The 115,343-nt window shown below is 45.1% G+C and carries 102 protein-coding genes and 1 tRNA gene (1 of these 103 running past the window's edge); 18 read left to right on the top strand and 85 right to left on the bottom strand.

Translation table 11 applies throughout. The features are described 5' to 3' along the window. A protein-coding gene (locus AAG747_RS08240) for a Rossmann-like and DUF2520 domain-containing protein (protein ID WP_346820675.1) crosses the window boundary here: on the top strand, positions 1-178 show its 3' portion. Its footprint begins 602 nt before the window's first position; the window shows 178 of its 780 coding nt (coding positions 603-780); its start codon lies beyond the left edge, outside the window; the stop codon is at positions 176-178. A 71-nt stretch (positions 179-249) separates the two neighbouring features. On the opposite strand, the gene AAG747_RS08235 is transcribed toward AAG747_RS08240, so the two are convergent. From AAG747_RS08235 to AAG747_RS08175, 13 genes are all read right to left on the bottom strand, one after another. Continuing rightward, positions 250-3,429, bottom strand: coding sequence for an efflux RND transporter permease subunit (locus AAG747_RS08235; protein WP_346820674.1), 3,180 nt, complete (start codon positions 3,427-3,429; stop codon positions 250-252). Between the two features lie 127 nt (positions 3,430-3,556). Further along, positions 3,557-4,693 (bottom strand): efflux RND transporter periplasmic adaptor subunit, encoded by a 1,137-nt coding sequence (locus AAG747_RS08230; RefSeq protein ID WP_346820673.1) that lies wholly within the window; start codon positions 4,691-4,693, stop codon positions 3,557-3,559. 121 nt (positions 4,694-4,814) lie between these two features. After that, entirely contained in the window at positions 4,815-6,194 is a 1,380-nt protein-coding gene (locus AAG747_RS08225; protein ID WP_346820672.1) for a TolC family protein, read from the bottom strand. A gap of 548 nt (positions 6,195-6,742) precedes the next feature. Continuing rightward, the gene (locus tag AAG747_RS08220) at positions 6,743-7,306 is read right to left on the bottom strand and encodes a TetR/AcrR family transcriptional regulator (protein WP_346820671.1); all 564 of its coding nucleotides are present in this window, start codon (positions 7,304-7,306) and stop codon (positions 6,743-6,745) included. Between the two features lie 273 nt (positions 7,307-7,579). Further along, positions 7,580-9,385, bottom strand: coding sequence for a cache domain-containing protein (locus AAG747_RS08215; protein ID WP_346820670.1), 1,806 nt, complete (start codon positions 9,383-9,385; stop codon positions 7,580-7,582). A gap of 229 nt (positions 9,386-9,614) precedes the next feature. Further along, positions 9,615-10,895 carry an alginate export family protein gene (locus AAG747_RS08210; protein ID WP_346820669.1) on the bottom strand — a complete coding sequence of 427 codons (1,281 nt, stop codon included), beginning with the start codon at positions 10,893-10,895 and terminating at the stop codon, positions 9,615-9,617. A 411-nt stretch (positions 10,896-11,306) separates the two neighbouring features. Next, positions 11,307-12,050: a hypothetical protein gene (locus AAG747_RS08205; RefSeq protein WP_346820668.1), complete on the bottom strand. Its 744-nt coding sequence runs from the start codon at positions 12,048-12,050 to the stop codon at positions 11,307-11,309. A 350-nt stretch (positions 12,051-12,400) separates the two neighbouring features. After that, positions 12,401-13,048 carry a hypothetical protein gene (locus AAG747_RS08200; protein ID WP_346820667.1) on the bottom strand — a complete coding sequence of 216 codons (648 nt, stop codon included), beginning with the start codon at positions 13,046-13,048 and terminating at the stop codon, positions 12,401-12,403. A gap of 410 nt (positions 13,049-13,458) precedes the next feature. Further along, positions 13,459-15,030, bottom strand: coding sequence for a hypothetical protein (locus AAG747_RS08195; protein WP_346820666.1), 1,572 nt, complete (start codon positions 15,028-15,030; stop codon positions 13,459-13,461). 496 nt (positions 15,031-15,526) lie between these two features. Continuing rightward, the gene (locus AAG747_RS08190) at positions 15,527-16,588 is read right to left on the bottom strand and encodes a pyridoxal-phosphate dependent enzyme (protein ID WP_346820665.1); all 1,062 of its coding nucleotides are present in this window, start codon (positions 16,586-16,588) and stop codon (positions 15,527-15,529) included. Positions 16,589-16,736: 148 nt separating this feature from the next. Then, positions 16,737-16,928 carry a hypothetical protein gene (locus AAG747_RS08185; protein ID WP_346820664.1) on the bottom strand — a complete coding sequence of 64 codons (192 nt, stop codon included), beginning with the start codon at positions 16,926-16,928 and terminating at the stop codon, positions 16,737-16,739. 193 nt (positions 16,929-17,121) lie between these two features. Beyond that, the gene (locus AAG747_RS08180; RefSeq protein WP_346820663.1) at positions 17,122-18,366 is read right to left on the bottom strand and encodes a glycoside hydrolase 5 family protein; all 1,245 of its coding nucleotides are present in this window, start codon (positions 18,364-18,366) and stop codon (positions 17,122-17,124) included. 129 nt (positions 18,367-18,495) lie between these two features. Continuing rightward, positions 18,496-19,929 (bottom strand): sulfatase family protein, encoded by a 1,434-nt coding sequence (locus AAG747_RS08175; protein WP_346820662.1) that lies wholly within the window; start codon positions 19,927-19,929, stop codon positions 18,496-18,498. Between the two features lie 649 nt (positions 19,930-20,578). Between AAG747_RS08175 and AAG747_RS08170 the strand changes: the two genes are divergently transcribed. The 4 genes from AAG747_RS08170 (at position 20,579) to AAG747_RS08155 (ending at position 29,463) form a co-directional block, all read left to right on the top strand. After that, positions 20,579-22,456 carry a YfbK domain-containing protein gene (locus tag AAG747_RS08170; RefSeq protein ID WP_346820661.1) on the top strand — a complete coding sequence of 626 codons (1,878 nt, stop codon included), beginning with the start codon at positions 20,579-20,581 and terminating at the stop codon, positions 22,454-22,456. Between the two features lie 131 nt (positions 22,457-22,587). Then, entirely contained in the window at positions 22,588-24,141 is a 1,554-nt protein-coding gene (locus AAG747_RS08165) for a vWA domain-containing protein (protein WP_346820660.1), read from the top strand. Positions 24,142-24,363: 222 nt separating this feature from the next. Further along, entirely contained in the window at positions 24,364-26,268 is a 1,905-nt protein-coding gene (locus tag AAG747_RS08160) for a YfbK domain-containing protein (RefSeq protein WP_346820659.1), read from the top strand. Between the two features lie 228 nt (positions 26,269-26,496). After that, the gene (locus tag AAG747_RS08155) at positions 26,497-29,463 is read left to right on the top strand and encodes a caspase family protein (RefSeq protein WP_346820658.1); all 2,967 of its coding nucleotides are present in this window, start codon (positions 26,497-26,499) and stop codon (positions 29,461-29,463) included. Between the two features lie 64 nt (positions 29,464-29,527). On the opposite strand, the gene AAG747_RS08150 is transcribed toward AAG747_RS08155, so the two are convergent. From AAG747_RS08150 to AAG747_RS08130, 5 genes are all read right to left on the bottom strand, one after another. After that, entirely contained in the window at positions 29,528-30,721 is a 1,194-nt protein-coding gene (locus AAG747_RS08150) for a potassium/proton antiporter (protein ID WP_346820657.1), read from the bottom strand. A gap of 269 nt (positions 30,722-30,990) precedes the next feature. After that, complete coding sequence (locus AAG747_RS08145) at positions 30,991-31,572, bottom strand: carbonic anhydrase (RefSeq protein ID WP_346820656.1); 582 nt, start codon at positions 31,570-31,572, stop codon at positions 30,991-30,993. A gap of 42 nt (positions 31,573-31,614) precedes the next feature. Then, positions 31,615-33,168 (bottom strand): SulP family inorganic anion transporter, encoded by a 1,554-nt coding sequence (locus tag AAG747_RS08140; protein WP_346820655.1) that lies wholly within the window; start codon positions 33,166-33,168, stop codon positions 31,615-31,617. A gap of 613 nt (positions 33,169-33,781) precedes the next feature. Beyond that, the gene (locus AAG747_RS08135) at positions 33,782-35,161 is read right to left on the bottom strand and encodes an ATP-binding protein (protein WP_346820654.1); all 1,380 of its coding nucleotides are present in this window, start codon (positions 35,159-35,161) and stop codon (positions 33,782-33,784) included. 33 nt (positions 35,162-35,194) lie between these two features. Beyond that, entirely contained in the window at positions 35,195-35,887 is a 693-nt protein-coding gene (locus AAG747_RS08130; RefSeq protein ID WP_346820653.1) for a response regulator transcription factor, read from the bottom strand. 332 nt (positions 35,888-36,219) lie between these two features. Between AAG747_RS08130 and ruvB the strand changes: the two genes are divergently transcribed. Both ruvB and AAG747_RS08120 read left to right on the top strand, forming a co-directional pair. Next, positions 36,220-37,248 carry a Holliday junction branch migration DNA helicase RuvB gene (gene ruvB / locus AAG747_RS08125; RefSeq protein ID WP_346820652.1) on the top strand — a complete coding sequence of 343 codons (1,029 nt, stop codon included), beginning with the start codon at positions 36,220-36,222 and terminating at the stop codon, positions 37,246-37,248. Between the two features lie 397 nt (positions 37,249-37,645). After that, positions 37,646-39,067: an alkaline phosphatase PhoX gene (locus tag AAG747_RS08120; protein WP_346820651.1), complete on the top strand. Its 1,422-nt coding sequence runs from the start codon at positions 37,646-37,648 to the stop codon at positions 39,065-39,067. A 53-nt stretch (positions 39,068-39,120) separates the two neighbouring features. Here the strand turns inward: AAG747_RS08120 and AAG747_RS08115 are convergent, their stop codons facing one another. Further along, positions 39,121-40,335, bottom strand: a complete 1,215-nt coding sequence (locus tag AAG747_RS08115) for a sterol desaturase family protein (RefSeq protein ID WP_346820650.1) — start codon at positions 40,333-40,335, stop codon at positions 39,121-39,123. Positions 40,336-40,640: 305 nt separating this feature from the next. On the opposite strand from AAG747_RS08115, the gene AAG747_RS08110 reads away from it, so the two are divergent. Together AAG747_RS08110 and AAG747_RS08105 are read left to right on the top strand one after the other, a co-directional pair. Next, positions 40,641-40,717: transfer RNA gene (locus AAG747_RS08110), tRNA-Pro, on the top strand. Further along, positions 40,684-41,997 (top strand): tyrosine-type recombinase/integrase, encoded by a 1,314-nt coding sequence (locus AAG747_RS08105; protein ID WP_346820649.1) that lies wholly within the window; start codon positions 40,684-40,686, stop codon positions 41,995-41,997. The genes AAG747_RS08110 and AAG747_RS08105 overlap by 34 nt, the downstream gene beginning before the upstream one ends. Positions 41,998-42,157: 160 nt before the next feature. On the opposite strand, the gene AAG747_RS08100 is transcribed toward AAG747_RS08105, so the two are convergent. The 20 genes from AAG747_RS08100 to AAG747_RS08005 form a co-directional block, all read right to left on the bottom strand. Then, positions 42,158-42,670: a hypothetical protein gene (locus AAG747_RS08100; protein WP_346820648.1), complete on the bottom strand. Its 513-nt coding sequence runs from the start codon at positions 42,668-42,670 to the stop codon at positions 42,158-42,160. Then, on the bottom strand, positions 42,667-43,920 hold the full coding sequence (gene tssD / locus AAG747_RS08095; RefSeq protein WP_346820647.1) for a type VI secretion system tube protein TssD: 1,254 nt from the start codon (positions 43,918-43,920) through the stop codon (positions 42,667-42,669). Before tssD (AAG747_RS08095) ends, AAG747_RS08100 begins: the two co-directional genes overlap by 4 nt. A gap of 235 nt (positions 43,921-44,155) precedes the next feature. Continuing rightward, positions 44,156-44,815: a hypothetical protein gene (locus tag AAG747_RS08090; protein WP_346820646.1), complete on the bottom strand. Its 660-nt coding sequence runs from the start codon at positions 44,813-44,815 to the stop codon at positions 44,156-44,158. A gap of 2 nt (positions 44,816-44,817) precedes the next feature. Next, positions 44,818-47,013 carry a LamG-like jellyroll fold domain-containing protein gene (locus tag AAG747_RS08085; RefSeq protein WP_346820645.1) on the bottom strand — a complete coding sequence of 732 codons (2,196 nt, stop codon included), beginning with the start codon at positions 47,011-47,013 and terminating at the stop codon, positions 44,818-44,820. Next, entirely contained in the window at positions 47,010-47,390 is a 381-nt protein-coding gene (locus tag AAG747_RS08080) for a hypothetical protein (RefSeq protein ID WP_346820644.1), read from the bottom strand. Before AAG747_RS08080 ends, AAG747_RS08085 begins: the two co-directional genes overlap by 4 nt. A 2-nt stretch (positions 47,391-47,392) precedes the next feature. Continuing rightward, a complete protein-coding gene (locus AAG747_RS08075; RefSeq protein ID WP_346820643.1) occupies positions 47,393-47,689 on the bottom strand; it encodes a hypothetical protein in 297 nt (98 codons plus the stop codon). Continuing rightward, a complete protein-coding gene (locus AAG747_RS08070; protein ID WP_346820642.1) occupies positions 47,686-50,874 on the bottom strand; it encodes an N-6 DNA methylase in 3,189 nt (1,062 codons plus the stop codon). Before AAG747_RS08070 ends, AAG747_RS08075 begins: the two co-directional genes overlap by 4 nt. Beyond that, positions 50,871-51,056: a hypothetical protein gene (locus AAG747_RS08065; RefSeq protein WP_346820616.1), complete on the bottom strand. Its 186-nt coding sequence runs from the start codon at positions 51,054-51,056 to the stop codon at positions 50,871-50,873. The genes AAG747_RS08070 and AAG747_RS08065 overlap by 4 nt, the downstream gene beginning before the upstream one ends. Continuing rightward, positions 51,043-51,420 (bottom strand): hypothetical protein, encoded by a 378-nt coding sequence (locus AAG747_RS08060; protein WP_346820641.1) that lies wholly within the window; start codon positions 51,418-51,420, stop codon positions 51,043-51,045. The genes AAG747_RS08065 and AAG747_RS08060 overlap by 14 nt, the downstream gene beginning before the upstream one ends. Positions 51,421-51,521: 101 nt before the next feature. Beyond that, a complete protein-coding gene (locus AAG747_RS08055) occupies positions 51,522-52,013 on the bottom strand; it encodes a D-Ala-D-Ala carboxypeptidase family metallohydrolase (protein WP_346820640.1) in 492 nt (163 codons plus the stop codon). Between the two features lie 3 nt (positions 52,014-52,016). Then, positions 52,017-52,691 carry a peptidoglycan-binding domain-containing protein gene (locus AAG747_RS08050; RefSeq protein ID WP_346820639.1) on the bottom strand — a complete coding sequence of 225 codons (675 nt, stop codon included), beginning with the start codon at positions 52,689-52,691 and terminating at the stop codon, positions 52,017-52,019. Continuing rightward, entirely contained in the window at positions 52,688-53,329 is a 642-nt protein-coding gene (locus tag AAG747_RS08045; RefSeq protein WP_346820638.1) for a hypothetical protein, read from the bottom strand. Before AAG747_RS08045 ends, AAG747_RS08050 begins: the two co-directional genes overlap by 4 nt. A 3-nt stretch (positions 53,330-53,332) precedes the next feature. After that, positions 53,333-53,512 carry a hypothetical protein gene (locus tag AAG747_RS08040; protein ID WP_346820611.1) on the bottom strand — a complete coding sequence of 60 codons (180 nt, stop codon included), beginning with the start codon at positions 53,510-53,512 and terminating at the stop codon, positions 53,333-53,335. Continuing rightward, positions 53,484-54,134, bottom strand: a complete 651-nt coding sequence (locus tag AAG747_RS08035) for a hypothetical protein (RefSeq protein ID WP_346820637.1) — start codon at positions 54,132-54,134, stop codon at positions 53,484-53,486. The genes AAG747_RS08040 and AAG747_RS08035 overlap by 29 nt, the downstream gene beginning before the upstream one ends. Further along, complete coding sequence (locus tag AAG747_RS08030) at positions 54,127-54,417, bottom strand: hypothetical protein (protein WP_346820636.1); 291 nt, start codon at positions 54,415-54,417, stop codon at positions 54,127-54,129. Before AAG747_RS08030 ends, AAG747_RS08035 begins: the two co-directional genes overlap by 8 nt. Beyond that, complete coding sequence (locus AAG747_RS08025) at positions 54,414-54,767, bottom strand: hypothetical protein (protein ID WP_346820635.1); 354 nt, start codon at positions 54,765-54,767, stop codon at positions 54,414-54,416. Before AAG747_RS08025 ends, AAG747_RS08030 begins: the two co-directional genes overlap by 4 nt. A gap of 79 nt (positions 54,768-54,846) precedes the next feature. Then, entirely contained in the window at positions 54,847-55,479 is a 633-nt protein-coding gene (locus AAG747_RS08020) for a hypothetical protein (protein ID WP_346820607.1), read from the bottom strand. A gap of 65 nt (positions 55,480-55,544) precedes the next feature. Beyond that, positions 55,545-55,973, bottom strand: coding sequence for a hypothetical protein (locus tag AAG747_RS08015; RefSeq protein WP_346820606.1), 429 nt, complete (start codon positions 55,971-55,973; stop codon positions 55,545-55,547). 13 nt (positions 55,974-55,986) lie between these two features. Beyond that, on the bottom strand, positions 55,987-58,224 hold the full coding sequence (locus AAG747_RS08010) for a transglutaminase-like domain-containing protein (RefSeq protein ID WP_346820634.1): 2,238 nt from the start codon (positions 58,222-58,224) through the stop codon (positions 55,987-55,989). 2 nt (positions 58,225-58,226) lie between these two features. Then, positions 58,227-58,751, bottom strand: a complete 525-nt coding sequence (locus AAG747_RS08005; protein ID WP_346820633.1) for a hypothetical protein — start codon at positions 58,749-58,751, stop codon at positions 58,227-58,229. A gap of 95 nt (positions 58,752-58,846) precedes the next feature. On the opposite strand from AAG747_RS08005, the gene AAG747_RS08000 reads away from it, so the two are divergent. Continuing rightward, positions 58,847-59,011 carry a helix-turn-helix domain-containing protein gene (locus AAG747_RS08000; protein WP_346820603.1) on the top strand — a complete coding sequence of 55 codons (165 nt, stop codon included), beginning with the start codon at positions 58,847-58,849 and terminating at the stop codon, positions 59,009-59,011. Positions 59,012-59,088: 77 nt separating this feature from the next. Here the strand turns inward: AAG747_RS08000 and AAG747_RS07995 are convergent, their stop codons facing one another. From AAG747_RS07995 to AAG747_RS07960, 8 genes are all read right to left on the bottom strand, one after another. Further along, positions 59,089-63,957, bottom strand: coding sequence for a DEAD/DEAH box helicase (locus AAG747_RS07995; protein ID WP_346820632.1), 4,869 nt, complete (start codon positions 63,955-63,957; stop codon positions 59,089-59,091). 263 nt (positions 63,958-64,220) lie between these two features. Further along, entirely contained in the window at positions 64,221-65,009 is a 789-nt protein-coding gene (locus AAG747_RS07990; RefSeq protein WP_346820631.1) for a hypothetical protein, read from the bottom strand. Between the two features lie 864 nt (positions 65,010-65,873). Beyond that, entirely contained in the window at positions 65,874-67,409 is a 1,536-nt protein-coding gene (locus AAG747_RS07985; protein ID WP_346820630.1) for a DUF3987 domain-containing protein, read from the bottom strand. Continuing rightward, complete coding sequence (locus AAG747_RS07980; RefSeq protein WP_346820629.1) at positions 67,366-68,088, bottom strand: DnaB-like helicase N-terminal domain-containing protein; 723 nt, start codon at positions 68,086-68,088, stop codon at positions 67,366-67,368. The genes AAG747_RS07985 and AAG747_RS07980 overlap by 44 nt, the downstream gene beginning before the upstream one ends. A gap of 5 nt (positions 68,089-68,093) precedes the next feature. Next, positions 68,094-68,336 (bottom strand): hypothetical protein, encoded by a 243-nt coding sequence (locus AAG747_RS07975; RefSeq protein WP_346820628.1) that lies wholly within the window; start codon positions 68,334-68,336, stop codon positions 68,094-68,096. Then, the gene (locus AAG747_RS07970; protein WP_346820627.1) at positions 68,333-69,475 is read right to left on the bottom strand and encodes a zinc finger MYND domain-containing protein; all 1,143 of its coding nucleotides are present in this window, start codon (positions 69,473-69,475) and stop codon (positions 68,333-68,335) included. The genes AAG747_RS07975 and AAG747_RS07970 overlap by 4 nt, the downstream gene beginning before the upstream one ends. A gap of 40 nt (positions 69,476-69,515) precedes the next feature. Continuing rightward, complete coding sequence (locus AAG747_RS07965) at positions 69,516-69,758, bottom strand: hypothetical protein (RefSeq protein ID WP_346820594.1); 243 nt, start codon at positions 69,756-69,758, stop codon at positions 69,516-69,518. Then, positions 69,746-70,138, bottom strand: coding sequence for a hypothetical protein (locus tag AAG747_RS07960; protein WP_346820593.1), 393 nt, complete (start codon positions 70,136-70,138; stop codon positions 69,746-69,748). The genes AAG747_RS07965 and AAG747_RS07960 overlap by 13 nt, the downstream gene beginning before the upstream one ends. 187 nt (positions 70,139-70,325) lie before the next feature. On the opposite strand from AAG747_RS07960, the gene AAG747_RS07955 reads away from it, so the two are divergent. Further along, a complete protein-coding gene (locus AAG747_RS07955; protein WP_346820626.1) occupies positions 70,326-70,733 on the top strand; it encodes a helix-turn-helix domain-containing protein in 408 nt (135 codons plus the stop codon). Positions 70,734-71,405: 672 nt separating this feature from the next. Then, positions 71,406-72,566, top strand: coding sequence for a tyrosine-type recombinase/integrase (locus AAG747_RS07950; RefSeq protein WP_346820625.1), 1,161 nt, complete (start codon positions 71,406-71,408; stop codon positions 72,564-72,566). Between the two features lie 207 nt (positions 72,567-72,773). Here AAG747_RS07950 and AAG747_RS07945 read toward each other — a convergent pair whose 3' ends face one another. The 21 genes from AAG747_RS07945 to AAG747_RS07845 form a co-directional block, all read right to left on the bottom strand. Then, positions 72,774-73,421, bottom strand: a complete 648-nt coding sequence (locus tag AAG747_RS07945) for a hypothetical protein (protein ID WP_346820624.1) — start codon at positions 73,419-73,421, stop codon at positions 72,774-72,776. Next, positions 73,418-75,490: a hypothetical protein gene (locus AAG747_RS07940; RefSeq protein WP_346820623.1), complete on the bottom strand. Its 2,073-nt coding sequence runs from the start codon at positions 75,488-75,490 to the stop codon at positions 73,418-73,420. Before AAG747_RS07940 ends, AAG747_RS07945 begins: the two co-directional genes overlap by 4 nt. Positions 75,491-75,512: 22 nt before the next feature. Beyond that, positions 75,513-76,205: a type VI secretion system tube protein TssD gene (tssD, locus tag AAG747_RS07935; protein ID WP_346820622.1), complete on the bottom strand. Its 693-nt coding sequence runs from the start codon at positions 76,203-76,205 to the stop codon at positions 75,513-75,515. A 234-nt stretch (positions 76,206-76,439) separates the two neighbouring features. Then, positions 76,440-77,099 carry a hypothetical protein gene (locus tag AAG747_RS07930; RefSeq protein WP_346820621.1) on the bottom strand — a complete coding sequence of 220 codons (660 nt, stop codon included), beginning with the start codon at positions 77,097-77,099 and terminating at the stop codon, positions 76,440-76,442. 2 nt (positions 77,100-77,101) lie between these two features. Next, on the bottom strand, positions 77,102-79,297 hold the full coding sequence (locus AAG747_RS07925; protein ID WP_346820620.1) for a LamG-like jellyroll fold domain-containing protein: 2,196 nt from the start codon (positions 79,295-79,297) through the stop codon (positions 77,102-77,104). Continuing rightward, complete coding sequence (locus AAG747_RS07920) at positions 79,294-79,674, bottom strand: hypothetical protein (RefSeq protein WP_346820619.1); 381 nt, start codon at positions 79,672-79,674, stop codon at positions 79,294-79,296. The genes AAG747_RS07925 and AAG747_RS07920 overlap by 4 nt, the downstream gene beginning before the upstream one ends. Before the next feature lie 2 nt (positions 79,675-79,676). After that, the gene (locus tag AAG747_RS07915; RefSeq protein WP_346820618.1) at positions 79,677-79,973 is read right to left on the bottom strand and encodes a hypothetical protein; all 297 of its coding nucleotides are present in this window, start codon (positions 79,971-79,973) and stop codon (positions 79,677-79,679) included. Then, complete coding sequence (locus AAG747_RS07910) at positions 79,970-84,007, bottom strand: hypothetical protein (protein ID WP_346820617.1); 4,038 nt, start codon at positions 84,005-84,007, stop codon at positions 79,970-79,972. Before AAG747_RS07910 ends, AAG747_RS07915 begins: the two co-directional genes overlap by 4 nt. Further along, positions 84,004-84,189, bottom strand: coding sequence for a hypothetical protein (locus tag AAG747_RS07905; protein WP_346820616.1), 186 nt, complete (start codon positions 84,187-84,189; stop codon positions 84,004-84,006). Before AAG747_RS07905 ends, AAG747_RS07910 begins: the two co-directional genes overlap by 4 nt. Then, positions 84,176-84,553 carry a hypothetical protein gene (locus tag AAG747_RS07900; protein WP_346820615.1) on the bottom strand — a complete coding sequence of 126 codons (378 nt, stop codon included), beginning with the start codon at positions 84,551-84,553 and terminating at the stop codon, positions 84,176-84,178. Before AAG747_RS07900 ends, AAG747_RS07905 begins: the two co-directional genes overlap by 14 nt. A 91-nt stretch (positions 84,554-84,644) precedes the next feature. Continuing rightward, the gene (locus AAG747_RS07895; RefSeq protein WP_346820614.1) at positions 84,645-85,136 is read right to left on the bottom strand and encodes a D-Ala-D-Ala carboxypeptidase family metallohydrolase; all 492 of its coding nucleotides are present in this window, start codon (positions 85,134-85,136) and stop codon (positions 84,645-84,647) included. A 60-nt stretch (positions 85,137-85,196) separates the two neighbouring features. Then, complete coding sequence (locus tag AAG747_RS07890) at positions 85,197-85,871, bottom strand: peptidoglycan-binding domain-containing protein (RefSeq protein ID WP_346820613.1); 675 nt, start codon at positions 85,869-85,871, stop codon at positions 85,197-85,199. Continuing rightward, complete coding sequence (locus AAG747_RS07885) at positions 85,868-86,509, bottom strand: hypothetical protein (RefSeq protein WP_346820612.1); 642 nt, start codon at positions 86,507-86,509, stop codon at positions 85,868-85,870. The genes AAG747_RS07890 and AAG747_RS07885 overlap by 4 nt, the downstream gene beginning before the upstream one ends. Before the next feature lie 3 nt (positions 86,510-86,512). Beyond that, the gene (locus tag AAG747_RS07880) at positions 86,513-86,692 is read right to left on the bottom strand and encodes a hypothetical protein (RefSeq protein WP_346820611.1); all 180 of its coding nucleotides are present in this window, start codon (positions 86,690-86,692) and stop codon (positions 86,513-86,515) included. Further along, a complete protein-coding gene (locus AAG747_RS07875; protein WP_346820610.1) occupies positions 86,664-87,314 on the bottom strand; it encodes a hypothetical protein in 651 nt (216 codons plus the stop codon). Before AAG747_RS07875 ends, AAG747_RS07880 begins: the two co-directional genes overlap by 29 nt. Further along, positions 87,307-87,597 (bottom strand): hypothetical protein, encoded by a 291-nt coding sequence (locus tag AAG747_RS07870; protein ID WP_346820609.1) that lies wholly within the window; start codon positions 87,595-87,597, stop codon positions 87,307-87,309. The genes AAG747_RS07875 and AAG747_RS07870 overlap by 8 nt, the downstream gene beginning before the upstream one ends. Beyond that, complete coding sequence (locus AAG747_RS07865; RefSeq protein WP_346820608.1) at positions 87,594-87,944, bottom strand: hypothetical protein; 351 nt, start codon at positions 87,942-87,944, stop codon at positions 87,594-87,596. Before AAG747_RS07865 ends, AAG747_RS07870 begins: the two co-directional genes overlap by 4 nt. A gap of 91 nt (positions 87,945-88,035) precedes the next feature. Beyond that, positions 88,036-88,668: a hypothetical protein gene (locus AAG747_RS07860; protein ID WP_346820607.1), complete on the bottom strand. Its 633-nt coding sequence runs from the start codon at positions 88,666-88,668 to the stop codon at positions 88,036-88,038. Between the two features lie 33 nt (positions 88,669-88,701). Beyond that, positions 88,702-89,130, bottom strand: a complete 429-nt coding sequence (locus tag AAG747_RS07855; protein WP_346820606.1) for a hypothetical protein — start codon at positions 89,128-89,130, stop codon at positions 88,702-88,704. A gap of 13 nt (positions 89,131-89,143) precedes the next feature. Further along, positions 89,144-91,459 carry a transglutaminase-like domain-containing protein gene (locus AAG747_RS07850; RefSeq protein WP_346820605.1) on the bottom strand — a complete coding sequence of 772 codons (2,316 nt, stop codon included), beginning with the start codon at positions 91,457-91,459 and terminating at the stop codon, positions 89,144-89,146. 2 nt (positions 91,460-91,461) lie between these two features. After that, the gene (locus AAG747_RS07845; protein WP_346820604.1) at positions 91,462-91,986 is read right to left on the bottom strand and encodes a hypothetical protein; all 525 of its coding nucleotides are present in this window, start codon (positions 91,984-91,986) and stop codon (positions 91,462-91,464) included. Positions 91,987-92,082: 96 nt separating this feature from the next. On the opposite strand from AAG747_RS07845, the gene AAG747_RS07840 reads away from it, so the two are divergent. Beyond that, positions 92,083-92,247 carry a helix-turn-helix domain-containing protein gene (locus tag AAG747_RS07840; RefSeq protein WP_346820603.1) on the top strand — a complete coding sequence of 55 codons (165 nt, stop codon included), beginning with the start codon at positions 92,083-92,085 and terminating at the stop codon, positions 92,245-92,247. A gap of 126 nt (positions 92,248-92,373) precedes the next feature. Here the strand turns inward: AAG747_RS07840 and AAG747_RS07835 are convergent, their stop codons facing one another. From AAG747_RS07835 to AAG747_RS07790, 10 genes are all read right to left on the bottom strand, one after another. Then, positions 92,374-93,486, bottom strand: a complete 1,113-nt coding sequence (locus tag AAG747_RS07835; protein WP_346820602.1) for a hypothetical protein — start codon at positions 93,484-93,486, stop codon at positions 92,374-92,376. Beyond that, the gene (locus AAG747_RS07830) at positions 93,483-95,666 is read right to left on the bottom strand and encodes a sensor histidine kinase (RefSeq protein WP_346820601.1); all 2,184 of its coding nucleotides are present in this window, start codon (positions 95,664-95,666) and stop codon (positions 93,483-93,485) included. Before AAG747_RS07830 ends, AAG747_RS07835 begins: the two co-directional genes overlap by 4 nt. Beyond that, positions 95,663-96,916, bottom strand: coding sequence for a DNA cytosine methyltransferase (locus AAG747_RS07825; RefSeq protein WP_346820600.1), 1,254 nt, complete (start codon positions 96,914-96,916; stop codon positions 95,663-95,665). Before AAG747_RS07825 ends, AAG747_RS07830 begins: the two co-directional genes overlap by 4 nt. A gap of 16 nt (positions 96,917-96,932) precedes the next feature. Further along, entirely contained in the window at positions 96,933-97,349 is a 417-nt protein-coding gene (locus AAG747_RS07820; protein WP_346820599.1) for a very short patch repair endonuclease, read from the bottom strand. Positions 97,350-98,220: 871 nt separating this feature from the next. Continuing rightward, positions 98,221-99,756 carry a DUF3987 domain-containing protein gene (locus AAG747_RS07815; protein ID WP_346820598.1) on the bottom strand — a complete coding sequence of 512 codons (1,536 nt, stop codon included), beginning with the start codon at positions 99,754-99,756 and terminating at the stop codon, positions 98,221-98,223. Further along, a complete protein-coding gene (locus tag AAG747_RS07810; RefSeq protein ID WP_346820597.1) occupies positions 99,713-100,435 on the bottom strand; it encodes a DnaB-like helicase N-terminal domain-containing protein in 723 nt (240 codons plus the stop codon). Before AAG747_RS07810 ends, AAG747_RS07815 begins: the two co-directional genes overlap by 44 nt. 5 nt (positions 100,436-100,440) lie before the next feature. Further along, complete coding sequence (locus AAG747_RS07805; RefSeq protein ID WP_346820596.1) at positions 100,441-100,683, bottom strand: hypothetical protein; 243 nt, start codon at positions 100,681-100,683, stop codon at positions 100,441-100,443. Next, entirely contained in the window at positions 100,680-101,822 is a 1,143-nt protein-coding gene (locus tag AAG747_RS07800; RefSeq protein WP_346820595.1) for a zinc finger MYND domain-containing protein, read from the bottom strand. Before AAG747_RS07800 ends, AAG747_RS07805 begins: the two co-directional genes overlap by 4 nt. 40 nt (positions 101,823-101,862) lie before the next feature. Further along, positions 101,863-102,105, bottom strand: a complete 243-nt coding sequence (locus tag AAG747_RS07795) for a hypothetical protein (protein WP_346820594.1) — start codon at positions 102,103-102,105, stop codon at positions 101,863-101,865. Next, positions 102,093-102,485, bottom strand: coding sequence for a hypothetical protein (locus AAG747_RS07790; protein WP_346820593.1), 393 nt, complete (start codon positions 102,483-102,485; stop codon positions 102,093-102,095). The genes AAG747_RS07795 and AAG747_RS07790 overlap by 13 nt, the downstream gene beginning before the upstream one ends. A gap of 307 nt (positions 102,486-102,792) precedes the next feature. Here AAG747_RS07790 and AAG747_RS07785 point away from each other — a divergent pair, with 307 nt between their 5' ends. Next, on the top strand, positions 102,793-103,080 hold the full coding sequence (locus AAG747_RS07785; RefSeq protein WP_346820592.1) for a hypothetical protein: 288 nt from the start codon (positions 102,793-102,795) through the stop codon (positions 103,078-103,080). Between the two features lie 671 nt (positions 103,081-103,751). Continuing rightward, positions 103,752-104,912, top strand: a complete 1,161-nt coding sequence (locus AAG747_RS07780; protein ID WP_346820591.1) for a tyrosine-type recombinase/integrase — start codon at positions 103,752-103,754, stop codon at positions 104,910-104,912. Positions 104,913-104,940: 28 nt separating this feature from the next. Here the strand turns inward: AAG747_RS07780 and AAG747_RS07775 are convergent, their stop codons facing one another. The 6 genes from AAG747_RS07775 to AAG747_RS07750 all read right to left on the bottom strand — a co-directional run bounded on the left by AAG747_RS07775 (position 104,941) and on the right by AAG747_RS07750 (position 111,662). Then, on the bottom strand, positions 104,941-106,050 hold the full coding sequence (locus AAG747_RS07775) for a hypothetical protein (RefSeq protein ID WP_346820590.1): 1,110 nt from the start codon (positions 106,048-106,050) through the stop codon (positions 104,941-104,943). 277 nt (positions 106,051-106,327) lie between these two features. Continuing rightward, on the bottom strand, positions 106,328-106,972 hold the full coding sequence (locus AAG747_RS07770; RefSeq protein ID WP_346820589.1) for a hypothetical protein: 645 nt from the start codon (positions 106,970-106,972) through the stop codon (positions 106,328-106,330). Continuing rightward, the gene (locus tag AAG747_RS07765) at positions 106,969-109,074 is read right to left on the bottom strand and encodes a hypothetical protein (protein ID WP_346820588.1); all 2,106 of its coding nucleotides are present in this window, start codon (positions 109,072-109,074) and stop codon (positions 106,969-106,971) included. The genes AAG747_RS07770 and AAG747_RS07765 overlap by 4 nt, the downstream gene beginning before the upstream one ends. Before the next feature lie 27 nt (positions 109,075-109,101). Continuing rightward, a complete protein-coding gene (gene tssD / locus AAG747_RS07760; protein WP_346820587.1) occupies positions 109,102-109,800 on the bottom strand; it encodes a type VI secretion system tube protein TssD in 699 nt (232 codons plus the stop codon). A 395-nt stretch (positions 109,801-110,195) separates the two neighbouring features. Beyond that, entirely contained in the window at positions 110,196-110,720 is a 525-nt protein-coding gene (locus AAG747_RS07755; RefSeq protein ID WP_346820586.1) for a hypothetical protein, read from the bottom strand. Positions 110,721-111,197: 477 nt separating this feature from the next. Beyond that, a complete protein-coding gene (locus tag AAG747_RS07750) occupies positions 111,198-111,662 on the bottom strand; it encodes an SRPBCC family protein (RefSeq protein ID WP_346820585.1) in 465 nt (154 codons plus the stop codon). A gap of 144 nt (positions 111,663-111,806) precedes the next feature. Here AAG747_RS07750 and AAG747_RS07745 point away from each other — a divergent pair, with 144 nt between their 5' ends. Both AAG747_RS07745 and AAG747_RS07740 read left to right on the top strand, forming a co-directional pair. Further along, entirely contained in the window at positions 111,807-112,787 is a 981-nt protein-coding gene (locus tag AAG747_RS07745; protein WP_346820584.1) for a GlxA family transcriptional regulator, read from the top strand. A 466-nt stretch (positions 112,788-113,253) separates the two neighbouring features. Then, positions 113,254-113,805 carry a hypothetical protein gene (locus AAG747_RS07740; RefSeq protein WP_346820583.1) on the top strand — a complete coding sequence of 184 codons (552 nt, stop codon included), beginning with the start codon at positions 113,254-113,256 and terminating at the stop codon, positions 113,803-113,805. A 274-nt stretch (positions 113,806-114,079) separates the two neighbouring features. Here AAG747_RS07740 and AAG747_RS07735 read toward each other — a convergent pair whose 3' ends face one another. Continuing rightward, positions 114,080-114,622 (bottom strand): NAD(P)H-dependent oxidoreductase, encoded by a 543-nt coding sequence (locus AAG747_RS07735; protein ID WP_346820582.1) that lies wholly within the window; start codon positions 114,620-114,622, stop codon positions 114,080-114,082. A 228-nt stretch (positions 114,623-114,850) separates the two neighbouring features. Here AAG747_RS07735 and AAG747_RS07730 point away from each other — a divergent pair, with 228 nt between their 5' ends. After that, positions 114,851-115,222 (top strand): winged helix-turn-helix transcriptional regulator, encoded by a 372-nt coding sequence (locus tag AAG747_RS07730; protein WP_346820581.1) that lies wholly within the window; start codon positions 114,851-114,853, stop codon positions 115,220-115,222. Positions 115,223-115,343 lie beyond the last annotated feature (121 nt).

Below are 115,343 nucleotides of genomic sequence, written 5' to 3'. Positions count from 1 at the left end.
CGTGGAAGAAATGGTGGAGAAAGCATTTGCCTTAGGCCCTGAAAAAGCCCAAACCGGACCGGCCATTCGCAAGGATACCAATACCATACAACGGCACGAGGCTTTATTGGAAAGCTCGGCCATGCAGTCCGTTTACCAACTGCTGAGTCAAAGTATTCAGAAAAAAGGAAAGGACTAAAAACAAAACAAGCGCGCAACTCATCATTGCACGCCTGTCTAAATACACTAATAAAGTTGCTTTTATATTGCTTACACGTGATCTGTCATATATTCTTCGGCTTTATGGGAAGCTCTTAATTTTTCCAACCCTTCTTTCCCGTAGGCCATTTTTGTGATCAACACATACAAGACGGGTACGATGAAAATGGCAATCAAGGTTGCTGCCAACATTCCGCCGAATACCGTCCAACCGATCGTATTACGAGCGACAGCTCCGGCTCCTGAAGAAAGTGCCAGCGGCACAACCCCAAGAATAAAGGCCAGGGAGGTCATAATAATCGGACGCAAACGCAAGCGAACGGCTTGTAAAGTCGCACTGATCAGCTCCATACCGTGGTCCACCCGTTCTTTGGCAAACTCCACAATCAGAATGGCGTTTTTCGCGGCCAATCCAATCAAGGTAACCAAACCGATTTGAGCATAAATATTATTCGTTAAGCCCGGAGACAAGGACAAGGCCGTAATCGCTCCAAAAGCTCCGACAGGTACTGCCAGCAAGACCGCAAACGGTACGGACCAACTTTCGTACAGTGCTGCTAAAAACAAGAAGACAAAGAGCACTGACAAAGCAAAAATATACACCGTACTATCTCCCGAACTGATTTCTTCTTTACTCAATCCGGAAAACTCGTATCCGTAACCGGCCGGCAATACTTCCGCAGCTACTTCTTTCAGGGCTTGAATGGCCTCACCACTACTAAAGCCAGGGGTTGCACTTCCGTTAAATTCTGCTGAACGGTACAGGTTATAGTGAGAAATCACCGGTGCACTTTCGGTCACTTCGTAGTCAATCAACGTACTCAAAGGAAGCATTTCGCCTTTTTGGTTCCGCACATAGTACTGCTCCAAGGCCGACATATTGTCCCGGTAAGTAGTATCCGCCTGGGCCATTACTTTAAAGTTCCGGCCGTACACGGTAAAGTCATTGATATAGCGACTTCCTAAGAAGGTCTGAACCGTATTGAACACTTCGGAAAGACTTACCCCTAACTTCTTGGCTTTCTCCCGGTCGATTTTCAGGTTATATCCCGGGGTACGGGCCGTAAAGAATGTAAAGGCACGGGCAATTTCAGGACGTTTGTTCGCTTCCATCATAAACTGCATGGCAACTCTTTCAAAGCCTTTAATGCCATCGTTACTTTCCCGTTGTTGCAAGATAAAACTGAATCCACCGGTATTACCCAAACCAGGAATGGCAGGAGGCGGAATCACAATGATATTGGCCTCTTTGATTGTTGCGAATTTCTGATTGAGTTTGGCAATGACCCCAAACAACTGCTGATCTTTTCTCTTCCGTTCGTCCCAGGATTTTAAAGTACAGAAGATCGTACCACTGTTCGGTTTGTTTGAAAACGTCACTACGTTCAAGCCTACAATGGCGGCAAAGTGTTTTACCTCTTCTACTTCCTGGAAGGCCTTCATTACATCGTTCATGACTTCCTGTGTCCGGGCAATGGAAGAAGCTTCCGGCAACTCGAAGGTCACATACAAACGCCCTTCATCTTCCAAAGGAATAAACCCGGTCGGTTTGTTTTTGAACATCACCATGGTTCCAAAGATGATACACACCAACAGCACTACCATGTAGCGTGAATAGTGAATACTTTTCTTCACCCCGTTGGAATAACTTTGTGAAGTTTTGTCAAACCAAGTATTGAATTTATAGAAAAAGCGGTTCAGGCCTTTGGAATCCTTATTGATATTCATCGGCTTCAAGAACATTGCACAAAGAGCCGGTGTCAACGTAAGGGCGACAAAAGCAGAAATCAATACAGAAATAGCAATGGTAATCGCAAACTGCTGATAGAGTCGCCCTACAATCCCCGGAATAAATCCAACCGGAACGAATACAGCCGCCAAAATCAAGGCAATGGCAATTACAGGACCTGAGATATCCTTCATCGCTTTGATAGTCGCCTCTTTGGCCGTGTATTTTCCCGTATCCAGATAATGTTGTACGGCTTCCACCACTACGATGGCGTCATCCACTACGATACCGATGGTCAATACAAACCCAAACAGGGTAAGGGTGTTGATCGTAAAATCCAAAGGTATAAAGAAGATAAACGTACCAATAATGGACACCGGAATCGCCAGAATCGGGATCAATGTAGCTCTCCAACTTTGCAGGAATAAGAACACTACCAAGATAACCAGGATCAAGGCTTCCACCAAGGTCTTCAGTACCTCGTTGATCGAAATTTTCACTACGGAAACAGACTCAAACGGCACCTTAAAATCCACATCCGGCGGGAAAGACTTTTGAAGCTGTGCCAGCATTTCGTATACCCCTTCGGCAGTTTCCAGGGCATTACTTCCCGGGGCTTGGTTGATCAACAAGAAAGTCGCTTCTTTCCCATCTACAAAGGAAGCCCCTGAATAATTAAATTTACCCAACTCTACCCTTCCTACATCCTTCAGGTACACCATCGAACCGTCTTCAGGCAAAGTCTTGATAATGATATCTTCAAATTCGGCAACGTTCTTTAAGCGGCCATTGACCAATACGGTATATTCAAAGGACTGATTTTCAGGCTGTGGAGAACGTCCTACAGCTCCGGCAGCCACTTGTACGTTTTGCTCTTGAATGGCCGTAATCACATCTGTGGCAGTCAACCCCAAACGGGCCAATTTGTCCGGCTTCAACCACAAACGCATACTGAAATCTTTCCCCAGAGCGGTAACGTCCCCTACCCCTTTCACCCTTGAAAGGGCATCCTTCACATAAATATTGGTATAGTTATCCAAAAATTTAATGTCGTGGCTTCCCTCGGGCGAGTACAAGGCCACAACCATCAGGGTACTTGGGTTTCTCTTTTTTACAATCAAGCCTTGGCGTTGTACTTCCATCGGCAACTGAGGTGTGGCCACACTTACACGGTTTTGTACGTCCAGGGCGGCAATATCTACGTTGGTTCCTACCTCAAAGGTCACATCCATACTCATCTGTCCGTCACTGGTACTGTTAGACTTCAGGTACGACATCCCCGGAGTTCCGTTCACTTGCGATTCGATAGGAGTAGCCACCGTTTGTTCTACCGTTTGTGCATCCGCACCGATATAGGTACCCCTCACCTGTACTACCGGAGGGGTAATATCCGGGTACTGACCCACCGGCAAGTTCAATATGGCCAGCACCCCTACAATGAGGATCACGATCGAGATGACAATGGCAGTGACCGGCCTTTTTATAAATGTATTGGCTATCATACGATTTATTCCAGATTAAATGTTCTACTTTACTAATTTGGGAAGCGGTGAGTATGCAATAGGCAAAGACTCCCCTGGCAATGCTCTGAGAGCATCGCCCGAATGATTACAACAGGAAAGGTCCGGTTTATTTCCGGGCGGTTTTCTCACCTGCTTCTAAAAATGCCGCTTGAACAGGCACACCGTCACGCAACTTCTGGATTCCCTCCACCACGATGTTTTGCCCTACTTGCAAACCACTCTTCACAATCACTTTTTCATGAATACGCTTACCCAGTTCAATCCGGGTTTGCTTCACTACCCCATTGTCCTCTACAAAGACAAAATTCTCACTCATTTGCTCGGTCACAGCTTTGTAAGGGATCATAATCTGCTCTCCTGAATTCTCATTCAATACCCGTACGGTAGCACTGATTCCGGCTCTCAGTTTGCGTTGAGCGTTCGGGAAAACCAAACGGATTTTAATCGTTCCTGTCTGAGGGTCCACTGCCCGGTCAATCACACTGATTTCACCGGCATCCCCGTAAAGCGATTTATCCGGCAAGGCAATGGTAAACACTGATTTTTCTTTATTATCCGCACTTTGCTCTAAAGCAAGGTATTTGTTCAGTTCTTTCTCATCAATGACAAAATCCACTCCCATAGGGTTGTCAGAAGAGATCGTGTTCAGCAAGGTTTGGCCAAGGCTTACAAACGTACCGATACGTACATTTGAAATTCCGATTGTTCCGTCAAAAGGCGCGGTAATCACCGAATATCTCAGGTTGGTATTCGCAGTCACCAAATCCGCTTCTGCCGCAGCCACTCTGGATTTCGCATTGTCCAACTCCGTCAAGGCATAGTCCAACTGCTGTTTGGCAATCGCATCTTTTTCACTCAAAGCCGTATATCTGTCGGCATCTTTTTGCGCTTTTTCCAAGTTGGCTTTCGCTACTTTCAAATTCGCTTCTGCCTGGGCTTTTGCTGCGGTGTATTTTCTTTGATCCAGTGTGTACAGCCTTTGTCCCCTTTTCACTTTTTGGCCCTCTTTAAAAGAAATACCGGTAATATATCCACCCACTTCACTGCGCAATTCCACTTCATTCAGTGCAACTACGGTAGCAGGATACTCATTATGGTATACAACATTTTGCTTGGCTACTTTTTGTACATTTACAGGTACCGCAGACGCAGCCGGCCGGTTTTGCGCTGTAGGGTTGCCACAAGATGCAATCCCAATGATGCTGGCAATGATGATTGCCAAACTATTTAATCTTGTAATCATGATATTTCTTAAGGTCATTATATATTAAGTAGTTGAGCAAAAGTATTCTGGTAATTGTTCAGATTGATGAACTGCATGAAAACTCTATATGAATGATACCCAACAAGTTGCACAGGTATTTTTAGCTAACAGGTACGGTTCCCAATGCTTTTTGTACGTCCAATTTGCTGGAAAGCACATTTAACAAAGCATTCAAATAATTGAGCTGCGAGCTACGCAAATCCGTTTCGGAAACAATCACCTCCAAATACGCTTTGATCCCCTGATTGTATTGCAACTGTACCGTTTCATATACTTCTTGGGCCAACTCGTAATTTTCTTTTGAAGTTTGATAAGCCTCCAATGCACTGCGGTAAGTCGCCATTGCTTGTACATGTTCCGTGTTCATCTGGTTGACCAAATTCTCTTCTTCAGACTCTAACTGCATATACTGCAATTTGGACTTCTGAACATTACGCAATCTTCTGAGGCCAGTAAACAGAGGAACTGTTGCCTTCAAGCCAACGACTGAATTGGGAAAGTTCCGGTTGTACAATTTGGCAAACTCATCGTTTTGGTAGGCCCAGTTGTAATTAACAAAGGCGGATACGGTTGGCAAAAAGTCCCGGTTATAATATTGTACCGAAGCATTGACCAAACGCTTATTCGTCTGCAATAACTTGTACTCAATCCGGTTGCTGAAATCCGTTGTCTGTTGATTTTCCTTCAAAGGCACAGCCGTTTCCATTGCATTTACGTCCATCGATACTTCCAAGGATTGTTCACTAGGGTACCCCATCAGTTGCTTCAAGCTTGCATACTGTACTTTCAAGGATTCAACAGCGGTTATTTTTTCTACCTTCGCACTATTGAGAGCAATTGTCGCCCGCTTATAATCAATATTATCCGCTAATCCGCTTTCATAACGGCTTTGAGCATCACGCAGATTTTTCTCCAAACGCTGAATGTTCTCGTCCAACAATTCCAAACGCTGTTGGGTAATCAACACTTGATAATACGCTTTGCTCACACTGACCACCACATCGATTTTTACACTTTCAATTTGTTGACTCGCTTCCAAGCGGTAGTCCTTAGCCGTTTTCCCGGCCAGCATCACGTCATTTCCATACAAGATCTGGGTGGCTGAAATTCCTAATGTAGAAGTATTCTTTACCCCCATCGTTACCTCTTGCCTTGGGCCTGAAGGGTCTGTAAAATCCGGCAACAAAGTTACTGGCTGTTTCAAAAAATGTTGAAGGTCAAAGTTAGCGTTCACTTGAGGCAACCAGCCTGATAGGGCGATTTTCACCTCTTTTTCGCTGATTTCCTGTCCTAATTTGGCTTTTTTCAACACCGGTTGATTATCCAAGGCATACGTAATACACTGGTCTAGGGTAATTTTCTCTGAGACATTCCCCCCCGCTTCCTGTGCGTACAGCCGGGTGGAGAATCCCCCCATTAACACAGTTACTACAAACGCAACTGTCAGGTAATGGTAGAATAGTTTTTCTCGATTTGTCATCAGGTCTTATTATTTCAAATTTGGTTGTGATACTCTTTTAAAAAAATGCTTAAGCTTTTGACAAAGTTAGTAAGGTCGGAAATAAAACAAGCAATTACTTGTTATATTATTTATCAATTTTGCCATAGATTTTATTTATAAAAAGTAAAGAATTAATTCTTCCAACTATCCGGTAGCCACTTTCAGCAGGAAAAACTATGCATAGCAAATCCATCCCCCTCAAATACATCAAGCGGCTAAATCACTAACAAAGGCCATAAAACACCTTATAGACAAGCAAAAGCCCTCTATGATTGCATAATATTGCCCAGGTTACTTCCGGTAATTACCCTTCACCACCCATTCACTCAATGCAAAGTTTTATATCCTTTTCAGATCTTGCATACAGCAAAAAATCTTCCGTATAAATATGTTACATTTCAGTTCTCTTTAGAGATATTCAATGGTTAGTTATCAGTTCATTTTCCCAAAATAAAGCTTCGGAAAAATCACAGTTTTTGGAGAGAAGTGACAAGAATGAATATTCATTCCAAAACTTGAGACGGTTTTTATGCCTTTACAGCATCCCAAGCGATATTCAAATGTTGTTCGAGGTTTAATGGAGTTTGTATCTGAGTAAAACCTTCAAAAAGCATCGTGCGAATAATCCCATAACAACCTCCTACCGAAAAGCTTATCAATACCTTGAGGTCTAAGGATTTGATGACCCCTTGCTGCTGTCCATCCGAATACATATCCCCATAATAATGATGAAGATCTTTTACTTTCTTCCGCGTTTCTTCGGTAATCACCGGGCACAAGGAATAAAAATCGACAAAGCGAAAATGATCGGGATGATTGATATAATATTCTAACAATTTGCCATACAAATGATTAAACCGCATCCGTACAGGAGCATCGGGATCAAAATCCTTGTACACAAAGTCATTTTTCCGTTTTTGAATATCCAGATATACTTCATTGATAAGCATATCTTTACTACAGAAGTAGTTATAGATTGTCCCCATCCCCGTACTGGCTTCTTTGGCCAAATCGCACATGGGAGTAGATTGCAACCCCTGAGTCACAAACAACTTGACTGCTGCGGTAATGATATCTGCCCGTTTACTCATGGCGCAAAGGTATTTCTTTGGAATGAATATTCCAAAACAGATTTGTTATTGGACTGTTAATTTTATGAAGTGAGAAGCATCGCCTACAAAAAAAGATAAGATCGTCCGGATCACCAAGCGACTGTTTAGCATTTAACCGGATTTTTTGGATAGCAAAAAACCAGCTGCTGTGCAGCTGGTTTTTACGAACAAATCTTCTTATTGAAACTTGATCAATAAAAGGACTTTATATTTAAATACAATTATAGAATGAACACAAATTCAAAAGTACATTTACCCTTTGAGGGCATCTACTTCGATCTTCAGTTGCTGAATCTCCTGGTTCTTTTGATCAATGACCTGTTTCAATTCCTGTGTTTCCACTTCCAGCGTTTGTTTCAACTCTATCGCTTCCGTTTGTCTACGCGACATTTCTTCCTGGGTAGCAACTAATTCTTCCATATTCTGTCTCAACTCCTCTTCTTGTGCCCGCATCTCTTCGGTATGTTGTTGAGATGCTTCCAGCAATTGCTTGGTACGCTCATTCACCTTCACACTGGAAATCGTAGAAGCGATATTTTCCGCAAGGCGTTCGATAAATTCTATTTCATATTGAGCAAACTTACGGAAGGAAGCAATTTCAATAGCTCCTTCTACCTTATTATTTACTTTCAGAGGCACCAGTAATAAGTTTGTCGGAGGCGCATCGCCCAGTCCGGAGGTGATATTCACATAATTTTGCGGGATTTCGGTCAGGTTAATCGTCTCTTTTTCCAAAATAACCTGCCCCAACAAGCCCTCTCCCGGGTAAATTCTCTTATGGACGTATTTTTTCTTGTTGTAAGCATAACAAGCGGCCATCTCCAAATACTCTTCCCCTTTTGACTCTCCTTCGGACAGGATGAATAAACTTCCTTGGTTGGCATTGATATACTTGATCAAATTCGTCAAGACTGTATTGGATAATTCCTCCGTATTTTGCGTCTGACTCCTTAATATTTCCACAAAACTAGCCATCCCCCGCATAGACCAATTACGTCTTTTCTCTTCTTCATCGGCTTTTTTAAGGTTGTCCCGCATTTTGGTAAGTTCCATACCCAACACGTTCTCGGCATCATCCGCACAATTTTTTAAGGTATAATCAAGGTTACCACTTCCGATTTCTTTGGAAAAGACGATGTAATCGTTCAGGCTGTTTACCAAGTCATTCATCGAATTGGTAATTTCACCCAATTCATCATTCCGGTTGATAGAGATCAGTTCCACGGTTCTTCCTTTAGCCAAGTCTTTGGCTCTGTCCCGGATCATAAATAATATCCGGGTAATCTTCTCACTGAAATGGTAGGATACGACAATACCCAATGCAGTAATTACCAAAGCCAACACAAGGATTACCCACATGACTTGATTCAACTGCTCACTTACCTGTTCCTCAATTTCCCGCATGTTATCTTGGAGTGAATCAGTGTAGATCCCTGTAGAAATCACCCAACCCAAAGGGCGGTACAAACGGGAATAGGAAAGTTTATTTTCAACAATATCGGTACCTGGTTTATTCATGATGTACTCGACAAAAGCATCTCCGTTGGCCTTACATATTTCTACCCGTTCTTGGTATAAGTTTTTCCCTTCTTTTCCTTTGACCACATTGTATTTCTGATCGCTCATCACTCTCCCGTTGTTTTGAGGCTTGGCAGCATGCATGATCATGGTAGGATAAGGCAATTGGTTATCCGTAATCCAGAAATACCCTTCTCCGTTATCGTAACGAATTTTAGAAACCAAATCCAAATATTCCTTTCTGAGCAGCTTTTGCAGTTCTGCCACCACCGCTAACGAGTCAGAGATGTTACCATAGTGTTTTAAAATGTAGGCTTCGTTCCCGATTTCTTTAAAGCGTGAGTCCAAGCCATCATACACCACATCCACCAAATGCTTTAAATTCAGCTTACTGCGCTCCATTTCCCGTTCGTAATAGCCCTGAATGTCTTTCTTCGAGCTTCTACGAATCATATATATTCCCGTAATACTCACAGAAAGTACCGAGATAAAAATCGCCAAACTGGTGATTAATAAAAATTTAGATTTAATACTTTTCATGTTCTGATAATTGAATTAGGAGTATAGTGCCCAGTATAGATAAAAAAATAAGTCATTCCCCTATTGAATACTAAAAAGGAGCATCATTCAAAGGTTTTACAAAAAACATAAACCTCATTTTTCAGACATATATAATTGATAAAAAATGACCTTTACCGGAAGGCTATTTTCAACGCAGTTGTTGTCAATCTTGAAACACAGAATTGACAATGACCCAAAATGCCCTATTTTATTTATCGCTTTTGAAAAATACCGGAGTAACGGAAACTTCCAACCAAGCCCAATTCGCTACTTCTCCATGTTGCCCTTTGCCTTTCACGAATTCCATCGACTCAGCGGAAAACATTTGTGAATACCCCCCTCTGATCCGGGTGATCTTATTAAACTTCCAGGTAAACATCAAGTCTAACTCATATCCTAGATAAGCATCAATGGCTTGATGAATATCCTGTGGGTTTTTCATATCAGCCGCAGTGTAAAAAAAGTGGTTTTGGGAAGATAGGCTGAATTTTGGATTGAGCACCCATTCCGGTTTGAAGTAAAAATCCCGTAAGCCGGTCACCGGAGTAAACCCGAGATAAAAATAGTCCATACTACCATAAAATTTATGCCGCGCTCCATACACGATATCAAAAGTATTGGTTTCGTTATTGTTCGCATCCATATAGGTATCGGCATCTGTTCCCGACATGATATCCGCTCCAATGGTCAGATTCAAAGAAGGAGTAAATTTCACTTTTCCTTGTAAGGAAAGCATATTGGCATTCACCTTATAGTCATCCCGATTGCGACCCAACTGGTGGTAATACGTAGCTTGCAGGCTTACTTTATTTGTGTTATAGTAGAGGTTTCCGCCCAACGTTTGGGAGTAGTTCACCGTTGTATCGGCATTTTCCAGACCGTTGTTCACCAACAAGCCGGTAAGTTTTAAGTTTCCAAATTTTTTAGCCAACCAGAGAAACTGCATGCTTTTGTAATAATCACTGGTATACGGGACCTGAAAAGCAGAACCTTTATCGTTGTTAAGAGCTGCCCCTGCGTGTACTTCAAAGGTAGAATCCGTATACATTAAAAGAGCCGCATCGTGCGAACGGCCGGCTTCACGCCAATTCAAGCTCCCTAAAATCCGGGAATCATCGTATACCAATTGCTGACGACCGAATTTAAAAGCAAATTTCTCACACAAGTTAAGTTTTACCCAACCTTCAAACAAGCCTATATTCGGTACATCGGCAAATTGATCCTGATCCCCCCATACCCGTACATCCTGAATAGAGATATACGCCTGTACCTTTTGATCGTAAATATAGTCTGCATTCAAACGGGTACGCTGTGCTATAAATGCAGCTGGCTTGTCTCCCGAATCGGGCATATCCTTAAAGCCATTCCGAAACTGAAAGCGTGGGCGAATTTGCCCTGAAAGGGTGAATTGTGCTGTGGCTTGAGAAAAAGTAGCCAGCCATAAGGGAAGTGCAAAAAGTAAACTGTAGTAAAATTTCCTGTTCATCATTGTTTTTAAATTCAATAACTTTCTTCTAGTGGGCTAACGTCATTTTTGAACTTGTATATGAACACCACACCGTGCTTTTAATGATCTTTGGTTTATTCAGTGTAAATAAACTTCACAAAACAGGAAAAGGAGAAATTTTTTTCAAAAATCTTCTTTTTTATTACAACAGGGCTTCATTTCAATAAACTTTTTGTAAAGCCACAATAATCAATCTCTTTTACTACCCAGCTGTAGGCAACCTATTTATAACACAACTCTCCTCTTCATACGGCTTTGTTTAGATAAGTACATCTGCGACTTTTTTTACAAAAAACTCTTCCCATACAAGATGCTGCCTTATGTCTGTTGACAACCAGAGCAGTTCTAAATTATATATCCTTTAGGCTGCTCTCTAACGAGTCTTAAAAAGCGCTAAGCCCCCGCCAACATCGGGTACTTCTCCGCTATTTCCTCCTTACTCATCACGCTCACCTTCGGCCGGGGAACAGTCTTAAATAACCGCTTCTTCCAACGCACCGGAGCTAAAAAGACAAGCTCTCCCGTATCCCAGTTCTCAATAAAGAGTTTACGATCGTTTAACTCCGGATAGTTCTCCATATCCACTTCGCCCAGTTCGTAGACTTTCTTGGCCGCCAGCCAGTACAATTTCCCGGAGATACGATTCAAGAAATAGATTTCTCCTTCCTGGGAAAAGACCTTGAAATTCCCTTTCAGCATTTCCGGGTCTTTCAAGGTGCGGTACAAAGTTTCTCCCTCTATGAAAGAAAGCCGGGCAATGGGTGGGTAATCCCAATCCAACTTCCGGATAGTAATGGCCTTGATGACTTTCCAATCTTTTACTTTTTTCACAAAAAGACTATCACTCTTCCACAAATAAAACCCTTGAGGGTCCCAAACTAAAGAATACAATGAATCATTCTTAAAGAACACATCGGCATTGACTTGTTCCATAGTCAATTTATCCTTTGCCCGAGCTTCCCCACGGGGAATTAAAGCAGCAGTACGTACTAATTTACCTTTGTGTTGTATATATTTAGAATAACCCTTCCAATCAGGACCAAATAAATGCATGTATATATTCAAGGCATTACAAATACTACAGCGATTCTTCCCTTTGGGCCGTTCCAGGCGACTTAAAGGGTTCAATATATTCATTTGAAATAAGCTTACAATATATTCAGGGCGATACGGATACCCCCCCCCTCTCATAGGTCTAACCCTATATTCATAAAGGAAATCATTATATACACTCCAATTTCTACTCAATAGAGAACTATATAGAGTATCTGTTGCGACCTGTTTATTTTTATGGAGCAAATAACGCTTGATAGGCCTATAGTCAATAGAAAGTGGAGCTTCTTTGTGATACAACCTTCCCCCTTCAATCAATACATACCTCAAAGTATCATTTCTTCCCTCACAAATTCCCTGTAACACCAGACCACAAAACAATAGACTTACTACTTGAACTTTCATTTGAACGATAAATATTAAGGGTTCGTTACTCACTCCCCCACCAACATAGGATACTTCTCCGTTATTTCTTCCTTACTCATCACGCTCACCTTCGGTCTGGGGACGGATTTGAATAAACGCTTTTTCCAACGCACTGGAGACAGAAAGACAAGCTCTCCCGTATCCCGGTTTTCGATAAAGAGTTTTCGCTCATTTAACTCCGGATAGGTTGCCATATCCACTTCGCCCAACTCGTAGACTTTCTTGGCCGCCAGCCAGTACAATTTCCCGGAAATACGATTTAAAAAATAGATTTCTCCTTCCTGGGAAAAGACCTTGAAATTGCCTTTCAGCATTTCCGGGTCTTTCAAGGTACGGTACAAAGTGCCCTGATCTTTAAAAGGAGACCGGGCTATGGGTGGGTAATCCCAATCTAACTTTTTGATGGTGTAAGCTTTAACACCCTTCCATTCATCCATCCTTGTAACCAATAAGCTATCACTTCTCCACAAATACAAGCCTTGCGGATCACTAATCAGAGAATACAGCGCAGAGTCTTTAAAGAAAATATCTGCCTCCAACCGGCTCATCATTACACTATCCTTTTGTATGGCTTCTTTACGAGGTATTCTCCCTTCCAACCGGTTACCATTCTTGTAATACCCTTTCCATTCAATGTTAAAAAAACGTATGTACATATTCAAGGGGCTACAAAAACTATCAGTACGTTTTCTCATAGGGTGTTCAAAACTATTTTGAAACAAGCTAATGATGTACTCTGGCCTATATTGGTATATGGACACCGCTGGAGAATAGTTTACAATATATTCGTTAAGGATACCATCATGTACATTCCAGTTTTGAGTAATTTGAAACCTGTACATAGTATCTACAATTCCAATATCACCTACATTTATGCCCATCCTATGTCGATTTATTATAACTTCATCTGGCTTAATCCACTGTTTGATATATAGTTTTCCATCATCAATCAATACATACTTTAAGGTATCATTCTCAATGGCATGTATATTTTGAAACAGCATGCAACAAAATATTAGTATAAAAATTTGTTTGACACTCATAAATTAACTTTGCAATTATGTTTTTAATTTTTTTTCTGTATTGCCCAATAAGATCTCAGTTTGAAACTTTCTGGATCCCCTTTTTTAAGATTATTCTTTTTTTCATCATAGTTTATCATTCTATAATACCCTGCAATAGAAGCTTTTTCCCAAGCTTCACGTGAATCATGAATTTGTCCGTAAGAGGGATCATACCATACCTTATCATAAACCACTACATCGTGTTGTGAAAAATCACCTGGAGGACAGGGGTTATTATGCCCTTTCAAGTGATCTATACCTTCACAGTCTCGAGTTACCTCCACAATCAATTTCTTATCAAAATAGTAGTTCCCTTTTCGATCATAACAAGAGTCATTATATTCTCGACCTTTCTTTACAAAAGAAACAAAAGGGTATCCAGAGTCCCTACTACTTCCTCCTTCTTCAGGAAACTTCCAACCTTTAATCAAGGTACCTGAAATGGCATTCCCAGCTTTGTCTTCATCTAGAATTATTCTATGTACATTGGAATAAAAACCCTGATAAGCAAAACAATGGTTAAGAAGCTCACTAAAAGCTGTACAATCCCCTTTATTGGTTTCCAGTAATTCTTTTGCTCGGCTAGGGAGGTCAAATTTATCATCATAATAATGATAATAACTTAACTGAAGATTTTCTTTCTTGTCCATTCCTATTCCAAAATCTTTTTGAAACAGGTTCCCTAAATACTTCTGCTTTTTAGGGTTCACAGAATCGTTTTCTGAGATGTGAAACTTCTTCCATATCTCTTGAATAATAGCTTCTTTCTCTTTCGCTCCCTGCGCCTGTCTACATGAAAAATACAAATAACACTCATTGGGAGCGAGTAACTTATGTTTAGAGACATCAAGGTATCGACGATCAGGGTTAATAGGTTGCCTATAAGTGACATACCATCTCGGTACAGCCTCTTTTTTGACGGTGATTAATTCTTCTTCCAGCCAGGTTTCGCCTTCGTCTTTGGAAAGGCTGAGTTCGATATGAAAGCCGTGACGGTCTTGGTGGTCCTGGGGAGTGACCCAAGCGGCAGGCATGGCCGGATGATCCAGATGGAAACAGCCCTGGGTTTCGAAATATCCTTTCTTGTCTTTTACTTCTTTAAGCTTCAGGCCGGTTTCTCCATTCAGTTCGCTCTTTCCTTTTTTATTGTAAAGCAATGTTGCCACACTTTCTCCTCCCAAAGTGACTTTGGCTTTTAAGCGTACGTCTTTCAGATCTGAGTTGCCAATGCCTTGCTCTCCCGTATAGCGCAAGGTCGCACTAAAGTTGACCGGGATAGCTTTCCCGTCCTCCGCACCGTAGTAACATACCGGGGGAGAAGGGTTTTTGAATATTTGAGAGCTTTCTGGTAACTGATCGCCCTCTGTGATTGTTAAAAAATTCTCTCCCTGGAAGCGCAATGTCTCCAGGTCGAATTGTAAATCCGGGGCGGTGATGTTCAAACGGGCGGATTTGGCCTGGGCATGACCCGGTTGCCCGGAAGGGTAAACCGTAGCAACGATTTCCGTGGTATTTTTGTCAATATACACCTTGTACCGGTTACCACTCCCGGTTTTTTCTACTTGTATTCCCATAATTCAAAACATTAAATGGTTGTTTGAAAGCTTAGCACCTGTCCTTGCATATACGTATTGGAGCGAGGCCTTTCTTAGGAAAAGATTACCCAAATATAGCCACTAAAGAACATTGTACCAATTTATGGTTATTTTTTAAAAGCAGTGGTTTTAAACATACACTCAGGTGTAAGAGTATTACACCGTTGTTCTGCTTTTTCCCGCCACTCGTCAGAGCATGTTTAAAATTCATTAGAGAACATCCTCTTTGCAGCCTAAAGGATATAATTTAAACTGCTCTCAGCAGCTTGCCTTTTGTGAAAACATAAAAAAAGCACCAGCGGTTGCCGGTGCTGGGGGAGTGGAATCAGTACTCCCGGAGTGAGGAAACGCTCTTCATCGTTTCTTGTTTGTAGGTTGAGGGCTTATCGCCCCTGAGTGTTATAGTTTTCATGGATAATGGATATCGCTATAACCTTTCTCCTAGAAATAAGTTCCTGTCTTACGTAGATTTTTCTTATGCTTTTCTTCCCGTCAACACAACAACAAAACGGTCGTTCACCATCTTTTCTGTTGGGTGTTTTTGCAACAAGGCTGCAAGCCCTGCAGTAGAAGCGGGCAGCACGTTCATCCCTTCTTTTTCTTTGAGCATTTTGCTCAATTCCAGCATTTTCTTATCCGAAATATTACCGGCCCACCCTTGGGTTTTTCGCAAAGCATCCAAGGCCAAATCCCCATCAAAGGAGTGCCAGTTAATCAGAGGTTCGTTAACCATTGATTCCTTAATAAATTTCGGATCCAGGTCTTCACAGGATAATTTATTTTTGAGATGAGCCTCCACAATGGGGTTCTTCTTAAAGGAAGAACCTGCCACCATCAACGGCACCCGGGAAGTTTTGCCTCTCCGGAACAAGCTGACAAACCCTTTATAAATACCGGCCACCAATGTCCCGTTCGATACCGGGCACGCCACTATTTTGGGAGCATCTCTTAATTCATCGTAAATTTCATAAGCAATACTTCCATAGGCATCCAATTGGATGGGTGTATTCTTTCCTCCGGGATTGGCATCATACCAGTCATTTTTTTCCGCCTCCTCCATGGAGATAGTTACCGCCTTTTCATAATCGCCCGGGGTACGGGTAATCACGGCCCCCAGCTCTTCCATTTCTTTTACCCGTTGGGTATGATATGCCTCCGGAATATACACCCGGCATTTCAATCCGGCCAGCTTACTGGACAAAGCGATGGACACACCATAATTGCCACAGGTTGCCACTGACAAGGTATCAAAGCCTCTGCGCAAGGCATCCAGGCACTGAGCAAAGGCGATACGGTCTTTATGTGTTCCGGTGGGGTTTCCTCCTTCAAACTTTAGAAACAATTGCCGTATACCGGTAAACCGCTCCAAATTGCGCACCCTCAACATGGGCGTATCCCCAACTTCCGAGTCTACGATGTCCGTATATACTTCCAGTTTTTCTTCCAGTGAAGTTTGAGAGTTGTTGAACAGCTCCAGGGAAACTGCCCAATCCGAAGAAAAGTCAAAGCCAAAATGATCCAGATTGAATTTATCCATAAGTTTTAATGGCTGCTCTGTAAAAAAAATAGTTGGCCTATACTCAATTTACACAATCCTGTAATATAGCACAAGTCATCTCACCGGAACTTCCTTTAAATAAAGGACGGATTTAGAGAAAACTTCTAAGCCCTCATAGATACCCTTGCTAGTCTTCCTGATCGTTCCAGTCATCCCAATGGTTTTTGCCCGGCTTTTTGGGCCTTACCGAAACCTCTTCGTCCCATTCATCATATCCATCGTACTTGTCCCAATCCGAGTCTTCCAGGGCATTCTCATTTTCGACAGAGCTGTCTGATTCGTCCTCCCAATCTCCGTGATTTTCTTTGAACTTTTTCATATCGATGTTTTAAACAATTGAACTTATTTATCCTCCTGACGCAGAGAAAAAATAAAAGTCACAAGAGTTGAAAAGAAAAATTTTACTCACAGACGACACTTGAAAAAATCGAGTCAAAAAGGCTCAAAAAAAGCCCGGCAACCAAACTCAGCTACCGGGCCTCCAAAGCAAATACATTCCGTTTAAGTTGAACCTATCCCCACTTTTCCAAGGCCTTATTGTATTGTTTTATCAATGCCAAAGTGGCTTGGTCTTTCTCATACACCGAATACCAACCTTGGTATTCATGAGGGGGGTCTCCGGTAAAGTCATTTCCGGTATTCCAAACACATTTGGGAGCCTCCGGACGACCTTCACCGCCCCAGGCCCAAATATTAGCACCCACCAAAGGATCTCCCATTTTGACCGATTGCAAAACGGCTTCAAACATTCTTCCGTAAAAATCATTGCGGTACTTCACCGACGCGGAAGGGTCGTACTTGCCCTCGTCCCGGGCCACCCCAAACTCTTCCAACACTAAGGGTTTATTTAATTTCAAAGCCCACTGAACATGCTCCTTCAATACCTCCGCTGCAGTATCTACCGCCTGAAGATAAGTCGCTTGTGCATTCGCCGGATCGTACCAATTCCGGTTTTCAATCCAAACATGCACGGTGGTGTAATCAATCGCCTCGAACGAATGGTCTTTTAAAAACTCTGTTCCGGTAATGCCTTCCATGGTTCCTTCACTCCCTACGGTAAGCAATTGGTGAGGAGCCAAGGATTTGATCAAAGAAGAAGTAGTATTCAGCCATTGGTAAAAATCTGTCATGTTATTCGTACCTCTCGGCTCATTTCCTAATTCCCAGGCCATAATCGCCGGATCTTCTTTATAATCAATCCCTGAATAACCGTTGGTACGTCCTATGATAAACTCTATATGTTCATTAAAGTAGTTTACGGCCTGCGGGTCACTGTAAAAGCCTGCAGTAAAATTTTCATAGGCATCAAAATTTTCTCCGGTTTCAATATCCGGGTAGGGAATATTTTTTTCAGGATTGGCCCATACCCGGTACTGTGCCATGCCTCCCGACCATTGCCAGAAATTATTCAAGCACATCACCGTATGCATTTCCCTCCGGTGGAGTTGCGCCAACAAAAAGTCCAAGCCATCCAAAAGATCTTCATTATAAACTCCCGGAGCTGTCTGCAAGGCCGGTACGATCCGATAAGGCTCGGAGTCCGGACCCTCCGTTCCACACATAATCCGGATATTATTCACTCCATAGGATTGTAACAAATCCAATTCTCTTAAAAGTCGCTCCCGGTCTCCCCTGGGCCCTTGGGAAGCCAGGTTCATGGCATTCCAAAAATTCACGCCTACAAAACGGTACGGTTGTCCATTTCTCTCAAATTGAGTTCCTTTGACTTTTATAAAGTTTTTTTCAAATTCAGCCATACTATTGCGTATTAGATGGTTAGTTTTTGAAGTTACCACTTCTACATCTTCATTTACATGACATTCTTAGGACTGATCCCAACAATTGTCACCCTGTTTCTCTGTCTCAAACCCTTACAGTGCTTCAACTCACTGTAATACTCTTCCGGGCTCTCTTACTCCGCTTCCCTGTATTCCCGTCAGCTTGTCGCCCAATTCGTTACGGCAAGCTTCGGCATACTGTTGCAGTTCTTTTACCACTTCAGGATACTCTTCCACTACATTTTCGGTTTCACTGATATCGTTTTTCAAATCGTACAATTCCATTCCGGCTTCCAGTTCCACTTCCTTCAATGAAGGAATTCCTCCGGTTCCACCCGGCTCTCCGTTAAGCGAACGGTAGGTATGAGGGAAATACATTTTCCATCGACCGTCTTTGCTCAAGACCGCATGTAATTCATTGTCTTTATAATAAATATAATAGGCATCATGAGGGTTTTCAGCGCCTTCTTTATCCATAACAATAGGAGTAATATCCTTTCCGTCAATGGTTTTTTCTGGCAATTTCGCTCCGGTCAGTTTTGCAATAGTGGGCAAAATATCAATGGTCATGGCCATTTGGTCCGATACGACTCCTGCCGGAATTTTGCCTGGCATACGCATCACACAAGGCACCCTTACTCCTCCTTCCCAGGCAGTCGCTTTTCCTTCACGCAAAGGCCCGGCCGATCCGGCATGGTCGCCATACGCCAACCAAGGACCGTTATCAGAAGTAAAGACCACCAATGTATTCTCATCCAAGCCGTTGCGTTTCAAAGCTTCCAGTACTTGCCCTACCGACCAGTCGATTTCCATCATGACATCGCCATACAAGCCCCGTTCGGATTTACCTTTAAATTTATCCGATACAAACAGTGGCACATGCGGCATACTGTGAGCAAGATACAGAAAGAAAGGTTTTTCTTTATTTCTTTCGATAAAATTCACCGCCCGTTCGGTGTATTGGGTGGTCAACTGGCTTTGATCTTCATCTATATACCCGATAATCGAATCGCCTTCAATCAAAGGCAAACGCGGAAAACCTTTGTATACCGGATGATTAGGCCACATATCATTGGAATACGGTAAGCCGTAATATTCGTCAAACCCTTGATGAGTAGGCAATAAACCCGGCTGATGCCCCAAATGCCACTTACCGAAAATTGCCGTAGAATACCCTAATGGTTTTAAAAGCTCGGCCAGGGTCTCTTCTTCCGGATTCAACCCGTGGGTATGTTGCGGGGAAATCGCTCTGTGAATGCCAATACGGTTGGGATAACAGCCAGTCAACAAGGCCGCCCGGGATGCCGAACATATCGGTTGGGCCACATGGAAGTTGGTAAAACGGATACCATCTCCGGCCATTTTATCAATATTTGGCGTTTGAAAGCCTTTTCCTCCATAACAGCTCAAATCTTCATATGCTTGATCATCCGTAAAAATAATCACTACGTTGGGAGGGCGCTCTTCCGTCTTCTCTTCTGCCTTTTCCTGACAGGCAAATAAACCTGCCAACAAAAGGAGTAATAGGTAGTTGAATTTCATTTTAACTTAGGTATTAGGTTGAATATAAATTTGAATGGTGAAATTAAGATAATTCTCTGACATTCTCTTTGGACTCCTTTCACAATAGGCAGGCTTACTGTTTCCCCGGTCTTCAACAGTCACCAATTCCTTCTTTTCATTTAAATAATAGGTACCCGATGGGCTTCATCTTTTCTCTCAGTAAATATTCTTTCACTTCATTCTAGTGAACTACCGGATCCTAAAGTTCGCATAGACTCCTGGGTTAAGAAAGAGGTTTTCAGAAAATAGAGTTTTCTACCGGCCTTGACTAAAAGTCGCTAAAAAACACAACAAGAAAAACCAACAAAGACCTTAACGGATAGGACAATACATAGCTTCAAGTATTTCCGACAATAAAAAACCAACTAATACATGGTAATTTTACAAGAAAATAATTTAAATTAATGCCTGATAGTTGGCAAATATGTAAATCCTCAGTTTTGTAAATACCCTGACGGAAGAAGTAAATACACGCCCGGTTTGTATTGGCTTCTTCCGGTATTTTTGTATTTCCCATGATTAGAGATTCGCTATTTCTTTCCCCAACTAAAAATAGTTTAAAAAAAAATCAACCTTTTTATGGAATCCTTTCCCGAAGGGCATCCCATAAGAAAAAACCTTACCAACTATGAGAAACTTCATACTCTTCATTACCCTTATTACGCTAAGTCAACTAGGCTTTGCCACGGAACGAACCATCCAGGGGCAAGTTATTAACAGCGAAGACAGTACACCACTTCCGGGAGTAAATATTGTGGCTCAAGGCACTACAATAGGAACTGTTACCGATGTCAATGGTGAATATAAATTAACTATCCCCGAATACATTTCCACTCTAGTGATCTCTTTCGTTGGTTTTCAGACCAAAGAAGTAGAAGTTGGTGACCGGACGGAGGTGAATGTGGTATTAGAACCGGATACTCAAGAACTCGAAGAAGTTGTTGTCATGTCGGCCGGCTCTTCTCGTAAATACAGAAGTAAGAGTAAACGTAGCAATAAAAGAAGTAAAGTACGGAGCAGGGGTAATGCATCGTATACCCCCCCGTCAACGAACCAAAGCTATGAACCTTACGTAGAAAAATTGAATACGGAAGAATACGATCAAATCAATGAAAATATCTTCCACAATCCTTTACACAAACCTTTGTCTACTTTTTCCATCGATGTGGATGCTGCTTCTTACTCCAACTTACGCAGAATGCTCAACAACGGGCAAAAACCTCATAAAGACGTTGTGCGCATTGAAGAGATGATCAACTACTTTGATTACGAGTACCCTAACCCGCAAGGAGAACACCCCTTTTCTATCACCACGGAAATGGCCCCTGCCCCCTGGAATGAAAAGCACCAACTCGTCCATATCGGACTACAAGGAAAAAAACTCGATTATGACAATTTGCAAGCTTGTAACCTGGTCTTTCTCTTGGATGTGAGCGGTTCCATGAGCGATACCAACAAATTGCCTTTGCTCAAATCTTCTTTGAAACTGCTGGTCGACCAACTGAGTGAAAAAGACCGGGTCGCCATTGTGGTGTATGCCGGAGCTGCCGGGGAAGTATTGCCTTCTACCCCTGCCTCCGAAAAGGAAAAAATCTTTGCCGCTCTCGACCAACTACAAGCCGGAGGATCTACCGCTGGCGGTAACGGGATAAAACTGGCCTATAAAATTGCCAAGAAAAACCTCATCGAAAACGGCAACAACCGGGTCATCCTGGCTACTGACGGGGACTTTAACGTAGGAACCAGTTCCACGGCCGCTTTGGTCGATATGATCGAAGAAAAGCGGAAAGACGGCATTTACCTCACCATCACAGGCTTGGGCATGGGCAACTACAAAGACGGACGCATGGAGCAAATCTCCAATGCGGGCAACGGCAACTACTTCTATATCGACAATTTCAAAGAAGCAAAAAAAGTGTTTGTCACCGAGATGCGCGCTACCTTGTTTACCATCGCCAAAGATGTAAAAATCCAGGTGGAGTTCAATCCCAATAAAGTACAGGCTTACCGCTTGATCGGCTATGAAAACCGCATGTTGAAAGACGAAGATTTCAATGACGACAAAAAAGACGCGGGAGAACTCGGAGCCGGCCATACCGTTACCGCTTTGTATGAAATCATCCCCGTGGGGGTGGAATCGGAATTTTTGAAAAAAGTAGACGATTTGAAATATCAGAAAACAGAAGCCACTCAAGTCTCTGACTCTGACGAATTGCTCACAGTCAAGTTCCGGTACAAAAAGCCCGAGGAAGACAAAAGTCGCTTGATTGTACAAACGCTGGAAGACAAGCCCCTGAGCCTTGACAAGACTTCCGACAACTTCCGTTTCTCTGCAGCAGTGGCCCAATTCGGATTGTTGCTAAGGGATTCGGAATTCAAAGCACAAGCCAGCTATTCTAATGTGCTTCAACTTGCCCAAAAAGCCAAAGGAGAGGACAAAGAAGGCTACCGGGCCGAATTTATCCAATTGGTTAGATCCTCAGAATCGTTAATGGGCAAAAAGTAACGCTTTTATTCTTATACCATGGAGAACTGCTTGTTGTAAATGAAATGCATATTTCATATTTACAACAAGTCGTTTCTTCCACTTAAACTTTATTAAAAATCATTTAAATACTTATTAGTAAACCATTGAATATGAAAACATATGCACTTTGGCTTGTAGGAATTGTGATGTCTTGTTTATTATTTTCCTGTGGAGATCACCGTCACCGTTCCATGCATGCCCCTCAAGTCGCTGAAGCAGAACCATATTACAACGAACCTTCAAATACAGAAGAGTACGACAAGATTAAAGAAAATATCTTCCACAATCCTTTACACAAACCTTTGTCTACTTTTTCCATCGATGTGGATGCCGCTTCTTACTCCAACTTACGCAGAATGCTCAACAACGGGCAAAAACCTCACAAAGACGTTGTGCGCATTGAAGAGATGATCAACTACTTTGATTACGAGTACCCCAACCCGCAAGGTGAACATCCCTTCTCTATCACCACGGAAATGGCCCCTGCCCCCTGGAATGAAAAACACCAACTCGTCCATATCGGACTACAAGGGAAAAAACTCGATTATGACAATTTGCAAGCTTGTAACCTGGTCTTTCTCTTGGATGTGAGCGGTTCCATGAGCGATACCAACAAGTTGCCTTTGCTCAAATCTTCTTTGAAATTGCTGGTCGACCAACTGAGTGAAAAAGACCGGGTCGCCATTGTGGTATATGCCGGAGCTGCCGGGGAAGTATTGCCTTCTACCCCTGCCTCCGAAAAGGAAAAAATCTTTGCCGCTCTCGACCAACTACAAGCCGGAGGATCTACCGCTGGCGGTGACGGAATCGAACTGGCCTATAAAATTGCCAAGAAAAACCTCATCGAGAATGGTAACAACCGGGTCATCCTGGCCACTGACGGGGACTTTAACGTAGGAACCAGTTCCACAGCCGCTTTGGTCGATATGATCGAAGAAAAGCGAAAAGACGGCATTTACCTCACCATCACAGGCTTGGGCATGGGCAACTACAAAGACGGACGCATGGAGCAAATTTCCAATGCAGGCAACGGCAACTACTTCTATATCGACAATTTCAAAGAAGCAAAAAAAGTGTTTGTCACCGAGATGCGCGCTACCTTGTTTACCATCGCCAAAGATGTAAAAATCCAGGTGGAATTCAATCCCAATAAAGTACAGGCTTACCGCTTGATCGGCTATGAAAACCGCATGTTGAAAGACGAAGATTTCAATGATGACAAAAAAGACGCGGGAGAACTCGGGGCCGGCCATACCGTTACCGCTTTGTATGAAATCATCCCCGTGGGGGTGGAATCGGAATTTTTGAAAAAAGTAGACGATTTGAAATATCAGAAAACAGAAGCCACTCAAGTCTCTGACTCTGACGAATTGCTCACAGTCAAGTTCCGGTACAAAAAGCCCGAGGAAGACAAAAGTCGCTTGATTGTACAAACCTTAAAAGACAAGCCCCTGAGCCTTGACAAGACTTCTGACAATTTCCGTTTCTCTGCAGCAGTGGCCCAATTCGGATTGTTGTTAAGGGATTCGGAATTCAAAGCACAAGCCAGCTATTCAAATGTGCTCCAACTTGCCCGGGGAGCCAAAGGAGAGGACAAAGAAGGCTACCGGACTGAATTTATCCAGTTGGTACAAGCCTCCGAAATGCTGGTGGTAAAAAAGTAAGAGCCAACAACAATTATCCGATAAAAGCATTAAACGTTTTACCCCTTCAAGGTCAAATTTCCTTGAGGGGGTTACTTTTTTTCTAAGTAAAAGCATTCAATATTTAAATAAATGATAATAAACCTATTAAAGTCAAAAAGATATTTTTTATCATAAAAAACAGCATTTGTTTATGGAATCTCTTCCCCACCTGCATCCTATAAGAAAAAAACTGAAACTGTTATGAAAAATATCATTGTATTCATAAGCTTATTGGCCTTCTCTCAACTGGGATTTTCCTTTGACCGGACCATCACCGGCCAAGTAACCGATACAGAAAGCGGAAAACCTATTTCCGGAGTACATATTCTGGTAAAAGGAACTACCAAAGGCACTCGTACAGACCTCAATGGCAAATACGCATTGAAAATCCCGGAAGGCAGTATTACCTTAACATTCTCTTTATCAGGCTATCAAACCAAAGAAGTCCAAGTGAAACAACAGTCCACCATAAATGTCCGGTTGTCTGTAGAAATCATAGAAATCGTAGAGGATGTGGAAATCATAGAAGTTGTAGAGGATGAGGAAATCATAGAAGTCGTAGAGGAACCTGTAGAGGAAATGGATATGGCAGCCCCTCTCCGGCTTGAAAAAAAAGCCTTAAATTATTCGATCTCTGGTAAAGTTGCCGGAATGCCGGCACCGGAGCCTTATAGAGAGAACTTTAACACGGAAGAATACGATCAAATCAATGAAAATATCTTCCACAATCCTTTACACAAACCTTTGTCTACTTTTTCCATCGATGTGGATGCTGCTTCTTACTCCAACTTACGCAGAATGCTCAACAACGGGCAAAAACCTCATAAAGACGTTGTGCGCATTGAAGAGATGATCAACTACTTTGATTACGAGTATCCTAACCCGCAAGGAGAACACCCCTTTTCTATCACCACGGAAATTGCTCCCGCACCTTGGAATGAAAAACACCAACTCGTCCATATCGGACTACAAGGAAAAAAACTCGATTACGACAATTTGCAAGCTTGTAACCTGGTCTTCCTCCTGGATGTGAGCGGTTCCATGAGCGATGCCAACAAATTGCCTTTGCTCAAATCTTCTTTGAAATTGCTGGTCGACCAACTGAGTGAAAAAGACCGGGTCGCCATTGTGGTGTATGCCGGAGCCGCCGGGGAAGTATTGCCTTCTACCCCTGCCTCCGAAAAGGAAAAAATCTTTGCCGCTCTCGACCAGTTAGAGGCTGGAGGATCTACCGCTGGCGGTGCCGGAATCGAACTGGCCTATAAAATTGCCAAGAAAAACCTCATCGAAAACGGCAACAACCGGGTCATCCTGGCTACTGACGGGGACTTTAACGTAGGAACCAGTTCCACGGCCGCTTTGGTCGATATGATCGAAGAAAAGCGGAAAGACGGCATTTACCTCACCATCACAGGCTTGGGCATGGGCAACTACAAAGACGGACGCATGGAGCAAATTTCCAATGCAGGCAACGGCAATTACTTCTATATCGACAATTTCAAAGAAGCAAAAAAAGTGTTTGTCACCGAGATGCGCGCTACCTTGTTTACCATCGCCAAAGATGTAAAAATCCAGGTGGAATTCAATCCCAATAAAGTACAGGCTTACCGCTTGATCGGCTATGAAAACCGCATGTTGAAAGACGAAGATTTCAATGACGACAAAAAAGATGCAGGAGAACTCGGGGCCGGCCATACCGTTACCGCTTTGTATGAAATCATCCCCGTGGGGGTGGAATCGGAATTTTTGAAAAAAGTAGACGATTTGAAATATCAGAAAACGGAAAAAACCAAAGCGTCCAATTCCCGTGAGTTGTTAACCGTTAAGTTCCGGTACAAAAAGCCCGAGGAAGACAAAAGTCGCTTGATTGTACAAACTTTAAAAGACAAGCCCCTGAGCCTGGACAAGACTTCCGACAACTTCCGTTTCTCTGCTGCAGTAGCCGAATTCGGATTGTTGTTAAGGGATTCGGAATTCAAAGCACAAGCCAGTTATCCTAATGTGCTTCAACTTGCCCAAAAAGCCAAAGGAGAGGACAAAGAAGGCTACCGGGCCGAATTTATCCAACTGGTACAAGCTTCCGAAATACTGATTGGTAGAAAATAAAACGCTTTCAACAACCTGTTGTGAAGTAATTCAATGAGAACATTCTCATCGGTTATCAGAGAAAGCCGGCTTTTATAAAGGACACTTTTCTTTTCGTAAAAATAAGTACTTTATAAAACAAGCAAGCGGAAAATCTGATAACCGATTTTCATTTTCTTCGTAGAACTCTTATGACTTTGATATACATTGAAAATCCCTCATCTTTGGATAAATACACCTAATAACTAAATGATGAATAAACTGAGTTCTATGCAAAAGCTTTTGCTTATTCTCCTACCCCTGTTATCTTTTCTGAGTACTCAAGCCCAGGAGCAACCTGTTTTGGTCATTGATCCTCAAGGACATTCGGCCAGGGTACGGGATGTGGTTTTCACAGCCGACCGCAAGCGGTTAATCTCCGTTTCAGAAGACAAAACGCTCCGAATATGGAATACTTCCACCGGAGATTTGGTCGCAACACTTCGGTCTTCCATCGGTGAAGGCCCTATAGGGAAGCTGAATGCCGCTGCGCTTTCTTCAGATGACCGTTTGTTGGCGATTGGAGGATATTCTTCTAATAACGAAATTCGCATTATTGATTTGCAAACCCGCAAACAAGTCTCAGCATTAAAGGGGCATCAAAATGTCATTACGGATTTAGCTTTCTCTCCTAACGGCCAATACCTCATCAGTGGGAGCGGTGATAAAACGGCTAAAATCTGGCCGCTTGCCAACCTGTCAACCAACTCTTCCCCCACTGCCCAACTGACTTTAGAAGGGCATTCTGCTGCGGTGTATAACCTGGCCGTTGCCCCTGACGGAAGACAAGTCGCCACCGCCTCTTTGGACGGTACCATTCGTCTCTGGCAAATAAGTGCAGACTGGGGCAGTGCCCGGCTTACCAAAGTGATGGACGACCATCAGGACAGAGTTTTATCCGTGGCCTTTTCTCCCGATGGAAAATACATTGCAAGCGGAGGCTATGACGGGCGGATCATCCTCTGGGATGCCGAAGGGAAGCTGGACTTGGTCATCGAAGATTTACACGGTCAAATCTACCATGTGTCTTTTTCTCCGGATAGTCAAAAGATTGTAGGCATCACCAACCGGGGGCAAGTGGGCTTGTATGAACTGCCATTGGCCTTCAAAACCGGAGAATTCACCGAACATGATAATACCGTCACGGCAGGGGCTTTTGCCAAACAAGACAAAAATGATTTGCGATCAGTCATTGCTACAGCCGGAGGGGAAGCTTATGATATTTATGTGTGGAATGCCAATACCCGTCAGGTCATTACCCATATGACGGGTAAAGGGAAATCCAATTGGTCGGTAGCACGCGGCAAAGGCTTACAAATAGCCATTGGCCAAACCAATGAAAGTGCTAAGGAAAACCGCAAAGGACCTTTGGAAAAAACCTTTGACTTCGCTACCCTCACGTTTCACCCTGAAAAACCCAATTCACCGGAGTTTACAAGGGTTGAAACCAACTTTCAAGGAAAGGCGCTTAAACGTAAAAAAGACGAAGCCTATGTACTTCAAATCGGCAGCACTGCCCAAATTCAAAATAACCCCGATACCGACCGCATTTTGCGATGCTATACCTATACCCCCAAAGGGCAAATTGTAGTAGGTAGCGGAGCAAGCCTGAAGCTTTATGACCAGGCAGGACAGATGATACGGGAATACATCGGGCATGCTGACGAGGTTTGGGCCGTATCGGTTTCCGAAGATGGCAAATATTTGTATTCGGCCAGTGGAGATCAAACCGTAAAAGTATGGAACCTTCAAACAGCTGAAAACCTGGCCACCTTATTTATTGCGGCAGACAATGAATGGGTCTGTTGGACTCCGCAAGGATATTATGCCGCTTCGGCCGGGGGAGAAAAATACATTGGTTGGCAAATCAACAAAGGCTTACAACAATTGGCGGAATTCTATCCGGTCAATACCTTCCGGAAGCAATTTTTCCATCCCGAATTGGTAAAACGTACACTTCAGACGGGATCCTTTGAAAATGCTTTTGCCCAATATCAACCAACACAGCCTGAGCAACTAGTGGCCGAACCGGAAATTACCAATACCTTACCTCCTCAAATCGAATGGCTATTCCCTACGGCCATCGATAATGAAACGTCCAATAAAACAATAAAAATACAAGCTCGCGTCACATCCGACAGCAAAATCAAACAAGTAAAGCTCTTGGTAAATGGCCGGACTTACAGCAGCCGGGGTATCAAGCCTTCTTCTAAAAGCACAGACCATTACCGGCTCTTGGAGTACGAAGTTGAATTAGTACACCGCAGCAACCGTTTGCAAGTGTTTGCCAAAAACATTCATGCGGCTACGACTTCCGATGAACGGGTAGTTCATTACCTTCCTCCTGCCACCGCAAAATATACAGAGGTAGAAGAAGGAGAATTCCCCGATGAATTACCCTTTGATGTTGCTGACTTTGAAGTGGATTATATTGAAAAACCCAACTTGTATTTATTAAGTATCGGGGTATCTCAATTTAAAAACAGCGAATATAACCTTACCTATGCCGATGCGGATGCAAAAGCGGTGGCACGAATGTATCAACAGCAACGAGGACGCTTGTACAACCATATCTACACCAAAGAATTACTCAACGAGCAAGCCACGCAACAAAACATCCTGAAGCAATTCAAATGGCTGGAAGAGCAAGCAACCCCTAGCGATATGGTGGTGATTTTCATCGCTACGCATGGCATCAACCTGGAAGGGGAGTTTTTTATTCTGCCCCATGACGGAGAAAGTTACGACCTAAAACGCTCAGGAGTGAATTGGAGTCATTTTGCGGAAGTAATAGGAAATTTACCCTCAAAAGTTTTGTTGTTTGTGGATGCTTGTAACAGCGGTCAGCTAGGAGCCAATGTTGCAAAACGCGATAATACCGAAGCGTTGCGAACGATGGCTTCCGATGAATACGGGGTGGTTATCATGTCAGCCTCTACCGGGGTGGAAAGTTCCTTTGAACATCCGGATTGGGGGCATGGCGCCTTTACCTTGGCCTTGTTAGAAGGTTTGGAAAAAGGCGAGGCGGATTTCAAAAAGGATTTTATTGTTTATCTCAGAGAACTGGATTTGTTTGTAGCAGATAAAGTGCAAGAGCTTACACAAGGTAAACAACACCCCACCACTCAAAAGCCCAGTACCATCAGTCAACTGCCGGTGGTACAATTGGCCGAATAAAGCTTTCTAATTACTACTTCCATCACACAAAGGCACTGGTGTAGCATCAGTGCCTTTGCTCGGTCTAAGAGGCTTCTTCCACCTGCTCCACCCCCAACCAACGGGCCATTAAAGCCACCGTATTACCTTGTAGTAACACGGATGCTACCACGACTATAAAGGATATATTGAATAAGCGCTCCGCTCCGGGCAGTTGATGCACTACGGGAATCAAGGCAAACACAATAGGCGTAGCTCCGCGCAATCCCACCCAGGATACAAACAATTGTTTTTGCCAACTTTGTTTTTTAAAAAAGACATACGAAATCAATGTCCCTACCGGACGGGCTATTAATATCAAAAACAGAGCGATAATCAACCCCTCCCAAAGCACTTCCGGAATTTGAAATAAGTACACTTGTAAACCTAACATAAGGAACAAAGACGTTTCCATCATCCAAGAGAAACCATCAAAAAAGTTTCGATTATAATCCCGGTTTTCCCAAGGGTTGTTACCCATGACAATGCCGGCCACATACACCGCTAAAAAACTGCTTCCTCCCAAAATTTGATTGACCGCATACAGAGCCAATACGGTCGAGATCAAAATCACAGGGTTTTGCCCTCGCTTAAGTTTCACTTTCACCACTAGCCAGTGCATCACTTTACCAACCAAGTAGCCACTGGCCAAGCCAATGATCATATTGATAAAAAACTGGGGCAATAAACTCCATACGGTTTTGTCAGATGCCCCCATCAATGTGGCAATTCCCAGCGTCAGGAAATAAGCCATGGGATCATTAGTACCCGATTCTAACTCTAAGACCTCCCCTATCCGGTGCTTTAATTTCAGGCCTGTACTTTCTAATATTGAGAATACGGCAGCCGCATCCGTAGAGGAAATAATGGCTCCTAACAAAAGGGCCTGCCAAAACGACCATCCTAATAAGAAGTAGACCAGAGCGGCCGTTGTACCGGCCGTCAAAAGCACGCCCAGGGTAGCCAGCGTCACACCTTGCCCTACAATACTTTTGAAATACTTCCACTGCGTATTAAAACCTCCTGTAAAAATAATAAAAGCCAGGGCCAGTTCACTTAATCGCAAGGTGGCTGCCGGGTAGTTATAATCAAAATCATATTGTCCTCCATTCCCTAAAAAAACCCCAATGCCAAGTGTTAATAACAAAGAAGAAAAGCCCAACTTAGCCGCTATTTTACTGGTCACCGTACTGATTAAAAGTAAAATAGCGGCAATAAGTAGTATATAGTAATAGGTCATTGATGCACACAATTTTTTTAATGAAAGCCCTAGCCCTCCAAGCCCGGGCTATACATTTACCGGGTATCGATTTGCTCAACGAAAATAGTAATAAACGGGGAGAAGAAAAGAACCTTCATTAGGGAAAGAAGCAATAACCGGAATTCTGGGAGCTTTTGGGAGGCTTAGAAATTCATTATTTAACACGAGTTTCTTCTATAAAAAATACCCACCGGTGTTCGAAAAGAACACACAAGTGGGTATTTACAGAGCCTATACCTCCTGGCTTATTAGCACAATTCTTTAATCAGTCCGGTTTTCAGGTTATGCACCCATCCGTGAATAACAGGAGCTTCTTCGTTTGCATTTGCATCCTGCCAAAGCGAAGTATTCCGGATATTTGCAACTTGCGCTTGCACATTCAACTCAACCAGTTTATTGAGCCTTTCCGTATCATCTTTACATTCCGCCAGTTCCGCTTCATGACGTTTCTTCACATCTTTGATATGGCGAAGCCAGTTATCAATCAGCCCAATAGGTTTGTCCAAAAGTGCGCCTTGTACTCCACCACAGCCATAGTGTCCACACACAATAATGTATTTTACTTTTAAAACATTAATGGCATAATCCAACACGCTCAACACATTCATATCGGTATGCACTACCACATTGGCAATGTTACGGTGTACAAACATTTCCCCCGGTTCTACACCTGTCACTTTTTCGGCGGGCACCCGGCTATCCGAGCAACCGATCCACAATACTGCCGGTTGTTGGCCTTTGGCCAAGTTCTCAAAAAAATCCGCATCTTGGGATAATTTTTCTTCTACCCAGGCTTTGTTATTCTCTAATAATTGCTGATAGAATGTCATTGTTATTTCTTTATAGTTTTCTTTTTAAGACAATAATTTTGATTAGACCAGCTCCGGTACCGCTTTTAGGTCCAGCATGATCCCTCGCTCTTTTGCCGTACTTTTGAAGTTATGAATCACTTCCAAGGCATCAACGTCAATGTTTTTGGATGAAGTCCCGTCAATAACCACCTTACTATTATGTGGCAAATGATCCAAAGTCAATTGTAAACTGGCTTTATTCAAGAAAGACACATGCTCGCTTAAGCGAATGTTAATCGACTGATCTCCTTCACCCGTACTTTCCTTATCAAAGAAGTAAGGTACTTTGTAGTTTGCTTTCAGGATAAAGAATACTCCTACTGCCATACCGATAATGATACCCGTAAGCAAGTCTGTAGCTAAAATTGCTACGATGGTGACGATAAACGGGATAAATTGCTCAATACCTAACCTTATCTGTTGTTTGTATAAAGCGGGCTTGGTCAGTTTAAAACCTACCAAAATCAATACGGCGGCTAAAGAAGCCAGAGGAATTTTATTTAAAAGGAATGGAATAAACCCCACGGCAGCTGCCAAAAAGATACCGTGGTAAATTGCGGACATTTTCGATTTGGCATTTGCATTCAAATTGGCCGTACTCCGTACGATTACCGCAGTCATCGGCAGTCCACCAATCAAGCCACAAATCAAGTTCCCGACACCCTGTGCCTTCAATTCGCGGTTCTGAGGTGTTCTGCGCTTGGCCGGATCCATTTTATCCACAGCCTCTACACTTAAAAGTGTTTCCAAACTGGCAATAATCGCCAAGGTCACCGCCACAATATAGACATCCGGATTCGTTAGCTGTGAAAAGTCCGGCAAGCTAAACGATTCTTTTACAGAACCTAAGCTTTCAAATACAGGTAGATTTACCAAGTGGCTGGAGGTAATAGCCAAAGGAGAATTCATAGCGGCAAACACTGAATTCAATCCCAACCCAAAACAAACAGCCACCAACTCTTTAGGAATAAGTTTAAATGCAGGGATTTTTTTCAATGCAGGACGGTCCCATAAAATCATAAGCAATATAGACGATCCTCCTACGAGGAGTGCACCTACATGTATATGGTCAATTAATACCCCCAAGTAACTAACTATACTGCCAAGATTCCATATGGAATATTCAGCTTCACCTACAGCATTCGCATTTACTCCGAAAAAATGCGGAATTTGCTTTAAAATCAAAATCAATCCAATGGCGGCCAGCATCCCTTTAATCACCGAGGAAGGGAAATACAGTCCGATAATACCGGCTTTAAAAAAGCCCAAAGCCAATTGAAGCGCACCAGCAATAACCAACGCTAACAAGAAGACTTCATAACTTCCCAAATCGGTGATGGCATTGAGTACAATTACAGTCAATCCGGCTGCCGGACCACTGACACTAAGGCTGGACCCACTGAGAAAACCAACGACAATCCCACCGACAATTCCTGTGATGATACCGGCAAACAAGGGAGCGCCTGAGGCCAGAGCAATCCCCAAACACAATGGCAAAGCTACCAGGAAAACTACCAGACCTGCGGGTAGATCATTTTTGGTATAAGAAAGGTAACTGCTTAAATTATTCTTCATTCGGTTAGTTGTTTATAGTTCCCAAGAATTTCCTTAGCCTATTCTTCTTCAGGTTGTATATTCATTCCTAGAGTGCGGCTAACAATATTGCAATAGTACCTTTCCCGCTTTAGAGCGGTATTAAAGAGGTATTAAAATGAGATTAGAATTTTTTTAATGAGGGAAAAATTGCCTTAGAGGTGCTTTTTGAGGCTATTCTTACCATAAACTATGGTGAAAAATAAATTATGGGTTTATCATTTTTCTTAGAAGATGTCTAATCCTTGTAAAAGTTCGGAAACAAACTTTCCAACTGGTATCACAGACATCAGGCATCGTTACCCTTTCAAAGTAACTATTGGAAAGACACCTAAAAACAATTAACAAAAAGAAAGAAGAATGTTAGAAATACTCTTAGAGAGTTTAGAGCATATTTAAAATAACAAAAAGACTCAGGTCTCCTATAACCTTAAAACCTTGAGGGGAGTAGCTAGTTGCTGAGGGTTTTACCGCTTTTTGCCATTACATTGGTTTTCATTTACGGGGTCAAGTTTCTACCCGGATGAACTTTGTTGTCGACCGAAAAAAGTTTACTGCCACATTTCACTCAGCGAAAAACAACCTGGGATTAACATTACCTGGAAACGGGCTGATGTTTCAATGGCAGATGCAGCTCCACGATAGTCCCTTTCCCTTCGGAAGAATGTACATGAATCTGACCATTGTGCAATTGTAGGATCTTTTGGGTCAGTGGCAAGCCAATCCCGAAACCTTTATACCTGCGTACGTTCGTGGCCCTGAAAAAGGGATCGTAAATGTATTGGATTTCATCCGAAGGAATCCCCACTCCCTGGTCCTTGACCCGGATCACCAGGTCATTTCCGGAAATCAAGACAGCCACATGTACTATTTTGTTTTCTGAGAACTTACATGCGTTGCCCACAATATTACTCAATGCAATTTTTAACAAACTCTGGCTACCATACACCACTAGTTGGTCGGTATCTGTCGGCCAACGGCTAAAGTCTATATTTACTTTATTATCCGGATTGGTTTTGTCCAACTCCCCTTTGATATCAAAAATCAACTCATCCACCCTGAATTCTTCTATAATCAAACCTTTGTCGTCATAACTGGTTTGTGCCAATTTGAGCAAATTGGTGGTCAGGTGATCCAGCCGTTCGGCTTCGTTGGCAATGGCCTGCAAGGAGTCGATATAGTCCTGCGAACTCCGTTCTTTGCTCAGGGCCACTTCCGCCTCCCCGATGATGGCTGTCAACGGGCTGCGAAATTCGTGTGACGCATTGCTGATAAAGTTATTTTGGATTTCAAAAGAAGTTTCCAGGCGGTCAAGCATATTGTTAAAAGTGGTTGCCAGCTCTGCCAGTTCATCTTTACTATTATTGGTATTCAAACGTAAGTGCAAATTAGAAGCCCGGATCTTATTCACCTCCCTGATCATTTCGGTAATCGGCTTGAACACCTGCCGGGCGTACAGATGTCCCAACAAGAAAATGACCCCGTTACATAACACAAAACCGATAATCAAGGCCAAACGCAAATCTTTCAGTTCTTCTTCCCCATAATCATTCGAAGCCGAAACGATGACGATATAATTGTTACCCATAAACCTATGCGTCACCCCTACATAGTACAAGCCTTTCACCTCCGTTTCTCCATACCCGTCTTCAATCAACAAGTCCATGAACGTTTCGGGAAACAATGTTTTTACATTTTCGCGGGTAGCCTCACTGACCGGCAGTTTTATGATCCACTCTTTTTCTTTGGGTAAAGTCTGAAAGTGCTTATCGCGGATCTCTGCATAAATACTTGCATTTCCTTTATCTTCTTCCAAAAAGATTTGTGCGGCCAATTTTGCCCGCCCTTCCAGGCGTTTAAAAAACTCATGACGCAAGTATTGCCGGGCAAAAATGAAAATAAAAATGCTAAAAGATAAGATCACCAAAGAGGTGAGAATTGTAAATAATAACGCTATTTTTTGCCGAATTTTCATAGTAAATCACTGATCTCGAAGTATACTATACCCTTATCTGTTTTCCTCTCCTTCTTTCATCACATAACCCATACCGATGACGGTATGAATCAGTTTCGGAGAAAAGTCTTTGTCAATTTTATTACGCAAGTAGTTGACATATACATCCACTACATTGGTTCCCATATCGAAATTCACATCCCATACACTTTCCAGAATATCAATCCGGGACATGACTTTCCGTTGATGCTTCATCAAATATTCCAAGAGACGGTATTCACGGGAAGTCAATTTGATTTCTTTTCCGCTTCTACGGGCAATTTTCATATCGGTATCCAGCTCCAAATCCGCAATATTGAGTACTTTAGTGTTTGATGAGTCTCGCATAGTTCTGCGGGTCAGTGCCCGTATTCGAGCCAATAATTCTTTAAATTTAAAAGGTTTTGCCAAATAATCATCGGCCCCTGCATCCAATCCCTGCACGATATTTTCAGTTGTTCCCAAGGCGGTCAGCATCAAAATAGGCATGAGCTGAACCGCTGTCTCCCGGATTTTTTTGCATACCTCCACACCATTGATTCCCGGTAGTATGATATCCAGAATGATCAGGTCAAAATCATATTGTGAGGCCAATTGCAAGCCCATTGGCCCATCGTATGCTACCATTACTTCATATCCTTGTTCCGTAAGGCCCTTTTTGACAAAGGAAGCAATATTTTGTTCATCTTCTACCAGTAGGATCTTCATAGTCGTTCGTGTCAAGCATTCGATAACAAAGATACAAGGAGTAAAGGAATTTTTTCTGTTTAGACACCAGGTTCATCTGTTCAGAAGTGCCCCCATGAGTAAAACACCCATTCGAATACCATTGAAAGCGGTGGGAAAATACGTTTAATTCAGGCACAAGCCCTGAAAAACCTGCATCAATTCATTATCTTTGAACAATCTTATAGTAAATGATGAGGGCAAACGGAAATTATGAAAGTCTGGAAACAAAACCCTTGGCAAAGGTGCATTCCTTTTGTCTCTCAAGTGAGCATTTAAACGGATATTATCAACGCATTAGTGAATCATAGATCATGAGGGAAGACTATTTAAGCGGAGACAACAAGAATTTTTCAGAAAGAGAGCGGGAACTGGAAAAGTCGCTGAGGCCCTTAAGTTTTTCGGATTTTAGCGGGCAGGAAAAAATACTGGAAAACCTGAAAGTGTTTGTAAAAGCCGCAGTAAAAAGAGAAGAGGCTCTGGACCATGTCTTACTCCATGGCCCTCCGGGACTGGGCAAAACCACCCTTTCGCACATCATCGCCAACGAACTGGAGGTAGAGATCAAAATCACTTCCGGACCCGTATTGGAAAAGCCGGGCGATTTGGCAGGTTTGTTAACCAACCTGGAAGACAAAGATGTATTGTTTATCGATGAAATTCACCGCTTAAACCCTGTCGTAGAAGAATACTTGTACAGCGCTATGGAAGACTTCCGGATCGATATCGTACTGGACTCCGGACCCAATGCCCGTACCATTCAAATAGACTTAAATCCTTTTACATTAATAGGAGCGACCACGCGATCCGGCTTGTTGACATCCCCATTGCGAGCCCGTTTTGGCATCAATGCCCGCTTGCAATATTACGATGCCAAGTTGTTGACAAAAATTGTCAAGCGCTCTTCGGAGATCCTCGACACACCGATTCACGAAGATGCTGCGGTAGAAATTGCCCGCAGGAGCCGGGGTACTCCAAGGATTGCCAACAATCTACTTCGCAGAACCCGTGATTTTGCGCAGATCAAAGGTGATGGCACCATTACCAAAGAAATTGCTCAAATGGCACTGAATGCTTTAAATGTAGACCAAAGCGGTTTGGACGAAATGGACAACCGGATCTTATCCACCATCATCGAGAAGTTCAAAGGCGGTCCGGTAGGCATCGGCACCATTGCAACTGCCGTGAGCGAAGAGGGCGAAACTATTGAAGAAGTATACGAACCGTATTTGATCCAGGAAGGCTATATCAAACGAACGTCCAGAGGGCGGGAAGTGACGGAAAAGGCCTATCAACATTTGGGCAAAATTCCTCCGGCCATAGAAGGCACCCTCTTCGGCTAATCCTCATTGAAAAGTCCAAAGGAAGGATAATTCTGATTACTAATATCCATTATTCTTCCCTGGGTATTTTTCACCGGTTTAAACGAAAGTTATTCTCCCGTTGGATTTAAGTTCATATTGAGTAATTAATTTCGGCTTTTTATAAATTCTCGAACAGAAAAGAAGCGTTTTTGTAGGCATTTCGATGTATACAAACGCTTTATCATAGAAGTGGTTTACACTTATAGTTTTTGACCGAAGATGGAATCAAAATCGGCTCATCAAGGCACTTTTTGAAAAGAATAGCCAAAGCTATTGTTGAAAAAAGTAACACAAAGGAGGCCTTTTTGAAACATTTTTCAGAAAAAAGAAAAAGGTTAACTCACTTCATACTCTATATCGAATAAATCCAACGACTATGTCACAAACTTCCCGAAGAAAATTTCTAAAAAATTCAGGTATTATCGGTTTAGGATTTGGTGGATTACAAACATTTGTAGCCCAGTCCTTAGTAAGTTGCAGCTCCCCCGGCAAAAAGCAAAACCTCACAGAAGTATCTGTCACACCATTTAAAGGATACGGAGAGTTAAAAGCTGACCCCAAAGGCATCTTAAACTTGCCGGAAGGATTCCGTTACAAAGTAATTTTCCGCCAAGGCGAACAAATGGATGACGGCCTTATCAGCCCGGACAAGCCCGATGGCATGGCCACCTTCGAAGGGCCAGACGGTAAAATCATTCTCATTCGCAATCACGAAACCAACCCCGGAGACCCCAACGGCCCCTGGGGAGAAGACTTTTCCTTGCTTTCCAAAGTTCCTTCCGAAAAAATTTACGATGCCGGAAACGGACTCAATCCGGCTACCGGAGGAACCTCAACCCTTGTGATTGATGAAGACAGTTTGACTGTAGAAAAATCTTACCTGAGTCTTGCCGGCACCGTACGGAATTGTGCCGGAGGTTTGACGCCTTGGGGGAGTTGGATCACCTGTGAAGAATCCGTGCTCAAGGCCAATGAAGAACTGGAACAAGACCATGGCTACCCCTTTGAAGTACCCGCATCCGCAGAAATTCTATTGGCTGACCCAATTCCCTTAAAGGCCATGGGAAGGTTCAACCATGAAGCCGTAGCCGTAGATCCTCAATCCGGAATTGTATACCAAACCGAAGACCGGCATGACGGGTTGATTTACCGGTTTATTCCTGAGGAAAAAGGAAATTTACAAAAAGGAGGCCGGCTGCAAGTATTGGCCATCAAAGGGCAAAAAAGTGTAGACACCCGCAACTGGGCCAAATTAGACCTCCCTCCTTTTCCCATCAACCAGACGGTGGAAGTAGAGTGGTTGGATATCGATCAGGTAGAGTCGCCCGAAGACGATTTGCGTTACCGGGGGTTTGAAATGGGTGCCGCCCGGTTTGCCCGGGGAGAAGGCATGTGGTATGGCGATAAGGAAGTCTACTTTGCCTGCACCAACGGAGGAAAAATTGAAAAAGGACAGGTATTCCGCTATATCCCCAGCGAATTCGAAGGACAAGCCAAAGAAACAGAAGCACCGGGCAAACTCGAACTCTTTGCCGAACCCAACGATGAGGAAGTATGCCAATATTGTGACAACCTGACCATTGCCCCTTGGGGCGATGTAGTGCTTTGCGAAGACAATAAAAAACCCTTTATCATCGGTATTACGCCCAAAGGCGAGTTTTACAAAATCGCGGAAAACGTAGGTTATGAATCGGAGTTTGCCGGAGGCGTTTTCTCCCCTTCCGGAAAAACATATTTTGTCAATATTCAACATGTAGGACTGACCGTAGCCATACAAGGTCCTTGGCAACACGTTTAAAGATGTATCGCCAACGTAGACCTTCCAGGTTTTTGAAACCTGGAAGGTCTCTCTTATTTAAAGACCTTAAAAAGTAATACGAGTCCTAACAAAGAAAGTAAAGTAAGTCCCGAAGCCGCAAACACGACCGGTTCAAAGTAATGAAAGCCTCTGATCATATACATCAGGTACAACAGGCTGCCTACCAAACGGAAATACTCCAACACGTACACCCACTTTTTCCGCTCGAACAACAAGCCACAATGAATCACGGCCCAGCCTATCAGCAAGGCACCCAAAGACTTGTCCAACACAGTCATCGACTCATGGCCAAACAAGAAAAAAGCTGTACCTGCCAGCACCAAGACGTATTGAAACACCAAGTACAAATTCAGTTGCAGAGGTGTGAAAGAAGTAAATTTCTCTACCGATAACCGCTCCACCTCTGGCACCTGCAAGGGGCCTCCCAAATAATCCGGTTGCCAGCCGGGTGGTTTAAAGAACAACTTCCAACGGTCTTTCCAAGTAGGAAATGAATAAGCCTGTTGCCACATGGATTTCCAATGGATCACATTTGCCCATAAGGGGTTCCAAGAATTTAAAGGAGTGGTCACCCCATACACAGGTTTTTCCTTTTCCTCTTGAAAGGTTCCGAAGATCCGGTCCCAAATGATAAACACCCCTGCGTGATTCTTATCGATATATTCGGGGTTGCGTCCGTGATGTACCCGGTGGTGCGAAGGCGTATTCATCACTTTCTCAAATGCGCCCATTTTCCCGATCAGTTCCGTATGTATCCAAAACTGGTATAAAAGATTAAAACCGTTTGCAGCCAAAAAAGATAAGGTATCAAATCCGATAAATGCCAGTGGCAAGTAAAACGCAAACGTAAAAAACTTATGAAACCAGCTTTGCCGCAAGGCTACCGAAAAGTTATAATCCTCACTTTGGTGATGGACGACATGCCCTGCCCATAAAAAATTCACCTCGTGGCTCAGGCGATGCACCCAGTAATAAATGAAATCTACTGCCACAAATAACACCGCAAACCACAGCCAATTATTGGGAATATCAAACAGCCTGAAGTGTTCGAAGATATACTGATACACGCCCAAGGTAACGACCTTGGCAAATATACCGATCACCTGATCGCCAATGCCACAACTAATATTGGTCATCGCATCCGGCAAGTGATAGTAATCCGTTTTTCTTAAAAAAGTAACAATTAGCTCAAACCCAATTAAGATAAAATAAACAGGGATAGAGAGTATAACAGGGTTAAGGTCCATGGATTTTCAGTAAGTGATAAAAAACAAGGTAAGCTTTATTAGTCGTCCAATCCACAAGTTTTGTCGAGTTTACATAAAAATCGGAGAATTCGCAAGCAAAACCACCAGCAAGTCCTTGCAAAAAAGTCAGTCGAAAGTCAGCCTTCCTTATCCCAACCGGATAAAGCATTTAAAATTCAACAGGTAAAACTTTAAAAACGAGCACAATAAGTCCCCCTCAGCAAAAAAGAGTATTCCCCAAGCGAACAAACTAGGCCTGAGGACTTGTTTTTAAAGAAAATGTTTTCTTATTTTGCCGCGAGCATCGGGATGTAGCTCAGTCCGGTAGAGTACACGTCTGGGGGGCGTGTGGCCGCAGGTTCAAATCCTGTCATCCCGACCAAAACGGATATAAACCCACTGATTATCAGTGGGTTTATCTGTTTCATATGGGCAGTTGCTACAAGAATTGCTACAAATTTCGAGATTCCCAACGATAATTTTGGACTGGAAATGCCTGAGGAAAACGAATTCCCCGAATACAGAAAGGCCCTCTTACGGGACCGGGGCGGAGACGCCGGCAAGCGATGGTACATCGAGTTTTACGCCTGGGATGCCACTGACAAAAAGCTCAAACGAAGGACCTATTATCTCCCGGCAAAGTACAAAACCAAGTACGACCGGTACGAGTATGCCAAACAGGCTGTAGCCGCCATCAACAAGCTACTGCGGAAAGGGGCTCAACTCAACGTTCCGAAGATCAATAACTCGGTTCGGGTACAAGCGGAAAGAAAGCGGACCATCCGCGAAGCTCTGGAGTTTGCCTATAAGATCAAGATCTCCAATGCCCGGCCAGAAACCAAAAAAAGCTACAAGGGGATTTACAAGGACTTTTTGGACTTCTTGGATAGCAACCGGTTGGGGGAGAAGACCATTGAAGAGATTCCCAAAAAGTACTTCTACTATTATTTTGATGAAATCATCGTAGACCGGGAATTGTCCAATGCCACTCACAACAACCATTTGAATGCCTTAAAAACGTTTTTCAACGAGTTGATCAGCCGGGAGATCATTGACAAGAATCCTCTGCAACAGATCAAGCGAAGGAAACATATCGCCCGGAAGAACGAACCCTTTACCACGGAACAAAAAGAAGCGATTGAGGAATACTTGCTGGAAAACGACCGCTTGCTGTATTACTTCACCCGTTTTATTTACTACGGGTTTATCCGTCCTACGGAGATTTTACGCTTAAAAGCCGGGCATATCAACCTGCACGATGGGATCATTGTAATTTACCCCGAGGTGTCTAAAAACGCCAAACAGCAAACGGTGACCATCAACCAGGATTTCCGCAAGATCCTGGAGGAAATGAAGGTTTCGGAAATTCCCAAGCAACATTACCTCTTCGGGGCAGATAAGATGAAACCGGGACCGGACTCACTACTTCGTGTGCGCGTCACCGAGCGGCATATCAAAGTGCTCCGGCATTTGGAGATCTATGACGGGTTGGTGACGTTGTACTCCTGGAAGCATACAGGTGTGGTCAATGCTTACCGTGCCGGAGTGGATATCAAGACCTTGCAAAGCCAATTGCGGCACCATTCCTTGGAAATGACGGATATTTACTTGAGAAGTCTAGGAATGGTTCTAAATAACGAACTGAAGGATAAGAGTTGGTAGGTTTTCACCGGATTCACAAACAACAAAGGATTGAGGTTTTTGGCCTTAACCCTTTGTTGTTGCAGAAAATAAACAATAATAAAATACATCTCCCTTAAAATAATGTAATAACTAGGCATATCAAGCCTGTTTTTGGGAATCTATTGTGTTTTATATTTATTTAGTTACTCATTTCAATTTTAGTGTAAAAGTCAATCAAATCATGGCCTAATTCACATGGAAAAGGTGATAACCAAAGCCAAGGATCAAGAAGTACTAAACTATTTTTATAATTTTCTGAGTCTTTAGTCAATATTCTATGTTCAAAAAATTCACCACGCTTATCATATTCAAATACATAAATATTATCCTCTGAATCCAGTTTAATTATAGCAGTATAATCCGGGTCTGGAGAACGCTTATCATATGTTTCACATGCATAAATATATTTGGCTTTTCCAAATGCTTTTTGACGACTAAGAATCTGTATAATTTGCTCCCTAAGATGTACCTCTTTTATCAACTGAAGGCCCATTAAAGCATTTTTTCTTAACCCTAATAAATCACAAGATTCAACAGCCTCTTCAGTTTGCTTATCCCAATTTGCTAAAAGAGCTTTTTGATTTATTTTACTTTGGGTACAAGTAGAAAAAAGAACGACTGTTCCGACAATTAGTATCTTAATACTTTTCATTCTGAGTAAATTAAGGTTACCTGATCACCTTTTATAAATTCTTCTTCGTAACCAGTTTTACTAAACCTGGTTTTCTTTTTATATTTATTCAAATTTGTATCAGTCATTCTATTGTTATTAATAATAAACATCAACTCATTAACTTTTCCAGAAGCTGTTTTTGCATTCGCATATTTTGTATAATCAATAAAATGAGCTGCCAATTTATCCCCCTTAATTCCAATATGCTTCAAGTCAAGTCCGTCATAAGAATACCTTATAGGTGCCCCAACAGAGGCTCTTATTATATTTTCAACATATAAAGCATCAACTTCAGCTAATCTTATAAATTCACCTTCATATTCTGGATGTTCTGCTTCAGGATAATCACCCCTTGAATCTTGCAGGAAACGATTATCAGAACCAAAACCTCTTTCTACATGCCTTAACTCATGCCCTAATGAAATATATGGAATTCTTGGAACATTGTCCACCTCTATAAAATCATCATACTCAGGGTCAAAGTAAACCCATGCACCCTGTTCGCCATTACCGGCAGTACCTTGTCCATGTCTTCTATTTACCCTTCCTTTTCCTCTATGAATTACAGTTAATCTCCCCCATTCTAAAAGTGTTTCAATTAAACGTGCTCCTTCTTGGGTTTTAATTAGAAGTGCAATAGCTTTTAATACATTGGTTCTGTATTGAGCCGTTCCTACAATGGCAATTCCACAGGTTCTGTGGGGCTTATCTTCCTTTTGTTCTTCTTCAACAACTGGGTCCTCAATTACAGGTGGTAAAATATTTCCAGCTCCAGCAGTCAAGTTATCGTATTGGTCGGCTAAGGAAATAGGTTCTATTTTTTTTGCACTCAGGTCGGTTTCCTTCCAGTAGTGCTCCAGGATTTTATACCCTCCATCGTAGAGGATGGCCGGGGAGAGTTTGATTTGGGTGGTCATGGGTTCACCGTTTACCCCGTTGAAATTATTCTTAAAGAAGACGCAGTGTACATCGTAGAGTTCGAAGACCCGGCTCTTACTATCCTGGGTGACCGGGGAAACGACAATCTTTACTTTTTTCACCATGTCCATACCCACAGACCAGGCAAAAAAGCTTTGATCCGAGGTGGTTTCAAAGGTGATATCAAAGATTGTCCCGTTGGGTTTGCCCATCGGTTTGCCGTGTTCGTCTACCGAACGGGTAAAGCGAAATTTGAAGTCAAGAATGTTAATTTCCTTATCCTCAACATACATTTTAGCGATTAGGCTCATTGCACAAAATAGTATTTTACGGTTATAAATGCTGGTTTTACGGTAAATGTATAAAACTTTTTCAAGAATACAAATGCGTAGTAAGTGGTAAGTTTTTAAAATATTTTGTACTAACGGACGGATGAAGCTGTATACAAAGAAAAAGCAAGCCTACTGGCTTGCTTTTCTTAAATACAATTCCCCTAGTAATATGAGTTTAACTAAGCAAATGCAGAAAATAAATGCGTACTTCTACTTAAACAAGTAATTTCCGGATTTGCTGGGCAAAGTTCCGGATGCGGGTCTTGTCCCGTTCGGACAGCGGGGTTTTCCGGTTAAAAACCAGGATCAAGGTATAGAGTTTTTCCGGTTCCGCCTCCAAATAGAGGTGGTATACCGCTTTGGCTTCCGTGGATAACAGCTCCAGCTTGGCCCGGCCCGAGGGCATCAAGTCCACGTTGTCGATGTACAAATCCTTGTCCAGGCTTTTGAGCATTTTTTCCAGGTAGTTCAAGGCCTGTTTGTTCAAAGGCTGCTTTTGTTTCAGGGGTTTTAAGGGCTCTACCAACCTTCCGTCTTCGTACTTGCCGGTCAGCTCCACAAAGACGGACAGGTGCAGATCCTCCGGTTTCTTGCGCTCCCCGTGGATCTTGAGCACCGCCACCCGCATACAGCTAAACTCATGGGCCAGGCGGTTCATCAGTTCGTATACCCCGGAGATTTTTTGCAACACCTCCTGCCGCAGGTGACGGGCAAAGGCCCGGGCCATTTCCGTACAAGCCCGGAGCAAACCCACCAGGGCAGCCGCCAGGGCTTTACGTTGTTGTAGCAAGGCAAACACCAGGATACCGCAGAGCACCTGCACCAGGCCAAACCGCTTAATGATCTCCAGCAAGGGGGTCAGTTCTTCCGGCATGATTAATACAAATTTTCAAGGCGTTCACAGGCGTTTTTGACGGCTTGCAACTGTTCCTGGAGATAGTCTCCGGGAAAGCCCCATACTTCCGCGTCCCAATCCCCGGGACGGGTAGCTGAACCTATGGGAAAGCTGCTCTCCGGGGCCAGGTTCCGGACTTTCACTGCGCTGCCATCTTCGTAATAGCTGCCCTCCTGGTGCTGGTAGTACAATACCAGCTCTTGGGTGGTCCCGATGGGAAACTCCGGACGGGAGTTTTGCAACACCTCTTTCGGGCTTAACTGCCGTTTCCACAGGGCAAAGGAATGGAAACCGCCTTGCAGGTAGGTGCCACCCCCGGGAAAGTTGCCCGGGGCCGTTTCGCCATAGAGCTGTAAGTCCCCGGTGAAAGCTTGCCCCGTCAAACTGCCATCCCTGGTGACCGTTCCCAGGGGCGTCCCGTTGAAGTAGAAACGGGAGTCTTCCCCCAGGACAAAGACCCAGGAACTAAAGGCATGGAGATTTTTATACACCGCCTCCTGGTCGAAGGCAAAGGAATGCCCCTTGTCAAAGTCGTATTGAAACCGCCATTGCCGGTCGTTTTCACGGTACAACCTTATTTGCCGGTCGTTGCTGTGCAGAATCCCCAGGTCCTCCGTGTCGAAAGGGGCCGAAGGGTATACATTCAGCATGACCGTGAGCCCTTTTTCGTCTATGGGCAAGTCGAAATGGGGCACCAAAAGCTGCTGTTGACTGTCGCTTTCCTTATTGAAAGAAGTGGTTTGCACCAGGGCCGGTTGCCCATGCCACTCATCCCTCCAGGCGCCATTTCCCGTCCCGTCCCCCGTCACCTGGGACGGCAAAGAGACGGCAACACTGCTTACCCGGTCAAAAACCTGCTTGCCTTCCCTTTCGCAAAACCGGTAATCGGAAAGCAATAAACCGGGGTCAAAGGTTTCCCGCTCGTACACTTCCGGAACAAGGGCTTCCGTGCTGAACAAAGCCCTTTGCAACACCAAACCCTTACCGGGATTTTCCCCCAGCAAAAAGGCTGTATTTTGAGGGTTGGAAAAAAGCCCGTCCGTCCGGGTTTCAACCGGGACAAAAGGGCCCCGGCCTTCCCGGTACCAAATTTTTCTTGTGCTCAAAGTAGGGTATTGTATCAATAAGGTGTGCCGGCCCCGGATCGGGTTTGCCTTGATGCTTGTATCAAAACCAACTTCACCGGTTACCAGGGAGATTTGATCGCTTTGCAGGCGTATATGACCAAAATAATTGGAAGCGGGTGTGGTGACCAGAAGCTCCGCCGGTCCGGCTTGTTTTTCCGTATCCAACTCCAAGACCAGGCTACCTTTTCCCGCCTGCTGCATTTGGTCAAAACCGCAGGTGATTTCTATCGCGGCCCCTGGAGTACTCCGGTTCACCCGGTAGCCCGTACCCCTGTAAAGCCCCCGGCTTTGGTACAAATCTTTCAGTGCGTTTTGTTTGCCAAAGCCCAGGTTTCCGGTTTCCTCCAGGGAATAATTTTCCAGGGTTCCATGTGCCGCTACAAGGGCTGCCGGCTTGGCATAATTGAACCGCTTGGAGTGGTCAAACGCCCAAAGCGGCCGGTCGCTGCCCCGGTGTAAAAGGTCCACATCCAAAGGCCAATAGCCGGTACAAACCGCATGTAATGAAGAAGGTACCAAACCTACCCATTTGTGCAATGCCTGGACTTCGCCCTGAGACAATGCTTTGTCGTACAGCGAGACTTGAGACAAACAGCCTTCAAAACTTCCGAAACTCAAAGGGGCATTACTCACAAAATCCTGACCGGCACTCAAACCCGTACACTCCGTTTCGGCCACCTTTCGCCCGTTGACCGACAAAGCCAGGGCTTTGCTCTGCGCTTCGTAGGTAACAACAAAGTGAAAGGTGTCTTGGAGACGAAAACCGTCCCAAAGACAGGAATAATTCAAGCCTCCCGAAGCGTACAGGGTAAAGCCTATTTGCCCGGTATGGGCCCTCAGGCTCCAGCCCGTCCCCTCCAGTTTTTGCACCAGGTCACCCCCTTCAACTACCCTGGCCAGGCCTACCAACGAAAAGCTTTGCCCCTGATGGAAGGCAAAGCGCTTGTATATGGGATTGGGGATTACTACCCGCTGGTTCCCGGATAGGTTAAAACTAAGCTGGGCCCGGGTATGCCACAAGGCCCGTTGGTCAATTACTGTTGCTTTCATAAGAGTTCAATAGCCAGGCCGATTTCAATGTTTTCCAATCCTTGTTTCGCGCTTACCGTCCCCCGCAAATACCAATGTTCGGCTGTGCTGCGGGCAGCGGCATAGGCCCGGACTTCCGCCCAGGTACTTTTGAGCGTCCAGGTGCTTTCCGAAGCCAGGCGCACCTCCCAAATCACCGCCTCTATTTCCAAGGGGGAATAGCGGGGGGCGCCCAGGCTTCTGGGCCCTTCCAGCTTCCAATAGGCCGATTTGACAAGATGGTCCGAAGTGACAAAGCGGTCCAGTACCTGGGGGCTGTTTGTCCCTCCTCCGTTGTCGCCGGAACCTACGCTACTACACAGCTGATACAGCCGTTTGCGTGTCATCTGTACTGCCATGGTTAAAAGCCGTAATAGGTGATGGTTAATACTGACGTTTTGCCCGGATCAATCCCGATAATTTGAAAGCGCTCCAGGTCTTGCCGGTGGGTGAGTTCCAGTACGGAAGCATCGCCCAAAAGCATCCCTTCACTAGCGGTAGGCTCACTGCCATCTGTCCACCAACGGGCCGCTTTTGCCGTCCCTTCCGCCTCCAGCACCAGCAAGGCTTCCACCGCTGTTTGCGGCAAGGTCAGTTTCTTCACCGTATTGTCGAGTAAAAGGCGCTGGGTCCCTACGGTTTTTAAAATGTTTTTCATCGTTCAAATATTTTGTATTCCCCCGCACCAAAACGGCCTCTACAGGTAGCCAAACCCGGCTCATCCAGATTGACAATGCTGTCCGCGTTGTGGGTCCACTCCTGACTGCCGCGAAAGTTTCCGGATTTGGTCGATTGCATAATACAGACAAAAGTGGTATTGGGGTACGACTTCCGGAAGCGTTCAAATTCTTCCGGCTCCAGGTCCAATACGTTGATGGAATCAATAAAGCAAGCTGCATAGCCCTGGTCCAGGTGTTTTTTCACCCCTTCCAAATGGCGCGCATCGGAAAAATGCACCGGGTCTTCGGCCGCAATCCCGTTTTCCTCCATCTTGGTTTTGAGCGTCAAGCCGAAGCCCTCTTCGGCGGCTACATACAAGACCTTTCCAAAACTGCCTAAGTATTTAGCCAGTTGAAAAGCCAGGTTAGACTTGCCCATCTTGGGTTTGCCGTAAATAATGAGGTAAAAGTTTTCGCTGGGTTGCCCGATAAACTCCGCCCACTTGCCCGAGAAGGGAAGGACTTTAAAATCCATCTTTTGCAGGTCCCCCGCACTCATTACCCCTTGGGGTACCCCTTCCAAAGACCGGCTCTCCAGTTCCGGGGACTTGTCTTGAGACAGCTGCTTTTCCACCGCTTTCAGCTTGGCATAATAGGGGTCATCTTTAGGGACTTTGCCCTTTTTCAAAGCGCTTTGAATCAGGGCTAACAAGCGCTCTGCCTTTTCCGGAATCTCTTCGCCTTGAAGGTTCAAAAAGCGTTTAAGCAAGGTCACCGAATAACGCAGCTTTTTCTTTTGCGCCTCTTGCTCCAGTTCCAAAGCCAGGCTTTTGGAAAATTCAACCGTCTGCCGGGTGATCTTGTCCCGTTCCATCCCGTTGTACAGGTCCACCGCTTCGTCCTGGAGCTTGCGGAGCAGGGGTTTATAAGGGTCGGAAAAGCGCTTTTCCTTGGCTTTCTTCTGCAAGTCCAGGATCGCATTTTTCAACTCCTTACGGCCTTTGGCCTTACCTTGCATAGTGGCAAACTTCCGGATAATTTTTTGGTCTTCGCTAAAGTGGTACACATCCTCTTTAAAATGAATTTCCTGTTGTACGGAAGCTTTCTTTTTCATCTCCGGTTTCTTTTTAGGCTCAATCATTTGTTTTTCCGGTTTGGTTACTACGGGCTTCTCTTCTTTGACAGCCGGCTTTTCCAAAACCACGATCCGGGTACGGACCCCGGTTTGTTTAAAGGCCCCGCTGCCGGTAAAGCTTTTTTCCGGTAGTACTTCGGAAGTTCCACCTTGTTCCTCCAAAAACTCCCGGAAAGCCGTTTCCTTTTTCGACTGCCGGAAAAACAAGCCTTCCGAAGCCAGGCTGATCACCTGACCCCCGGGTTTGACCATCTCAAAGGCATGAAGGATATGTTCGGCATCCTGCCCCTTTTCAAAGGGAGGATTCATCAAGATGATTTCCGGCCTGTCTTTTTCTGCTGGACGGTACGAAAGAAAATCATCAAACGCCACTTCAAAACCTTTGAGGCTGAGCACTTCGTGAAAGGAGCGGTTGAGTTCGCCTATCACCAGTTTGTTTTCCGGAAAGGCTTGTTTGATCTCCGCGGCCAAATGGCCCAGGCCGGCGCTGGGTTCCAGGATCACCGCCCCTTCCGGCACCCTGGCCAGGGCAATCATTTTTTCCGCCACCGCTTTAGGCGTAGGAAAAAAGCCCGGCTGTTTGCTCGTCCGGAACTTCTCTTCCAATTCCCGCAACCGCCTGGCGCTTTGTGCCTCTTCGGAAAGTTCAACAGGAGCCAATTCCTGTAACGCTTTCTTAGCCGCCTGAAACCGGCTTTCCGAATCAAGGCCCATGGTTTGCAAACGCTCCAGGCGCTTACGGGCTTCGTCCAAATAGCTCTCCGGCGTATTGCCACGGATGGTAGGATAAAAAGAGTACAGCTCGTTCAAATCGGCAATCGTCCGGATCCCTTGCAACAGCTCCGGAACACTGCCGGCTTCCCAGCCTTCGGCCAACTTCCGGAAGGCAAAGGCCTTTTGCTCCAGGGCTTCCGCGTCCGCCTCCAGGCTTTTCATAATGCCCGCCCTTCTCGGGGTCCAGTTCTGGTGAAACGTCCCCCCGGAACGCTTGGCCGCAGCCTTTTTCTCCAGGCTTTCCGCCTTTTGCCTTAGCTGTTCGGCAAGTTTCTTTTTCGCCTCCGGACCAAGGATTTTCTTTTCCGGCTTCCCCTTTCCCTCCAGATCCAGGTATTGGGGCACCGGCCGGTGATGGTACCGCAGGGCATAGCGCACCCCGGAATGCCCCCAAAGCACCAGGTTCTTACCGTAGTGTTCCGGCGTTTCGCGGTAAAATACCTCCGGGATTTGGGAGAGTCCGGGCACATACCAATGCTGCTGTTCTTCCGGTATACGCTCGGTCATGTCCTCCATCCCGTTGAACTTGCTCTCCAGGGCCATCTCCAGCTTACCCAACATCAGCTCTTCCAACAAGACGTCCCTGCGTAACTTTTCCCGGTCCCGGTAGCTCTTCGGCTCGCCCAACCTGTAATGCGGTTTGCGTTTGCCGGCAGGCACCTGCACCCTGTCAGGTAAAGCAAAAGGCGTCCATTGCGAGGCAAGTACCTTAAAGCCATAGCTTTCCTGCTTGCCCGAAGGCTTGACCCGCTTCCGGATGCTGCGCATATATACCCGCATGCCGTAAATCTGTTGCAGGTGTTCCCCTACGATCACCACGTTTTTATCCGGATCAAGATACGTATCGACCCGGAAGGTAAACGAATGATCGTCCTCTGACCGGACCCGTTGCGAATCAAAATCGTACAGCTCAAAACTGTCCGAAAGGCGGATACGGCCCCCGGTAGTAGAATGCCATTCTTTGGCGGAGGACTCCACCGTTTCCCGGACTTCCTTCCATGCCGCATAAGCCGCCAGGTGTTGCTTGAAGGGCAACTTCACAGCCGGTTTCTTGGCCGGCTTTTCTTTCAAAGGAAGATCCAGCTTGCTCACCATCGTGATGACCGAAAAGTTCCGGTGATCCCCTTTGCTCACCCAGGCTTTGCGCTTCCGGCCCCAGACAAAATAACGCTTGAGTTCTTTTTTAAGCTCCTCCGGAAGGGCCTTGTATTCCCCATAATCAAAATGCAGTTCGGCCTTCCGGTCCGGGTTGATGATATAGTAACTATCACTCATGGATCAGCTTCTTTTTCTTCAGGTTTGGATAACAGCCAATAGGCCAACACGGCTCCAGTAAAACTTCCCCAAATAGGGGCCGTTTTAAACTCCGTGTGTTGGGCAATATGGTGACCGGCCAGCCCTCCGGCCAGGCCCGCCACCATCAACAACAAGCGCTCGGGTTCCTTATCCGGACACATGGACCGATTTCTGCTTCTTTTTCTTGCTGAACACGCCCAGTTCCTTGAATTTCTCCACCGCGTTGCCGGTGGCCACCATCCACATCAATGCCGCTTCAATCGCTTCTTCGGACTTGTCATTGTCCAGCTCGAAGCGCTCCGCGATAAAGCCGATCAGCTCTTTGTGTTCCTCGGTGGAAAGGTCGTCCAGCTCTTGATCGATGAAAGGGGCCGATGCCACCACCCGGGGGATCTCTTTCACCACGTTCAAAAGCTTTAACAGCTTCATCCATTTGAACTTGGACTCAAAGATTTCAAAAAGGGTGTAGATCAACACAAACACCGCCAAAAGGATCTTTTTCAGGTTTTCAATTCCGAATTGCATATAGGTATAAAGTTTAAGAGTGGAAAATTAAGCACCTGTGCTTCTTGTCACAGATGCGGTTACATTCACAATCCAATAGCTTGGAAAGCTATGTTGCCGGTTTACTTCTCTTTACCGGTCAAAACGATATAGAGTAAAAGTGCTGCCAGGGCCAGGCCCATGGAACCGGCTTTTTGCAAGGTCGCGCCCCCTTCCACCACCGTCTCGTACTGCCTGAGCAGTTTTGGGTTGGTAGTGGGATAGCCCCAGACCGCCGGCCAGGGCTTCGCCCGGTCGCTGTCCAGGTGGATGAACCCGGCCCCAATGCCGATTCTCCGGAAGCCCGCTTTGATCGCCCCTTGTAGGATCTTATGAGCCTGCCCCAGGGTCTTGAACCCGATGTCTACGGCAAGCCCCTTCACATGGGCACTGTCCGGTACGGAGTTTTTCAAACCCGCATTGTAGCGCTTGGTCCGGTAACCGCTGTTGACCGTGTAAGGGATGCCGGAATACTCCCGGGCCTTGTCCAGGCGGGACAAAAAGCCCGGGTCCATATTCCGGCCAGAACCCGGGGCGTCCGGACTGTCAAATTCGTGATACTTAAAATATTTCATGGTTTAAGAGAAAGCATCCAAGATTCGTTGGATATGTTCGGGTTTCTTGTGCTTTAAATAGGTCTTTTGAAAGGCCAAAAACTCCGGCAGGCTGCCGGAAAACACCTTGGTTTCGTCCGAGTCCACCCAGAAGCGCACCGGCCGTTCGTTCAACACCGCCTCCACTTCCCAGTAGTCCCCCTTGGTCTTGCCGGTGGCCTTGCCCAGGTAGGTCTGGTCCTCCACTTTGACGATTGGCAAAGCCCCCAAATACGTCTCCCCGATCAAGGGGAGCGAGAAGCTGTTGACCTTCTTGTAGACCGAAGCCCCGTAGCGGTTTTTGGCATAGACGTATTGGGGCGAACCGGCGGGTTTTTCCGGCTCCGGACGGTTGATCAAGCGCTCAAAAGTGCTGCGGTTCACTACCGTGGGATAACCGGCCAGAACCAGGGCTTTTGCCGTCCCCCGGCCAAACGTCCCGTCCGCCCCTCCGGAAGCCCGGAGCAGGGCGGCGGCACTCCCGCCTTTTTGCAACAAGGCCGCCTGCAATTGCCTCACCAAAGGCCCTGTACTCCCTTGTCGCAAAGGAAAACCCTTAGATACCGGTGCTCCCGGTACCTTGGGTGACAAACGCTTGCGCGTAGATAAATAAATCAACAAACCCGCGACAAACACAAAAGGTAATGGGGTATCTTTCATCGTATAGTAACTTTATCCCGGGGTACAAAATAGCGCTGCTGCTTGTTTTCCAGCTCCACAAAGAACACATCCCCTAAGCGCACCACCGATTGCTTCATGCCCAAAGGCTGCTCGCTTTGGATGTACTGCACGCTTTGCAGGTCGGAGGAAAACACCGGTACCAGCCCCTTGCCATAGACTTTCTCCGGCAAGACCAGACCGCTTAAATCACCCGCCAGAAGTTGGCGGAACTTGCCAAACTCCGAAGGGCTCAAGGCGTTTTGGATGTTTTTCAACAGGTCCTTGCCGTAGCGCATCCGGTAAGCTTCGGTCACCTCCCCAAAAGATACCCCCGCTTGGGCCATGTCCCGGGTTGTACCGAAAAGCTCTTCTTCGTCCTCCGACCATCCGAAAAAGTCATTCTCCCACATGGCCGAGTAATAACGGGAGGCGTACACCGCTGCACGACCCAAGGTGGTATCCGAGCCGTACGCCCGGTCGAACTTCTTCTCCTGTTCCCGCTTCTGCACCTTCCGGACTACCTGGTAACCCACAAACACCACCCCCGCTCCCAGCAGGGCTTTCCACACCAAAGGAGGGATGCCTTCCACCACTCCTTTGGCTGCCGATCCGGCCGCTAATAAGGCTGTTGCTGCCATGGATTATAAAAGGTTTTTGTTTGCTTTGATAAGATAATTGATGCCCGGCAAGCGGGACTTCTCCGCCAGGATCTCCAGGGACTCCTGGCTTAAATTCTTCTCCAGGATCTTTAACAACTCCTGTTTGCTGCGGCTCACTTTCAGCCGGCCGCCTTTAGACTGCTTGGTTAACTGTGGAATCATGGCTCAATGCGTTTATCATACTACTGGCGGCCCGGGGGTAATCCTCCGCCTGGGAGAAGGCCTGCAACAACTGACCAAAGGCCTGTTTGTCCGCCGGGCCCAGGCCCTTGTACCAGTGGGTAAAATTCTCAATGTCCGGATCGCTTTCGGGCGCCCCGGCAATGCCGGCAGGCGTTTGCCCTTTCATCGCCCCCAAAAAGCCGCTCAGGCTTTGCAGGAGCATAGACGTGGCTTCCGGGTGTTGGTAGGCACTCTCCACAATGCCCTCCAGGCCCCCTTTCCGGCTCTGCTCCCGCTCCCGCAACTGCAACTCGTAGTCCCGGTCTTTGAAAGCCAGGTCTTTTTCCGTCTCCTGCAACCGGCTCTTGGTGTTTTCCAATGTGTGTTTCAGTGTCCGGTTTTCTTCCCGGAACTCCCGCACTTTGGCCTGCAAATCCTGGATCACATAGTCTTTCCAGCTTTGCGGCCCCGGTGAGGCTGTTTCTTCGGTCAATTCCTTCATGGGTTTGGGGGTTGTACGGTGGGACTGGCGCCAGGCGCGCTTCCGGCAGGGTTCCGAGCAATACTTCTGGTTCACCCGCACCGCTGTATAGTCCCTTCCGCAATGGCTACATTTAGGCAAAACTTTCCTGGTTATGTTCGGTGTATTTGATCACGGTCACGTTACGGCTGCCGCCTTCCTCAAAGCGCAGCCACAAAGGCCCCTGGAGCCGGAGGTTCTCCAGCACGGGGGAGCGGTACTGCTCGCCCGGGGCCAACTCCAGGCCCGGGGCACTGCCGCCCGAAAAGCTCATCCGCACAATACAAGCCCCCCGGTTCAACACTTCAAAGCCCGCACAGTCCAGCTCTACAGGACCGTCTTCGTACGGGTTTTCCAGCGTGGGGACCAATTGCCGCAAACTCATCGCTCTAACAAAAAGACGATCTGGTACACCACCTCACCACTGGGCTGCGAGGGCAATACCGTTTTGACTTTCAACTGCTGCCCGTGGTTGGACAAATCCACCGGCTCCCAGGGCTTCTCCGGGGCGTAGTGGTACACCTCGCTGCTCTCGGTGTCTACCAGCGTCCCGCTGCTGTCCTCCAGGCCGATTTCAAAGAAGGAGAGGCCCCCGCCCGAAAACTCGTGTATCCGCAGGCCCGTCACTTTCCTGTAGGCGCTGTCCAGATGCACCATGGTCGTCCTTGCCCCGCCGGGCGTGCCGGGCGCAAAGCGCACCAGCTCCGTTTGTTTTTTAAATGCTCTTGCCATCATTAATTGGATCTAAGGGTTCAACAGTCCGGCCCGCCAGCGGCAGGCCGGTCTTTCTTGAATTGTGTAGAAAACAGAAAAATTACTTCTCCTGGGTCTTGGTGCCGAACAGCTCTACCTTCACCCAGTAACGGTCCCCTTCCTGACCGGTAGGAGGCGTTACGCTGCTGCCTTCCGGAAAGCGCAACTGGATGCGCACCGGTACTTCTTCCCGCAGGATAAAAGGCGTATACACCGCAAAGGTGCTCTCCGGACCGCCCAGCAAGCCCTTCGGCTCATAGGACAACAAGGCCGAAACCGGCATCTCAAACAAAACCCGGTCGTTTTGCTTGATCAGCAAGTCCGCGTTGAACAAGGCCGGGTGGATATCGTTCCTGCCCGTTACGGTATTGTAGTACAAACCGATGGCTGAGGTTTGCTCCCCGGCCAACCAGCCGAAACCGATGCGGTCCACCGCCATGTTTTCGAACTTATCCAGCTTGGCACGGTCCAGGTTGCGTACCCCGTCCTGCTTGGAATCCGAGGCTTTTACCAGATCCGCCGTATCCGACTTGCCCGTGATCTCGTGTTTTACATACAGGATATGGGAAGAGCTCTTCAGCTCGTTGGACAAAAAGCGTTCGGCCGTCTCCGGAGGCAACTGCCCCGTGTTGGCCGCGTGCTTGATCATCTCATGGGCACGCGTGGTGATCTTGTCGTAATTGACAGTTAACATCTTGGTATAATCGTTAAAGGTTTTTATTCAATTTTCTTGAAGGGTCCGTATACCTACCCCCCTGCTTAAATCCCCAGGGCAGCGCCTTGCAACAAAGCCGTATCTTCCATGCCTTGCAGCAAATGACTGTCTTCCGGGATCATCTCCAGGTCCGCGGCCACCGCGTCCAGGTCGGCAAACTCCTCCCCGTAGCCTTCCGCTTCGCCCAGCTGCGGCACGAACTGGGCCGCTTTGCCCTGGCTCAGCGAAGGGATAAACTGGTTGGCCGTCTTAAAGACCGAACTGATGGCCACCCCTGCGGCCAGGTCTTTCACCGCCTCACTTTTCGAGCTCATATGCACATAGGCAGAGCCCAGCAACAGGGCCGGGGAAATAAACTTCTTGATCCCCTCCGGCAAGGGCAGCATCGAAGAAGCCGCCTTTTCCAACACCATGCCCGAAGAGATAAACAACACCTTCTTGCCGGTACTTTGTAGTTTTTTTGAATCAACCATAGCTTTTTAAAAGTTAAATAGTGACTTTGCCCAGCCCCCTGCGGGAGGCCGGGGTGTTACGTTTCGTACTTGTTTTGCGGCTTGTGGCTTTGCGTTGGGTCGTTTTCTTCCTTACGGTGCTTGTTCCTTTCCTCCGGGCAGGTGCCCCGCTCAGGCCTGCGGGCTTTTGGCTCTTGTTCATCAACAGCAAACCGCCCACTGCGACCGCGGCAAGTACCAGGCCCATCGAGCCTCCACCCGCCGTCTGCGGTGTTGGGGATGACGGGTATTGAGGCGGCACATAAGGTACCGGAGTACCAGAGCCGTCCGGAACAGGGCCTTTGCCCGGCAGCGGAATCCCGATTTTGTCCAAAGGAAGTTTTTTCTTCGCCAACTCGGCCGCCTTCTCCGCCAGCTTCTTTTTGTTGCCCTTTACCAGGTCTTTTACCACCTTGACTCCGCCTTTTACCAGCTTGCCCGCGCCTTTGGCTACCTTGATCACCAGGCCTTTCAACCAGGATACGATCTTGGCAATAAAACCGCTGGCGGCTGTTCCTCCCACCGCTGTACCGGCGGCACCTAGGCCGGTGGCGGCGCCCAAGCCCTCTACACCCCGGAAGCCAAACCGCCTCTTTTGCCGGAGCATCGCTTGTAAACGGCTATGTACACTGGTACTTGGCGTTGACCTTCGGCTGGACCCTGGGGGCCAGCCTCCCGGGAGGATACCCCGGTGCTTTAAAAGAGGACTGCCGGTTTTCGATTTAAACCGGAAGAAAGGATTCCGTTTTTTCAATAGCTCTTGCATCCTCCGTTTCACCGCTTCCGGATCTTTTGCCGGGCTTTGAGGGGTCTGCTGCTCGGTGGGATTGCCCGAAGGAGCGGTTCTGCCCTTGTGCCCTCCAATGGTCTGGTCGATATGGGCCGGCTCCAAAAACGGAAAACCGTGTTTTTTTACCCCTTTCTCCCAACCCCGGATAATGTAATGCCGCAAATTGCCTTCTTTGCCTTTTAAGGTGTTTACCCAGAGGTTCCGTGTCTTTTTCAAGCGGTCCACCGACTTGCGCCAGCTGTCCAGGTCCAGGCCAATCTGTTTAGCCTGGGCTTCGCTTAGGTAGCCGTAGCCCAGACGTTCGCTCATCTTAAACAGGTTGCTCCGGAAAGCGGCTTCCAGACCACCCCGGGCGGCTAAGGACAAAGGGTTGTACCGGGCAATGGCATTGCCTACCGCACGCACCCCGTCCCCTACCCGATCACCCACCCATTTCACGCCCTTGCCTACAGCCTTCACGCCTTTTTTCACCGTCTTGCCTACGGCTTTTACTCCTTTTTTCACCCCCTTCCACAGCTTTTTAAAAAAGCCACCCAAGCCGCCCAGTTTGGCTTCCTGTTCTTCCCAGGCCTCCAACTCGTCCAGGCGTTGGCTTCTCGCCACCGGGTCCTCCCAGACTTGGAGCACCGAGTCGATTTGCCGGGCCAGGTCCACGCCCCGGTAGCCGGCATAGTCGGCCGCCAGATTTTGAGACACCGCGATCCGGGTGTTTTGCAGGTGCTTTTTCAAAGAGTCCAGAAAACCCCGGTACAAGCCGTCCCCGTCCACCGCTCCCAGACCGGGAACGCCCAACAAGTCGAACTCGTTGCCAAAAGTTTCCGGAACTCCCAGGCCTACCGCTTCGTAAGGCGAAGGCTCTTCGTCTACTCCGTTTAAATATTGTATCGGTAAATGCATTGCTCTGTCAAATTTTGCTGAATAAGGTACTTCGTAATTCCAGCGGTCCACTACCGGATCGATCACGTAATGGCCTTGCGAAAGGCGGTGGCCGGCTTTGGGTACCACCACGTACACGTGTTGGTAGTAGTCGCGGCCCTTGTACCTGGTCATCCGGTAGTAATGCGGAACCTTTAAATTGCTTAAAATACTGGAAATAAAGATCGTATAATCATCGCAGTCCACGCCCCGGGCCCGTTCCTTCCAAATACGAAGCGGTCTATGCAACTGCTCCGTGCCGGGATCGTCTTTCCGGTATTGGATATGCCGGTAGATAAAATCAAAGATATTTTTTGTGGTCGTCTCCAGGTCCTTGCCCTTCAGGTGCCGGGCCAGCTTTTTCGTATCACCCAAGGTCTCTTTGACAATCTTTTCAATCAGGTTCAGGGTATCGAAGACGTCCCCGTGCTGTAGGATTTTATCCGTGCCCTCCAATTGGCTGAAAGGAGGAAACAACCGGTTGTACTGTGAGCCCGCCTGGAGCTCCCGTTTACCTGTGGCTACCATCCCTAAATCCCGTTGACGGTTTGCGTTTTGCCCAACTGCTTGGTAAAGCTCTCCGAGAAGGGATAGCCGTTGGCCTCGCCCTGAACATCCACCTTGATCTCCATAGAGGACAAAAAGGCAAAGAAGTTCAGCCCTAAAGAGAGCAAGGAGGCCTGTAACGGAAAGCGCTCTACGCTGCTATCCCGGGGCAAGATCCGGTAGGTAGACCCCGCAGGGGGCGACTTCACGATCAGTTTCCATACCCCCTGCCCGTCTTTGACGTATAAGGAAATGACCAGATGGCTTAACTGTAAGCTGTGGGTGGAGTAATTGGAAAACCGAAAGGCCGGCTCAAAGTACACCTTGCCCTTACTGATCCGCGGCCAGTCGATCCCGGCAAAGCCGATGTCGATCTTTCCGGCCGTGTATTTGGTCTTCAGGGCATCGCCGGCCACCAGGCCCGCCAGCAAAATCCCCCCGGTGATTAAGAATACATTCATACGATTTCGAATTGGATAAGGCAAGTATAAGAAGGGTGGATTTTTCATTGAACAAACCTAGCCAAACCCGCTGATTTTCAATGAAAAATGTGTATTTTTAGCTATCTTTACACCGATTAAAAAACCAAAAAATCCTGTAAAAAATGAGCATGATCACTAGAAAAGAAATGGCCGATATGTACGGGGTCAGCTATTCCACCATCCGAAGGTATTTAAAGGCGATTGGCATTGATAACCCCAGGCGGATCAGCCCCAAAGAGATGAAACAGTTTGTAGAACACTACGGGGAGCCGGACGGTTGGGAATAGGCATAAAAACAACAAACCCCAGCTGTTGAGAGCTGGGGTTTGCTGTAGTTAAATAGATTTAAAGGAAATATCTTGCGCTAATTAAATTTTAACTTAGGTAAGTCATTAACTAAATCTACTGTCTGTACGCTCACATTGATAATGCTTAACAACAAATCCAAGATATATCTTGGGTTATCTACTTCTTCCGCCCAATCATTGGGATCGTTTTTGATGCCACTTTTCTTATCGGTTTTTACCTGGTAGCGTTCCATAATCCATTCAATGGCAGATTTGCCATTGACCACATATTCATAAGCTTTCTCCGGGATGTTAGAAACGACTATTTTGCTGTTGTATATGATGGTGTCCTTTTGACCTTTCTTGGGGAAACGCATTTTTTCCACCCGGTAGAAACCGGAATCCGTTCCACTTACTTCTACACCATCATAAGGTAGTATTTCTTCGTAATTGATATGCAATTCTGCTAGTTGACGTCCTGCTTTGCTGAACTTCCAAAAATCCCGAACGTCTTCCACTAACGGAATGCGGGGCAGCATTTTCTTTAGATCATTGGCAAAAGTTGTGCGATAATCGGGGCTGTGCAATATGCCATAGACATAGTAGAAAATATCTTCCTTGCTCACATTCTTCCCATAGACCTTTTTTGTCCGTTCGAAAATGAAGTCCGAAACACCATCCCTACGGATATATTCGCTGTCTCCTGCGGCATCAAACAGGCTGGGGCTGTTCTTTTCCCGTTCTTCGTAATAGTAAAGAGGTAAAGATTGACCTTTTTCTAAAGTATCAAGGTTTGGAATAGCATCAGTCATTAAAGCAGAAAAATCCTTACTTGCTCCTTTTCCTGTTACACATATCAATTTATTGGTATTGGATGAAGCCGGAAATAATTTACGATTTTGCCCTGGCCTTTCAACAAGGGAATCATCAAAAAATAAGTATTGTTTAAAGTATGGTCTGTACAATGCTTGCTTTAACGAAGTTTCATTGAAGGAGTGATCTCTATTTCTTTCAATATCTTTCTTTAAATCAGCAGACCAACTGATTTTCTTTGGATCAGTTATGATGAAATTATCAACCCTAATTTTTTTCTTCTTAGTTTGCTCATGATAGCTTTTTCGTTGTTCATTGTAAAAAGTAATTGTTTCTTTAAGCAGTGAACTTAACTTTTCCTTAGATGAGTTATATGTCCAAGCATCACGATTTGTCTTGACACCCCACGATATAAAATCAAAAATAGAATTGTCACTTTTGGAGTCCCCTATTAGTGGTAGGAAGGTTTCAAACAGATCATTTCGTTGATTGAGCCAATCGCCATGTTCGTTAGGTTTCAAAGTTTTCCATTTCATTTCACCACTAGCAGCTGATTTGAATTTGCTCACAATCGCCAACTTTTCTTCACGACTTAGGTAATCGCCAATATCGTGGTAATGAATGGTAGCTTTCCTCGTTTTAGTTTTCGGATTTTTTACCAAAAGGGTGATGGATATGGGCGTACGGGAACCCGAACCAAAAATCTTTCCTCCTTCTTTTCGGCTTAGCTCACCACTCGTACGCTGATTCCCTCGGAGATTAAATACCCAAATACTGGAAAATTCTTTTTCAATGGCTTTTCTAAATCCGTCTGTGCTGTTTCCATCTAACCAAGCTCCATTGCTCACAAATGCTATAATGCCGCCATTTTTAGGGTCTAATCGGTCGGTGCTCCATCGAAAGGCCTTAATGTAGGAATCGTAAAGTGAGGTTTTCAATCCTGCGGAAGACAGCTTGGCGTATGTTTTGGCAATATCACCATCTAATTTGGTATACTTCTGATTCTGCGCATTATCGTTAGCAGACCTTTGACCTACTGAATAAGGGGGATTTCCCATAATTACCCGTAAAGGCGCTTTCTTTTGGCGTTCTACTCGTGCAGAGTTTTGCGGAAACATTTCGGAAAATAGCTTTTGGCTGTCGTCTGTTTCGCCTAATTGGAAGGTGTCGGTTAATACAATGCCTTCGAACGGTTCGTATTCCGAATCTTCTCCTAACTGGTCATGAAAAGCATTTTCAATGTTTACGGCTGCTATGTAATAGGCCAACAATACGATCTCATTGGCGTGCAATTCATTGTGATATTTGCGTTCCAAATCTTTGGACTGAATCAGACCACTTTGCAGCAACCGGGTGATAAACGTTCCCGTTCCTGTAAAAGGATCGAGTACATGAATATTTTCATCTGAAATACTGCGGTCAAACTCTTTTTGCAAAACATCATTCACCGAATGAATGATAAAATCCACCACTTCTACGGGCGTATAAACAATGCCCAATTGCTCCACCATTTTCGGGAAAGCGGTTTTGAAGAACTTGTCGTACAATTCAATGATGATACGCTGCTTTCCTTCTGCATTGTCAATACCTTCTGCACGTTTGCGAACCGATTCATAGAACTTTTGAAGGGTTTCTGATTCTTCGGCTACCGATTCGCCTTCCAAAGCTTCCAACATGCTTTGCATAGCTGTGGAAACGGCATTGTTTTTTACAAAGGAATAACCTTCAAACAGGGCTTCAAAAATCGGTTTAGTGATAATATGCTGGGCCAACATATCAATGGCTTGTGATTTTGAAATGCTCGGATTGATGTTTTTCTGCAACCCGGCTAAGAAATTATCAAACGCCTTACGTTGGTCGGTTTTGGTTTCAATCAGGTGTTTGATACGTTCTATCTGGCGGTCGGCAATTTGCGCCACATCCTTTGCCCATTGTTCCCAATACCTCCGGTCGCCTACTTTTTTCACCATACGGGCAAAAACCACGGATTGCAATTGCTCGAATTGTAAAGCCATCTGGCGACTAATATCTTTGTTAGTTTCGTAAGCTGCCGAATCTTGATTGACCAAAGAAGGATTACCGTCTCCGTCAAAAGAATATTCCGGCCGTCCCACTAAAATATTGTTGGGCTTTTTCTTATTGAGTTCAATTTTGTTGACGGTAGCATTGAAACGGTCGTCATGTGCACGCAAGGCATTCAATACCGTCCAAACCACTTTGTAACGTTCGTTATCATCAAGGGCTTTGTCGGCTTCCACATCAGCCGGAACCACCACGGGAATGATGATATAACCGTATTTTTTACCGGGCGACTTGCGCATTACACGCCCCACAGACTGGACTACATCTACTTGCGAGTTACGGGCAGAAAGGAACAATACCGAATCTAAGGAAGGAACGTCAACCCCTTCACTTAATACACGTACATTGGTAATAATGCGGCATTCGTTATCTTCTGTTTCTTCTTTAAGCCAAGCTAACATTTGGTCACGTTCAGGAGCGGCCATAGTCCCATCCATATGTTTTGATGAAACCGTAACCATTTGTTCCCTTTTCTCAATTGGCAATTCGTTCAAGTAAGTATCAGTGGCAGTGTTATAAGTGGCTGTTATTTTTTGTGAGGTACTGATATTTGCACAAAAAGCTACAGCTCTTCTCATTGGATTAGGATCAGATTCTTTTGTTGCACCTTCATCCCCTAAAAACTGCTTAGATAATGCATTAACAGTTCCGATGATTTTTGATACATCATCTGTGTTGATTTCGAATTCACCGTCTGCAATCATACGTTGTACAGCTGGAGGCACATCCTTATCATTGAGTGTGAGAATAAGCACTTTGTAATCTGTAAGTAAATCGCGTTCAACGGCTTCTCCAAAACCAATTCGATAAATTTCTTCTCCGTACAAAGCCGGGTCATCCATTGAACACAAAACAGCTTCTGCCTGTGCCGCCTTACTTTTAGTATCATCGTTGTAAAGGCGTGGTGTGGCGGTCATGTACAGGCGTTTTTTCGCTTTGAGGAAATCCGCATCATGTACTTTGGTAAAAGCGGATTCATCTTGGCCGGCTAATGAAACGCCTGTAGTTCGGTGCGCTTCATCGCACACAATCAGGTCAAATTCTTTAAATCCTTTTTTTAGTAATTCTTTTTGTGCCCTTGCAATAACGTCAACGGATTGGTAGGTAGAGAACACTACTGTCATTCCTGGCTCACCCTTTTCTTTGATTTGTTCAAATTGATGCAAGATATTATCTGTATCAGTCGATGCAGGTAAAGTCAAATCAATGACACTAAATGAATCGGAGTCCTCTTTTTTACTTCTTTTTTTGGTAATATCAGGATCAGAACAAATACAAATAGCATTAATTGGTTCATTGGCGTCAGAGCTCCACTCTCTCAATGTCTGTCCAAGTAAAGCAATGGAAGGCACAAGAAATAGAATTAAGCCTTTGCCATCGGTTTCATTTTCAGCAATTCGCAGAGCCGTAAATGTCTTTCCCGTTCCACACGCCATAATAAGTTTACCTCTATCTGAGGATTTAAAATGTTCATTAGTTTTCTCTAATGCTTCTTTTTGGTGGGTTCTAAGGCTCTTTTTAGGCGTTCTGGCTGCAACGCCGTGTATGCCTTCTTCTAGTTTATACCAATCAACAGGGGCTTCTAATAAATCAAACAAATTGATCCTTGTGACAGGTGGGTTTTGGTTGCGAATGGCCTCCGTAGCATTGCTTCCCCATTTGTTAGTGGTAGAAATCCAAAGGCGATGAGCAAAGCGGGTGGTTTGCATTTGCTCATTTTTAAATTCACGGCTCGAAGTTGAAAGGAAACTGTCAACGGCCGGCTTATCTATTGTAGAGTTTTCTTGAAAACATTTACATTGAATGGCCCAGTAATCACCATCGTGAGTTAATGCAACTAAATCTATTCCGGTATCATTCCCTCCAAAATCTATTTTTCCAGGAAATTCATTCCAAAGCCAAATATTCTTAAACAGGGTAGCATATTTAGGATCGGTTTTTAAATAGGCTTGTATTAATCGTTCAAAGCGTTCTCCTTTATCACGCTCAGAAAAGGCAATTTTTCTGTATTTATCTAATATTTTCTGAAAGCTCATTTTTTTGATATTCAATTATTTAGTTTAAGCAAAAACCACTTCAAGGCACTAAAAATATGGATAATCAATTTTTTAGCCCTTGTTCTATTTTGCTCAATATATCTCTTTTCAAAAGTTTCCTTTATTGAGTTTACCTCTGTATAAATTCAAGCCGCCAAGATAGTAATTAAATTATTTCTATATCATTTTCAATTGCAAAAAGTGGTGTGAAATAGATACGATCACAAATTTATTTGTACCACCAGATTTAAAAGGAGAAATGTCTATAATAAACACTATTATTTAACACTTATCTCAATAAGTCTATTGAGAATCATACTTCCCAATGTTCCACTTGTTTTTAAAGAAGCACTTTGCCTTTGATGAGGAGGTAAAATATATAAATGGTCATTGTTATTTTCATTTATTCCCCAATTATTTGGTTGCCTTAAGCATGCAATTAAAATATCTCTCTCATTATTGTTAATAATACTATCCACAAATTGTCTAATTCGTTTGACACTTGGACAATTATTTATAACTCTTTGAGATAATTTAAAGTTTATTGAATGATAAGGGAATAACTCAAGTATACAAATGTTTCTTGAGATTAAACTTAATATATTATCGTATGAATAATTATTACCAAGACGGTCTTTAAGACCCTCAATTAAACTATTAAATTTTTTAAGCCAATATTCGCCACCACTTGTATGACAAAATTGTGGATTCAGATAGAGAAAAGGAAAATTTTCATCTAAGTTCTCCTGTCTAAGATTACGGGCTAATGCAGTTCTATATTCTATTACACTATTTTCTGAATAGTAATCATTATGATGAAAGCCTGGATTCACCATCAATAAATATATCCTTGCGTCTCTTAAGTTCCCAGTATAAGGAACTGGCATTAGACCAGTATGTAATTGGAAATTATTTCCAAACAAGTTGTTTGGATTTTCTACATACTGCTGAAAATTAAGATTTACTTGATCTACATTTTGTAATATATCAATGTCATCATTATGTAAATAGTTGTCATTGTTAATATCAAGGTTTCGCCAATAATTGATTATATCTATAGCACACATAATAAAGTTAAGTTATCTGATTAGTTTTACTTAATATATTCACAATATCAATAAAAAATCACATTTTTCTACTTTTCTCCCACTTACCAAAATACCCAAAAATACTATAATTAATTACTAATTTAAAACAATTATCATTTATGTTCATTGAAAAAACTTTACAAAAGGAACCTGTTAAATAGCGTTAAAACAATGCTTTAACAAATTCTAAGTATAATATCGACCAAAACTAAAACAATACATTTCCAAGAACCTTCCTACTCTCTGTCGTTTCCCCCAAACATCCTCCCACCCCCTCAAAACCCTACTCCCCCCAAACACTACTTGCATTTTTGCATACTTTGCACACTTCGCGAATACAACTACTATAAAACATTGTATTTCAATATCTTGTAGTATGCAAGCAGAATGCAAAGCCCTTGCATACTACGTTTTGTTTAGTATTGATTATCAACAACTTAGCGAGTTTGTAGTATGCAAACTGATTTTGCATACTTGCCGGACAAGTGTGCAAAATGCAAATCGCTAACTGCACACTTCCCACTTGTATCTTGTTGATTTAAAACCAGTTGTAAGAAAGTGTGCAAAAATGCAAAAATGCAAGTAGTATTTTTATAAAAGTTAAGAGTGAATAGGAAGAAAAGGGAGCCTATAGAAAAATCACAGCCCCCTTTTTTGTACTTTACTACGTTTTAACCCCTTTCTATTCTCTTAGTAGTACTTTATATATATATAATAGATAATTCTACAGACCTCTAAAGCTTCTTTATGTAGAAATAAAGCCTGGAGACTAAAACAGCAAAAAGCCCTGGAAACGACTTCCCAGGGCTTTTTGTAAGCTCTTCTCTACTTAAAGGAAAATTCTTATTGGTTTAAGATATACACGCTTTTACGGTCTATCCGGCCTCCGTAGCGCAAGACACCCGTTTTCCGGGCATTGGTCAGGTAATTGGCCGCCGATCGCTCGCTCATCTTGTACTCCCGTTTTAAGGTCTGTTTGATTTCCCGGGCTTCCAGCTGGTTTTTCCCGCCAAATACCTTCCGCCAGTTCACCCGGAAGTGTCCGGATTGGTCTTTATAAGGAGAGGCATTGATAAAGTTAAACACCTTCAAAATCTGCTCTTCGTAGTACTCACAGAGCTGTGCCGCCGCATAAGAGGACGGATAGGTCACATACTCCAGGCTGGATTCGTGACAAGCCGCCCTCAGGCATTCCATCACCCCTGCCAAACGGATATAGTGCATCTTCATCCGGCTATGCACCGATTTGTAAAAGGAGCTTTTCTGCGGGTCCCGCAAGCTGTTGATAAAGTCTACCTTTTTGTCGTCCCATTCGTAGTAAATCTCCATTGCCCGCTTGTCAAAAGCCAACACATGACTTTCCAAATTTTCCTCTTCGTCCTTGTCGAACTCCAAGGCATACAGCCGTTCGATCAGGTTTTCATAGGCCTCTACAAACTCCCGTTGTAAAGGTTCCTTTTCCCGGTCCGGAACAAAGGGCCTATCTCCTGGGGGAAAGCAAAACAACATCCGGTAGATAAAGCCCGAGTTCTTCCGGTTCCCCCGGGCCAGCTCGTGCAGGGAGTTGGGCACCATCGCCCCTTTGATGGGCACAAAAGGCGTGGGGTTGTAATAGCTTTTGTTTTGCCGCTCGATGTTCACCGGGGCCCCGTCATAGATTTTTAACCAGGCCGCCTCTTCCTTCGCCCCTCCGTTCTTGTTGTAGGAGCCAAAGCCGGCAAACCAGGTCACCAGCTCATCGGTAAACAGACAGATCCCCCGCTCGTTGGAATCCATCGCCTTGCCCAGGGTTTCAAAGGTAATATCGTCAATGATATAAGTACGCCTTTTGAGTTTTTGCAAACGCTTCTCCAGTTCGAAGTTTTCGTTCTTCAGCTGCTCCATTTCGTTACTGTCCCGCGTTTTGCTCGCGGCAAGCATATCGAACTTGTTTTTCATCTGTTCCTCCTCCAGCTTTTCCTTTTCCTTCAAATACTCGTTATAAGCCCGCATATTGCGCTTGTGGATAGGCTTGTAGGCAAAATTCATCGCCGAAGATTTCCCTTGTCCGGATTCATCGATCAGGCATTGCCACAAAGCCAGGATCACCGGGGAGCGGTCCGTCTTCGCCTTATAGGTCTTCCCTACCGCTGCCGAAACCGCCCCTAAGATGGCAGAGCCCAGCATATCCGGAATTTCCTTGCGGTACTCCACATAGTGCAAAAGGATGTTCCGCACCGTCTCCGGAAACACATTCACCGGGAAGGAGCTGTTGAACGGGTTTTGCATCTTGTCTTCCTCTACCGTATAGGCTTCCAGGTTTACTTCCTGCTCGTTGTATTCTTCAAAAAACTGATCAAAGGAGGGCATAGCGTTTGGCGTGGTTTCGGAGTTCGTCAATGGTTTTGTCTAGCTGGGCGGCCAGGCGGAGGTTCTGCTTCTCCACCAGGCCCCGGGTTTCCTGCAAACCCTGGATCAAAGCCAGGAGCCGGTACCGCCGGCTCACCTGGATCTTTTGTACTTTCTTGTCAAACTGCTCTTGCACTTTGAGCAGGTCTTCGTACAGGGCATAGTCTTTTTCGTTGTAGTCCAACAAGGCATTGAGCAGGGTAATCACATCCGTGGTAGTGTCGGAGATGAGGTCCAGCATTTTCTTGCGGTCCTCCCCCTTGTCGTGACGGCTGAGGACGGCAAAGAGTTGCCGTCTCAAGGCCGCCTCCACCAGCACAAAACAGTAGTACTGCAAGTTGGCCTGGTCTACCACCCTATCCACTTTCCGGGCCACCTGGGCCGCGAACTGCTCCCGGAACTGCCGGTAGCGTTCCTCGATCTTGAAATACGCTTTCAAGGGCTGTTTTTGGCTGTTTAAAAGCCCTTCCAGCCGGTGGATGACCGTGAGAATATCAATAGGTTGGCGCTTTTTGTGCATCTCTTGCAGGCAGTGCCATAACGCCCGGTTTTCGGGCTGTAAAAAGGTGTTGGTGTTGACGACGGTTTGGGCCAGCTCCACGCTGCCCACCACCTGGATACAACAACCCAACACCGTCTCTTCGATTTGAGTAATGGTGCGGTAGTACATAGGGATTACAGGTTCATGTAGTGAATATCATAAGCGGCCATAAAGTGGCCCAGGGAAGGAAACAGGCAGTTTTCCGGAACGTTCCACAGCTCCAGGCCATTTTGCAGGAGACGGAGTTTGTAAAAGGCCTGGGGTTTGGTGGTCGGGTAATGTACCTCGTAGGTGAGCACCCGGGCGGGCAAAACGCCCATCGCCGTAGAAACAACTACCTCTTCCCCCGGTACGTATTGGTTGACTTTCTCATTCATTGTTTTTTCTTGTTTTTTAGTTTCCAGTACTCCATCCGGCAGGCATCCGAACAGAAATGAGCGTTGGGTCTTTGCTTGAGCGCGGTCTTGCCGCAATGGTCACAGATGATCTCAAAACCTTGCCTACGGCTGTCGTAGTCCCGTTCTTCTTCCGTAACACGCGTCTTTTCCCCGTCCGTTTTATCCGTCTCCGCGTCCCTTTCTGCCGTCTCCTTCGCGTCCTTCTTCTTGACTACCGGGATTTGAAAACCGATTTGAGGGCGTTCCCGCTCCGGTTCGTAAGGGACCGTGACCGGCACCGGCCGGGAGGCCTCCTGCGGGTTTTGTTCCTCCAGTACCGAGCGGTGGGCAAAGTAGTAGATATACCACATACTCAACAAAAACAGGCTCACCACCGAAAGGCTGACGCCCATCATCACCCGGGCTGCGGTATGGGTAAACTGCTTTTGTTCCACCGCTTGCTGCTCATAACGGCCCTGCGCATGTTGCAACCCATCCCGCCAGTCGGCTTTGAGCCGGGCAATCTCCGAGGTATGCCCGGCAATCACCTGCCGGGTAGTGGGATTGTACATATTGATCTTGCCTTTCCAGGACACCGAAGCCTTGTAGGCGGCCAGGGCTTTTTCCTCTTCGGCAATCCGTTGGAGAAAACCTCGGTTGATTTGAACCGTGTCACGTTGAAAATTATCCAACAGGACTTTTTGCTGGGTATCGGTATGTAAGACAAACAATTCCGCGCCTTTCATACTGCTGAAGACCGACAGGGAAAAGAGCAAAGCCACCCAGAGAAGGCTAAACGGGTTGATCTTCTGCCAGTTGCTTTTCAAGGCGCCTACAAAGAAATAGCGCAACTCCAGTCGTAGGCCCAGTTCCAGAAGCACCAAGAGGCACAGGGTAATCAAGCCGCTGAGGAAATAAGCCGTTTCCTCGGCTACATAAGGCAACAGTTCGGCCAGTTGGAGAAAGGGAAAGGTAAAGGCCGCGGCAATGCTCAAGGCGTTGCACACAAAGGAAAGTACCAGGGCAATCCGCTGTTTCGGCTTGTACTGCTCCCAGTAGGGCTTTTCCCGGAAAATTTCGGCAAAAGCCTGCATGTCTGCTTTTCGCTTATGCGATTGCAGAGGGTTTGATTCTGCCATACGTTTGAAAGGTTAAAATTAAGGGTTGAATAAGAGCGGCTTACTTGCGCTTGGCCAGCAAGCGGAGTAAATCCTTGTTTTGTTCCTGCAAAAGCTCCAGCATCATTTGTTGCCGCTGGATGATCTGGGAGTAAGAACAGAGTTTGGAGCTCAGGTCCGTTTCCAGTTGCGTAAAGCGGCTTTGCAAGTCGGCCGCCAAAGCCAGGGTTTTAGAAGTCTCCCCCTTGTGCAGGGCCACTTTCAGCTTTTCCAAATCCATCGCGATAGGGGTTAAAGCGTGCATAGTCTTAGTTTTTCTTCTATTTCGGATTCCAAGGCGTTTCGCTGCATTCCTTTAAAAGGATCGTCAAAGTAAAAATCCGGGTCGGTCAACTGTTCGATGTTTAAATGCAAAGCCCGCATCAATTCGATCAATACCCAGGGGTTCGTGGTCGTACCGCTGATGGTATTGTAATACGTCCGTTGGGCCACCGGGTGCTGTCTCCGGGCACACTGGGAAAGCACTGTGTTTTGCAACTTGGCTTTGCTGGGGGCGGACAGGCAATAATGAATTCTCCGGGCCAATTCAAAGTCATTGGTGTTGCTGGGCCGGGATTTGGATTTGACACAGGAATTCCGGTCCGCTTTCAAGGCCGGTTTGCCTTGGCGTTGCTGTTTTTTCATAGCTTTTTTATGTAGGTTTAGAACAATAAATTAGGGAGGTCCCCATTTCTTGAAGTCATTTTCAAAATCTTTGCATTATTATACATTAATTTGCGTTTGACTTCAATGCAATTATATAAATATGTTATTATTATTCCAAAATATCATTATCATTATTTTGGAATTAAATTATAAATAATTGATTCCCATGAACATAGGAAGTAACATAAAAGCTAGAATTTATGATAAAGGATTGGATATACCACAAGTTGCTTCAAAATCCGGTATTTCACAATCGACCTTATATAACTTAATTACAAAAAAAAGTGTGGAAACTAAATGGCTGGAGAAGCTTTCGGCCGCTTTAGAAATGCCTATCACCGCCTTTTTTGAAGAAACACAAGCCGATAGCCGTGACCAAAGCCAGGTAGTCAAAGGCGATGGAGTGGTAGCCATGAACCACAGCCAGGGAAACCAAATTACAGGTCCCGACCAAGACAAAGCACTTAAAGATTCTGAGAAATTGGAATTAGAAGAACTGCGAAAAGAGAACCGGGAACTGTACAAACAATTGCTGGAGTGCAAAGACCAATTATTAAAACTCAAAGGACTATAATTCTAAAATACTTTATTATTCCCCAATAATGCATTTTAACTCATATACCAACATAATTATCTAAATTTCAAATGAATATCAACAAATCACAAGAGGTTCATGGTGACAATGTGGTCGCTTTGAACCATTCAAAAAATCATCACATTACTGCTAACTGATTTACACCTGGAACAGATTCAAGAGCTAAAAGCTCAAAACGAAGTGCTTTTTCAATCAATTCTAAAAATCAATGAAAAGCTAAATTTTACCTTGGATAGGTTGCAACAACAAGAATTGCTGATCCAGCACCTTCTTCAAAAAGTTCAACATAACAACTGACATTGAAAGACCTTTTCTTTTTGATCAAAGCACCGGTTACCCCGGTGCTTTGATCAATTAAGTTTCACTTTTCTAAACAACGTACAATATGGACGAAATGAAGGTCAAAAGAAGTCGTAACCTCCGAGGAACAAAAGCCCTCTGTACCGCTACAAATCGCATTGCTACAAGCATCAACCGCTGCTACAAAATCCTTTCCCTCTGTGTATCAAGCCATTCCCTCGTTTTTTCAGTCATTCCTGTCATCCCGACCATTTGGTATATAACCCACTGATTTTCAGTGGGTTATCTTGCTTTATACCCTCGGTTGACACAGGTTTTGACACAAAAATCATTAAAGAACTTGGTTTAACGATGCCGGACGAACAATTGCACTTTGACTATAAACCCGCCCGTTTGGTGGATCGAAACGGAGACCTCAAAAAGAGGTGGTACGTGGAATTTTATGCATGGGATGCCAAACTTGATAAACTCAAACGCAAATGGGTTTATATCCCCGCAAAATACAAAACCGCGAAAGAGCGAAAGGCCTATGCCAAAAAGTTGATCCAGTACACCAACAGCCAACTGGAGAAAGGGGCAGTATTCAACGCGCCCAAGATCCGCAAGAAAAGCAACAAGCAAACACAAAATATCCAAGAAGCCCTTGAACTCGCTTTTAAACTCAAAACCGTCAACGCCAGGGCTGAGTCGGTAAAAAGCTATAAAAGCGTGTTTAAGGACTTTATCGCTTTTCTAAAGGACAATGAGGTAGCCGGCAAAAAGATCGAAGACGTGCCTTTGAAACTGTACTACGACTACTTTGATGAACTCATCATTGACCGGGAAGTCTCCAACAGTACGTTTAACAACCGTTTGACCATTCTCAAGACCTTTTTCAATGTCTTGATCAGCCGGGAGGTGATCGAGAAGAACCCTTTGGCTTCCATCAAACGAAGGAAGCACAAGCCTTCAAAAAACCAGGCCTTTTCCGAAGAACAGAAAACAGCCATTGAAGAGCACTTGTTACAACACGAACCTTCTTTGTATTTCTTTACCCGGTTTATCTATTACGGCTTTCTGAGGCCTACGGAGATCACCCGTTTAAAAGCCGGTCATGTCAACCTTAAAGAGGGGCATATCATTGTGTATCCGGACGTCTCCAAAAACGGCAAACAGGAAACGGTGGCCATCAACAAAGGCTTTCAAAAAATCCTGGAGCAAATGAAGATAGACGAAATTCCGGCCGACTATTACATCTTCGGGGCCAATAATATGCAACCGGGCAAAACCCAACTCAGACGGGTAAGGGTTACCGACAAGCATATTGCCGTCTTGCGCAAATTAGGTTTGTTTGACGGAGTGATTACCCTGTACTCCTGGAAGCATACAGGCGTGGTCAATGCCTACCGGGCCGGAATTGATATTAAAACCCTGCAAACCCAATTAAGGCATCACTCCCTGGAAATGACGGATATTTACTTGAGAAGTCTGGGAATGGTGATAAACAATAGTTTGTCCAACCAGGATTGGTAGGGAGCATATAAAAAAGGATTGAAGCTTTCAGGCTTCAATCCTTTGTTGTTCAAAGCCTCAAATCCCCCCTGATCATGACGGGAGTGGGCCACTTTGCCCTTTTGGTTTTTAGGCCTTTGTTCTTTCTTCAACCCTCTATCTCATAAATAAGAAAAGCCGGATTTGTAGTGGATTGCTACAAACCCGGCTTTTTTTCAGGTTAGTAAGTTAGTACCTTCCTTTATACACCTCATACAGTACCTTTTCGACGTCTTCAAAGGACTTTCCTTCATATACCGCAGCAATGGCTTTGTCTAACTTCTTGCCCATTTTCTTATGTAACTTACGATAATTAATTTTTGACACTTTATACATGGGGGATGGAAAGAGATATTTATCAGAATAATAATACCTCCCATACCACTCTTCTAAGCACCGGTTTCCTTTAATAGGCGTTTCCCCTATAAAGCCTATTTCTCCTTCTGCTTTATCACGAGCGTAGAACCGAACCCTGTATCTAAGGTTTTCTTCTTCATAGTTTTCATGATACTCCTGTTCACATATGCCAGCTGATCTTCCCGAAATCATAAATACATCATAACGGTAACCAAAATCTAAATTTACACGGTCTTTATTGTATGAAGTTGGCAAAGCATAACCAGGTTTGGTTCTTATTCCTATAATGTTTCGGTCTAACTCTACAAGATAGGTAAGTACCCCCGCTTTCTTGTTTTGTATCACTACAGCATAAGTATCTGTCGACTTATCATAACTTTCATAAAATATGACCTGTCCTTCTGTAGTTTTACTCTCAATACTGCGACAAGAGCCACTAAATAGTAATACAATGAAATAAAAAATGATTGAATTTCTCATGGCATTAACTTTATCAATTTTACATTACTCGCATGATCCCGCATGACATCCCATTGAGATTTATACAAACATTTTCGTTGAAACCTGGAATTAACAGTGTTCTTTTCATCCATCGCATAATCCATATAGTTCTCATCCGTACCACTTTGTGGTTTGTACTTGGCTTTATATCCTTTTTTAGAAGCCTTTTCTCTCTCGGCTTCTAATTGTGAAAGTTCAGTCTTTTTGGCTTCCAGTTCGCCCGCTCTTACAGAATTTTTACTTCTTTCTACTTCAAGATCAGTGTTTGATACATCTAAAGATGAAAGATTGACTTCACCTTCTAAACACATCATATCCTGAATTTCATTAATCCTGTATTGAAACATCCGGTATTTATTATAGCCCAAACTTCCCACCGGATCCAATCTGGATTTGTACTTCCAGTATAAATTGTGATAACGAAGATACTTATCCAGATCCATATTGAGAGTCTGTAAGTTATGATTACGGTTCTCAAAATCATCAAGTCGACCTTCGAGGTATTTAATTTCACCTTTTATATTTTTGGCTTCTTCGTCAATTTCTTGACGGGTTCGTTCCGCTACCACTTTACCATCCCCGAGTCCTTTACTAAAGGTATGTGGCAGTCCTAAACCGTGTCCTATTTCGTGTATTATTTCATCCACAGAAGAAAAACCATTGGAAAACATATGGGTGATTCCATTTCCTGTATATGTATAGCCATTGACTTTCCCTTGAGTTAAATCCCTACCAATATCATCAGCAAAAGAAGCATGTATATCAGCATGATAAAACACATAAACCTGAATGTTCTGGGGATCCGAATTTAACTTGTCTCTTGGAGTTTTTTCATCCACATTGATCACACCTTGTTGGGCAAGTATAGCATGCATTTGTTGTTGTGCCTTCAAAAACACATCGTACTTTCCGTTGGTCCCGTTGTTAATCAGGGGATTGTTCCAAGCCTGGGTAAAACTCTGGTGGGTATGTGCCGTTTGTGCTGCCCGGACCTGGTCCAAAGGGGTTTGCGCCTGGGTATCGTAGCTTACCAGCCGGGTAAACTCAGTCATAAAATCGTCAATAGCCTGATCCATACCGCTTTGGGTATAGGCACTTTGCTTAGTTGCGATTTCATGGGTTTCCTGGGGCGTCCTCGATAACTTTATATAATCTTTTTGCATCAAGGAGTTAAACCTAAAACGTATTTTATCATCTCCTGATAAATAATTATTGCCGGACACGTTAAAAAAATATTTATTAAAAAAGTCTGAGTGTAAAAGCGTAATTTGATGGGTGGTACTGGCCACTTCACAGTGAATAAGCGCCTGATTAAAGGATTTGTTGTTGAGGTAATCTTTGAACTGCGCCTCCCGGATATCCGGAACCGAAGCGGTAGGCACTGAATTAAATCTTTTTGAAGTTCCTAAAGAAACATGTACAGGCTGTATAATGACCTTGTAACGTTTATCATTCGGATAGATAATCAGTTTCCCAACCACCTTATCACTGATCTCCGCAGTGATATAGACCTCCGAAGAAAAGGGTTTTAAACACTCCAGTTTGATAGTGGGTAACTGGCTTTCCTTGGTTTTGAGGTTAAGGGTAAGGGACTTGTCCGGCCCCCCGTCAATGGTTATACTGGACGGGTCGGAACTAATAAATTTGGCAGTGCCCTGTTTGCCGCATTTGCCTTTAAACCCCTTGCCTTTTTCCAAGCGTACCACTACCTCCACGGTATTCTTGGTGTTGTTCATATTCCCCTGTACATTGGGTGGCCATATCGACAAGTACGGACAGAGGTAATCGCGGTTTCCGGAGGTGTTTTTGTCCTTTTGTACAATACCCGCAAGCTTGGGGTACTCATTGATCCGTCCTTCGGCTACTACGTCTTTCTCAAAGCGATCAAAACCAAAGGCTCCGTCATAAGACTTGTCTCCTTTGCCGTACTTTCCGTCCGCCTGTTCCCGGGAACGGTAAAAGTCTACCACAAAAGGGTCTACCGGCAACCCCAATGGTTTTACTTGGATATAATTACTGGGATTACCTGATTCGGATACGATAAACATAGTGAATTCGGTTTAATAGTGATTAATGGGTTTTGGGAATGGCTTCTAACAGGACTCTTGTAATACCCCCTGTGATAGTGACGTCTTTTAACAGACCGTCTTCCAGTGGTTTGCCGTCCCGTTTGAAGTCGTGTTTGCGGTTGTCCAGATTGATGTCCAAGTTTTTACCCGGCCCGTTTTCTGTCTGGATGACCAAGGTTACTTCACCCTCCAGGGTTTTATCTATTTCCTCCCCGTTTTGATCTTCGTAATGCATTTTGATAATCTCCAACTCCTTCTCCGGGGCAATGGTCGTCACCGGGGTATCCTGGGCGCTCAAATCCGTTTCCTTCCAGTAGTGTTCCAGGATTTTATACCCTCCATCGTAGAGGATGGCCGGGGAGAGTTTGATTTGGGTGGTCATGGGTTCGCCATTCACCCCGTTGAAATTATTCTTAAAGAAGACGCAGTGTACATCGTAGAGTTCGAAGACCCGGCTTTTGCTGTCTTGCGTCACCGGGGAAACGACAATCTTTACTTTTTTCACCATGTCCATACCCACCGACCAGGCAAAAAAACTCTGATCCGAGGTCGTTTCAAAGGTGATATCAAAGATTGTCCCGTTGGGTTTGCCCATGGGTTTGCCGTGTTCGTCTACCGAACGGGTAAACCGGAATTTGAAGTCAAGAATATTAATTTCCTTGTCCTCAACGTACATTTTAGCGATTAGGCTCATTGCACAAAATAGTATTTTACGGTTATAAATGCTGGTTTTCCGGTAAATGTATAAAACTTTTCCAAGAATACAAATGCGTAGTAAGTGGTAAGTTTTTAAAATATTTTGTACTAACGGACGGGTGAGGCCGTATACAAAGAAAAAGCAAACCGAATGGCTTGCTTTTCTTAAATACAATTCCCTTGATATATGAGTTTAATGAGGCAAATGTAGAAAATAAATGCGTACTTCTACTTAAACAAGTAATTTCCGGATTTGCTGGGCAAAGTTCCGGATGCGGGTCTTGTCCCGTTCGGACAGCGGGGTTTTCCGGTTAAAAACCAGGAGCAAGGTATAGAGTTTTTCCGGTTCCGCCTCCAGGTAAAGATGGTATACCGCTTTGGCTTCTGTCGATAACAGCTCCAGCTTGGCCCGGCCCGAGGGCATCAAGTCCACGTTGTCGATGTACAAATCCTTGTCCAGGCTTTTGAGCATTTTTTCCAGGTAGTTCAAGGCCTGTTTGTTCAAAGGCTGCTTTTGTTTCAGGGGTTTTAAGGGCTCTACCAACCTTCCGTCTTCGTACTTGCCGGTCAGCTCCACAAAGACGGACAGGTGCAAATCCTCCGGCTTTTTGCGCTCCCCGTGGATCTTGAGCACCGCCACCCGCATACAGCTAAACTCATGGGCCAGGCGGTTCATCAGTTCGTATACCCCCGAGATTTTTTGCAACACCTCCTGCCGCAGGTGACGGGCAAAGGCCCGGGCCATTTCCGTACAAGCCCGGAGCAAACCCACCAGGGCAGCCGCCAGGGCTTTACGTTGTTGTAGCAAGGCAAACACCAGGATACCGCAGAGCACCTGCACCAGGCCAAACCGCTTAATGATCTCCAGCAAGGGGGTCAGTTCTTCCGGCATGATTAATACAAATTTTCAAGGCGTTCACAGGCGTTTTTGACGGCTTGCAACTGTTCCTGGAGATAGTCTCCGGGAAAGCCCCATACTTCCGCGTCCCAATCCCCGGGACGGGTAGCCGAGCCTATGGGAAAGCTGCTCTCCGGGGCCAGGTTCCGGACCTTTACCGCGCTGCCGTCTTCGTAATAGCTGCCCTCCTGGTGCTGGTAGTACAATACCAGGTCTTTAGCCGTCCCGATGGGAAACTCCGGACGGGAGTTTTGCAACACCTCTTTCGGGCTTAACTGCCGTTTCCACAGGGCAAAGGAATGGAAACCGCCTTGCAGGTAGGTGCCACCCCCGGGAAAGTTGCCCGGGGCCGTTTCGCCATAGAGCTGTAAGTCCCCGGTGAAAGCTTGCCCCGTCAAACTGCCGTCCCTGGTGACCGTTCCCAGGGGCGTCCCGTTGAAGTAGAAACGGGAGTCTTCCCCCAGGACAAAGACCCAGGAACTAAAGGCATGGAGATTTTTATACACCGCCTCCTGGTCGAAGGCAAAGGAATGCCCCTTGTCAAAGTCGTATTGAAACCGCCATTGCCGGTCGTTTTCACGGTACAACCTTATTTGCCGGTCGTTGCTGTGCAGAATCCCCAGGTCCTCGGTATCGAAAGGGGCCGAGGGGTATACATTCAGCATGACCGTTAACCCTTTTTCGTCTATGGGCATATCGAAATGGGGCACCAAAAGCTGCTGTTGGCTGTCGCTTTCCTTGTTGAAAGAAGTGGTTTGCACCAGGGCCGGTTGCCCTTGCCTCTCCTCCCTCCAGGCACCATTTCCCGCCCCGTCCCCCGTCTCTTGGGACGGCAAGGGGACGGCAACACCGCTTACCCGGTCAAAAACCTGCTTGCCTTCCCTTTCGCAAAACCGATAATCGGAAATAAGCGTTTGGGTATCAAACAACTCTTTTTCGTACACTTCCGGAACAAGGGCCTCCGTGCTGAACAAAGCCCTTTGCAATATCAGGCCCTTGCCGGGACTTTCCCCCAGCAATGGAGCAATAGTATGGGTATTGGAAAAAAGCCCGTCCGTCCGGGTTTCTACCAGGACAAAAGGGCCCGGGCCTTCCCGGTACCAAATTTTTCTTGTGCTCAAAGTAGGGTATTGTATCAATAAGGTGTGCCGGCCCCGGATCGGATTTTCCTTGATGATTGTATCAAAACCAACTTCACCGGTTACCAGGGAGATTTGATCGCTTTGCACCTGTAAATACCCAAAATAATTGGAAGCGGATGTGGTGACCAGAAGCTCCGCCGGTCCGGTTTCTTTGGAAGTATCAAACTCCAAGACCAGGCTACCTTGTCCCGCCTGTTGCATTTGATCAAAACCGCAGGTGATTTCTATCGCGGCCCCTGGAGTGCTCCGGTTCACCCGGTAGCCGGTACCCCTGTAAAGCCCCCGGCTTTGGTACAGATCCATAAAAACACTTTGTTTGCCAAAGCCCAAATTGCCCGTCTCTTCTAAGGAATAATTTTCCAGGGTTCCATGTGCCGCTGCAAGGGCTGCCGGCTTGGCATAATTGAACCGCTTGGAGTGGTCAAACGCCCAAAGCGGCCGGTCGCTGCCCCGGTGCAAGAGGTCCACATCCAAAGGCCAATAGCCGGTACAAGCCGCATGCAAAGACGAAGGGATGAGTCCCACCCATTTGTGCAATGCCTGGACTTCGCCTTGCGACAATGCTTTGTCGTACAGCGAGACTTGGGACAAACAGCCCTCAAAACTTCCGAAACTCAAAGGGGCATTGCTCACAAAATCCTGGCCGGCACTCAAATCCCTACACTCCGTTTCGGCCACCTTCCGCCCGTTGACCGACAAAGCCAGGCTTTTGGTTATTGCCTGGTAAGAAATGGTAAAGTGAAAGGTGTCCCGGAGGCGAAAATCCTCCCAAAGGCAGGTGTAACTCAGGCCTCCCGAAGCGCACAGGGTAAAGTCTATTTGCCCGGTATGAGCCCTCAGGACCCAACCCGTCCCCTCCAGTTTTTGCACCAGGTCGCCCCCTTCAACTACCCTGGCCAGGCCTACCAACGAAAAGCTTTGCCCCTGATGGAAGGCAAAGCGCTTGTCTATGGGATTGGGGATTACTACCCGCTGGTTCCCGGATAGGTTAAAACTAAGCTGGGCCCGGGTATGCCACAAGGCCCGTTGGTCAATTACTGTTGCTTTCATAAGAGTTCAATAGCCAGGCCGATTTCTATGTTTTCCAATCCTTGTTTGGCGCTTACCGTACCCCGCAAATACCAATGTTCGGCAACGCTGCGGGCAGCGGCATAGGCCCGAACTTCCGCCCAGGTACTTTTAAGCGTCCAGGTGCTTTCCGAAGCCAGGCGCACCTCCCAAATCACCGCCTCTATTTCCAAGGGGGAATAGCGGGGAACGCCCAGGCTTCTGGGTCCTTCCAGCTTCCAATAGGCCGATTTGACAAGATGGTCCGAAGTGACAAAGCGGTCCAGTACCTGGGGGCTGTTTGTCCCTCCTCCGTTGTCGCCGGAACCGCCGCTACTACACAGCTGATACAGCCGTTTGCGTGTCATCTGTATTGCCATGGTTAAAAGCCGTAATAGGTGATGGTTAATACTGACGTTTTGCCCGGATCAATCCCGGTGATTTGAAAGCGCTCCAGGTCTTGCCGGTGGGTGAGTTCCAGCACGGAAGTATCGCCCAAAAGCATCCCTTCGCTGGTGGTAGGCTCGCTGCCATCCGTCCACCAACGGGCCGCTTTTGCCGTCCCTTCCGCCTCCAGCACCAGCAAGGCTTCCACCGCTGTTTGCGGCAAGGTCAGTTTCTTTACTGTAGTATCGAGTAAAAGGCGCTGGGTCCCTACGGTTTTTAAAGTGTTTTTCATCGTTCAAATATTTTGTATTCCCCCGCACCAAAGCGGCCTCTACAGGTAGCCAAACCCGGCTCATCCAGGTTGACAATGCTGTCCGCGTTGTGGGTCCACTCCTGGCTGCCGCGAAAGTTTCCGGATTTGGTCGATTGCATAATGCAGACAAAAGCGGTGTTGGGGTACGACTTCCGGAAGCGCTCAAATTCTTCCGGCTCCAGGTCCAGTACGTTGATCGAATCGATAAAGCAAACTGCATAGCCCTGGTCCAGGTGTCTTTTCACCCCTTCCAAATGGCGGGCATCGGAAAAATGCACCGGGTCTTCGGCCGCAATCCCGTTTTCCTCCATCTTGGTTTTGAGCGTCAAGCCGAAGCCCTCTTCGGCGGCTACGTACAGCACTTTACCGAAACTGCCTAAATACTTGGCCAGTTGAAAGGCCAGGTTGGACTTGCCCATCTTGGGTTTGCCGTAAATAATGAGGTAAAAGTTTTCACTGGGTTGGCCGATAAACTCCGCCCACTTTCCGGAGAAAGGAAGGACTTTAAAATCCATCTTTTGCAGGTCCCCCGCACTCATTACCCCTTTCGGTGTCTTGGCTTCCATCCGGATTCCCTCCAGTGACCGGCTCTCCAGTTCCGGGGACTTGTCTTGAGACAATTCTTTTTCCACCGCTTTCAGCTTGGCATAATAGGGATCGTCTTTAGGGACTTTGCCCTTTTTCAAGGCGCTTTGAATCAGGGCTAACAAGCGCTCTGCCTTTTCCGGAGCGGCTTCCCCTTGCAGGTTCAAAAAGCGTTTAAGCAAGGTCACCGAATAACGCAGCTTTTTCTTTTGCGCCTCTTGCTCCAGTTCCAAAGCCAGGCTTTTGGAAAATTCAACCGTCTGCCGGGTGATCTTGTCCCGTTCCATCCCGTTGTACAGGTCCACCGCTTCGTCCTGGAGCTTGCGGAGCAGGGGTTTGTAAGGGTCGGAAAAACGCTTTTCCTTGGCTTTCTTCTGCAAGTCCAGGATCGCGTTTTTCAGCTCCTTACGGCTTTTGGCCTTGCCCGACATCCCGGCAAACTTCCGGATGATTTTTTGGTCTTCGCTAAAGTGGTACACGTCCTCTTTGAAAAGGATTTCCTGTTGTACGGAAACTTTCTTTCTCATCTCCGGTTTCTTTTTAGGCTCGCTTGTAACAGTCTTTTCCGATTTGGCAGCCGGCTTTTCCAAAACCACAATCCGGGTACGGACCCCGGTTTGTTTAAAAGCCCCACTGCCGGTAAAGCTTTTTTCCGGTAGTACTTCGGAGGTTCCACCTTGTTCCTCCAAAAACTCCCGGAAAGCCGTTTCCTTTTTCGACTGCCGGAAAAACAAGCCTTCCGAAGCCAGGCTGATCACCTGACCCCCGGGTTTGACCATCTCAAAGGCATGAAGGATATGTTCGGCATCCTGCCCCTTTTCAAAGGGAGGATTCATCAAGATGATTTCCGGCCTGTCTTTTTCTGCTGGACGGTACGAAAGAAAATCGTCAAACGCCACGTCAAAACCTTTGAGGCTGAGCACTTCGTGAAAGGAGCGGTTGAGTTCGCCTATCACCAGTTTGTTTTCCGGAAAGGCTTGTTTGATCTCCGCGGCCAAATGGCCCAGGCCGGCGCTGGGTTCCAGGATCACCGCCCCTTCCGGCACCCTGGCCAGGGCAATCATTTTCTCCGCCACCGCTTTAGGCGTAGGGAAAAAGCCCGGCTGTTTGCTCGTCCGGAACTTCTCCTCCAATTCCCGCAACCGCCTGGCGCTTTGTGCCTCTTCGGAAGGTTCAACAGGAGCCAATTCCTGTAACGCTTTCTTAGCCGCCTGAAACCGGCTTTCCGAATCAAGGCCCATGGTTTGCAAACGCTCCAGGCGCTTACGGGCTTCGTCCAAATAGCTCTCCGGCGTATTGCCACGGATGGTAGGATAAAAAGAGTACAGCTCGTTCAAATCGGCAATCGTCCGGATCCCTTGCAACAGCTCCGGAACACTGCCGGCTTCCCAGCCTTCGGCCAACTTCCGGAAGGCAAAGGCCTTTTGCTCCAGGGCTTCCGCGTCCGCCTCCAGGCTTTTCATAATGCCCGCCCTTCTCGGGGTCCAGTTCTGGTGAAACGTCCCCCCGGAACGCTTGGCCGCAGCCTTTTTCTCCAGGCTTTCCGCCTTTTGCCTTAGCTGTCCGGCAAGTTTCTTTTTCGCCTCCGAACCAAGGATTTTCTTTTCCGGCTTCCCCTTTCCCTCCAGATCCAGGTATTGGGGCACCGGCCGGTGATGGTACCGCAGGGCATAGCGCACCCCGGAATGCCCCCAAAGTACCAGGTTCTTACCGTAGTGTTCCGGCGTTTCGCGGTAAAATACCTCCGGGATTTGGGAGAGCCCGGGCACATACCAATGCTGCTGTTCTTCCGGTATACGCTCGGTCATGTCCTCCATCCCGTTGAACTTGCTCTCCAGGGCCATCTCCAGCTTACCCAACATCAGCTCTTCCAACAAGACGTCCCTGCGTAACTTTTCCCGGTCCCGGTAGCTCTTCGGCTCGCCCAACCTGTAATGCGGTTTGCGTTTGCCGGCAGGCACCTGCACCCTGTCAGGTAAAGCAAAAGGCGTCCATTGCGAGACAAGCACCTTAAAGCCATAGCTTTCCTGCTTGCCCGAAGGCTTGACCCGCTTCCGGATGCTGCGCATATATACCCGCATGCCGTAAATCTGTTGCAGGTGTTCCCCTACGATCACCACGTTTTTATCCGGATCAAGATACGTACCGACCCGGAAGGTAAACGAATGATCGTCCTCTGACCGAACCCGCTGCGAATCAAAATCGTACAGCTCAAAACTGTCCGAAAGGCGGATACGGCCCCCGATAGTAGAATGCCATTCTTTGGCGGAGGCCTCCACCGTTTCCCGGACTTCCTTCCATGCCGCATAAGCCGCCAGGTGTTGCTTGAAGGGCAACTTCACAGCCGGTTTCTTGGCCGGCTTTTCTTTCGGATCGCTTGTAACAGGTTTTTCCTCTTTGGGTGGGTCAGTGGTAAGATTGGCGGTTTCTTTCTTGTCTTCCGCCCGTTGCAAGACTTCGATTTGGAAGGCATAGCCTTGCCGGTGACCGGTGATCTTGTATTCGTCCCCCGCAAAAACCGCGTCTTGGATATCGCTATGCGGGGTTTTAAAATCCCCTGCGAACCAGGAATGCGTCACCGTACTTTTGTTCACCCGCACCACCTTGTACCAGGCCCGGCGGCTTTTGATATACAAAGCCCCTTGCAGGCTCTCCCGGTCAAACACCTGTGCTCCCCCGGCTTTCAACTCGTTGAGCCGGGCGGTATAATACGCCAGCTTCTCCTGGGTTTCTTTATAGTCCTCCAAGGTCCTTTCCAGCGATTCCAGGGAAAAAGCCTTCTCTTCTTCGCTTTCGGCTTGTTCCAGGCGTTCCTGGCTGTTTTCGATCATTTTTTCCTGTTGCCGCAGGCGTTTCTGCGCCTCTTTGATCCGCCGTTGCAAAAAGTTGGGATCGGACAACTTAGGCTGAGTGGCCGAAGTCGCGGCCGATTGGGCCATCGCCCGGTACTGCTCGCTCTTGCGGTATTCCTCCAGCCCTTTGTCGTAGCGGTCCATCACCCGGTTGCGGCTACGGGTAAAGGCCCGCCCCCCGGAGCTGTTTACATTGGGTTGGGTCAGCCAGGACCAGTCCTTCCGGAGCCGGTTAAACTCCGCTCTCAACTGTTCGGAACGCTCTTCTGCTTTTTCGGCACGGGTGGCGTACTTTCCCGCCCGGTATTCCGCTTTGGCCGCCTTGCCCTCCTCCTGCTCGGCAAAGCTTTTGCGCGCCTGCTTTTCTTTCAAAGGAAGATCCAGCTTGCTCACCATCGTGATGACCGAAAAGTTCCGGTGATCCCCTTTGCTCACCCAGGCTTTGCGCTTACGGCCCCAGACAAAATAACGCTTGAGCTCTTTTTTTAACTCCTCCGGAAGGGCCTTGTATTCCCCATAATCAAAATGCAGTTCGGCCTTCCGGTCCGGGTTGATGATATAGTAACTATCACTCATGGATCAGCTTCTTTTTCTTCAGGTTTGGATAACAGCCAATAGGCCAACACGGCTCCAGTAAAACTCCCCCAAATAGGGGCCGTTTTAAACTCCGTGTGTTGGGCAATATGGTGGCCGGCCAGCCCTCCGGCCAAACCCGCCACCATCAACAACAAGCGCTCGGGTTCCTTATCCGGACACATGGACCGCTTTCTGCTTCTTTTTCTTGCTGAACACGCCCAGTTCCTTGAATTTCTCCACCGCGTTGCCGGTGGCCACCATCCACATCAATGCCGCTTCGATCGCTTCCTCCGAGTTTTCATTGTCCAGCTCGAAGCGCTCGGCGATAAAGTCAATGAGCTCTTTGTGTTCCTCGGTGGAGAGGTCGTCCAGCTCCCGGTCGATGAAAGGGGCCGATGCCACCACCCGGGGGATCTCTTTCACCACGTTCAAAAGCTTTAACAGCTTCATCCATTTGAACTTGGACTCAAAGATTTCAAAAAGGGTGTAGATCAACACAAACACCGCCAACAGGATCTTTTTCAGGTTTTCAATTCCGAATTGCATACAAATTAAAGTTTAAGAGTGGAAAATTAAGCACCTGTGCTTCTTGTCACAGATGCGGTTACATTCACAATCCGATAGCTTGGAAAGCGGTTTACTTCTCTTTACCGGTCAAAACGATATAGAGTAAAAGTGCTGCCAGGGCCAGGCCCATGGAACCCGCTTTTTGCAAGGTCGCGCCCCCTTCCACCACCGTTTCGTACTGCCTGAGCAGTTTTTGATTGGTAGTGGGATAGCCCCAGACCGCCGGCCAGGGCTTTGCCCGGTCGCTGTCCAGGTGGATGAACCCGGCCCCGATGCCGATTCTCCGGAAGCCCGCTTTGATCGCCCCTTGCAGAATCTTATGGGCCTGCCCCAGGGTCTTGAACCCGATGTCTACGGCCAGGCCCTTCACATGGGCGCTGTCCGGTACGGAGTTTTTCAAGCCCGCATTATAGCGCCTGGTCCGGTAACCGCTGTTGATCTTGAACGGGATGCCGGAATATTCCCGGGCTTTGTCCAGCCGGGACAAAAAGCCCGGGTCCATATTCCGGCCAGAACCCGGGGCGTCCGGACTGTCAAATTCACTGTATTGAAAGTATTTCATAAGCACCAGTGCTTGTTTTTCATTTTAGGAGAAAATCAATAATATCTCCCGTAAATCCTTCTAACTAAAAGCGTTGAGAATCCGCTGGATATGTTCGGGCTTCTTGTGTTTTAAATAGGTCTTTTGAAAGGCCAAAAACTCTGGCAGGCTGCCGGAAAACACCTTGGTTTCGTCCGAGTCCACCCAGAAGCGCACCGGCCGTTCGTTCAACACCGCCTCCACCTCCCGGTAGTCCCCCTTGGTCTTGCCGGTGGCCTTGCCCAGATAGGTCTGGTCCTCTACTTTGACGATTGGTAAAGCCCCCAAATACGTCTCCCCGATCAAGGGAAGCGAGAAGCTGTTGACCTTCTTGTACACCGAAGCCCCGTAGCGGTTTTTGGCATAGACGTATTGGGGCAAACCGGCGGGTTTCTCCGGCTCCGGACGGTTGATCAGGCGCTCAAAAGTGCTGCGGTCCACTACCGTGGGATAGCCGGCCCGGACCAGGGCTTTTGCCGTCCCCCGGCCAAACGTCCCGTCCGCCCCTCCGGAAGCCCGGAGCAGGGCGGCGGCACTCCCGCCTTGTTGCAACAAGGCCGCCTGCAATTGCCTCACCAAAGGCCCTGTACTCCCTTGCCGCAATGGAAAACCCTTAGATACCGGTGCTCCCGGTACCTTGGGTGACGAACGCTTGCGCGTAGATAAATAAATCAACAAACCCGCGACAAACACAAAAGGTAATGGGGTATCTTTCATCGTATAGTGACTTTATCCCGGGGTACAAAATAGCGCTGCTGCTTGTTTTCCAGCTCCACAAAGAACACATCCCCTAAGCGCACCACCGATTGCTTCATGCCCAAAGGCTGCTCGCTTTGGATGTACTGCACGCTTTGCAGATCGGAGGAAAACACCGGTACCAGCCCCTTGCCATAGACTTTCTCCGGCAAGACCAGACCGCTTAAATCACCCGCCAAAAGCTGGCGGAACTTGCCGAACTCCGAAGGACTCAAGGCACTTTGGATGTTTTTCAACAGGTCCTTGCCGTAACGCATCCGGTAAGCTTCGGTCACCTCCCCAAAAGATACCCCCGCTTGGGCCATATCCCGGGTTGTACCGAAAAGCTCTTCTTCGTCCTCCGACCATCCGAAAAAGTCATTCTCCCACATGGCCGAGTAATAACGGGAGGCGTACACCGCTGCACGGCCCAAGGTGGTATCCGAGCCGTAGGCACGGTCGAACTTCTTCTCCTGTTCCCGCTTCTGCACCTTCCGGACTACCTGGTAACCCACAAACACCACCCCCGCTCCCAGCAGGGCTTTCCACACCAAGGGAGGGATGCCTTCCACCACTCCCTTGGCCGCCGATCCGGCCGCTAATAAAGCTGTCGCTGCCATGGATTATAAAAGGTTTTTGTTTGCTTTGATCAGATAATTGATGCCCGGCAAGCGGGACTTCTCCGCCAGGATCTCCAGGGACTCCTGGCTTAAATTCTTCTCCAGGATCTTTAACAACTCCTGTTTGCTGCGGCTCACTTTCAGCCGGCCGCCTTTAGACTGCTTGGTTAACTGTGGAATCATGGCTCAATGCGTTTATCATACTACTGGCGGCCCGGGGGTAATCCTCCGCCTGGGAGAAGGCCTGCAACAACTGACCAAAGGCCTGTTTGTCCGCCGGGCCCAGGCCCTTGTACCAGTGGGTAAAGTTTTCAATGTCCGGATCGCTTTCGGGCGCTCCGGCAATACCGGCAGGCGTTTGCCCTTTCATCGCCCCCAAAAAGCCGCTCAGGCTTTGCAGGAGCATGGACGTGGCTTCCGGGTGCTGGTAGGCGCTCTCCACGATGCCCTCCAGGCCCCCTTTCCGGCTCTGCTCCCGCTCCCGCAACTGCAACTCGTAGTCCCGGTCCTTAAAAGCCAGGTCTTTTTCCTTGGCAAACAAATCCCGTTTCGTCCGGTCCAGTTCCTGGGTTAACTCCCGGTTTGTCTCTTTATAATCCCTTACCTTCGCCTGCAAATCCTGGATCACATAGTCTTTCCAGCTTTGCGGCCCCGGTGAGGCTGTTTCTTCGGTCAATTCCTTCATGGGTTTGGGGGTTGTACGGTGGCACTGGCGCCAGGCGCGCTTCCGGCAGGGTTCCGAGCAATACTTCTGGTTCACCCGCACCGCTGTATAGTCCGTTCCGCAATGGCTACATTTAGGCAAAACTTTCCTGGTTATGTTCGGTGTATTTGATCACGGTCACGTTACGGCTGCCGCCCTCCTCAAAGCGCAGCCACAAGGGCCCCTGGAGCCGGAGGTTCTCCAGCACGGGGGAGCGGTACTGCTCGCCCGGCGCCAACTCCAGGCCCGGGGCACTGCCGCCCGAAAAACTCATCCGCACCATACAAGCCCCCCGGTTCAGCACTTCAAAGCCCGCACAGTCCAGCTCTACAGGACCGTCTTCGTACGGGTTTTCCAGTGTGGGGACCAATTGCCGCAAACTCATCGCTCTAACAAAAAGACGATTTGGTACACCACCTCACCACTGGGCTGCGAGGGCAATACCGTTTTGACTTTCAACTGCTGCCCGTGGTTGGACAAATCCACCGGCTCCCAGGGCTTCTCCGGGGCGTAATGGTACACCTCGCTGCTCTCGGTATCTACCAGCGTCCCGCTGCTGTCCTCCAGGCCGATTTCAAAGAAGGAAAGGCCCCCGCCGGAAAACTCGTGTATCCGCAGGCCCGTCACTTTCCTGTAGGCGCTGTCCAGATGCACCGTGGTCGTCCTTGCCCCTCCGGGCGTGCCGGCCGCAAAACGCACCAGCTCCGTTTGTTTTTTAAATGCTCTTGCCATCGGTTTTAAGGGTTAAATAACAGATTGGTTCAACAGTCCGGCCCGCCAGCGGCAGGCCGGTCTTTCTTGAATTGTGTAGAAAACAGAAAAATTACTTCTCCTGGGTCTTGGTACCGAACAACTCTACCTTCACCCAGTAACGGTCCCCTTCCTGACCGGTAGGAGGCGTTACGCTGCTGCCTTCCGGAAAACGCAACTGGATGCGCACCGGCACTTCCTCCCGAAGGATAAAAGGTGTATACACCGCAAAAGTGCTCTCCGGGCCGCCCAGCAAGCCCTTCGGCTCATAGGACAACAAGGCCGAAACCGGCATCTCAAACAAGACCCGGTCGTTTTGCTTGATCAGCAAGTCCGCGTTGAACAAGGCCGGGTGGATATCGTTCCTGCCCGTTACGGTATTGTAGTACAAACCGATGGCTGAAGTTTGCTCCCCGGCCAACCAGCCGAAGCCGATGCGGTCCACCGCCATGTTTTCGAACTTGTCCAGCTTGGCACGGTCCAGGTTGCGTACCCCGTCCTGCTTGGAGTCCGAGGCTTTTACCAGGTCCGCCGTATCCGACTTGCCCGTGATCTCGTGTTTTACATACAGGATATGGGAAGAGCTCTTCAGCTCGTTGGACAAAAAGCGTTCGGCCGTCTCCGGAGGCAACTGCCCCGTGTTGGCCGCGTGCTTGATCATCTCATGGGCACGCGTGGTGATCTTGTCGTAATTGACAGTTAACATCTTGGTATAATCGTTAAAACGTTGAAAAATCGTTTAAATACCCAGGGCAGCGCCTTGCAACAAAGCCGTATCTTCCATGCCTTGCAGCAAATGGCTGTCTTCCGGGATCATCTCCAGGTCCGCGGCCACCGCGTCCAGGTCGGCAAACTCCTCCCCGTAGCCTTCCGCTTCGCCCAGCTGTGGCACGAACTGGGCCGCTTTGCCCTGGCTCAGCGAAGGGATAAACTGGTTGGCCGTCTTAAAGACCGAACTGATGGCCACCCCTGCGGCCAGGTCTTTGACCGCCTCACTTTTCGAGCTCATATGCACATAGGCAGAGCCCAGCAACAGGGCCGGGGAAATAAACTTCTTGATCCCCTCCGGCAAGGGCAGCATCGAAGAAGCCGCCTTTTCCAACACCATGCCCGAAGAGATAAACAACACCTTCTTGCCGGTACTTTGTAGTTTTTTTGAATCAACCATAGCTTTTTAAAAGTTAAATAGTGACTTTGCCCAGCCCCCTGCGGGAGGCCGGGGTGTTACGTTTCGTGCTTGTTTTGCGGCTTGTGGCTTTGCGTTGGGTCGTTTTCTTCCTTACGGTGCTTGTTCCTTTCCTCCGGGCAGGTGCCCCGCTCAGGCCTGCGGGCTTTTGGCTCTTGTTCATCAACAGCAAACCGCCCACTGCGACCGCGGCAAGTACCAGGCCCATCGAGCCTCCACCGGCCGTCTGCGGTGTTGGGGATGACGGGTATTGAGGCGGCACATAAGGTACCGGAGTACCAGAGCCGTCCGGAACAGGGCCTTTGCCCGGCAGCGGAATCCCGATTTTGTCCAAAGGAAGTTTTTTCTTCGCCAACTCGGCCGCCTTCTCCGCCAGCTTCTTTTTGTTGCCCTTTACCAGGTCTTTTACCACCTTGACTCCGCCTTTTACCAGCTTGCCCGCGCCTTTGGCTACCTTGATCACCAGGCCTTTCAACCAGGATACAATTTTGGCAATAAACCCGCTGGCGGCTGTTCCTCCCACCGCCGTACCGGCGGCACCTAGGCCGGTAGCACCTAAGTCGGCCACACCTAAGCCGGCGGCGCCCAAGCCCTCCACGCCCCGGAAGCCAAACCGCCTCTTTTGCCGGAGCATCGCTTGCAAACGGCTGTGTACACTACTGCTTGGCGTTGAAGTCCGGCTACCCGGGAGGCCGGCCCCCGGGGTCCAACCACTTGGGGTCCGGCCTCCCGGAAGGATGCCTTTAGGTCTTAAAGGAGAAGATTTTGATGCAAAACGGTAGAAAGGATTCCGTTTTTTCAACAGCTCTTGCATCCTCCGTTTCACCGCTTCCGGATCTTTTGCCGGGCTTTGAGGGGTCTGCTGTTCGGTGGGATTGCCCTTCGGGGCCGCTGAACCCTTGTGCCCTCCAATCGTCTGGTCGATATGGGCCGGTTCCAAAAACGGCAAACCGTGTTTTTTCACCCCTTTCTCCCAACCCCGGATAATGTAATGCCGCAAATTGCCTTCCTTGCCTTTTAAAGTGTTTACCCAGAGGTTCCGCGTCTTTTTCAAGCGGTCCACCGACTTGCGCCAGCTGTCCAGGTCCAGGCCGATTTGCCTGGCTTGCGCTTCGCTCAAATAGCCGTAGCCCAGACGCTCGCTCATCTTAAACAGGTTGCTCCGGAAAGCCGCTTCCAGACCACCCCGGGCCGCCAGTGAAAGAGGATTGTACCGGGCAATGGCATTGCCTACCGCACGCACCCCGTCCCCTACCCGGTCACCCACCCATTTTACCCCTTTACCTACGGCCTTCACGCCTTTCTTCACTACCTTGCCCACGGCTTTGACGCCCTTTTTCACCCCCTTCCACAGCTTTTTAAAAAAGCCGCCCAAACCGGACAACTTCTCCTGGGCTTCTTCCCAGGCCTCCAGCTCGTCCAGGCGTTGACTCCTCGCCACCGGGTCCTCCCAGACTTGGAGCACCGAGTCGATTTGCCGGGCCAGGTCCACGCCCCGGTAACCGGCATAGTCGGCCGCCAGATTTTGAGACACCGCGATCCGGGTGTTTTGCAGGTGCTTTTTCAAAGAGTCCAAAAAGCCCCGGTACAAGCCGTCCCCGTCCACCGCTCCCAGGCCGGGAACGCCCAACAAGTCGAACTCGTTGCCAAAGGTTTCCGGAACTCCCAGGCCGGTAGCACCTAGGCCGGTCGCACCGAGGCCTACCGCTTCGTAAGGCAAAGGTTCTTCGTCTACCCCGTTTAAATATTGTATCGGTAATTGCATTGCTCTGTCAAATTTTGCTGAATAAGGTACTTCGTAATTCCAGCGGTCCACTACCGGATCGATCACGTAATGGCCTTGCGAAAGGCGGTGGCCGGCTTTGGGTACCACCACATACACGTGCTGGTAGTAGTCGCGGCCCTTGTACCTGGTCATCCGGTAGTAATGCGGAACCTTTAAATTGCTTAAAATACTGGAAATAAAGATCGTATAATCATCGCAGTCCACGCCCCGGGCCCGTTCCTTCCAAATACGAAGCGGTCTATGCAACTGCTCCGTGCCGGGATCGTCTTTCCGGTATTGGATATGCCGGTAGATAAAATCAAAGATATTTTTTGTGGTCGTCTCCAGGTCCTTGCCCTTCAGGTGCCGGGCCAGCTTTTTCGTATCACCCAAGGTCTCTTTGACAATCTTTTCAATCAGGTTCAGGGTGTCGAAGACGTCCCCGTGCTGGAGGATTTTATCCGTGCCCTCCAGCTCGCTGAAAGAGGGAAACAGCCGGTTATATTCCCTGCCGGACCTTATTTCCCGTTTACCTGTGGCTACCATCCCTAAATCCCGTTGACGGTTTGCGTTTTGCCCAACTGCTTGGTAAAGCTCTCCGAGAAAGGATAGCCGTTGGCCTCGCCCTGAACGTCTACCTTGATCTCCATGGAGGACAAAAAGGCAAAGAAGTTCAGCCCTAAAGAGAGCAAGGAGGCCTGTAACGGAAAGCGCTCTACGCTGCTATCCCGGGGCAAGATCCGGTAGGTAGACCCCGCAGGGGGAGACTTCACGATCAGTTTCCATACCCCCTGCCCGTCTTTGACGTATAAGGAGATAACCAGATGGCTTAACTGTAAGCTGTGGGTGGAGTAATTGGAAAACCGAAAGGCCGGCTCAAAGTACACCTTGCCCTTGCTGATCCGCGGCCAGTCGATCCCGGCAAAGCCGATGTCGATCTTTCCGGCCGTGTATTTGGTCTTCAGGGCATCGCCGGCCACCAGGCCCGCCAGCAAAATCCCCCCGGTGATTAAGAATACATTCATACGTTTGTCAATTGGATAAGGCAAGTATAAGACGGGTGGATTTTGCATTGAACAAACCTAGTCAAACTCACTGATTTTCAATGAAAAATGCGTATTTTTAGCTATCTTTACACCGATTAAAAAACCAAAAAATCCTGTAAAAAAATGAGCATGATCACTAGAAAAGAAATGGCCGATATGTACGGGGTCAGCTATTCCACCATCCGGAGGTATTTAAAGGCGATTGGCATTGACAACCCCAGACGGATCAGCCCCAAAGAGATGAAACAGTTTGTAGAGCATTACGGGGAGCCGGACGGATGGGAATAAAAACAAATAACCCCGGCCGGGGAGGCTGGGGTTTCTTTAATAATAGACTATTCTTAACGGTAAGTTGTGCTTTTTGACAAGTTTTGGTTTGTGAGTTAACCACAATGACTTAGCAATACGCCCCTACTAAAACAACATATTTTTAAGTTCCTCTGTTTTGAAGTCTGGAGATCCTTGCCTTGAATAGTAGTAAGAGAACCTGGCCACCACGTCCTTTGTAAATTGACTATTTAAAGAAGCAATTCTTGAGAAATCAGACTCAAAATCTCCTCTTTTAATTGATTTGACCTTTTGAAAGTTGATAAGCCCTCCTTCTATAGAATTATATTTGGGGAGAAAATGATATTTATTTGAATAGCTGTTTTGTAAGAGTTTTTCTAATGTGTTTTTGGCTTCATTTATGACTTCTGGTCTAGCCTTGTTCTTTTTGATTATGTTCTTCTTTTCGGAGATTATACCTTGTGTATTTTCTTCAATCAGAACAAGTAGAATGTCTTTAGCTTTTTGTTGAGCCAAATCGCATGACGGGGTTAAAACAATAAATTTTTTATTAGAGGAGTTCTCTTTAACAATATCGCCAGTAAAAATATTAGGTTTAACAGGTGGAGTAATATATGTTTCAGCAGGGTGGTAACTCTCAAAATTGTACTCCTCTGTCAACTCTAAATATTCCTGGATATGTAAGAGAGTGTATCTCAATAATGATTTTTCTTTTTGTAATGGATTTCGACTGGTATCGTTGACCCAAACGTCCACAGAATTGGAAAGATGCTTCCAGAAAATATCATTAAGATACTTTTCAATTTCTCCTTTTTTACCTAAAATATTCGTAACTCCTGTATTATAAATATTAACCAGTTGCTCCAAGTAATTATCGTCTTCACCTCTTGTTCTTATTTTAAATAAACTACTTTCTTCTTTTAAATCATCATCAATATGCTGAGGGGTTCCGGTTATGACAAATACTGGGAATCTTAAGTTTCCTTTGATCTTTTTCAATACTTCATTTCCAGAATAATTTTGATCAGCCTTGCCATTTTCATCAAGTTTTAAATCAACAATAGCTGCATCAAAAGATGATTCCACATTTTCCAAAGATTTTAAGGCCGATTCCTTATCAGCTTCGAAGGTAGGATTGATTTTTACATTACTATCAAGATTATAAGCATTAATGCTTCTTTCATAACTCTTTTTTTGTTCAGGATCATCCTCAACAATCAGCAATTTTAACTCTTTCATATTTTATCAATTTCTATTTGAAAGTAAGCCCCCGTCTCTGACTTTCTGGCTGTAAGTTTTCCATTCAGCCGTCCAACAGCCTCACCGGCTATAGCCAGACCTAAGCCTGTTCCACTGTGTTTTTTGGTGTACCCAGGTTCAAAAATCACATCTGATTCAATTTCATCATCTGTTAAGCCCGGACCATTGTCTTTAAAATTAATTTTAATGGATTTATCGGAATCTGAAACTTTTATAGTTATCGTTTTCGACTCTTGATTAGTTAGGGTTAGCCAGTAAATGCTGTTTTCTATTAAATTTGTAATACAAGTAAAAAGATCTTCTTCCCATCCAAAAATTATTAATTGTTCATCACAATCAAGAATAAATTCAATGCCAGTATCTTTTGCTGATTTTTTAAAAATCTGCCAAGCATTAGAAATGATTTCACAGATGTTGAAATTCTTTTTATTTGATCGTCGTTGATTGGCCAAAGGATTAACTCTTTTAAATAAGTCAGAAATCAACTTGCTATTCCGTCTGAAGCCGTCAATGCTTTCATCTAATTCTTCAAGCGATTTTTCCTCTTTGGTTTTTTTATAATACCTTATATACCTTTCTATGACCTTAGCTTCTGTATTGAAAAAATGAATTGGCTTGCGCCCCTCATGTAAAATGATGGTAACGATTTTCCCTAGTGTGGCTTGACCTTGATAAATAGAGATTGTTTTTTGAATGTCTTTCAGAAGTCCAGCTTTTACCTGTTCCTCTGTCTTTAAGATTGACTTTATCTGGTCAATATTCTCTTGCCCAACCTTAAACTGTTCGAGTTTGGCTTCAATATTTTTGGATAAATCTGAAAAACTGAAAAGGTCGGAAATATTATTTTGTAAAGTATTTCTACCTCTGCTTTTCAAACTTTTCATTCTAAAAGTGAATCTTCTTAATTCTAGCTCTTTAAGAGCTTTCTGTGCTAATTCCTTCAGGCCAAAATAATATTCATTTTCTTTCAATCCATCCCGTGCACTCTTTTCTTCAAGTCTTGAAAGTTCTTCTGGCTGTATAGTAATAAAACCAACAATTTGATTATTGCTTATTCTTAAAGTTGGATTTTGGATCCTTTCCTTATCCAAATCGAGCCAATCAACTCCGCCATTGCCATAAGGACGAATTCTGAACTGGTTTTTATATATATTTACTCCGTATGCCTCATTTAACAACCTTTTTGCCTCATTTTTTCCAGCATATTCCTCGGAGACGGGATCAATCAACCCTTTGTTAATGAGGTTATCAATAGCTTCTGGTTCTCGGTCAAAAACTCTAAGATCAATATCTATATCTCCACAATATTTCCTTCCATTCTCTAAATTATAATGGGTAACAATTTTTTCGGATTGTTTGGAATCAGAAAGTACATTATTCTCAAATATCAGATTTGCATTTCCTTGGCTGTTTATACTACCACTGATTCGATAATCATAGAACTTAATGATCTCATAGGTTTCAATGTCAAATTCCCTGTCATTAAATTGCTCAATTGGACAATTATTAAACGACAGGTTAATCTTGAATATATCTTTTTCAAAATCTTTAAATGGAGATATTAATTTCCTTAACTCATTTATCAACTTTTCTATAGAGGTCTTATCCCATACTGATATTTTACTTTCTTCAGGTTCATCTTTAGCAATAATCTCAATAGTTGTCCCGGAAGGTTTATCTGTTTTCTGTTTTTCAAGTAAAAGCTCAATATTCTCCAAAAAATCATCTGTTTTAAAAACCCTCCAGTCGATTACAGCAGTTGACTTTTCTCCAGTTTTATCAACAGATAACAAGGTCATTTCTTGTCCCAAAATTGATGCAGCAAACCTTCCAATACCTTTTCTCCCCTGAAAAAACCGCTTCTTATATGGACTTACTTTACGTTTAAGTTTGTCATTGGTGGCTGGAACAAGCCATTTATTTACTACTGTCTCGAAATTCATTCCATGCCCATCATCTACGACTGTAATTATTAAAGCATCTTCATTATTTACTTTTTTGTAATTGAAATTAATATTTACCTGATCAGCATCAGCATCATAAGCATTCTTCACCAGTTCAACTAAGGCAGCATATGAGTCACCAATCAAATCACTTCCAATGGTATGGATGAGTCTAGCTGCAGGCCTGATTTTATATGTTACGTTTTGTTTACTCATAAAAGAGATCTTAATTTTTTAGCTATTTCAAAAGCCATCAATGGCGGGACAGCATTTCCAATTTGCCTGAAGCCTGGAGTTCTGTTAATGCCTTCCCTAATACCTTCAAAATAATAATCGTCCGGAAAGGATTGCAGTCTGGCAGCTTCACGAACTGTTATCGACCTGTTCTGACTGATATCAGGATGAATATAATAGTGTCCGTCTTTGGCTATATGGGCAACTACAGTTTGAGAATAAGGCTCATCCGGAGCTACTACCTTAAATCTGTCATAGAATGAATCTCTGTTTTTATGAGTTTTCAGACGATCCGGCAAATCATTATAATTCAGACGCTCTCGTTTTTTATTCCACTTTTTCAAAGCAATCCTGTAAATCTCTTTGTCCTGGTCTGTATGAGGCCGGGCAACATGCTGAGTCAATACATCAATTCCATTACGGATTAAGCTTTGTTCCAAATAACTGTTGGTGTCAGACTTATATGTTAAAAACTTGTCTTTTCCCTCTCCTGCCTGAATTCCAGGCAAATCCTCAAACAAGTGCCTCACCTTATAATCCGTGTTGATTTTGATTGATTCAAGATCAGGGATATCCAATGACAATTCTTTTCTCCAGCCAATAATTATAATCCGTTTCCTGTTTTGTAACACTCCGAAGTTATTGGCTTCTACAATAAATAGCTTGAGAAAGTACCCTTTTGTCAGAAAGAGCTTTCTCATATCTTCCAGATAAATCCCGTTACCAGCTGATTTCAGTCCGACAACGTTTTCAAATACAAACATTTTAGGTTCGTATTTTCCAAGAAACTCGGCATAAGGTATATAAAGGTAATTCCTCGGGTCATCTGACATACTTGTTTTAGACCTTGCCCTTCCTACCAATGAGTAGGCCTGACAAGGAGGCCCTCCAATTATCAAATCAACTTTCCTTACTCTCAGTTGTTCTTCAATTATTTTATTGATTTCAGAGTAATGTTCTGCCCCAATCGGCAAATTGATTATTGTATCCAATACTTCAGACGGTACAGAGGAATACAGTTCCTTTCTTGATATATCTCCTTTCAGATAAGCTATATAAAGGTCATATTTGTTAATGGATTTCAGATAATGATAAACTGCACGGGTTCTGAGCGTATAGCAGGCGGCATTGTCAATTTCAACATGTGCAACAGGTTTGAAACCAGCTCTGATAAACCCTTCAGAGAGGCCTCCCGCTCCTGCAAATAGATCTATATATTTCAATTCACTCATTTAATTCTGGTCTTATTTATTTAGTTAGTTTGCGCACAAGGGATTGAAGGGTTCTTTCTCTCTTTTCAGGTTTTAGCTCACATTCCCATACAATAATTACCTTCCATCCTTCCTTAAACAGTAAGTCGATATTTACGAGATCTCTCTGTTTATTTTTATTGATTTTATCAATCCACCATTCTGTTCTTGTTTTGGGTACAACAAAATACTTGCATCCCTCATGGCCATGCCAAAAACAACCATGGATAAATACCACGGTTTTGTATTTGGGAAACACCAAATCCGGTTTTCCAGGCAATTTTTTATCATGCAACCGGTATCTGAACCCTTCAGAAAATAAAAACTTTCTGACCAACATTTCAGGCTTTGTGTCTTTCCCTTTTATCCGGCTCATGTTGTAACTTCTTGTCACTGGTTTGTGTACATCAGCCATTTAATATAGTATTTTTAAACAGGTTGACATTACTGTTAGTCCGGTTTATCTGATCAAATAATTTTGATTTATTACTTCCTGACTTTAAGGTATTATCAACCTTATACATTATCACAATTAATATTTTAAATATTTCATATAAACCCTTCAATAGCAAACAAATACATTATTTTTAATTTTTATTTGCTATAAAAATACAGCATAAATATATAATTTGAAATTTTATATAAACACACATTGTTTTTTATGATTAAAAAACATTAAACTTTTCCAAGAATCCTCCTACCCTCTGCCATTTCTCCAAAATATCCTCAAAACACCACTCTTCCCAAACACTACTTGCATTTTTGCATACTTTGCACACTTCGCCAGTATAACTATCATAAAGAACTGTATTTCAACACCTTGTAATATGCAAGTAAAATGCAAAGCCCTTGCATACTACGTTTTACTTTTTGTTGATTATCAACAACTTAGCGATTTTGTAGTATGCAAACTGATTTTGCATACTTGCCGGGCAAGTGTGCAAAATGCAAATCGCCAATTGCACACTTCACACTTGTATCTCCTTGATTTAAAACCAGTTGTAACGAAGTGTGCAAAAATGCAAAAATGCAAGTAGTATTTTTATAAAAGTTAAGAGTGAATAGGAAGAAAAGGGAGCCTATAGAAAAATCACAGCCCCTTTTTTGTACTTTACTATGTTTTAACCCCTTTCTATTCTCTTAGAAGTGATTCTCTATATGATTCTACAGGCCTTAAAAAGCTCTCTCCCCCTTTAAGGAGAACTAAGACTAAACAGCAAAAAGCCCCGGAAACGATGTCCCAGGGCTTTTTGTAAGCTCTTTTTTTATCACTAAAGGAAAATATCTTATTGGTTTAAGATATACACGCTTTTACGGTCTATCCGGCCTCCGTAGCGCAAAACACCCGTTTTCCGGGCATTGGTCAGGTAATTGGCCGCCGAACGCTCGCTCATCTTGTACTCCCGTTTTAAGGTCTGTTTGATTTCCCGGGCTTCCAGTTGGTTTTTCCCGCCAAATACCTTTCGCCAGTTCACCCGGAAGTGTCCGGATTGGTCTTTATAAGGTGACGAATTAATAAAGTTAAACACCTTTAAAATCTGCTCTTCGTAGTACTCACAGAGCTGTGCAGCCGCATACGAGGACGGATAGGTCACATACTCCAGGCTGGATTCGTGACAAGCCGCTCTCAGGCATTCCATCACCCCTGCCAGGCGGATATAATGCATCTTCATTCTACTGTGTACCGACTTGTAAAAGGAGCTTTTCTGCGGGTCCCGCAAGCTGTTGATAAAGTCTACCTTCTTGTCGTCCCATTCGTAGTAAATCTCCATTGCCCGCTTGTCAAAAGCCAACACATGACTTTCCGGGTTGCCCTCCTCGTCCTTGTCGAACTCCAAGGCATACAGCCGTTCAATCAGGTTTTCATAGGCCTCTACAAACTCCCGTTGTAAGGGCTCCTTTTCCCGGTCCGGAACAAAGGGCCTATCTCCGGGGGGAAAGCAAAACAGCATCCGGTAGATAAAACCCGAGTTTTTTCTATTGCCTCTTGCCAGTTCGTGCAGGGAGTTGGGCACCATCGCCCCTTTGATGGGCACAAAAGGTGTGGGGTTGTAATAGCTTTTGTTCTGCCGCTCGATGTTCACAGGGGCCCCGTCATAGATTTTTAACCAGGCCGCCTCTTCCTTCGCCCCTCCGTTCTTGTTGTAGGAGCCAAAGCCGGCAAACCAGGTCACCAGCTCATCGGTAAACAGACAGATCCCCCGCTCGTTGGAATCCATTGCCTTGCCCAGCGTCTCAAAGGTAATATCGTCAATGATATAGGTACGCCTTTTGAGCTTCTGTAAGCGCTTCTCCAGTTCGAAGTTTTCGTTCTTCAGCTGCTCCATTTCGTTACTGTCCCGCGTCTTGCTGGCGGCAAGCATATCGAACTTGTTTTTCATCTGTTCCTCCTCCAGCTTTTCCTTTTCCTTCAGGTACTCGTTATAAGCCCGCATATTGCGCTTGTGGATAGGCTTGTAGGCAAAATTCATCGCCGAAGACTTCCCTTGTCCGGATTCATCGATCAGGCATTGCCACAAAGCCAGGATCACCGGGGAGCGGTCCGTCTTCGCCTTATAGGTCTTCCCTACCGCTGCCGAAACCGCCCCTAAGATGGCCGAGCCCAGCATGTCCGGAATCTCCTTGCGGTACTCCACATAGTGCAAAAGGATGTTCCGCACCGTCTCCGGAAACACATTCACCGGGAAGGAGCTGTTGAACGGGTTTTGCTTCTTGTCTTCCTCTACCGTGTAGGCTTCCAGGTTTACTTCCTGTTCGTTGTATTCTTCAAAAAACTCATCAAAGGAGGGCATAGCGTTTGGCGTGGTTTCGGAGTTCGTCAATGGTTTTGTCTAGCTGGGCCGCCAGGCGGAGGTTCTGCTTCTCCACCAGGCCCCGGGTTTCCTGCAAACCCTGGATCAAAGCCAGGAGCCGGTACCGCCGGCTCACCTGGATCTTTTGTACTTTCTTGTCAAACTGTTCCTGGACCTTCAATAAATCCTCGTACAGGGCATAGTCTTTTTCGTTGTAGTCCAACAAGGCATTGAGCAGGGTAATCACATCCGTGGTGGTATCGGAGATCAGGTCCAGCATTTTTTTGCGGTCCTCCCCTTTGTCGTGACGGCTGAGGACGGCAAAGAGTTGCCGCCTCAAGGCCGCCTCCACCAGCACAAAACAGTAGTACTGCAAGTTGGCCTGGTCTACCACCCTATCCACTTTCCGCGCCACCTGGGCCGCGTACTGCTCCCGGAACTGCCGGTAGCGCTCCTCTATCTTGAAATACGCTTTCAAGGGCTGCTTTTGGCTGTTTAAAAGCCCTTCCAGCCGGTGGATGACCGTGAGAATATCAATGGGTTGGCGCTTTTTGTGCATCTCTTGCAGGCAGTGCCATAACGCCCGGTTTTCGGGCTGTAAAAAGGTGTTCGTGTTGACGACGGTTTGGGCCAGCTCCACGCTCCCCACCACCTGGATACAACAGCCCAACACCGTCTCTTCGATTTGGGTAATGGTGCGATAGTACATAGGGATTACAGGTTCATGTAGTGAATATCATAAGCGGCCATAAAGTGGCCCAGGGAAGGAAACAGGCAGTTTTCCGGAACGTTCCACAGCTCCAGGCCATTTTGCAGGAGACGGAGTTTGTAAAAGGCCTGGGGATGGGTGGTCGGGTAATGCACCTCGTAGGTGAGCACCCGGGCGGGCAAAACGCCCATTGCCGTAGAAACAACCACCTCTTCCCCCGGTACGTATTGGTTGACTTTCTCATTCATTGTTTTTTCTTGTTTTTATGTTTCCAGTACTCCATCCGGCAGGCGTCCGAACAGAAATGAGCGTTGGGTCTTTGCTTGAGCGCGGTCTTGCCACAATGGTCGCAGATGATCTCAAAACCTTGCCTACGGCTGTCGTAGCCCCGTTCTTCTTCCGTTACACGCGGCTTTTCCCCATCCGTTTTATCCGTCTCCGCGTCCCTTTCTGCCGTCTCGTTCGCGTCCTTCTTTTTGACTACCGGGATTTGAAAACCGATTTGGGGGCGTTCCCGCTCCGGTTCGTAAGGGACCGTGACCGGCACCGGACGGGAGGCCTCCTGCGGGCTTTGTTCCTCCAGCACCGAGCGGTGGGCAAAGTAGTAGATATACCACATACTCAACAAAAACAGGCTCACCACCGAAAGGCTGACACCCATCATCACCCGGGCCGCCGTATGGGTAAACTGCTTTTGCTCCGCGGATTTCTGTTCATAACGGCCCTGCGCATGTTGCAACCCGTCCCGCCAGTCGGCTTTGAGCCGGGCGATCTCCGAAGTATGCCCGGCAATCACCTGCCGGGTGATGGGATTGTACATGTTGATCTTGCCCTTCCAGGACACCGAAGCCTTGTAGGCGGCCAGGGCTTTTTCCTCTTCGGCAATCCGTTGGAGAAAACCTCGGTTGATTTGGACGGTATCCTCTTGAAAGCCGTTGAGCAGGGCCGCCTGCTGGGTATCGGTATGTAAGACAAACAATTCCGCGCCTTTCATACTGCTGAAGACCGACAGGGAAAAGAGCAAAGCCACCCAGAGGAGGCTAAACGGGTTGATCTTCTGCCAGTTGCTTTTCAAGGCGCCTACAAAGAAATAGCGCAACTCCAGCCGTAGGCCCAGTTCCAGAAGCACCAAAAGACACAGGGTAATCAATCCGCTGAGGAAATAAGCCGTTTCCTCGGCTACATAAGGCAACAGTTCGGCCAGCTGGAGAAAGGGAAAGGTAAAGGCCGCAGCAATGCTCAAGGCGTTGCACACAAAGGAAAGTACCAGGGCAATCCGCTGTTTCGGCTTGTACTGCTCCCAGTAGGGCTTTTCCCGGAAAATTTCGGCAAAAGCCTGCATGTCTGCTTTTCGCTTATGCGATTGCAGAGGGTTTGATTCTGCCATACGTTTGAAAGGTTAAAATTAAGGGTTGAATAAGAGCGGCTTACTTGCGCTTGGCCAGCAAGCGGAGTAAATCCTTGTTTTGTTCCTGCAACAGCTCCAGCATCATTTGTTGCCGCTGGATGATCTGGGAGTAAGAGCAGAGTTTGGAACTCAGGTCCGTTTCCAGTTGCGTAAAGCGGCTTTGCAAGTCGGCCGCCAAGGCCAAGGTTTTAGAAGTCTCCCCCTTGTGCAGGGCCACTTTCAGCTTTTCCAAATCCATTGCAATAGGGGTTAAAGCGTGCATAGTCTTAGTTTTTCTTCTATTTCGGATTCCAAGGCGTTTCGCTGCATTCCTTTAAAAGGATCGTCAAAGTAAAAATCCGGGTCGGTCAACTGTTCGATGTTTAAATGCAAAGCCCGCATCAATTCGATCAATACCCAGGGATTCGTGGTCGTACCGCTGATGGTATTGTAATACGTCCGTTGGGCCACCGGGTGCTGTCTCCGGGCACACTGGGAAAGCACTGTGTTTTGCAACTTGGCTTTGCTGGGGGCGGACAGGCAATAATGAATTCTCCGGGCCAATTCAAAGTCATTGGTGTTGCTGGGCCGGGATTTGGATTTGACACAGGAATTCCGGTCCGCTTTCAAGGCCGGTTTGCCTTGGCGTTGCTGTTTTTTCATAGCTTTTTTACGTAGGTTTAGAACAATAAATTAGGGAGGTCCCCATTTCTTGAAGTCATTTTCAAAATCTTTGCATTATTATACATTAATTTGCGTTTGACTTCAATGCAATTATATAAATACTGATACAATATTCCAATATATTGATAGAGTATTTTGTAATCAATTTTATAAAATATTGATTTTCATGAATGTAGGAAAGAACATTAAGGCTAAGATTACTGAAAAAGGATTAGAAGTACCACAGGTTGCTATAAAGTCTGGAATTAAGCAATCAACCTTATATTATATAATTTCTAAAGAAAGTGTGGAAACTAAATGGCTGGAGAAGCTTTCGGCCGCTTTAGAAATGCCTATCACCGCCTTTTTTGAAGAAACACAAGCCGGTAGCCGTGACCAAAGCCAGGTAGTCAAAGGGGATGGAGTCGTGGCCATGAACCACAGCCAGGGAAACCAAATTACAGGTCCTGACCAGGACAAAACACTTAAGGATTCTGAGAAATTGGAATTAGAAGAACTGCGAAAAGAGAACCGGGAACTGTACAAACAATTGCTGGAGTGCAAAGACCAATTATTAAAACTCAAAGGACTATAATTCAAAATACTTTATTATTCCCCAATAATGCATTTTAACTCATATACCAACATAATTATCTAATTTTCAAATGAATATCAACAAATCACAAGAGGTTCATGGTGACAATGTGGTCGCTTTGAACCATTCAAAAAATCATCACATTACTGCTAACTGATTTACACCTGGAACAGATTCAAGAGCTAAAAGCTCAAAACGAAGTACTTTTTCAGACTGTTTTAAAGCTCAGTGAACAGGTAAATTTCTTCGTAAAGAAAATACATCAACAGGATCTTGTGATCCAGCACCTTCTTCAAAAAGTTCAACATAACAACTGACATTGAAAGACCTTTTCTTTTTGATCAAAGTACCGGTTACCCCGGTGCTTTGATCAATTAAGTTTCACTTTTCTAAACAACGTACAATATGGACGAAATGAAGGTCAAAAGAAGTCGTAACCTCCGAGGAACAAAAGCCCTCTGTACCGCTACAAATCGCATTGCTACAAGCGTTAACCGCTGCTACAAAATCCTTTCCCTCTGTGTATCAAGCCATTCCCTCGTTTTTTCAGTCATTCCTGTCATCCCGACCATTTGGTAGATAACCCACTGATTTTCAGTGGGTTATCTTGCTTTATACCCTCGATTGACACAGGTTTTGACACAAAAATCATTAAAGAACTTGGTTTAACGATGCCGGACGAACAATTGCACTTTGACTATAAACCCGCCCGTTTGGTGGATCGAAACGGAGACCTCAAAAAGAGGTGGTACGTGGAATTTTATGCATGGGATGCCAAACTTGATAAACTCAAACGCAAATGGGTTTATATCCCCGCAAAATACAAAACCGCTAAAGAGCGAAAGGCCTATGCCAAAAAGTTGATCCAGTACACCAACAGCCAACTGGAGAAAGGGGCGGTATTCAACGCGCCCAAGATCCGCAAGAAAAGCAACAAGCAAACACAAAGTATCCAAGAAGCCCTTGAACTCGCTTTTAAACTCAAAACCGTCAACGCCAGGGCTGAGTCGGTAAAAAGCTATAAAAGCGTGTTTAAGGACTTTATCGCTTTTCTAAAGGACAATGAGGTAGCCGGCAAAAAAATTGAAGACGTGCCTTTGAAACTGTACTACGACTACTTTGATGAACTCATCATTGACCGGGAAGTCTCCAACAGTACGTTTAACAACCGTTTGACCATTCTCAAGACCTTTTTCAATGTCTTGATCAGCCGGGAGGTGATCGAGAAGAACCCTTTGGCTTCCATCAAGCGAAGGAAGCACAAGCCTTCAAAAAACCAGGCCTTTTCCGAAGAACAGAAAACAGCCATTGAAGAGCACTTGTTACAACACGAACCCTCTTTGTATTTCTTTACCCGGTTTATCTATTACGGTTTTCTGAGGCCTACGGAGATCACCCGTTTAAAAGCCGGTCATGTCAACCTTAAAGAGGGACATATCATCGTGTATCCGGACGTCTCCAAAAATGGCAAACAGGAAACGGTGGCCATCAACAAAGGCTTTCAAAAAATCCTGGAGCAAATGAAGATAGACGAAATTCCGGCCGACTATTACATCTTCGGGGCCAATAATATGCAACCGGGCAAAACCCAACTCAGACGGGTAAGGGTTACCGACAAGCATATTGCCGTCTTGCGCAAGTTAGGTTTGTTTGACGGAGTGATTACCCTGTACTCCTGGAAGCATACAGGCGTGGTCAATGCCTACCGGGCCGGAATTGATATTAAAACCCTGCAAACCCAATTAAGGCATCACTCCTTGGAAATGACGGATATTTACTTGAGAAGTCTGGGAATGGTGATAAACAATAGTTTGTCCAACCAGGATTGGTAGGAGTATATAAAAAAATTTAACCCATTTATTATATGTAAGTCTTCCCCATTTTTTCACTTCCAAAATAAATTATTGTTCCATCTTTAAAATATTCAAAATTGTTTTTTTGAGTATCTTTGATATTTATATCAAATTGAATTTCATTAAATTTTTGTTTTTTTCCCATCAAAACATCAACAACTTCAACCCTTAACCCATAATCAAAACCGTATCCTTCAAATCGCTCTTCGGCATTATATTTAAAGAGATAAAATGGCTGACCAAATATTTTTTTCTTTCTAGCTTTCTTTATATCTGACTCAACCAAAAATTCATTGTTTATCAACTTTTTATAAATGACAAAATTCTTCATTATAAAAAACCAAGAAGCATAGTGATATCGAATCAAATCAAGATTATTTGTGCTGTTTTCATTTGGATACTCAGGGTCAACATATTGAATTTTACTAGATTCCGAACTTTGTTCATTATAAAATATCACAGCGGTTCCAAAAGTTTTACTTATATTATACATTGGTAAGTTATTAGAGATTATTAATCGCCCATTTTCACACTGTTTGAGGGCCTTTTTAAGTACAATTTTTGTAGATGATGTCAGAGGAGGATTATACTGCCCTTTAGATTCAAGAAGGGCTATATTATTTTCTACAGTGTTATCCTTGTGTAATATAAAATCAGGTCTCGGTCCAGTTATCTCTGCGTGTGAGTTTTTATTTTTAATAAAGCTCTCAAAGTCTACAACAATTGGAAATTTTAAAATTTCTTGGGCAAATAAAAAATTTACTCCTTGAGCTATTTGTCCTATACCTGAAGTTTTAGAAAAATCTCTTACAGGCTCAATTCCAGAACTTATCAGAGCAAATTTTTCTTCACTTAACATATCTCCATATAATAATGCAAACCCATTTGACTTACGTTCTAATTCAGGATCTGTAAGCTCTTTAGAAGTCCAACACCTTGCGACAGCTATCCATAACGCAAAAGCTGAAAAGTTTAATTTTTTTTGATTTATAACATTTAAACTCCCTCTAGATAGAGCTAAATTTTCTTCTAATTCTTCTACAGTTAGTGTATACTTTTTTCGTTTCTCTTTCGCTATGGAATTATACAACTTTATTTCTTTAATAACATCTACCATAATTCACTTATTTTTCTTGAATAATAAATCAAATATTAAAACAGAAAATTTATAAGAAAAGTGCGTCCCAAGCGGATGTATGGATTTTCTTATTTTACCTTTATGTATAACCGATATTTACCTTAGAAGTCTGAAAATAGTGTTAAACATTGGACTGAAGGATACAAGCAGATTTACAAACCAAAAAGGATTGAGGCCTGAAAGGCTCAATCCTTTACCTCATAAATAAGAAAAAGCCGGATTTGCAGCAATTACACCACAAACCCGGCTTTTTGAACTACTCTTTCTTTTTTGTAGAGTCTTGTTCCTGTTTAAGTCTTTCTAATATTCTTCTTTGTTTTTCATCTTGTCGTTTGCCTTCTTCCCTGACATTTTGTAACAAAATTACCCTTGCTTCTCTAAACTTATCTTCATTCAGCGCATTAATCACATCGTGATGGGGAGGCCAAAACCGGTTGTAATCAATACCTGTAGTTCGTTTGAGCTTCCGGGGAAAAAAATCAGCTTTGTGAGGTACGATGCACCGGTCATCTGTGGGAAGGACTCCTACAAAATAGATTTCCGACCCCCCATTTTTTTCTTCGTCAATCAAATAAGTCAAATCATAGCCTTTATCTGTAGACGGACTACAAATGTCCAAAGACAAGCCATTAATAAGGACTACAGAAGACATGTATTGATAGCCTATCAAACGATCGTTTCGAAATTTCCTACCCTTCATCCAAACAATTCCATTGTTTACAGTATTGGCTGTAATATAAGTGACATAATCTGTTTTCGGGTCGTAGATCATCACAGCATATTCCGGAACACCTTTTTCATTATATTCATAGTAGACTTTGTCCATATTTCCTTTGGGAACCGTCTTACAGGAATGAAAACAAAGTACGATACAAAGCAATACAAATAATTTTTTCATCATTTTAGCTCGATTAATAAATTATTACCACTTCCTGTCTCTCTTATTTTATCCCATTGCCATTTGTAGAAAGTTTTTCTCTTGAATTTATCTTTCTTACCACTGTCATCAAAGTCATAATCCATAAAGTTTTCCATGGTATCACTTTGTGGATGGTAGGTATCTATTGCCTTCCCATCCGGTGCCGTTTTCCTCTCTACTTTAAGTTCTTCTATGTTTTTCTCTAATTTCTCATTTTTTTTATCTTTGGCCTCTATATCATCTTTTATTCCTTGCTTTTTCTCCTCCAAAGTGGTGGTTACATCCTCTACCTCTACAGGAATATTCCCATTCTCTTTTGCGGCAAGCTCCCTGATCTTTACAACCAACTCTCTAAAATCAACATATGCATCGTAGGAATTCTTCTTTACTTTATCTAATTCAGCCACAACTTTGTTATAAGCATTTTCAAAGTATTTATACCGTTGATACTCCTGATAACTGGTAAGTTTACACTTTTCAATATCACTTAATGTCTGTTCACCTAAACTTTGCATCTTTTTATGAAAGCTTATATCATTATTGAACATGCTTATCTCTGAATCAATGAGCTGTTTGCTGCGTATACTTTTGTCAAAACTTTTGTTGTGTTCAAAAGGATGGGGTAAACCTAAGCCATGACCAATTTCATGTACAATGGCATCGGGCAACCCAAAACCACTTTTAAAAATATACGATATCCCTCTTCCTGTTTGAGTATAGCCGGGCACTGCCCCATATTTAAGTTCCGTTGTCGTTGTTTTGGGGTAACTTGCTTCAATATCCGGAAAATAAAACACATACAGTGTCTTTTCTTTAAAGCTATCTACCTCTCCATGTTTTGCTTGATTGTTGACAATCCCTTGTTGCGCAAGTTCATGTTCCATTCGCATCTCCGCTTGCTCAAATTTATCATACAGGCCTCTTCTACCGTTGTTAACGCTCTTATGAGTCCAAAAACGGTTCATAACCTTTTTGTGATACCCTTTATAAGTATCATTAAATGAATACTTGCTATTTGGATTGTTTGCGTTGTATGTGACATCTTTAAATACCTCAAATTTCTTTTCAAGTTTCTCTGCAAAGTCTTTTAGGATTTGATGTATCCCGCTACTGTGAAAAGCACTGTCTTTTGCAACCCTTTCTTCTGCTACAACCCCGCCTGCTACAACTGTTTTATACAAATCCTTTACCTTTTGGTTGAAATCTTGCCGTAAACCATCCTTTTTGTGCAGGTAGATTTTACTATCTTCACTGTTCACATCTAGATACATCCTTAGCTCTTCTCTATCAAAAGTAATTTGATGAGTCTTCTGCGCTACCTCACACTGAATAAAGGCTTGGTTCAGTCCGTGTTGATTGGCACAAGTCAATAAGCCCTGCTCGTCAATATCCGCAATCGTAGCCGTGGGTACCTCCGTAAGCTGATCACTGGTGGCGTTGCCTAACCGCACATATACCGGCTGGATCACCCCTTTGTAACGCACTTTGTTCGGGTAAAGGAGCAGTTTACCGATCACCACCTTGCCAACCTTTGCTGTGATGGCCAACTCCTTTTCAAACTCGCCTATGCATTCAAGCTTTAGGGCAGGTAAATTGCCAGGTTTATCATCCAGTACCAGTTTAACGGACGCTTTGGCTTTTCCATTGACCGTAATGACCTGGCCGTCCTCACTTTCAAAGTCCACCAACACTTCGGTTTTGTCATTCCCCTTGTCAAAGTAATTGCTTTTTTCCAGCCCTATATAAATATTGGCGCTGTTTACTCCAGCGATATTGGGTGGCCAAAGGGACAAATAAGGACAATAATAAGAATGGTCCTTTTCACTTTTGACCGAAGGTTTATGGGTTTCTATGCCGTTTAACTTGGTGTACTCCTTGACAAGCCCGCTCGACATAATGCTAGCGTCAAAACGATCAAAGCCAAAGGTACCGGTATAAGCCGTATCATACTCTCCACTGTTGAGGCTATTTTTGGCTTGTATTTGGGAGCGGTAAAAGGAAACGATATAAGGCGACTGAGCAAGTTGCAGCGGTTTAACAAGAATGAAATTTCCGGGGTTACCCGATTCAGAAACTTTAAACATAAGGATAGTAAGGTTAAGTAGTTCGGATTATTTTAGTGTTGAGGGGGGTACGACTTCCACATCCACCCGCGTGACATCTCCTACAAGGGCAATGTCTTTGAGGAGGTCGTCTTCAAGGCTTTGTCCACGGTAAATAAAATCGTGGTGCTTGTCATCAAGGTCGATTGTCAGCTTTTTATTGCTGCCGTTCCGGGTCCGGATCACCAAGGTGACATTTCCATAAAAGAGCTCTGAAATTTCCTCCCCGTTTTGATCTTCGTAATGCATTTTGACAATCTCCAACTCCTTCTCCGGGGCAATGGTTGTCACCGGGGTATCCTGAACGCTCAGGTCGGTTTCCTTCCAGTAGTGTTCCAGGATTTTATACCCTCCATCGTAGAGGATGGCCGGGGAGAGTTTGATTTGGGTGGTCATGGGTTCCCCATTCACCCCGTTGAAATTATTCTTAAAGAAGACGCAATGCACATCGTAGAGTTCGAAAACCCGGCTTTTGCTGTCCTGCGTCACCGGGGAAACGACAATCTTTACTTTTTTCACCATGTCCATGCCCACAGACCAGGCAAAAAAACTCTGATCCGAGGTCGTTTCAAAGGTGATATCAAAGATTGTCCCGTTGGGTTTGCCCATGGGTTTGCCGTGTTCGTCTACCGAACGGGTAAACCGGAATTTGAAGTCAAGAATGTTAATTTCCTTATCCTCAACATAGAGTTTTGCTGTTAAACTCATATCATTCAAGGTGTTACTGGTTGAAAAAAATTGACTAGAGTAGTTAGTTGTAATGTAAAAATAGGTTGATTGGATCGTAGAAAGGGTCAAATGTAGTAAACATTTGGATAATTATACTTACGTATAAAAGCGTAATTTAGTTGTTTCAACTGTTTCCGGACCTGGTGCTTATCCACTTGTTTAGTTAAAAAGCTTTCTAAAAACCTCTTGCCGCAGGTGAAGGGCAAATAATGGACACAAACGCACCGGGGCTTTACGTTGTTGAACCTGGGTACTGCAATACACAAAGATTGCTCAAATACATACCCTCCCCTTCTTTCAAACTCTTGACAGTACATCACACGAAGCCATTTGAAGGGAATTGAGATGGGAATATTCAGGTATTCGTGAAGTCATTACTCTATTTTAAGCAATTCATCTACTATCATTAAATTGGTTTTCAGACCCTGTTGATGGAAGGTATAAATAGTGGATTTGATCAATACACTATCATTTTCTTCTAAACATTTTAAATGTTCTCTCCCACTTAAGTATAAAATATCTGATTTGATAATGATATTATGTGCCGTATGTATTTTTTCCAATTCGTTATACTCTTTGAAATTGGAAGTTTTTAGAAGGTTAAAAAGCCGCATATTTACTCTTCCTTTTCCACAATGAAGATATCTTCCTCTAACACTCTTTTTTTGGACAGAAATAGAATCTATTTTTCTTTGAGTGTAAAAGTTGCAAACAACGTCTAGCGAAGTACTATCGTCAAATAGTACTTCTGACAAACATCTATAAATATTTTGATTTTCTTCTATCACCTCCTTAACAATCAATTGATTTTCAATATCATTCTTCTTATCATTTTGTTTTAAGTGATTACAAGAAAATGCGAATAAAATTCCAAAGAAAAGGCTAATTTGTTCTTTCATTTTGTTTCTCTAACTTGACTGACAATATATTTCTTTTTATATAATTACTAAAAAAAATAACCTCTTTCTTCTAATTTAAACTCCTTACAATGAAGTGGATTAAACGTATAGTTTTTGACCGAAAATGGAATCAAAATCGGCTCATCAAGGCACTTTTTGAAGAGAATAGCCAAAGCTATTGTTGAAAAAAGTAACACAGAGGAGGCATTTTTGAAACATTTTTTAGCAAAAGAAAAAGGTTAATTCACTTCATAACCTTTTTAAGATATTCAACACCTTTTTTCATCCCTCCATTCTATAAATTTATTTTAGGAATAACTCCTCACTCATACAAACATAATAGTGGAATACCATAGAATACGTTCATAAATCTGGTTACAGTTCATTTACTTTTCAACTGTTTAATCAACAGAAGAAAAAAATGCACTCCGATCGATTTATCAGAGTGCATTGTGTTCAATTGCCAGTGACTTCTTTTTAAGAAACTTTGATCTCGCCTTCTTTTGTATTGGGCAGGCCTTCTCCTGTAGTGATCAAGCTCCGTAAACTTTGCTGTATGTACCGGGCCCATGCATTCGAACAAATTTCAAAGCATTCCAACCCGGGTACCAAGCCTTGGTGGGTGAAGTGTAGTTGTGTTTGCCCGTCTTTTTTCATGATTTCAAAACTGATGTTGGTGCCTTGCCATTCGCTTTGGTCTTTGGTAAACTTAAAATAATTGTCCATCACCTGCCAAACGACTTTTTTGCCGGGAATGACTTCTACTAACTTCATTTTGCATGAATGTACATCTTTGTAATGATAGGTAAACTCTTCGCTGAGTTTATCTGTACTTCCTGCAATTTCCTCAGACCACCACCCACGTACATTGTTGATGGCATGGAATACTTCTTCGGGTGATTGATCTACCAACAAGGTAGAGGTAAAATCTGATGTAGTCATTGTCTTTATGTTTTTTGTAAAACGTATATAGCAAAAGTATTGTCTATAAACCAATGAAAGAGGGTGTAAAATAGACTTTATAAGGGGTTGATTTGGACACCATTCTCTCTTTATCTTTACAGATACATACCTAACTTTATAAAGATGAAACACCTTAGCATCATCGTCCCGGACGGACAGAACAACCTCAGCAGTATAATCGGTGCGTATAAACTATTTACCAGGGCCAATGAATATTGGAAAGAATGTGGCAGAGGGGAATTGTTCGACATCCAGTTGGTTGGTGTTTCTCCCAGAGTAGAATTCTATAACGGTCTGGTGACGGTGAATCCACACACACAGATCTCTTCGATCAGGAAAACGGATCTTATTATTATTCCTTCATTGAATCATCATTATCAAAAAGCGATAAAAGAAAACGAACCGCTGATTGGGTGGCTGCGGAAACAGTATAAAGACGGAGCGGAAATCGCGAGTATCTGTACCGGTGCATTTATCCTTGCTTCTACGGGACTACTTACGGGGAAAAGGTGCTCCACACATTGGGCTGTAGCAGAACAATTCAGAAGTATGTTTCCCAAAGTGCATCTGCAAACGGATCAATTGATTACGGATGAGTGTGGAATTTACACGAACGGAGGCGCTTATTCTTTCCTGAATCTGATCATTTACCTGATAGAGAAATATTATGACAGGCAAACTGCTATTTTTTGCTCCAAGGTCTTTCAAATTGAAATGGACCGGCAAAGCCAATCGACCTTTACCATTTTTACAGGGCAGAAAATGCACGGAGATGAAATGGTGAAAAAAGCTCAGGCATATATTGAAAGCAAGCTGCATGAAAAGATTTCGGCGGAACGGTTGTCTTCCATGTTCTCGGTAAGCAGACGGACTTTTGACCGGAGATTTATCAAAGCTACGGGAAATACCCCGGTAGAATATTCGCAAAGGGTTAGAGTTGAATCGGCAAAGAAGGCTTTTGAAACCAGTCGCAAAACCATCAATGAAGTCATGTATGAAGTAGGGTATTCGGATGTAAAAGCCTTTCGTGAAGTTTTTAGGAAAATCACCGGTATATCTCCCTTGGAATACAGAAACAAATACAACAAAGAAGCATTGCTTTGATCAGACCTTAACAAGGTTACCACTCTTCCTTTTGTTTCCCATTTTAAAAAGAAGCCTCCTGGTAATTAAGAGATATCAGGGAGCGCCTTATAGGGAACATTGGTTAACAAACTTCATTATCATATTCCTCGCAGATCTGTAACAAAGCCCAAAAACATTTAACTCCTAACCTGTTTATACCTACTGATTTTATTAACAAAGCTCTTCATAAATTTCGTAAAATAGATTCAACACAATCCTAAAAAGATTCATCGAACCGGTCTCGACTCAATAGTCACAGATCCGCTCACTAATAAACTCCGGGTTTAAGACGTTACTTGATTGTATAATAATTCCAATTTGAGAATTCAGAATAACAATAAAACGGGATAAATCCCCTCGTATAACTACCCTCTTATTTGGAAATTTATTATTTTAAAACTACAGAAGTTTATCTTATATCTAACAATATTACCCCAAGTGTACTATGCTTGTTATCCCCATCCGAATCGTAGAAAAATATAACCAAACCGATATATTTATCTCAGAAACCCAGGATCATCAAAAAGCCTTGCAAACCTATGCTAAGGTGCAAGATAATACTTTATTAAGAGAGGTAATTGGCGAGGTGAAACTTTTGAAAGCCTATATTATTCACAACGAATCAGATGCAAGCTTTCTCCCAACACTCAATGTGATACCCGGTTTAATTTTAAGCCAGGAGGTGGTGATGCGAACGGCCGTAAGAAACAAGAGGTTTCGAGAGTGCCATTTCATTGGGAATGACCAAACCCATATTGCCATCGCCAGATGCTCCTTGGATGAAAATCGTAATTTTAAAATGGAGAAAATCTTCTTCACAGGCGAAACCTTCTTCCTGAACAGTAGCCTTCGAATAGATCACCAAGAAATATTACAAATCATCAAAGAGTGGGAATTTATAGATGAAGACACTTTTCAAAAGCTCAAAAAGCTACACCTGTCCAACTCCCAGGTAAAAGTGCTTTTCAATTTTATTCAGAAAAGTATCAAAAAATAATACTCCTCCAACGAACTCAACCTTTCACAGCTTAGTAGTACACATTTATATTATCATAAAAAGCCCGGCAGTCATCACCACCGGACTTCCTATACCTTTACCAAAGGTACTTTGCTCACAACCTCTTTCTACGGAAAACCATTCTGTTATTTCAGCTCAAATCCAATAACGGCATACCGCACAAGCTCCCCTCCACCACTCTTTAACATTGTTCAGCCTTAGAGTATTAGACATTCCGACTGACACCGTAAAAGCGTCCTGTCAACAAGACTCATTATACCTTTATTCGGAATTCTTCCAGAAAGGAAATATACGCTTTGGCGCTCTTTTCCACCCGTTCCGCAGAGGCATGGTGCTCTACACCATAGAATGCATAAAACGGTTGGTAATCAGCCCTGATGTATTCAAAAGTAATTTCAAAAGGAGCGGTCAATTGCTCCAGCGTATATTTATACCTTCCCGAAGGGTGATAATCCGCTTTGTTAATTCCCACCGAAATACTTAAAGCAATTTTCTTCCCGGCCAGTTTATATTCGCTGCCCTTTCCATAGGCCCAACCATGGGTTAATACCTCATCCAACCATTTTTTGAAAAGTGGCGGACAGTTAAACCAATAGAAAGGAAACTGGAAGATAATCTTGTCAAACGCTTCTACCAGTTGTTGCTCCCTTTCAATATCAATAATTTCATCGGGATATGCACCGTACAAGTCATGCAATACATATTTGTCCGGGTATTTTTCCAACTCCTCCATCCAGCGTTTGTTGACCAGTGAGTTTTCAAGGTTGGGATGAATGATCATTACCAGCGTTTTCATCTCTTTAGTTTTTTTTATAAATGCTTGTTTTTTTTTGAATAAAGTAAGAAAGTTGATTTCATGATAGAGGAGCGCTCCTTATCACTGGCGAATAACCTTTGGTTATCAAGTTAGGAAAGGGACACTTAACCTCCGCGTTGCAACCATCTTACGGATGGTAAAATTATAAATACAAGCATACATCTGTATATTCGCAACCCATTGTAAGGGACTAACAAAAATGTAAGTATGAGTAAAATCAAAGAAACCTCAACGAATTACGAAAACAGGCAAAACCTGAATGCCGAATGCCCGGAAACTTATGCGGTCAGTCTCATTGGCGGGCAATGGACTTTAGCGATTTGTTGCTATTTGATCAATGGGAAACTTCGTTTCGGAGAGCTGAAACAACACTTGCCCAACATTACGGAACGGGTGCTAACCTTACAGTTACGGAAGTTAGAAGCCAACCAATTGGTAAAAAGAACGGTTTATGCCGAAGTTCCGCCAAGGGTAGAATATGAGTTAACGGAAATCGGACTAGAACTAAAACCCATCTTAAAACAATTGGAAGTATGGGGCGAAAAACACAAGCAAATCATTCAGGAAGAAACATCCTAGTGTTAAGTAAAATTTAAAATAACGTAATAATTCAGTACCTTTAGAAAAAAGATGAAAAGGTACAGGGTCAAATTACTGCAAGAAGAAGTATCCGAGCTTAGAGCGATAATTGATAAAGGTT

It is taken from the genome of Rapidithrix thailandica, from assembly GCF_039710355.1.
Classification (GTDB): domain Bacteria; phylum Bacteroidota; class Bacteroidia; order Cytophagales; family Flammeovirgaceae; genus Rapidithrix; species Rapidithrix thailandica.
This window is presented reverse-complemented; position numbering and strand designations above follow the sequence as displayed.

Bases quoted from the DNA above. Each gene is read 5' to 3' on its own strand.
- AAG747_RS08235 (WP_346820674.1), bottom strand. From the start codon at position 3,429: ATGATAGCCAATACATTTATAAAAAGGCCGGTCACTGCCATTGTCATC.
- AAG747_RS08230 (WP_346820673.1), bottom strand. From the start codon at position 4,693: ATGATTACAAGATTAAATAGTTTGGCAATCATCATTGCCAGCATCATT.
- AAG747_RS08225 (WP_346820672.1), bottom strand. From the start codon at position 6,194: ATGACAAATCGAGAAAAACTATTCTACCATTACCTGACAGTTGCGTTT.
- AAG747_RS08220 (WP_346820671.1), bottom strand. From the start codon at position 7,306: ATGAGTAAACGGGCAGATATCATTACCGCAGCAGTCAAGTTGTTTGTG.
- AAG747_RS08215 (WP_346820670.1), bottom strand. From the start codon at position 9,385: ATGAAAAGTATTAAATCTAAATTTTTATTAATCACCAGTTTGGCGATT.
- AAG747_RS08210 (WP_346820669.1), bottom strand. From the start codon at position 10,895: ATGATGAACAGGAAATTTTACTACAGTTTACTTTTTGCACTTCCCTTA.
- AAG747_RS08205 (WP_346820668.1), bottom strand. From the start codon at position 12,050: ATGAATATATTGAACCCTTTAAGTCGCCTGGAACGGCCCAAAGGGAAG.
- AAG747_RS08200 (WP_346820667.1), bottom strand. From the start codon at position 13,048: ATGTACATACGTTTTTTTAACATTGAATGGAAAGGGTATTACAAGAAT.
- AAG747_RS08195 (WP_346820666.1), bottom strand. From the start codon at position 15,030: ATGGGAATACAAGTAGAAAAAACCGGGAGTGGTAACCGGTACAAGGTG.
- AAG747_RS08190 (WP_346820665.1), bottom strand. From the start codon at position 16,588: ATGGATAAATTCAATCTGGATCATTTTGGCTTTGACTTTTCTTCGGAT.
- AAG747_RS08185 (WP_346820664.1), bottom strand. From the start codon at position 16,928: ATGAAAAAGTTCAAAGAAAATCACGGAGATTGGGAGGACGAATCAGAC.
- AAG747_RS08180 (WP_346820663.1), bottom strand. From the start codon at position 18,366: ATGGCTGAATTTGAAAAAAACTTTATAAAAGTCAAAGGAACTCAATTT.
- AAG747_RS08175 (WP_346820662.1), bottom strand. From the start codon at position 19,929: ATGAAATTCAACTACCTATTACTCCTTTTGTTGGCAGGTTTATTTGCC.
- AAG747_RS08170 (WP_346820661.1), top strand. From the start codon at position 20,579: ATGAGAAACTTCATACTCTTCATTACCCTTATTACGCTAAGTCAACTA.
- AAG747_RS08165 (WP_346820660.1), top strand. From the start codon at position 22,588: ATGAAAACATATGCACTTTGGCTTGTAGGAATTGTGATGTCTTGTTTA.
- AAG747_RS08160 (WP_346820659.1), top strand. From the start codon at position 24,364: ATGAAAAATATCATTGTATTCATAAGCTTATTGGCCTTCTCTCAACTG.
- AAG747_RS08155 (WP_346820658.1), top strand. From the start codon at position 26,497: ATGATGAATAAACTGAGTTCTATGCAAAAGCTTTTGCTTATTCTCCTA.
- AAG747_RS08150 (WP_346820657.1), bottom strand. From the start codon at position 30,721: ATGACCTATTACTATATACTACTTATTGCCGCTATTTTACTTTTAATC.
- AAG747_RS08145 (WP_346820656.1), bottom strand. From the start codon at position 31,572: ATGACATTCTATCAGCAATTATTAGAGAATAACAAAGCCTGGGTAGAA.
- AAG747_RS08140 (WP_346820655.1), bottom strand. From the start codon at position 33,168: ATGAAGAATAATTTAAGCAGTTACCTTTCTTATACCAAAAATGATCTA.
- AAG747_RS08135 (WP_346820654.1), bottom strand. From the start codon at position 35,161: ATGAAAATTCGGCAAAAAATAGCGTTATTATTTACAATTCTCACCTCT.
- AAG747_RS08130 (WP_346820653.1), bottom strand. From the start codon at position 35,887: ATGAAGATCCTACTGGTAGAAGATGAACAAAATATTGCTTCCTTTGTC.
- ruvB (WP_346820652.1), top strand. From the start codon at position 36,220: ATGAGGGAAGACTATTTAAGCGGAGACAACAAGAATTTTTCAGAAAGA.
- AAG747_RS08120 (WP_346820651.1), top strand. From the start codon at position 37,646: ATGTCACAAACTTCCCGAAGAAAATTTCTAAAAAATTCAGGTATTATC.
- AAG747_RS08115 (WP_346820650.1), bottom strand. From the start codon at position 40,335: ATGGACCTTAACCCTGTTATACTCTCTATCCCTGTTTATTTTATCTTA.
- AAG747_RS08100 (WP_346820648.1), bottom strand. From the start codon at position 42,670: ATGAAAAGTATTAAGATACTAATTGTCGGAACAGTCGTTCTTTTTTCT.
- tssD (WP_346820647.1), bottom strand. From the start codon at position 43,920: ATGAGCCTAATCGCTAAAATGTATGTTGAGGATAAGGAAATTAACATT.
- AAG747_RS08090 (WP_346820646.1), bottom strand. From the start codon at position 44,815: ATGCCGGAAGAACTGACCCCCTTGCTGGAGATCATTAAGCGGTTTGGC.
- AAG747_RS08085 (WP_346820645.1), bottom strand. From the start codon at position 47,013: ATGAAAGCAACAGTAATTGACCAACGGGCCTTGTGGCATACCCGGGCC.
- AAG747_RS08080 (WP_346820644.1), bottom strand. From the start codon at position 47,390: ATGGCAGTACAGATGACACGCAAACGGCTGTATCAGCTGTGTAGTAGC.
- AAG747_RS08075 (WP_346820643.1), bottom strand. From the start codon at position 47,689: ATGAAAAACATTTTAAAAACCGTAGGGACCCAGCGCCTTTTACTCGAC.
- AAG747_RS08070 (WP_346820642.1), bottom strand. From the start codon at position 50,874: ATGAGTGATAGTTACTATATCATCAACCCGGACCGGAAGGCCGAACTG.
- AAG747_RS08065 (WP_346820616.1), bottom strand. From the start codon at position 51,056: ATGTGTCCGGATAAGGAACCCGAGCGCTTGTTGTTGATGGTGGCGGGC.
- AAG747_RS08060 (WP_346820641.1), bottom strand. From the start codon at position 51,420: ATGCAATTCGGAATTGAAAACCTGAAAAAGATCCTTTTGGCGGTGTTT.
- AAG747_RS08055 (WP_346820640.1), bottom strand. From the start codon at position 52,013: ATGAAATATTTTAAGTATCACGAATTTGACAGTCCGGACGCCCCGGGT.
- AAG747_RS08050 (WP_346820639.1), bottom strand. From the start codon at position 52,691: ATGAAAGATACCCCATTACCTTTTGTGTTTGTCGCGGGTTTGTTGATT.
- AAG747_RS08045 (WP_346820638.1), bottom strand. From the start codon at position 53,329: ATGGCAGCAACAGCCTTATTAGCGGCCGGATCGGCAGCCAAAGGAGTG.
- AAG747_RS08040 (WP_346820611.1), bottom strand. From the start codon at position 53,512: ATGATTCCACAGTTAACCAAGCAGTCTAAAGGCGGCCGGCTGAAAGTG.
- AAG747_RS08030 (WP_346820636.1), bottom strand. From the start codon at position 54,417: ATGAGTTTGCGGCAATTGGTCCCCACGCTGGAAAACCCGTACGAAGAC.
- AAG747_RS08025 (WP_346820635.1), bottom strand. From the start codon at position 54,767: ATGATGGCAAGAGCATTTAAAAAACAAACGGAGCTGGTGCGCTTTGCG.
- AAG747_RS08020 (WP_346820607.1), bottom strand. From the start codon at position 55,479: ATGTTAACTGTCAATTACGACAAGATCACCACGCGTGCCCATGAGATG.
- AAG747_RS08015 (WP_346820606.1), bottom strand. From the start codon at position 55,973: ATGGTTGATTCAAAAAAACTACAAAGTACCGGCAAGAAGGTGTTGTTT.
- AAG747_RS08010 (WP_346820634.1), bottom strand. From the start codon at position 58,224: ATGGTAGCCACAGGTAAACGGGAGCTCCAGGCGGGCTCACAGTACAAC.
- AAG747_RS08005 (WP_346820633.1), bottom strand. From the start codon at position 58,751: ATGAAAAATCCACCCTTCTTATACTTGCCTTATCCAATTCGAAATCGT.
- AAG747_RS08000 (WP_346820603.1), top strand. From the start codon at position 58,847: ATGAGCATGATCACTAGAAAAGAAATGGCCGATATGTACGGGGTCAGC.
- AAG747_RS07990 (WP_346820631.1), bottom strand. From the start codon at position 65,009: ATGTGTGCTATAGATATAATCAATTATTGGCGAAACCTTGATATTAAC.
- AAG747_RS07980 (WP_346820629.1), bottom strand. From the start codon at position 68,088: ATGTACTACCGCACCATTACTCAAATCGAAGAGACGGTGTTGGGTTGT.
- AAG747_RS07975 (WP_346820628.1), bottom strand. From the start codon at position 68,336: ATGAATGAGAAAGTCAACCAATACGTACCGGGGGAAGAGGTAGTTGTT.
- AAG747_RS07970 (WP_346820627.1), bottom strand. From the start codon at position 69,475: ATGGCAGAATCAAACCCTCTGCAATCGCATAAGCGAAAAGCAGACATG.
- AAG747_RS07965 (WP_346820594.1), bottom strand. From the start codon at position 69,758: ATGCACGCTTTAACCCCTATCGCGATGGATTTGGAAAAGCTGAAAGTG.
- AAG747_RS07960 (WP_346820593.1), bottom strand. From the start codon at position 70,138: ATGAAAAAACAGCAACGCCAAGGCAAACCGGCCTTGAAAGCGGACCGG.
- AAG747_RS07955 (WP_346820626.1), top strand. From the start codon at position 70,326: ATGAACATAGGAAGTAACATAAAAGCTAGAATTTATGATAAAGGATTG.
- AAG747_RS07950 (WP_346820625.1), top strand. From the start codon at position 71,406: ATGCCGGACGAACAATTGCACTTTGACTATAAACCCGCCCGTTTGGTG.
- AAG747_RS07945 (WP_346820624.1), bottom strand. From the start codon at position 73,421: ATGAGAAATTCAATCATTTTTTATTTCATTGTATTACTATTTAGTGGC.
- AAG747_RS07940 (WP_346820623.1), bottom strand. From the start codon at position 75,490: ATGTTTATCGTATCCGAATCAGGTAATCCCAGTAATTATATCCAAGTA.
- tssD (WP_346820622.1), bottom strand. From the start codon at position 76,205: ATGAGCCTAATCGCTAAAATGTACGTTGAGGACAAGGAAATTAATATT.
- AAG747_RS07930 (WP_346820621.1), bottom strand. From the start codon at position 77,099: ATGCCGGAAGAACTGACCCCCTTGCTGGAGATCATTAAGCGGTTTGGC.
- AAG747_RS07925 (WP_346820620.1), bottom strand. From the start codon at position 79,297: ATGAAAGCAACAGTAATTGACCAACGGGCCTTGTGGCATACCCGGGCC.
- AAG747_RS07920 (WP_346820619.1), bottom strand. From the start codon at position 79,674: ATGGCAATACAGATGACACGCAAACGGCTGTATCAGCTGTGTAGTAGC.
- AAG747_RS07915 (WP_346820618.1), bottom strand. From the start codon at position 79,973: ATGAAAAACACTTTAAAAACCGTAGGGACCCAGCGCCTTTTACTCGAT.
- AAG747_RS07910 (WP_346820617.1), bottom strand. From the start codon at position 84,007: ATGAGTGATAGTTACTATATCATCAACCCGGACCGGAAGGCCGAACTG.
- AAG747_RS07905 (WP_346820616.1), bottom strand. From the start codon at position 84,189: ATGTGTCCGGATAAGGAACCCGAGCGCTTGTTGTTGATGGTGGCGGGT.
- AAG747_RS07900 (WP_346820615.1), bottom strand. From the start codon at position 84,553: ATGCAATTCGGAATTGAAAACCTGAAAAAGATCCTGTTGGCGGTGTTT.
- AAG747_RS07895 (WP_346820614.1), bottom strand. From the start codon at position 85,136: ATGAAATACTTTCAATACAGTGAATTTGACAGTCCGGACGCCCCGGGT.
- AAG747_RS07890 (WP_346820613.1), bottom strand. From the start codon at position 85,871: ATGAAAGATACCCCATTACCTTTTGTGTTTGTCGCGGGTTTGTTGATT.
- AAG747_RS07885 (WP_346820612.1), bottom strand. From the start codon at position 86,509: ATGGCAGCGACAGCTTTATTAGCGGCCGGATCGGCGGCCAAGGGAGTG.
- AAG747_RS07880 (WP_346820611.1), bottom strand. From the start codon at position 86,692: ATGATTCCACAGTTAACCAAGCAGTCTAAAGGCGGCCGGCTGAAAGTG.
- AAG747_RS07870 (WP_346820609.1), bottom strand. From the start codon at position 87,597: ATGAGTTTGCGGCAATTGGTCCCCACACTGGAAAACCCGTACGAAGAC.
- AAG747_RS07865 (WP_346820608.1), bottom strand. From the start codon at position 87,944: ATGGCAAGAGCATTTAAAAAACAAACGGAGCTGGTGCGTTTTGCGGCC.
- AAG747_RS07860 (WP_346820607.1), bottom strand. From the start codon at position 88,668: ATGTTAACTGTCAATTACGACAAGATCACCACGCGTGCCCATGAGATG.
- AAG747_RS07855 (WP_346820606.1), bottom strand. From the start codon at position 89,130: ATGGTTGATTCAAAAAAACTACAAAGTACCGGCAAGAAGGTGTTGTTT.
- AAG747_RS07850 (WP_346820605.1), bottom strand. From the start codon at position 91,459: ATGGTAGCCACAGGTAAACGGGAAATAAGGTCCGGCAGGGAATATAAC.
- AAG747_RS07845 (WP_346820604.1), bottom strand. From the start codon at position 91,986: ATGCAAAATCCACCCGTCTTATACTTGCCTTATCCAATTGACAAACGT.
- AAG747_RS07840 (WP_346820603.1), top strand. From the start codon at position 92,083: ATGAGCATGATCACTAGAAAAGAAATGGCCGATATGTACGGGGTCAGC.
- AAG747_RS07835 (WP_346820602.1), bottom strand. From the start codon at position 93,486: ATGAAAGAGTTAAAATTGCTGATTGTTGAGGATGATCCTGAACAAAAA.
- AAG747_RS07830 (WP_346820601.1), bottom strand. From the start codon at position 95,666: ATGAGTAAACAAAACGTAACATATAAAATCAGGCCTGCAGCTAGACTC.
- AAG747_RS07825 (WP_346820600.1), bottom strand. From the start codon at position 96,916: ATGAGTGAATTGAAATATATAGATCTATTTGCAGGAGCGGGAGGCCTC.
- AAG747_RS07820 (WP_346820599.1), bottom strand. From the start codon at position 97,349: ATGGCTGATGTACACAAACCAGTGACAAGAAGTTACAACATGAGCCGG.
- AAG747_RS07810 (WP_346820597.1), bottom strand. From the start codon at position 100,435: ATGTACTATCGCACCATTACCCAAATCGAAGAGACGGTGTTGGGCTGT.
- AAG747_RS07805 (WP_346820596.1), bottom strand. From the start codon at position 100,683: ATGAATGAGAAAGTCAACCAATACGTACCGGGGGAAGAGGTGGTTGTT.
- AAG747_RS07800 (WP_346820595.1), bottom strand. From the start codon at position 101,822: ATGGCAGAATCAAACCCTCTGCAATCGCATAAGCGAAAAGCAGACATG.
- AAG747_RS07795 (WP_346820594.1), bottom strand. From the start codon at position 102,105: ATGCACGCTTTAACCCCTATTGCAATGGATTTGGAAAAGCTGAAAGTG.
- AAG747_RS07790 (WP_346820593.1), bottom strand. From the start codon at position 102,485: ATGAAAAAACAGCAACGCCAAGGCAAACCGGCCTTGAAAGCGGACCGG.
- AAG747_RS07780 (WP_346820591.1), top strand. From the start codon at position 103,752: ATGCCGGACGAACAATTGCACTTTGACTATAAACCCGCCCGTTTGGTG.
- AAG747_RS07775 (WP_346820590.1), bottom strand. From the start codon at position 106,050: ATGGTAGATGTTATTAAAGAAATAAAGTTGTATAATTCCATAGCGAAA.
- AAG747_RS07770 (WP_346820589.1), bottom strand. From the start codon at position 106,972: ATGATGAAAAAATTATTTGTATTGCTTTGTATCGTACTTTGTTTTCAT.
- AAG747_RS07765 (WP_346820588.1), bottom strand. From the start codon at position 109,074: ATGTTTAAAGTTTCTGAATCGGGTAACCCCGGAAATTTCATTCTTGTT.
- tssD (WP_346820587.1), bottom strand. From the start codon at position 109,800: ATGAGTTTAACAGCAAAACTCTATGTTGAGGATAAGGAAATTAACATT.
- AAG747_RS07755 (WP_346820586.1), bottom strand. From the start codon at position 110,720: ATGAAAGAACAAATTAGCCTTTTCTTTGGAATTTTATTCGCATTTTCT.
- AAG747_RS07750 (WP_346820585.1), bottom strand. From the start codon at position 111,662: ATGACTACATCAGATTTTACCTCTACCTTGTTGGTAGATCAATCACCC.
- AAG747_RS07745 (WP_346820584.1), top strand. From the start codon at position 111,807: ATGAAACACCTTAGCATCATCGTCCCGGACGGACAGAACAACCTCAGC.
- AAG747_RS07740 (WP_346820583.1), top strand. From the start codon at position 113,254: ATGCTTGTTATCCCCATCCGAATCGTAGAAAAATATAACCAAACCGAT.
- AAG747_RS07735 (WP_346820582.1), bottom strand. From the start codon at position 114,622: ATGAAAACGCTGGTAATGATCATTCATCCCAACCTTGAAAACTCACTG.
- AAG747_RS07730 (WP_346820581.1), top strand. From the start codon at position 114,851: ATGAGTAAAATCAAAGAAACCTCAACGAATTACGAAAACAGGCAAAAC.